Below are 115343 nucleotides of genomic sequence, written 5' to 3' on the forward strand. Positions count from 1 at the left end.
AAGACGATTTTAAGGTCGCGCTAATTAGTAAAATTGGATATCCGGAAGCTGGAAAACTGGCAAATGATAAATTTAAAGGAGAAAAGTTTTCATTTTTAGGAGGAAAATATCAAGTTGAAGTTACATCTGTCGAAATGTACGGTCAAAACGATAAGATGGTTATCAAAGCCGGTTTAAAGGGCGGTGTAAACGGATTTATCTTTTTAAAAGGACGGCCATATTACGATCCGGTGAGTCAGAATTTGATGTTTAAAGATCTTGATTACGATTTAGATACAAAGAATTCATTGATAAAAACCGCAAATTGGCTTTTGCAGGGACAGTTCGGAAAGATGATGCAAAAGAAAATGATATTTCCAATAGGAGATCAAATCAGCGATGCGAAAACAACAATTCAAAGTGTATTAAAAGAATACAAGGTGATGGATGGCGTGTCAATTAAAGGTAATATCAAGGAAATTAGCCCTGACCGAGTGTATTTGACACCTGATCATATTTATTCTGTGGTTTTTGTAGAAGGACATATTAATTTACAGGTGACCGGACTCTCGCGTCTTTGATGGAATATTTATTGAATGGATTCCTTCTTTGGTTACATTTTTTTGTATTTTGTGTGCATGTACGGCAATTCAAAGAAAAGTATTTCTTAGATTTGTGCTCAGGCGAAGGGTTCGGGCCATTCTATCGCCGCGGCTAAAATGCCGGGGAGGAAAGTCCGGACAGCATAGAGTACCGTACTTCCTAACGGGAAGGCAGTAATTTGGCGACGGATTGCTGACAGCAAGTGCAACAGAAAGTATACCGCCTGGCATGTTTTTTATATGACAGGTAAGGGTGAAAAGGTGGAGTAAGAGCCCACCGGCTTCCAGGTAACTGGTAGTGCATTGTAAACCTTACGGGCTGAAAGATCAAATAGGTGTTGTCAGCGGGGTTACTCGCCTCCGTTTCTGAAAAGAGACTGCAACACGGGTAGATCGTTAGAGACCTTGGGCGACTAAGGTCCTGGATAAATGATAGAACTCTTTAAGAAATGAAAGTTTTAGACAGAGAACAGAATCCGGCTTACAGGCTTAACCTTTTGTCTGAATTTTAATCAATACAAGTGAAAATTTGAATCACATAACTGGTGTTTCCCATGAAGAAAAAGAATCTTTACGTTGCTTTAATTTGCTTATCCCTTTCGAGTTTTAAAACGTCGGCACAAAACCGGAGTTATGACGGACCAACCAAAATGAACACCTGGTCCATTACCGGTTATGGAGGGATTACCAAATTCTTCGGTGATATAAAAGAATACGATTTCAAGCTTGGAGAGAATGAGAAGTTGACAGGTGGGTGGGGTATCTCAATTAACAAGCAACTTTCTCCTATTTTTGGTATTCAATTGACTGGTTATAACGGTCAGTTGCAAGGATCCAAACAAAGTCATTACAGTGTGCTTTCGGGAGAGACTTACAAAGTTTCTTTTAATAGTCCATCGTTTGTTCAGGCAACCCTTGATGGGACAGTTAATTTGAACCGATTGTTGTTCGGTTACAACAAGTTAAGAAGATGGAAGTTTGACGCACACGCAGGATTTGGGATTATGTATTTCCATACTGACCTGAAATCTACCAACATTAACCCTCAGAGCCCTGACTTTAATACGCAGTGGCCTTTATCTACTAACACTGAGGGTAGTACAAAAACTGCTGGAAGCTGGGATCGCGATGGTTCAACTTACACAAGGGAATGGGTTGTTCCGACAGGGCTTGCCGTTCACTACGAACTATCTCCCCGATTTGATCTTGGTGTAGACTTTGTTTACAACTTCGTTAATAGTGACAAGCTTGATCTGACAGTTGGAGACAGAACTGACTACAAGTCTCAGGCAAATATTTGGACTTTCGCGAAAAGTGATTCCAAAAATGACGGATGGGGTTTTGTTGGAGTTGCTTTGACTTATAAACTTGGCAAGAACGCTGTAAGAGCGAAAGATGGTAAGTATGATCCGGCAAGCGGACGTTATCACCTGCGTTGGGCTGATCCTAAGCAATTGATTATTGCTCCGTACAATCCTACAATGGACGATGCTGATTCAATCGCTAAAGCGAATATGCCGAAAGCCGTTGACCCAAGACTTTACACTGATACTGACGGTGATGGTGTTGCCGACTTGTTTGACAAAGAACCAAACACTCCAATTGGAAGCGTAGTATCAGGTGGTGGTGTTGCAATGGACTTGGATAAGATCATCAGAGACGCGATCAAAAACAACTTGCCTAAAGACGAATGTGAGGCATTGTTCAGTAACATCGAATTCGATACTGACAAAGCAATTATTCGTGATCCTTCGAAAGAAACTTTGAGCAAAGTGGTTGAGCTATTGAACATGCGTGTTAACTGCCGTATCGTTCTTGTTGGGCACACAGATGCAAGAGCTTCAGACTCATATAACGCAGCTCTTTCTCGTCGTCGTGTTGATTCTGCTAAGAGATTCCTGATCAGAGCCGGTCTTCAAGATCCAAGCCGTATCGTAGTTGAATATTTCGGAGAGTTGAAGCCAATAGCTGACAATACAACTGTTGAAGGTTTACAATCAAACCGTCGTGTTGAAATCAAGATATTGCCTGATAACTCACTTCGTTCGAACTATCCGGCTGGATTCCGTAACTAAACTTCAAACGATTTATAAAAGCGAAGGGCTTGTTTCTATGTGAAACAAGCCCTTCGCTTTTATACTTTAATTAATAACTTCAGACCCAGTTCTTTCGTCTGAAGTATATGATCATCCCGATGGTGATTAATACCATAAATCCGAGGGTATAAAAATATCCGTAGTGCCAGTGGAGTTCGGGCATATTGTCAAAATTCATACCATATACACCCACCACAAACGTCAAAGGCATGAAAATAGCCGAGAAGATGGTCAATGTCTTCATAACTGAGTTCATCCTATTACTGATCGTTGACAAATGGACGTCTGCCAGGCTGGCCATGATTTCACGATAAGAATCTATTGTATCGGTGATTTGCAAAACATGATCATATAAATCCCTGTAATAGGGAACGACCTCACTGCTAATCAACAAATCATCCTGCCGAATTAACTGATTGACCATTTCTCTCAATGGTAACACAAGCCTTCGCATGTGGGTAAACTCTCGCTTCACGGAATATAGGTCGGGTAGTGACAGCTTATTTCGCCCGCTCAGAATGGTATCTTCGATATCATCCATTTGATCCTGCAATTTCTCAAGAACCAAAAAGTAGTTGTCTATAATTGTGTCCATTAATGCAAAAAGCAGGTAGTCGGCGTTGTTTCGACGGGTTTTTCCAACAGTCGTTTGTAGTCGCGTTAATACGGGCAGGAAGATGTCGGTACTTAACTCCTCTTGAAATGAGATAACAAAGTTTTCACCCAAAACGAAGCTTACGTGTTCACTGGTAATGTGCACAGGCATTTCGTCATTGATATGAAGCATTTTCATCGTCAGGAAAATCAGCCCCCTGTCTTCGTAAATATCAAGTTTAGGTTTATGTTCAGTGTTCACCACATCTTCCAGAAGAAGCGAGTGGAGGTTGTAGAGCTTTCCTATCTTTTCGATTAGTCCAGTTTCATGAATGCCATCTACATCGAGCCAGGTAATTTTCCGGTCTCCACCCGTGACAGGAAGGCAGTCCGGTAGCGTCTTAACTGGTTCACTATTAAAATAAGTATCGTTATAACTGATCTTCTGAATTTTGGTATGCAGTTGTATATCAGGGCCGATATAGGTTACAGTACCAGGCGAAGTGAGCAGGTTTTTACGTTGCCCGCTTCGCATTTTTCGAAAAGACTTCGATTCTCCCTTTTTATGATCTGAATGATTACTTTTCAATACGCTACTGTTTAAGATGATACACGAGTAAAGGAACGTGGGTATCTACCACAAGTTTTTTTGTAAGCCCTGGATTGATAAGGTGCTCTTCTAAAAATGACCTTTCTCTTGAAGACACAACCAGCAGATCCGCCTTTACCTCGTCACAATATGCCTCAATTCCATCGATGACATGTAGGGCTTCACGGAAAACAAACGCATCTTCAAGCAAATCGAATTCCTCCTTGAGTTCACTTAAAAATTGATTGTCAGGTTGAATATTGGGTTGGGTCCGACTTTCAACTTTCAAGAATTTAATATTTGAACCAAGGGTGGATCCAAAGGAAATCACCTCACGGAGAATATTGTTTTCCGGATACTCCAATTGAGTAGCATATACAATTTGCGAGAAGGAGGTCGGCAATGCGTTGGGTGGGATAACCAGGACAGGGCATTCGGAATGTAGGGCAATGCCAGTTGCTGTGCTTCCAATGAGTTTGTCCAAGAAGCCACCTTCGCCAGTCCTTCCAATAACAATCAGATCTGGATGAAGCTCTGATACGGCATGATCTACCGAACTTTTTACGCCACCTGGATACCAAAGTGCTCTGGCCCGAATGCCCTCTGCTTCAATATTGGAGACAAGTTGGTCAAGCTGTTGCCTGGCCTCCTTTTCAAGGTCAAGCGTGAGAGACATAAAATCCGGACCTCCGATTCCGGGTAAAATGTTGCCAGTCATTAGATTCGCATCTGCAATATATGGCTGGTATGCATGGAGCACAAATAGCTCACTATCGAACTTTCTAGCCAGAATTTTGGAAGCTTGGATTGCTTTATCAGCATTTTCAGAGAAATCGATCGGGATTAGTATCTTTTTCATGAGTGCACTTGCGTTATTCAAATTTGGATGTGAGAGGCAAATTTTATTCCACACAATATAATTATTAATCGCGCCAAAATATAGGATAATCGTTCTCTTTGGATCAGTTACATATAGTACCCGCAAGTTCTGGCTCTTCGGGAGTATGGACGTTTTTTAGTAATTACAGGATAATCTGTAAATTTCCAATAAACAGTTGATTGTTCTAAGATATTCTCTTATTGTAGTATAAAAATATAATCAATAAGTACATCTCATAAGATTATTTTGACTTTTGATAATTTCCTGTAGTTTTAAGTTGCCGTCTTTAACGGGTTTTTTTATAAGTTTACCGTTACAAATTGTATTTCCCTTACATTCTCATCTATGAAGAGTAAAATTACCATTGTTAATATTGTCCTGGTTACTATAGCCGCAATTGCGACTGTTCTCAATTCCTACGGCGTTATTAGTCTGTCAGAAACTTTATTATTGAGTTTGAGATGGTTGGCGCTAGCTGGGTTGATCTTTTTTGCAGTTCTTAAAAGAAATCTCACCACATCTATTTTGATATCGATGTTGGTTGGCACCGAGATAGGCTATGATTTCCCCCAGATTGGCAAGGAAATACACTTCCTGAGACAGATCTTTCTGCAAATGATCAAGACTGTCATTGCGCCGTTGTTGTTTGCTACTTTGGTGACCGGTATTGCCGGGCATTCAGACCTCAAACAGGTGGGAAGAATGGGTTGGAAGTCGTTGTTGTATTTCGAGGTAGTGACCACTTTTGCACTAATTATCGGATTGATTTTCGCCAATTGGTTTAAGCCTGGCGTCGGTATAATTCCACCTGCGGCATTGAATGCAGTGCTTCCTCAAACTGTCAATCAAACATGGCAGGAAATTATATTACATTCTTTTCCGGAAAATATTGCCAAGTCGATATATCATGGAGAGGTACTTCAGATCGTGGTTTTCAGTGTACTCTTCGGGATTAGTTTGGCACTTTTGCCCGCTGAGAAGAAACAGAAATTTGTGGGTGGGGTAGAGCTTCTGGCGGAGGTGATGTTTAAATTCACGAAGATCATTATGCTTTTCGCACCTATTGGTGTTGGTGCCGCGATCGCGGAAACAGTTGGGCACATGGGTATTGATATTCTGAGAAATCTAGCACTTTTACTCGCGACACTATATTGCGCGCTTATCGTTTTTGTGTTGGTCATTTTCGTACCGATAGCCTTAATCGCACGTATTCCAATTATCAAATTTGCGAAGGCCATTTTTGAGCCGGTATCTATCGCGTTTGCTACTACCAGTTCAGAATCCGCTTTGCCGAAGGCTATGGAGAAGATGGAGAAGTTCGGTGTTCCACGTCAGATAGTTTCGTTTGTGATGCCGACAGGATATAGCTTTAATCTTGATGGTTCAACATTGTATCTGGCACTGGCCACTGTGTTTGTTGCACAGGCGACGGGTACAGAAATGTCCGTCGGTCAGCAGATATCGATGGTGTTTTTATTGATGTTGACCAGTAAGGGAGTTGCCGGAATTCCTAGGGCGACTTTGGTAATATTGCTGGGAGCTATCGCCAATTTTGGTATGCCCGAATGGCCTGTTCTTCTTATTATGGGTATCGACGAACTTATGGATATGGCCCGTACTTCAATTAATGTTACCGGAAACTGTCTGGCAACAGCTGTCGTAGCCCGCTGGGAAGGAGAATTGGACGACGAGAAAATGCAGAATTCTGATTTGGTTACCGCGCATCAGGAACCCGCAGGAGTTTAAATTTGTCATCTCTTCGAAAATCGATTCAAAATTCAACAGCTGCTAAGCGGTGATGTGGTATATCAAAAGAAACTAACGGCTGGCAGCTAAATACTAATAACTCAATATGTTTATTGTTTATGGAATACCAAACTGTGATACAGTGAAGAAGGCACGTACATGGTTGAACGAAAGAGGAGTCGAATATTCTTTTCACAATTATAAAACGGAAGGTGTGTCGCCGGAGAAGGTAAAATCCTGGGTTGAACAGTTGCCTTGGGACAAAGTTGTGAATAAGGCGAGTACAACCTGGAAAGATCTTCCAGATGAAGAAAAGAACAAAGTAACAGACGGAGCAAGTGCAATTCCGTTGGTGGTTGAGAAGAATTCAGTAGTGAAGCGTCCGTTAATTGAAGATGAAAATGGAAAAGTTGTCGCACTGGGATTCAATTCAAAAGCATATGTTGAAATCTTTTCTTAGCGCACTTTGAGTGAATATCGATAACATTCATTTGCTGAATCAAAAAATCCTGACGAGAACCGCCAGGATTTTTTGATTTTCAATTGAATTGATGGAGTGTGTGTAATTGTTAATCTTCGTGTGTATAGTGTGAAAGCAATGTTGATGAAGTGTATGATAAAAGTTAGTGTGTGTAAAGCTTATATATGTTCTTTTTATAGCTTTTAGACAGTGATTTGGTTGGAGGGTCACAATGATTTGAAAAGAAACATAAAGAAGTTTCCTGTTTTTGGTGGTTTGTTGAGCAGTAGCTTCGTTAGAATAAAAACAAACCCTCTGACTACTAAGGTATTAGTAGCGGACAGAGGGTTATTTCCTTGTAGCTTAGAAAAAGTTATTCTTTCAAGCCTTTGATATATGCAATGGTCTGAGGAATTTGTTTCAGATAGGATGGGCTTTCATCTTCAATAAAATAATGCTTTATCCCTGCTTTTTTTGCGGCTTTCAGAACAGCTGCAATATCAATTTGTCCTGTACCCAAGGCAACGTCGTTTGTGGTAGGGGTTCCACCGGAGAGATTTCCCGTTACGCCTTTTTTTAGGTCTTTTAAGTGCATCAGCTTCCAGCGACTGCCATATTTGTTCAGCAATTTGACAGGATCCTGACCAGGAAAAAAAGTCCAGAGCATATCCATTTCGAAAGAGACATATTTCGGATCCGTATTTTTTGCCAGGTAATCGAATAACGTACCGTCTTCGTAAGGTTCAAATTCATAACCATGATTGTGGTAGCATAGGGTGATTCCATTTTCGTGCAGAATTTTTCCTGCTTTGTTAAAATCAGCGGCTGCCTGTTTTGCTGTTTCAAGACTAAAAGCTCCTTTGTGAGGTATCCAGGCTACCATTACATATTTGGCGCCTAGAATTTTTGCATCCTTTATCGTTTGCTCCGGATTGGCCATTAATGCTTCATAGCCCGCTCCAATCGATGGCATCGAAATACCTCTCTTGTCAAGTTGTTTCCGAAGTTCTTCGGTTGTCATGCCCTTGATAGGCCCACCTTCCATTTCCTTGATCCCCAGCGACTGGATTGTGTCAAGAGTCGCTTCAATTCCTTTTGGCCAGCTGCCACGGAATGTATATGCTTGCAGACCAAGCGTATTAGTGTAAATAGCTCCTTTCTGTGCTATTGCTTTTTGCTGAAACGAAAGAAATAGCACCAGGCAAATAAGCTTCAATAGGTTTGTTTTCATATATCTTATGAGTATCCATTAAATCATCTTCAATGAAAGTCTGAAGACTGTTGAAATTACTATTGATCTTATTTTAGTATCCGTCGTCCTTAATCTGCTTTTCGGTGATCTCGCCATATTTTGCCACCGTATCTTTAATTTCAGACGATTTGCCTATCAAAACAAACTGTAGATTGTTTTTAGGGAAATACTCCTCAATAATCCTTTTCGATTCAATCAATGTCATATTGTCAACTTTGCTTTGAAAACTGTTGATAAAATTCTCATCAAAACCATATACAAACATTTCTGAGATGAGTGAGGCCAGACTTCCCGAAGACTCGTAATTAGGGGGGAAGTCACCTTTTACATAAGCTTTGGCTGACGCAAGCGTGGGCTCATCCACACCAGATTTGTGAAGGCTGTCAAGCACCGACACTGCCATATCGATTGCAGGCACGGTAGATGAGTTTTTAGTAAAAGTACTGATCAAAAATGTTCCAGCGTATTTGTAGCGATTGAACTGACTTTGCGCACCATATGTCAGTCCAGAATTCACCCGAAGCGCATCATTCAGCCATGAGGTGAAGCGGCCGCCTAGAATTGTGTTGATGACCAATACCGGTACATAGTCGGGCGAATTGTAATCAATACCTTTTCCACCGATTAGAAAGGTAGTTTCAGTGGCGTCTTCCTTGTTGACGAGGAGTACTCTGCTTTTGTCAAACTCAAGGTTTGGAGCCTGCCGTTTATACATTCTCGCAGTTTTCGTCTTCCAACCGCCAAAAAGCGAGGTTATTTTCTTTTTCATTTCAGGCGTTTTGAAATCGCCTACGACCACAAGGGCGCCTTTCCCGGTTGTATACTGGCTTTCATAATATTCCCGGCAATTGGCACTGCTTATTTTTTCAACCGTGGTTCGCGTTCCGGTACTGGGCGTGGCATAAGGAAATGTATTGAATACAAATGAATTGAAGTAGTTTCCGATTACAGACCGGGGACTTTCTTTTATTTGCGCAAGTTCAAGCAGGGTGCGCTGTTTATGCTTCTCATATTCCAGATTATCAAAGACGGGAAAGATGAGCACTTGTTGAATGATATCCAAAAGTTTGTCCTGATCTTTTACACCAAAGGACGCAAACAGTCCTGCACTTTCTTTTCCTGCATATGTACTGATATTTGCACCCGCAAAATCTGAAATTTCCTCAATCTCACTTTTGGTGTATTTCTTCGTTCCAAACAAAAGCGCATCGGCGGTCATACTGGCCAAACCATATGATTGCCCATCGTAAATACTGCCGGCATCAAATACGGCAGATACGTTTATCAACGGAACTTCGTGTTGCTCCATCAGGTAGATGGTCAGACCGTTGGGCAACTGAAATTTTTCAAATTTTGGAACTTTAAAATTATTCTGAGCAGTTGCCAGGGATGTGACTAGTGTGAACAGGATATATATTACTTTTTTCATTGAAATCGATGTTGTTTTTGGGCGAAAGTTGAGAAGGACAGCTAGTCTTGTTTGTCTGGTAAAAGATACCCTACCGTCCGGTTTCGTTCGGTGAAATTTTTTTTGGCGACACGTTTGATATCATCTGTGGTTACTTTTTCATATAGCGATGGTGCCTCAAACACCTTTTTATAGTCACCAAAGAATACCTCATATGTGCCCAGACTTTCCGCTTTACCATTGATGGTTTCCAGTGAATGATATAATTCCATCAGCTTTTGATTCTTCACTTTTTGGAGTTCCTTGTCCGTAATACCATCTTTAATAATCTTATCAATTTGTTCCAAAATGGCTTTTTCCAAATCAGGTGCGGATATACTGTCGCCTGCGACCGCGTAAATAGTAAACAGATCAGGATCGAATGTATTATCCGTAAATGTATAGACCCTGGATGCAATTGTGCTATCCATCACCAACGATCTGACGAGCCGGGAAGAATTTCCGGAAGTGAGAATACTGCTCAACAGCTCCAGCGCATAATGGTCTTCATGGTTGGTTTGCGGGATATGGTAGGATAGCTGGATATTCGGCGTGGTGATATCCTTATAAGTAGTAACACGCTTTTCGCCGTTTTGGGGAGGCTCAATCGTGCGAATTGTAGGCGGAAGTCCACGGGAAGGAATCGGTGCCATATATTGCTCAGCCAATTTCTTGACCTGATCAAAAGTGATGTCTCCGGTAATCACGACAGTGGCATTGTTGGGAGAATAATAGGTATTAAAATATTTTTCCAAATCCTGTTGGGTCCAGCTTTTAATATCCGATTCAAATCCGATGACGGGGAACATATATGGATGCTCCTTAAAAGCAGCAGATCTCACAAGCTCACCAATACTTTCCTCATTACTATTTTCCAAAGACGTGCTTCTTTCAGACAATACCACCCCTCGTTCACTTTCAACCATTTTCGGATCTATGCTGAGCGCGGCAATCCGGTCTGCCTCCAGTTTGAAGATAGTTTCCAGCGCATCTTTTTGGAACCAGTCGGTGTATACCGTCACATTGGAGGTGGTATAAGCGTTGTTTGAACCGCCGTTGGCTTCCATAACCCGGTCAAACTGTTTGGGACCATAATTTTTGGAGCCATTGAACATCATATGCTCAAAAAAGTGAGAAAGGCCAGTTATACCGTGAACTTCATTTCTGGAACCGACTTTCCAAAAAAGGTACATATTGGCGGTGGGTATCGAGTGATCTTCCAATACCAAAAACTTCATCCCGTTGCCGAGCGTAAATGTTTTGACATCTTCTGGCTTAGTTTGCGCTATACTCGCCCCCGCCGTCAATAAAGCGATGCCTAAAAAGAGTTGCTTAAATTTCATGAAGTACTGATTAAAGAGACTGGTAATGATACTAAAAAGACTAAACTATTTTGGATATTTCATAATCGGGATGTTAAGAAATTACTTCTGTACAGACAGTTTTGGGCGCTTTATACTATTTTTGATGCTTGACTAAACCTAAAACCTGTAACAATGAAAAGAAGTAAAATTCAGTTTTCCATTATTCTGTTTTCAATTTTATTGACCCAAACCGTTTTTTCGGCTGAAATGTTACCGGCTAAAAAACAGACAATCAGGGTAATGACTTATAACCTGCATCATTGTAATCCTCCGTCAGCTGGGGACAAAATTGACGTAAAGGCAATTGCAGATGTAATTATTCGCGAAAAGGCGGATTTGGTGGCTTTGCAAGAAGTGGATGTCAATACAGAAAGATCTGGTAAAGGGAATAACCAAGCAAAAATGTTGGCAGACATGACCGGAATGCATTATTATTTCTCCAAAGCCATCGACCATCAGGGTGGAGATTATGGTGTGGCCGTTTTGTCCAAATATCCGATTGTTGATTCCGTGCGGTATGGCCTGCCGATTCATGCTGATAAGCCGGAGGAGCAACGTACAATTGCAGCGGTTACTATTCAACTGCCGGGTAAGAAAAACATAATATTTGCGAGTACACACCTTGGTTTGAAAGAACCGAACCGATTGCTGCAGTCAGAAAAAATTGTTAAGGAATTTGGGAACACGCAATTTCCAATGATTTTGGGTGGTGATTTCAATGCGGTGCCAGACAGCGAACCGATCAAGTATCTCGACCAATATTTTCAGCGAACTTGTTTAAATGACTGTGGTTGGACGATCCCTGTAGAAAAACCGAATAAGACCATCGACTTTATCATGTTCAAAAAAGGGGACCCCTTTAAAGTGAAATCGACGAGAGTTGTGGAAGAAAAATATGCCTCAGATCATCTACCGGTGATTTCCGAGATTGAAGTGAATTTATAATCTAGTTTCAGATAAGTCAAAAGCTGTCTCCGCAAAATATTAGAAAATGCTGATTTTAAGCGGAAACAGCTTTTGTATTAGATCAATTGCGAACTCAAAGCCCATAAGTCAAACAAAGCCATGAGGTTGAAAAAGTCCGCCCGTTAACCATTAACCGATTATCCGTTAACCCTTTGTCCTTGATCACAAATTTACCTCACCTCCTACTTCCTCCTTTCGTCCATCCTCCCTTTCTTCCCCCCATTTAACCCTCACAATCTTACTCCGAATCCCGATTTGTTCGAAGAAATGCTGCCAATGAAGCTGTTGCGAAGACAGGTGATCCGTTGGCGATTTGATCTCGATAAATGAATACTCATCATCTTTATATATGAACAAATCAGGAAAACCTCGCGTATTCTCGCGCATATTGAAGGATATTTCCTGCATCACCTGGTGGATCTGGTCTGGATCCAGCGATTTGACAAAAGCCTTAACACGATCCAGAGAACCCTCATACCACGAAACCAGAACGTTGGTCATTCCGAATTTGTCGCGATATGTTTTGCTAATCAATTCATCAATAATATCCCTCGAAGTTGCATTTTTAATCCTGTCTGCAAATTGAGGGGCTCTTTTAATATAAAAGTCCGGCAGAAAAAAGTCAGACGGTGCCCGTTGCAACGGATTATGAATGGCCTGGACATTTGTGTCATATATGATATCCCAAAACAACAGTCCGAATAAGCTCCTCCAGGGTTCGTTTTCACTGAAAAAAGCTTCATATCCCTGTTCACGGAAATATTCAATAGCCCCTAACTCAACTCTGTTGCGAAAGGAAACAGGAACTTCTATGGTTTCTGCGGCTTTAAGAGCCTGCGTGGTACGTTTTACGGTCCGTTTTTTCTTATTGAGTATTTTCTCCTTAAAATCGAGGCTGAAGAAACGTTCTTCTGCATTTTTTGGATTTTCGATGATTTCATCGCAAAGCGCGATGGCTTCGTCGGTTTCACCCAAATTTGACAATAATCTCACCCGTCTTTCCCTCGATGGAACTTCGTTGGTCAATTGATATACCCCTAAGGCTTGAGAAAGCATTTTTTTCTTCTCCAGCCAGGCCGCAACTTTCAGCGTAAATCTTTGGAGAGAGGGGAATGCCTTATTTCCTATTTTGCTACCTTCCCCGCTGCGCCAGTTCATAAACCAGTCATATACCTCCTCAGGCGGTAATTCGGATTGATAGACGTAAAAGGCTTCCTTCATCAATGATATTACCAGAGCGTCCTCTATATCCTTCCGGCTTTCGAAGCGGGCCGTCATATCGTCTTCGTTAAATGACTGAAAACGAACGTGGCCAAGATCGCGCACAACGAATTCGGTCATATCTGCATATCGGTTTCCAAAAAACAAAAACTTCATCATCATGACCTCCACTTCGTAACTCACCTTCACGACTGGCTCTTTCTCCAAAAGAACATTTGAAAGCTTTTCGAAATCATACTCAAAAAGGAGCCACCTGACCAGATCAGGCTTTTTGATGCTTTTGGCCGGAAGTATATCGGGTTCAAGACTTCGGGTGATCTGCAAAAGTTCCTCCTTCGTGAACAGGTCGATTACTTCGCTTAGCCTTTCGGTATGATCCGGATTCAGTATTTCAATGAAGCGTTCGGAATCCAGCTCCTGAAGGGCGGCCGGAATGTCTTCAATTTCTTTATATGCGACCGTTTGTGTTCTGAAAAATGACTTCCGCCTGTTACTAAACCGGATGAATAAACATTGTGCATTTTCGGAAAGCCCGGCATATGCATTTAGGAAATTCCGTTCGTTTTCCGTGAGAAGAGGTTCATATCTCTTTCTTACAAAACCCAGAACATCGCCGAAATAGGAGTGATAGTATTTCGGAGGCAGATCCGTAGGGAACTCTGTATTCTGATCAATATTTGCAGCGTCACTTACCATTGGTGAAAGTTATAAAGAAACTCTGATTTTACAGAAAGTGAAAATTGATTGATGAAATATCTATATCGACCCGATGATATTTTGAGTCAGTTCAACACTGCGCAGGATTGAATTTGAAGATTTGTTAAAATGTCAACCATCCATATCGTGATTATTCCGTTGTATAAAATTATATTCGGAGAAAATTGTATTTAACTTAGTGTTATTTCGTGCTTTCCTCGTTTTGGTAGTATCTTACCAAGATTTAAATTACATTTGTTTTCTATGGATAACAACTTTACGAGCCCATGACAACATTAGATTCTTACAATTTTTCCGGAAAAAAAGCACTGGTTCGCGTTGATTTTAACGTGCCTTTGAATGACAAGTTTGAAATTACCGACGACACGAGGATCCGTGCCACAATACCGACAATCAGTAAAATTTTAAGTGATGGAGGATCCGTAATCCTTATGTCACATCTTGGTCGTCCTAAGGATGGTCCAACTGAAAAGTATTCTTTGAAACATCTTGTAAACCCGCTTTCTCTCATATTGGGAAAAACGGTAAAGTTTGCGGACGACTGTATTGGTGCTCAGGCCACAGAATTGGCAGCGGGCTTGCAACCAGGGGAAGTTTTGTTATTGGAAAATCTTCGTTTTTATAAGGAAGAAGAAAAAGGAAATGAAGAGTTCGCTGAGAAATTGGCGAAATTAGGTGATGTATGGGTTATGGATGCTTTCGGAACCGCACACCGCGCGCATGCTTCAACCGCTGTCATCGGGAAGTTCTTCAAAGATAAAGTTTGCGGATATGTGATGCAGGCTGAACTCGACAATGCAGAAAGACTTCTTCAGCATTCTGAACGACCTTTCACGGCAATAATGGGTGGAGCGAAAATCTCTGACAAGATTTTGATTATCGAACGTTTACTGGATACGGTTGATAACCTGATCATTGGTGGCGGCATGTCATATACCTTCTCGAAGGCAACTGGTGGAAAAATCGGTAATTCTTTGTGTGAGGCGGATAAGCAGGAATTAACTCTTGAACTTGTTGCTAAGGCAAAAGAAAAAGGAGTGAACCTTGTATTGCCGGTTGATACTGTTATCGCGGATAAATTTAGCAACGACGCTGCTCGTGAGGTAGTTGCTGCTGGGGAGATTCCTGATGGCTGGGAAGGACTGGATATCGGACCAGAGACCATCAAATTGTTTTCAGATATACTGGCATCTTCCAAGACTATTCTCTGGAATGGTCCGATGGGTGTTTTTGAATTCCCGAATTTTGCTCAGGGAACCAACGCTGTTGCTGAAACTGTAGTGGCTGCTACTGAAAATAACGATGCATTTTCATTGATCGGTGGAGGAGACTCCGCTTCTGCGATCAACAATGCAGGTTATGGCGACAGAGTTAGCTACGTTTCAACAGGTGGTGGTGCTTTGCTTGAATATATGGAAGGTAAGGTGCTGCCGGGCGTTGCAGCTTTGCAGGCATAATTAGAGTTTGATATAGCATTAAATAAGAAACCCATTCCGCAAACGTGGAATGGGTTTTCTGTATAACAAACCTAACTAATTTATTTTCCTTAGTATACCAAAGCAGTTTTAAGCCAGCTATACTTAATTGCCGCCCGCACGTTTTTGCAAATCGTCGGATCCGGTATTTCTTTGACGCGCTCCTTTTACGTTCTGATTACCAAAGTTGTAAGTGAACGTGATGCGAAACTGGCGGCTGGGCCATTGCGCTTTTACACGAAAATCAATGTCTTTATATATCGCCGTTCCATTAAATCGGTTGGTCCAGAAGATGTCGTTCACATTGAAGCGAATGGATCCTTTTTTGTTCCAGATATTCTTTTGCAAACCGGCATTCAGCATGCCCATTGGCTTGGCAGCATATAATCCGTAATATGCCCGGCTATTGTACCAGCCTGAGATTTCGGCAGACCATCCCTTTTTTAATGTAAACTGGCTGTTGGCATACATATTCCAGCTAAATTGACTGATCTTCAACGGTGCGTCCAGGTAAATCGACTGGTAGCGGTTGTATATCCCGCTGAAGTTGGTCTGGATATTCCACCACTTCCGAACCGGAATTGGCATCGAAACAGTCAGGCTGACATTGTCCTGATGATCAAGGTTGTCTGATGTTACATATGTCTTGTTTTCGGATGCAATTTGTCGTGGCAACTCATCTGCGATCATATCCTTCACTCGACTATATGCAAGCGTTGTATTCAACATATTTTTGTATACGTGCACCAGTTGAAACGAGTTGGTATACTGTGGTTTCAGGTTTGGATTCCCTCTCTGAAACGTGTAAGGATCCAGATAATATTCAAATGGGTTGAGTGACTGGTAATTCGGACGATCGATTCTTCGGCTATATGATAAGTTGATTGTATTGTTGGTATCCAGCTGGTTGGACAGGAATATACTTGGAAACAGATTAATGTAATTTCTGTCGCGGATCTGATCCAGTGTTACAGAATTCCCAATCGAATGGGTATGCTCTGCACGCAAACCGGCTTGATACTTGATTTTTTTGCTGATGCTTCCGCTATAATTCAAGTAGGCTGCATTAACGTTTTCGGTATACTTAAACTGATTTGAGCGCGAAGGGTCAATCTGCCAGTCGTCTTCTTTGGTTTCGAACACCATATTGTTGTCAGATTTTACAAAGCTAGTTTTCAAGCCAGTTTCCATTTTTCCTTTCCAGAGCGGTTGTGTATAGTCGGCTTTCGAAACGAAAATGTTGATAGTCGAGGGCATATTGTTACGAATGGACTCGGTGTTGCCTTTCTGCTCGCCGGAAGGATAGTAGTAGTTGGTCGTCAGCGCACTATTGTTTTTGCGGTCATAGGTTACGTAGTCAGCATCAAAAGTCAATTCTTTTCCTTTGTCGTCAAATTGGTGCTTGAGGTTAACATTGGAAGTCAGGTTATACATTTTTCCGCTGTTGTTAATATCTGTTCTGAACCTTTCGGTTACCTTCAGATTCTGATCCATGATATCCGTGTTCGTTTGGCCGAATGGATTTCCCCAACTATTATAGAATCCTGAAACCAATACTCCAATGGTAGTTTTTTCCGTAGCAGAATAATCCAGACCTGTCCGAAAGCTATAGTACTCAGACTTGTTTATGCGATGTGATCTTTGATCAAAAATGGTCACTTTGTCTTCATATGGGATCGTCCGGTATATATTGTTGTCGTTAAACCCTTTGTTCAAGAACACACCAGCCGTAGCGAATGAACTTAGTTTTCCTTCCCTGTGGTTGATCGTCGCTGTGCCGTTTGTACGTCCGAATTTTGCATATGCGGCTCCAAGATTTAGGTTTCCGTTGGTGCCATAATTCTTGTTGCGTTTCATTTTAATATTGATGATCCCTGAGTTTCCTGCTGCGTCGTACTTTGACGAAGGGTTCGTGATCAATTCTATTTTTTCAATGTTATCGCTCGGCGTATTTCTTAGTAGATTAATAACTTCCTGTTGAGATAAATATGTCTGTTTTCCATCGATTTGAACGATTACACCAGCTTTTCCGCGTAATTTCAATTGTTCATTTTGCTGATCAACGGTCACGCCCGGAGCGCGTTCAAGAACTTCAAGAGCTGTGGCTCCCGCCGAAACGATACTGTTTTCAACATTGACGACCGTCCGGTCAATTTCCTGTTCTATGAATGGTTTTTTTGTAACAACCGTAACTTCTCCAAGAGACTGAACGTCAGGTTTTAGGTTGAAAACTGGCAGATTTATCGCGTTACCATCAAGTGTAATTTCGTCACTGAATTGTTTTGCATACCCAATCATTGAGATTTGAATGCGATATTTGCCGTTGGAAATATTATCAATGAGAAATTTTCCGCTTTCGTCGGTAGTGGCACCCTTTACCAGCGATGAATCCTTAGATGCGAGCAGTAGAACGTTAACGAATGGGAATGACTGTTGCTTTTCATCCAAAATGGAGCCGGTGACCCGTCCTTTTGAGGTCTGACCGAACGCAATAGGGCTCGTCAGTAGCAATGCTACAGTCATTATTAGTAAAGATTTCATGGCTAATAGGTAAATTAATTAGATCAGTAATACAGGTTTTCCTTTTTTGGTACAGTGCAAAGTTAAGTACTTTGTTATACCTAGAACCTTAGATTACATAAGTGGTTTGTTTGCTTTATGAATGGATTAAGTGTGCGTTTTATGGAGAACAGATACAAAAAGTGGGGGACACGTTGCATCGAAAACTAAAAAAAGTGTGATTTATCTTTTTGATATGGGATGGAAAACATATTCTTTTTGATCGAAAACTTGCCTGATTTGCTATTTTGACAGATTTGATCACAATTTTTATGTAGTATAACAACTAAAATTTTGCTATCTAGAACTGTCATACTTTATTATATAATTTCAAATGATTCATCAACTATACGACACTTCACTTGGCTTGTTAACGGACCTGTACCAGTTAACAATGGCATATGGATACTGGAAGTCTGGCAAGGCGGAGCAGGAAGCGGTTTTCAATCTGTATTTTAGAAAGCATCCTTTCCATGGCGGATTTACAATTGCCTGCGGGCTAAGCAGCGTAATTGATTATTTGAACGAATACCGTTTTGATGAAAATGATCTTGAGTATATCGGATCGTTAAAAGGACAAGACGGATCACCCCTGTTCGAAACTGAATTTCTGGAATATCTTAAAAAGATTGAGTTCAGGTGCAGTGTTGATGCGGTGCCTGAGGGTACAGCCGTCTTTCCAAATGAACCTTTATTGAGGATTCAAGGGCCTATTTTGCAATGTCAATTGCTGGAGACTCCATTGCTGAATCTGCTCAATTTTCAATCGTTGATTGCTACTAAGGCAGCTCGAATGCGATTAGTGGCCAAGGATGATCAACTTTTGGAATTTGGATTACGAAGAGCGCAAGGGCCGGACGGCGGGATGACCGCAAGCCGAGCGGCTTTTATCGGAGGTTTTGATGCGACTTCTAACGTGCTTGCAGGCAAACTATATGGCATCCCCGTGAAGGGAACCCATGCTCATAGTTGGGTGATGTCTTTTGACTCTGAGCAGGAAGCTTTTGATACGTATGCGCGATATATGCCCAATAACGTCACCCTGCTGGTCGATACCTATGATTCCTTGAAAGGAGTTCATCATGCCATCGAGACCGGCAAAAAGCTGCGCGAGGAAGGACACGACTTATCAGCGATCAGACTGGACTCAGGAGATTTGGCGTACCTAAGTATCGAAGCAAGGAAATTACTGGATCAGGCTGGTTTTCAAAAGACGAGTATAGTGGCCAGCAATGACCTGGACGAGTATATCATGGATAGCTTGAAAATCCAGGGAGCCAAAATCAATATATGGGGAATAGGTACAAAGCTTGTGACAGCCTACGATCAGCCAGCCTTGGGAGGAGTTTTTAAATTGTCAGCGATTCGGGACGAAAAGGGGGAGTGGGATTATAAATTGAAATTGTCAGAGCAGTCTATCAAAGTGTCCACGCCAGGGATTCAACAGGTAAGAAGATTCAAGACCAGGGACGGTTTCATATCAGATATGATCTATAATGTCGAGGACGTCCTGGAAGAAAAAACAACCATGTTCGATCCTTACGACTTTACACGAAACAGGTCTTTTTCAGAATCAGATGAATACGAGGATTTGTTGGTGCCCGTTTTCCTGAAAGGGAAATTGGTACACACCCTGCCGTCTATATATGAAAGCAGAAAGCGTGTTCAGCAACAGCTGGCTATGTTTCACAAGGGCATCAAAAGGTTCGTTAACCCGCACACGTATCCGGTTGGTTTGGAGAAAAAACTATTTGACCTAAAGACCGCATTAATTGTAAAATTAAGAGGAAGTGATTGGGAGGCGGATTGAGACAATGTGTGGATTTCGAAAGAGTGGCGCGTTGAAAGACTTGCGAAGTTTTGAAAACCTGGTATGTCTGAGGGCATGATTTGCCGTTGATTTCCGTCGTCTCAAGTGCACCAAATTCTCTCATAACTAATCCCTAATCCCTAAAATCTAATAGCTAAATGAAAGATATATTAAAGCCCAATCCAGAAATCCTCAAAGAACTGATAGTATACCGGATGCCTTTTGGGAAATATAAAGATTGGTTGATTACTGATTTGCCGGTATCATATCTGGAATGGTTTGTCGCGAAGGGGATGCCAGATGGAAAATTGGGTATGCTACTGACAACCATGTATGAAATCAGGTTGAACGATCTGATGTTTCTGATCGACGCCCTTAAAAAGATATACTGCAAATAAGCAACTCCCCGAACCAACCATCTGCAAGTCCGGGGAGTTGAGCTCTTCTAGATATGAAAAAAAATATCTAATGTAATCAAGTATATTATTGGTAAGGCGATTTTTTCTAACCGCCGACGGCTACTTCTTCTCCGGCATTAAAACCGCCTGAATAAAGTTTTCTTCGTTGAAATATTTATTGGCAGCCGCCTTTGTGCTCTGTACCGTTATGGATTTTAGTAACTCATCTTCTTTGAAAATCTCTTCCAGATCGTCACCTAAAAAAGTGTTGTCGTCCAGATAGTTAACCCAGAAGTCGTTTGTTTTTTCAGCAACGTCGAGCTTACGTTTTGTTTCGGCAACAAACTTTTCGATATCCTTAGGATCAGCTCCGTTTTGTTTGATTTTGGTTATTTCGGATTGAGTACGTTTAATCAATTTGTCAACGTTTTCCGGACCACAGCCAAACCCTATTGAAAAACGGAAATGCCCCGAGGGAAATTTGTCAGTGCTTTCCGAGACCCGAACACCATATACCCCACTTTCTTCTTCACGCAGTGCTTCAATCAGCTTAATTTGTAAAACTTCCTGCAAAGCTTCGATCTGAATATTGTTTTCAGGATTGTAATCGTACTCGCCACTTATAATAAGTGATACCTGGCTTTTCGGTTCCAGGCCCTTGTAGATCGTTTTTGTTATATGTCCTTTAGGTGGGAATATATTCGGATGTTTGTAGGTATCATCACGATCAGTAGAGGGTAATCCACCCAGATATTTTTCCAAAAGCGGTTTTATTTCTTCTATTTTAAATGCACCAACTATGGTAAAAACGAAATCAGAAGCATCAGAAAACCGATCTTTGTAAATATCCACAGCTCTGTCCAGATTGACTTTATCAACGCTTTCAGGAGTAAGCGGTTTCCGCAGCGGGCTATTATTAGTCAGGACTGCATTGAGAGAGTCAGAAAATACCTTTTCCGGCGTCGAGGTTTTCTTTGCATTTTCCAGATAAGATTTTTGATTGCTCAGAATTCCAGCAACAACCTCCTGGTCTTTTCTTGGTTCGGTAAAGTAGGCATAAAGAAGCTGCAAGGTTGTTTCAAGATCCTTTGGATTGGTACTTCCTTCAATTCCTTCTGACAGCTCACCGATATACGGATCTACGCCAACTGTTTTACCAGCCAGATATTTTTGAAGTTGGGTTTGAGTATAAGGCCCCACGCCGCCTGACTGAAGCAAATAGCTGCTGAACATCCCGGTTTCACGTTCATCAGCAAAAAGCGAATAACCTCCCTTTCCTGTTGCTTTGATAAGAATTTCGTCATTTTTAAAGTCCGTTGGTTTCAACATTACCTTAACGCCGTTGGAAAGTGTCAGCTCTGTCATTCCCAGTTTTGGAGACGATTTTTCGCTAACTACCTTTCCGGCTTTGGGTTCAGACTTAAGCAATGGAGTATCCAATACATCATCAACGTAAGCAGTAACACCTTTGCCTGCGTTGGCGAGAAGTGCTTGTACTTCCGGCTCTGTAATCATAGTGTCCTTGCTTTTTTCCGGTCCCATAATCACCACAGCGCGGTTTTTGTCCGTGATATATTTTTTAGGCAAGGCATTTATTTCCTGCAAGGTTACACCGTCAATATTCTTCTTTACAAACTCAAAATACGCCTCAATCCCCATGAAAGGCTGGTCATGAAGAAAATTATTGAGATACTCCTGAACATATGCTACCGATTTGGTTTTGTCACGTTCTTTATACGCTTGTTCTAAGCCATTCAGGAAATCCTTTTTTGCGCGATCTAGCTCTGGCTGCGTGAATCCAAATTTCTCAACCCGGGCATTTTCTGCCAACACAGCTTCGAGTGCGGTTTTTACAGATCCCGGATCTTTCGCTACGGCAAAGGACATATATGCATCAAGATCAGACAGGAAATCACCGTATTGACTTCCGCCGTATAAAAATGGAGGGTTCGCCTTTTGGGTAAGTTCCTGCATTCGCTGACCTATCATTGCATTGAATAATCCCTGCCCAATATTATTGCGAACGTCCAGCAATGTTTTCTCCTTTTTCGCCGGCTGCTTATAGATGAGTTGTATTACATTCTGCGGAAATTCCGGATCGGTCACAATGGCGATACGGGTTGAGCCGTCAAGCGGAATGGTATATTCCGTGCGTTTTTTTGGTTTTACCGGTGCAGGAATAGCACCAAAATTCTTAATGATGGTGGCTTCTACTTCTGCAACGTCGAAGTCACCAACGGCGATTACCGCAGTCAGATCAGGGCGATACCAATCTTTATAAAATGCTTTGAGTACTTCAGGTTTGAAGGATTTCAAGATGCTGTCTTTCCCAATGGGCAGACGCTCCGCATAACGGGAGTTGTTCAATATCATTTTAAAATATTTGTCACGCATCCGCTGCTGGGCGCCACGTCCCATCCGGGATTCTTCCAATACCACACCTCTTTCTTTATCGATTTCTGTGGGATCAAGCAGAGCACCGCTCGCCCAATCTTCCAATACCAAAAGACCTTTTGTAAGTAACCCTGCAGAATCTGTCGGGATTGGAAGTTCATACACTGTTTCGTCAAACCCAGTATGCGCATTTAGGTCAGCACCAAAGCGGACGCCCGTTTTTTGGAGGAAGTTGACAAGTTCATTTTTGGGAAAATGTTTGGTACCGTTGAAGTCCATATGTTCCATAAAATGCGCTAGTCCTTGCTGGGCGTCAGTTTCGAGTACGGATCCAACTTTTAGAGCAAGCCTCAATTCTGCGCGTTTTTTTGGCTCCTCGTTTTTCCTGATATAATATGTAAGTCCGTTTTTAAGTTTTCCGACTTTAACTGAGGGATCCAAAGGGACTTTTTGCGTAGCCAGGTCCTGGGCGTTCAGATGTATGGAAAGTGTGAGGCACAGGCCAACTCCATATAGCGAGAGGATTCTATTTATCATGCTTGTTAGTGAAATGGTTTAATAACGAAAGTTATGGTAATTGTATCCTTTTACAATAATGGAGGTGAAATCTTTAGATATAAGCAGATTGTGGATATTTGATTTTAGCCAACGACGAACAATGATTTTGAGTTGATAATCAAAGACCTATGTTGAATATACCAACTGGCATCTTGCTAAATAACAAAGTGCAGCTTAGGGAACAACAACCTTGTTGCTTTCCAAGCTGCACTTTCAAACTGCGTCAGATATTTTATCCTTAAAAAGGCGATCAACAAAGACCTATTGACAAAACTGACTCAGCGCCGTGGTGGCATCTGAGTATCCAAGTTTTTCGGCTTGTTTAAATGAAGTACATGAAATCTCTTTTTCGCCATTATTCCACTGCGCTAAGCCAAGGCCGTAAAAGGCTTTGCCATTCTTTTTGTCGATTCTAACGGCCTGACTAAAAGCAAGCGTCGCCTTTGCATAATCTTTCGACCTGAAATAGGTATTTCCAAGATTATACCACGCCATCACATTGCCGTTATTAAGCTTGGTTGCCGTTTCGAAGTCACCAATCGCTTTTTCCGGGTCGTCCAGCATAGCATATATCTGCCCACGGTTAAGAAAGATGTCGGCGGTGTCAGGTGCCAGTTTGGAAGCCTGATTGTAATTGTTCAGTGCAGAATCCAGTTTGTTTGCACCGGTGTACAAAAGGCCAAGGTTGAAGTAGGGCCGATAGGAGGAAGGCTCCAGCTTTTTGGCTTGGTTAAAGTCGAGAATCGCGTTCTCGGTTTCTTTTAATTCAAGATAAGCCACGCCACGAAGGTTAAACGCATCGGCACTAGATGTGTTTTTTTCGATAGCCTTATTGATAAATTCAATGGCTTCTTTCGTCTTCCCTTCTTTCATTAAATCTTTTCCTTTTTTGAGAAAAGCATCAGAAGATTGTGAGCAGGAAGCGGCAATAAATAAAATAAATAAAAAAAATATTCGGGGCATATGCATTCATTACTAGTTGGTTTCCGCAAAAGTAAGAGGAAAGATGAAGCAAATGTTTTCTTTTTGTCAATAAAATGTCTTTATCTTTGCATCGGCAAATCGGAACTACCAGCTCCTTCCGAATCCCCCAGGTCCTGACGGAAGCAAGGGTAGGTGGTCGATGCGGTGAGATTCTCGGTTTGCCTTTTTTTATTCCTTCGAAGTTCATTTCGACATTTCATTTCCACCTTTCTTTTTGGTTTTACTCAGGGTTTCCTACATTTGTAGCGTGTACTAAACCATAAAATTTTCCGATGAAATTTTTTATTGATACAGCTAATCTAAAAGAAATACAGGAAGCCCAGTCATTAGGCGTTCTGGATGGTGTAACAACCAACCCTTCGCTAATGGCGAAAGAAGGAATTACGGGAAAGGATAATATCATGCGTCACTACAAGGCGATTTGTGATATCGTGGACGGTGATGTAAGTGCTGAAGTTATTTCTACAGACCTTGCCGGAATGATCAGAGAAGGTGAGGAGTTGGTGGAGATCGATGATAAAATCGTCGTTAAAATTCCAATGATCAAGGACGGCGTGAAAGCCCTGAAGTATTTCTCCGGAAAAGGTATTCGTACAAACTGTACACTGATCTTCTCTGCTGGTCAGGCACTTTTGGCAGCTAAGGCTGGTGCAACTTACGTATCACCTTTCATTGGACGTCTTGACGATATCTCAACAGACGGTATAGGTCTTATCGAGCAAATTTTGACTATCTATAGAAACTATGGTTACGAAACGCAGGTACTTGCTGCATCAGTTCGTCACACGATGCACATTCTTCAGTGTGCTGAGTTGGGCGCCGATGTAATGACAGGTCCTTTGAGCGTTATCGAAGCACTTCTGAAGCATCCTTTAACGGACAGCGGACTTGAGAAATTCCTTGCTGATTACAAAAAGGGAAATTCATAAGGTTTAAGGATTCTTCTGGATTATAATACAGGTTGATCCGGGATATGCTTCCGGATCAATTTTTTAATATCAAGTAACAAACAGCGACTACTTCAAATGACAGAACACGCAGAACCAATTATTAAGCTGGATAGAGCTGATATTTATCAGGGTGAAAGACCGGTGCTTAATGATGTTCATTTTGAAATTAATGAAGGGGAGTTTGTTTTTATGATCGGCCGGACAGGTAGCGGCAAGAGTTCGTTGCTTAAAACCTTATATGCTGATCTTTGGCTTCAAACCGGTTCTGCAAAAGTAGCTGGTTATGAGTTGCATAAGATTAAAAGAGACGATATACCACTGCTGAGAAGGAAGATCGGGATAGTTTTTCAGGATTTCCAGTTGCTTTCAGACAGATCTGTTGAAGATAATTTGTCCTTCGTGTTAAAGGCTACAGGCTGGACAAATCCTTCTAAAATTTCAAAGCGAATCGCGGAGGTATTAATGCAGGTTGGATTGGGTACAGCACAAAAAAGAATGCCGCATCAGCTTTCTGGTGGGGAGCAGCAGCGTATCGTTATTGCCCGCGCAATGCTGAACGAGCCTAAAATTCTGATTGCCGATGAACCAACCGGAAATCTGGATCCTGAAGTTGGGGAGCAGATCATGCAGGTTTTTCAAACCATCAACAACGCAGGAACTGCCATATTAATGGCAACACATAACCATGACTTTCTTAAGAGATTCCCGGCGAGGGTTCTGAAGTGTGAAAATGGGGCAGTTACTGGCTAGGGAATAACTTAGTCAGGGTTTGTCAGGAAGTTGTCAGTTGGTTGTGAAGTTGGTAAGGTTACTTCCTGGGGTTTTAAGAATCAAATTCGTGATATTAGATAAGAAGATATAAAATAGAAGCCCGGCAATCGAAATGGTCGCCGGGCTTCTATTTTATTGTATTTCGATATTATTTTGCCTTCAAATCAATAAATGGAATGATCATTTCCTCAAGCGAAACTCCGCCGTGTTGGAACGTATCCCTGTAAAGATTCACGTATTGATTGAAGTTGTTGGGATATGCGAAGAAATAATCTTCTTTCGTAAACACATATGAAGTGGACACGTGCGGTTTGGGCAGGAAGAATTTCTCAGGTTTGCGACATACCATCAAATGGTTATCATCAAAGCCCAAATTTTTCCCGTGCTTGTAACGCAGATTGGTATTCGTTTCACGATATCCGATAATTTTAACCGGTTTTTGCACCCGGATCATGCCATGGTCAGTTGTTAAAATCAATCTTCCTTTTTTCTCAGCGATCTTCTTGATCAAATCAAGAAGCGGCGAATGCTGGAACCACGATTTGGTCAACGAACGATATGCAGCTTCGTCGGGCGCCAGTTCTTTAATCATCTGAACGTCAGTTCTTGCGTGGGAAAGCATATCCACAAAGTTGTAGACTACGACGTTCAATTGGTTGTTCAACAAATTACTGAAATTATCAATCAAAGATTTTCCCTGATTAGTATTCAAGATCTTATGGTAAGAAAACTTGATATTCAGGTGGTTCATCAACAATTGCTTTTGAAGAAAGTCGGCCTCGTGGTTATTCAAGCCTTCCTCGCCGTCGGGCGTATTCTCATCGCTTACCCACCATTGCGGATGCTTGCGCTCCATCTCACTTGGCATCAGGCCGGAGAATATCGCATTACGTGCATATCCGGTTGTAGTGGGTAAAATCGAATAATATGAAGACTCTTCTTCAATATTAAAGTACTCCTGCAGCACCGGCTGAATCATTTTCCATTGATCGAACCGGAAGTTGTCGATCAGGATGAAGAATAATGGCTCTCCCGAACCCTTTAGATGTGGAAACACCTTTTGTTTCATCAATTGATGCGACAAAATGGGTTTATTCGAACGCGGATCGTTCAACCATTCCTCATATTCTTCTTCGATGAATTTACAGAAATTCGCATTCGCATCGCTTTTTTGCATGCTGAACACCTCTGCCATTCCCTGGTCTTCGGAATGTTCCAATTCCAGCTCCCAGTATATTAGTTTTTTATAAATATCAGCCCATTCTTCATGACCAATCCGGTCTTGATATTGCATGGCCAGATTTCTGAATTCCTGCTGATAAGACAAATTCGTCTTTTCTGTAACCAATCTTTTATTATCCAGAATTTTCTTGACAGATAGAAGTATCTGATTGGGATTCAGTGGTTTAATAAGATAATCATCGATTTTTGAGCCGATGGCGTCCTCCATAATATGCTCCTCTTCACTTTTGGTAATCATTACCACAGGTAAGTTGGGCTGTTGCTGCTTGATCTGGGCTAAGGTCTCGAGGCCGGTCATACCGGGCATCATTTCGTCGAGAAAGACAATATCAAAACGGTCGTTTTCAATACGATCCAATGCATCTGCACCACTATTAACCGGTGTTACTGTGTACCCTTTGTTGGTAAGGAACATAATATGAGGCTTCAAAAGATCAATCTCGTCGTCAGCCCAAAGAATATTGTATTGCATAAGTACTTTCGTTTGTAACAAATTTTTGTTTTGTTATTAACCTAACGCAGTCTTTCTACATCTGGTGTCACAACATACGTTTAAATTAACATTTTTTAAGATATGGACTTGGTATATACGGAATCAAAAAAATCTGTTCCAAACTCACGATTTATGACAAAAACTTTTTCGTTACGCGGTCCAGGTCATCGGGGGTATCCACACCGTGAGAATCATCTGTCGTAATAACTGCACGAATTGAATAGCCGTTTTCCAGCCATCTGAGTTGTTCAAGTGCTTCTGCTTTTTCCAGGGAGGAAACAGGCAATTTTGTTATTTCACCTAACACATCAGTGCGGTATGCGTATATACCAATGTGCTTATAAAAAGGATATGCTCCCAGCCAGTGAGATTCTTCAATATTCCGTAGATATGGAATAGTCTGCCGACTAAAGTACATTACTTCATTTTTCTTGTTTAATACTGCTTTCGGTACATTCACATTAAACAGAATATCCTCTGCATCAATAAGTTTAACCAGCGTGGCCAGCTGGGTTTGCCCATCGAGTACCGAAGCCAGATGGTCAATCGGTTCAGGGCTGATAAACGGTTCGTCGCCTTGGATATTAATGACATAGTCATAGTTGCCACCTGATTTCAACAAAGCTTCCTGACAACGGTCTGTCCCACTCTGATGTTCGGTTGAAGTCATAAGTGCCTCACCTCCAAAGCTGTGGACGTGGTCAAGAATACGTTCGTCGTCCGTTGCAACGATCACTTTACTAATTTTTGAAGTCTGGATAGTTTGTTCATAAACCCGCTGAATCATGCTTTTTCCACCGATATCAACCAGCGCTTTTGCTGGAAACCGGGTTGAAGCATATCGGGCTGGAATTATTCCTAAAATTTGCACTTGATGTTCGTTTGGATGATATTGTTAATAAATTTGAATCAAAATAGAATTAATAAGTTGCAAAAACTCTTTTCGCATCAGTTTCCACAAAATATTTGGCGCATATTACCTCATCCCGATGAGGCAAGAAACGAATGGATACTCGAATTACGCGAAATTTCTGAAAAGAAAGTCTCATTCGCTTTGATCGATCTAAATATACCTGAAGTCAGATGGCTGGTGTCGCCCGAAGATGCTGATTGGTGGACTTCCCTTACCGCTTTCAGAGATGATCATGTACTACTTCATAACTACAGACATCCGGATATACCAGAGCCGACTGATCTGTTTTGCCTTTCGGCCGCTAGTGGAAGTTTTCAGTGGTTTTTACCCAATCATGTAATGGTTTCAGGCCTTTCGAGGAACATAATAAAAGTGGCTTCGCGTCAGGCAGAAACTTTGAAATATTCGACGGTGAATTCCAATACTGGTGAAATTATTCCGTTTTATGGTGTAAACGATGACTTACAGGTTTTGATTTCGTATAAACAACCGGAGCGATATAAAACCAGTAATTCGTTCTTTCAAGACATGGCTGGTTTTATTGATGAGCTAATCGGCTGTGGAAAACCAATCTGTATTGATTACTTCGACCTGAAACCGTATATGGTGTTTTCTTACTATATTTACGATCAGAATCTGGTTGTTCAATATTTGCTTATAGTTTCAAAAAACAAACAAATTTTCCTTCACGAACAGGTGAGCGCGCCCCGTGACGGAGTAGGTCTTTCCACGATGGTATTGAAAAATTCGACGCTGGTATATCTAAAAAATAATAATGAATTTTCGAGTTTAAAGCTTTCATAATTAATGAAGTACGTTGTTTTTCTTGTATTCTTTACAGGATGTTTGTTTCAGGTTGGAGTTGAAAAGGCTAAAGCAAATGGGTCGGTCGTCGTCGACTCTGTCGGATTTGAAAAGGTAGACGGTAAAATCTTTGTTCTTCATAAAGTGAATCAAGGTCAGACCATGTTTGCTGTTGTAAGGCAATATGGCACCACGATTCAGGCTTTACGGGATGCAAATCCGGGAATGCCTGATCAAATAAAGTCTGGCCAGACCATCAGAGTCCCATATATATCCAAGAAGGTGGCAACTCCTGAGCCTAAAAAGCCAGCAACTTCACCGAAGCCTGTTGAAACCAAACCCGAACCAGCTACGACAGCACCAACCGCGACCCCAGGAGTGGCGGTAGCGGCGAATGGTATTCATAAAGTGGAAGCTAGTGAAACGCTTTATCGCGTAGCTGTGAAGTACGGCGTATTAATGGCCGAAATCAGAAAATGGAATAACCTGACAGACGATAATCTTCATGAAGGCCAGCAATTGATCGTCAGTGAAAAGACTGTTGGGAAGATAAATTCAGAACCGGCGACGCACGCTCCTCCAAAAGTAGTGGCTTCGACTGTTGTAAAAGACTCGGTTAAAGCGAAAGCAGTTGTAGCTGAGAAAGTTGCGAAACCGGTTGAAGAAGTAGCTCCGCCCAAAGTTGTGAAAGGAACCAGAAAATCTGAATCGGGTTTAGCTGAAGTTATTGAAACAGACGAGAGCACGAGTAAATTTTTAGGCCTTCACAGAACTGCCCCAGTCGGTTCGCTTGTTGAAGTGTTGAATGAATATAATCAGGAAAAGATCATTGTAAGAATTATTGGTCGCATTCCTGACACCAGCATAAATGATGACATAGTAATCAAACTTTCGTCACGTGCATTTGAAAAAGTATCACCTAACAGTAAGCGGTTCCGGGCAGTTGTAAGCTATCTGGAGTAGATAGGGCAGGATAGGCCAGGGATTAGTTTAGATTCGATAATAAAAAATTAATGAAACACGCACCCGAATTTCGTTCGAAAAGAGAAGAAGAACGCGAGGCTCTTAAAAATACTACCGGATATAAAGTTTGGAGTGTAATGTTTACACTGCTATATCCATTCATCGCCATTTTTACATTTGTGTTTTCCGCGATCGTGATGGTTTTTTCGGGAATATCACGCGTATTGGCCTATATCTTTGCACGAGGACATGCCTGATTCCGGCACGGTTTTACCTTCCGGATATGTGTTTGAATTGCTCGAGGCGAAGGTTGAACAATATAACAAGCCGAATTTTATTCCCAACGACCCTATTTGTATACCCCATCTTTTTTCAAAAAAGGAAGATATAGAAATCATGGGCTTCTGGGCTGCAGTGCTGGCCTGGGGGCAGCGCAAAACTATTATAAATAAGTGTACAGAGCTAGTGAAAATGATGGACGGAGCACCACACGACTTCGTGCTTCATCACACTGAAAATGACTTAAAACCTTTTTTGTCATTCAAACATAGGACCTTCAATTCCACAGATACACTTTATTTTCTGCATTTCTTTCAGGAATTTTATCGAAAGCATTCATCTCTCGAGGAAGCATTTTTGAGTGGAAATTTTTCCCAGGAAACCAATATCGAAAATGGTCTGATCCACTTTCACGATCTTTTTTCAACTTCCGAATTTTTTCCTGCTCGCACTCGTAAACATATCGCAACTCCAGCTAGAAAATCATCTTGCAAACGACTGAATATGTTTTTAAGATGGATGGTCAGAACTGATAATAAAGGAGTTGACTTTGGAATCTGGAACCACATCAGTCCAAGCCAGTTGATATGCCCGTGCGATGTCCACGTCGATCGAGTCGCACGATTATTAGGACTTATAAAAAGACCAGTAACCGATTGGCAGACTGCCGTTGAGTTAACCAATTCGCTTAAATTCATGGATTCAACTGATCCCGTGAAATACGATTTCGCCTTATTTGGCTTAGGGATCGAGGGGTTTGCTAAATGAAAGCGACAGACGAACTCGGCTAGACTGTTTTGGGAGTTGTCAAATGGCGATATTTTGCCTTTTGTTTGCATTTGACTTCGAAAGCTCCTAATTTTTATCAAAATTAGGTCAATGCAATTCTCAACCCTGTTTGCTTTTTTTCTACTTGGTTTTAGTTCGCTGCTTCCCTTTGTAAATCCGGTGGGGACTGCGTTGATTATTAATCCATATTTAAGTAAAAGCTCCTTTGCAGATCGCAAATCATATGCGCTAACGATTGTGTTTTATGCACTGGTTTTAGGCGTGTCGACAATTTTTATAGGGAGTTGGTTTTTCAAAGTGATGGGGATATCCATTCCCGTAATACAAATATCCGGTGGTGTGGTAGTCGCCAGTATGGGCCTTTCTTTGTTAAGCTCAAAGAATAATTCAAACGACGATGCTTTAACGGAAAAGGTAGAAAACTCTCTTTTTTATCCGATTGCCTTCCCTTTTACTTTGGGGCCGGGTACCATATCTGCTTTGATCGCCCTTAGTGCACATTCCCAAGCCAGTAACGTTGCCGATACGTTTTTGAACCATTGTGTTTTAGGAGTTTCCCTTCTGGCAGTTTTGGTGATATCCTACTTTTGTTATGTCTATTCGGATTTTGTTTTCAAAAGGATCGGCGCCACTGGCAGTATCGTAATTAACAGGCTGATGGCTTTCGTGGTTTTCAGTGTAGGCGTTCAGATGTTAGTTACGGGGCTCGGTCACGCGTTCCCGCATTTATTCGCGCAATAAAAGGAGCTTTTTTAACTAAATCCGATGACAATATGGGCAACCTGTACAAAGTAGTTTTTGCAATTCTATTGTTTTTTTCATCTCAAATAACATATGGGCAAAGTCCGCGAATTCTGATAGTAACTGCACACCCAGATGATGAAACGATGTTTCCGGTTACGGTTTTCAAAATAACACATGAGCTGAATGGCTCGGCGGACCTGGCCCTGATTACCGACGCTTCTGGAGGATATAACGGTCTGGTTGCCTCAAGTTATTATGGAATGAATCTGGTGGATTCGGTGGTAGGTCGGAAACATTTGCCCTTGATACGTAAAAAGGAAATACTGGCATCGGGCGAGGTGTTAGGTATTGGCAATTTCTTTTTTCTGGATCAGTTGGATGACTTTTACAGCCGGAATGAAAAGCCATATCTCGAAGGAAAGAACTGGGATATTGATTTTGTTTCCCGACGGCTTGACACGATTTTGGAAAAAGGACAGTATGACTTTGTAATTTGTTTGCTTCCGCACGAAGGACAGCATGCACATCATAAGGCTGCATCGATCAGTGCAATTCGGGCGGTACAGAGGATAAAGAGTGGAAAACGACCGATCGTATTGGGCGGTCAGGCGCAGGACAAGAGTTCCAAATTTTCATTCGCGGGGTTGGAAGGATCTCCGGAAACGAAAGTCGGTTCCCTGCCCATGTTTTTTGATCGCTCGTATAGTTTTGGCGAAGATAAAAAACACAGCTATATGATTGTTGCAGACTGGGTGAAAGCGGCTCACAAATCGCAAAGCGGGGACATGAACCAAGCCATGCATAAAGGAGAACTGGAGGTCTTTTGGTACTTCACGATGAACGGCGAGAACAGGATTTCAGAGGTAAAGGCTTTGTTTGATGCTTTGAAAAAGTCAGGGTTTTCGAAGTCCAAATAATCTTGTTGTGTTGAAGTTGCTATTGGAGGATCTGAAAACTTTAAAATCTGCATATCCGATAGATAATTGAAGTCGGCCACGAATGCTTATTTGGCCTGAAATACGTATTTTCATCAAAACCCTGAGAAATACCAAGATGGCTGAACCCGATAGCTTTTCAGTACAGTCCATATTTTTTAGTCAGATACGGGCGCTTTTGCCCGCCCAGACCAAATTAGTGGACGAGGTCGCTGAGCTGCTTTCCGTGAGCTACGATAGCGCTTACCGAAGAATCAGAGGCGAAACCCCACTAGGTTTTGCTGAACTTGGCAAATTAAGCAGGCATTATAATATTTCCGTTGATTTAAGTAAAGTAGCTTTGGTTTGGGAATGAGTCACATAAGTAATTCCATTTTTCAACAGGGAGCCCGGAAACCTGAGATAGTGCAGGAAAAACTTTTTATTAAGAATTATGAAAAATCTCACTTTAGCCGAAACGGACTTTGCTGGTGCTGACTGGATGATCACCATAGCGCCACTTGCTTATAACTGAATCAATACGCAGTATTCCGCGTCAGAAATGGATTCTAATCTTAGGAGGTATCAAAAAAGCCCGTTCACAAATTGCTAACGGGCTTTTTTGCGTTTCAAAGAACCTACTGAATCTCGGAATTAAACTTTATCCATTCAATCGAAAACAGGATTTTAGATCCGGCATTCGGATTTTGGTAAACGAAAAATACTTTCTGATTGGTATTTGTTGCTGCCTTAATCGGAATATCGAGCGTCTCATTTGTAGTCACTTTTGCTTCCCCGATTTTTGGCCCGGCTGGTGAGCCGGTCCTGATTTCCAAAGTGCCACCTGCGGTCATTTTGTCGTTACTACCCACGGCAACCGAAAGCGACTTGATACCTGTGAGGTCTATATCGTCAAATTCGATAAAGCTTCCGTGTTTCGTGCCTAATACTACTTCCGGGCCAGCTGGAAGTTTGTATTTCATGGTATTAGACGTTTCGTCATATGTATTTGCAAACACCTTTGCAGGTCGCAATGCGATAGTTTTAGAACCCGTAAGAGGCCCAATGCTGGCATTTCCTTTATCGGTATAGCTAGCTGTGAAAATATAAGAACCTTCTTTTGGTTTCGCCGCAGTTACGAATTCGCTTTTCAATGGCTTTTTATCCACCACTTTTTCCTTGGCAAGAGAAAGGATATACTTCACCATTTCTTCCGCCTCCTCAGGTTTGTGCTGCGGGTGAGCTGCCATCGCTTGTTCCCCCCAGTTACCACCGCCACCGCTGATCACTTTTTGGGCTAGCATTTTCACCGAATTACGCTCTTTTTCGTAACGTTTTGCTACTTCGATATATGCCGGTCCGATCGATTTTTTGCTGATCGAATGGCATGCTTTACAATCACTCAGTTCAATAAGACGTTTTCCTGTTTCGAATCCGGTATTCGCTACATGCCCTTGCGCCAACTGAGTTTTGTCAAACCCTTCCAAGTAGTTGATCGTTAGAGTTACCTCATCTTCAGGGATCTTTTTATTAGCAAGGCTTCCGTCTTCTTTGTCGGATACAGTGACCTGATAGTCAACAGGTTTATCGTTCCAGTAGAAAGTTTTGTTGCCTTTTATTGCTACATCCACCACGGGTATCGCGTTTCCAACTTTAATAACTACATCAGCAGTATTCGAATTTCCAGCTGCGTCCGTCACTTTTAGAACTGCGGTATATTCGCCAGGTTTTGTAAAAGTAAAAGTCGGGTTGGCGATGGTACTTTTCGGCAGTCCTTTCCCAAAATTCCACTCATATTTAATCGCATCACCATCATAGTCAACTGTACCTTTTGAAGAAAAATTGACTTTCAAAGGAGCGGCGCCGATGGTTTGGGAAGCCGAAACTACTGCCAACGGAACCCGGTTTCCGGCGTTGAATGTAATATGCGAAAGTCCCGATTCGTCGTTTTGAGCAAACCAGTTTGGTCCATATTCCAATGTATACAGGGATCCGTCTTTTGCGAATTGCATATCGATCGGGTGACTGAAAGTGGCGTTAGGCATGAAACGTTCAATGCTCAGCAAATCGCCCTGCTTGTTCATGGAAACTACATTGATATAATCTCTAATCCAGTCATAGGCAAAAAACTTTCCGTCATAATAATCCGGGAATTTGTCTTTGCTGTTGGCATAATCCTGGAAATAGTAAACCGGGCCGGCCATTGCGTTTCTTCCTCCTTTTCCGACAATCGATCCAAAATCAGGAGAATCTGCATAGGGGTAATATATAAAAGCAGGTTGAGCTGGAGGCAAATTTTGAATACCCGTGTTGTGCGGAGAATCGTTTAGAGGTGCCTTGACATCGAAAGGTTTTCCGGAAGTGCTGTCAGCGAAATTGAAATCAATGTATGGTTTGTTGTCAGCAATAAATAAAGGATAGCCAAAATATCCGGCTTTTCTGGCCTGATTCACTTCATCATAGCCTCTAGGTCCACGTTTCGGGTCATCGTTTGAAGCATCAGGGCCAACTTCTCCCCAATATAAATAGCCAGTGTGTTGATCAACCGCAATACGATATGGGTTACGGGTTCCCATTACATATATTTCAGGGCGCGTTTTTGGCGTTCCGGGAGGGAACAAGTTGCCTTCAGGAATGTCATAAAGGTTGGTGCCACCCGGTGTGTTTGCACGTCGGTCGCCATATCTGGGCTTAATTCTTAAAATTTTTCCTCTGAAAGAATTTGTGTTCGAAGAGGTATGCTGACCATCAAATCCTTCACGTCCTGGTCTTTCGTCGATCGGTCCATATCCATTTGATTGGAAGGGATTTACATCATCTCCTGTCGAGAGGTAAAGGTTGCCCTTACTATCCCAGGCGATTGAACCGCCGGTGTGGCAGCAATCTGTTCTTTTTACAGGAACAGTAAGGAGCACTTCCTCGGTTGACAACAAGAGTGTATCTTTTACATCGTCATATTTGAAACGAGACAAATGCTGGGCTGTATCTGCTTCAGTTGAAGGCGGCGAATAATACAAATACACCAGTTTATTAGTGTTGAAATTAGGGTCTATATTGATACCCATCAAACCATATTCCTGTTTGATATATACCGGAACTTCGGCGACGATCTTTACCTTTTTAGTTTTAGGATCGAATAATTTAACCTTTCCTTTTCGCTCTGTAAATAGCACCCGCTGATCATCTAAAACCACCAATTCAGTCGGTTCGTCCAATTTCGAAACCAATACTTTTTTAGTAAAACGGTTTTCTTCAGGTCTGGTTTTGGAATAATCCAGTTTCGAAGCCATGACATATTGAAGACCACCTGTCAGATGCTTAACATATACCGGATTTTCAAATGTGGCATTTTCGTGTCCAAAATTAGTATAAAATGCTTTACCACCGTCAAATTCATGGTACCATGACATCGGGTGATTGTCGCCCATCTTTCCGTCTTTATATGTCTTCTCATCAATTTTTACAAGGACTTTTACCTGCGGATTGAAGTTTTTGAAATCGTAAAATTCATCCTTAATCTTCCACTTGTCAGGAAAACCTGCCATAGAAGGATGATTTTTATCTACCACATATGCTTCGCCTTCCTGCACATTCGGATTACCCGGATGGCTGGCAAAGTAAGCACCTGCCAATTTGTTATACCAAGGCCAGTCATATTCGGTATCGGTTGCCGCGTGTATACCCAGATACCCACCGCCAGCTTGGATATAGTGTTCAAAAGCGTCCTGCTGTTTATCGTCCAGCACGTTTCCTGTGGTGTTTAAGAAAACAACAGCGCTATATTTTTTAAGATTTTTGTCAGTGAAAACAGCCGAATTTTCTGTGGTGTCCACTGCGAAGTTCATTTCTTTGCCCAGTTTTCTAAGGGCGGCCTGTCCTGCGGGAATGGAAGCGTGACGGAATCCTGCAGTTTTAGAAAACACAAGAATTCGGCGCTCGGGGGTGATGATTTGTGCGTTAACCTGATAAACAAAAAGGAACAAAATGGCGAAAATTGCCTTTTTGATAAACGGGGGTTTGGAAAGAGTCGTTGGCTCCATTAGTGGGAACATATTTGTTAAAATAAGAAAAACCTATCAATCATAAGAACGACAGGTTTTTCTTTTACTTTATTAAAAATCAATTATTTATCAAAGACCAAGTACTTTCCTGTTGAAAGCCTCGTCTGCACCCGTTCCTGCAAAGTCGTCAAACGCTTTCGTAGTCACTTCAATGATATGGCTTTCAATGAATGGAGCACCTTCTGCGGCACCCTGAACTGGCGATTTAATACAGCATTCCCATTCCAAAACTGCCCAACTGTCGTAGTTGTATTGTGATAACTTAGAGAATATTGCTGAGAAGTCAACCTGTCCATCGCCCAGGGAACGGAAACGCCCGGCTCTGTCGGCCCATCCAGCAAAACCGCTATATACACCTTGTTTTCCTGTCGGGTTAAACTCAGCATCTTTTACGTGGAAAGCTTTGATACGATCGTGATATAGATCTATAAATTGCAGGTAGTCAAGTTGTTGCAAGACAAAGTGGCTAGGGTCGTAGTTGATGTTCGCACGGGTATGCCCGCCGAGGTAATCAACGAACATTTCGAAAGTTGAACCGTCGAATAAATCCTCGCCCGGGTGCAATTCGTAGGCTACGTCAACGCCGTTTTCGTCATATACATCCAAAATAGGTTTCCAGCGAGCCGCCAATTCTTTGAAAGCGGTTTCAACCAATCCGGCAGGACGTTGTGGCCAAGGGTAAAGAAACGGCCAGGCCAATGCACCAGAGAAGCTTGCACTTGCTTTCAGACCTAAATTTTTACTTGCAATGGCGGTATATTTAAGCTGTTGTGTAGCCCATTCCGCACGTGCTTTCGGGTTATTACGAACTTCAGGAATTGCAAAACCGTCATACATTTCATCATACACCGGGTGCGATGCAACAAGCTGACCGATAATATGTGAGGCTAATTCGGTTATTTCAAGACCTTTGTCTTTTAGTTTCCCTTTCAATTCATCGCAATATGTCTGCGATTCTGAAGCAAGTTTTATATCAATTACGCGCGGATCCCAAACCGGAAGCTGCAAGCCTTTATAGCCAAGACCGGCCATGTAATCGGCAATAGTGTCTAATGAATTAAACGGTGCCTCATCGCCCAAAAACTGAGCCAAAAATATCCCGGGGCCTTTTATAGTTTTCATGATTTTAGCTTTTAGCAGTCAGCTTTTAGCTTTTAGACTAGTGCAGACTTTGAATTATTTAAAATTAGGTTTAGTGATAATTCAGGCGAAGGGTTTGACTTTCAGTCGCCTGAATTATTTTATATAATTTACACCTCCACCCACGCTTGCTTCTTGTTACTTTCCAGAATTCTTTCGCAAATCAGCAGCTCACGATATCCGTCTGCGAAGGTTGGGAAGGTTGGGTTTTCTGGTTGTTTGCCTTCTGCGATGGCTGCGTACACTTCTTTAAACATTTGTTTTGAAGTATCAGGGAAGCCTTCGTTGTGACCGCCTGGGAATGTAATCAAAGATCTAACATCGGCGTTTACAAGTGATGGATCGCGCATTAGCACCTCATTGCTCTTGTCGCGATTTCCTATCCACATTTCATTTGGAGCTTCTGAACACCAGCTGAAAGTTTTCTTAGATCCTGAGATTTCAAGAGCCATCCGGTTTTTACGACCGGCAGAAACTTGTGAAACAGTGATTACACCTTTGCTTCCGTTATCAAAACGCAACAAAACGTTGGCGTGATCTTCAGTATTGATAGGTACATCAGCATAATCTGATGGCTGCAGCATTTTACCTGAATATGTCTCAACAGGCTTCAATGGCTTTTTGCGCGTCTTGTGAATCGTGTTAAAGTCAGCCAGCACTGCTGTAGTTTTAAGACCAGTGATATACTCGAGAATATCCATCAAGTGAGAACCGATATCTGCGATCGCTCTGGAATCACCAGATTTATCTGGCTCCAGGCGCCAGTTGTAGTCAGTTTCGTAAAACAGCCAGTCTTGTAGATAAGAACCGATGAACGAATAGATGTCACCAAGCTCACCATTCTCACGCATGGATTTCATCTGGCGTGCTAACGGATAGTATCTAAGGTTGAAGTGAACAGCGTTTACCAAACCGGATTTAGCTGCAAGTTCTACCAGTTCCTCAGCTTCTGCCAAATCCTTCGCAAGTGGTTTTTCACAGATAACATGCTTTCCTGCGAGAAGAGCTGCTTTGGATTGCGAGTAGTGCAAAAAGTTTGGAGTACAAATATGTATTACTTCAATATCTTCTTGTTTTAGCAAATCGTCAAAAATATATGATCTTTCAATACCCAAAAGATCAGCTTTTTCACGTGCCAGTTCAGCGGTAACTTCGCAAAGTGCCGCCACTTCAACGTTGGGAAGTCGTCTTAAGGCCTCAATATGAGCTGGCCCGATGAAACCTGTTCCTACAACTCCAACTTTAATCTTTTTCATAAAATAATTTAAATGTTTAAAAGAAAATTAATAAATTGAATTAAACAGAATTACTCTGTCTTCGGATATACTTATAATTTTTTGGGAAAATCAGAAATCAGTCCATTTTTGTTCTGAGACGTTAGACGCCAGAACTGTGTCGATGAACTTCATCCCTCGCAGACCATCTTCTGCCGAAGGGAAATCATAAACCGGATCAGCTTCTTTGCCCTCCCATCTCGCCCGAAGATGGATAGCGAAATTTCTATAAAGATTTGCAAAAGCCTCCAGGTAACCTTCCGGGTGACCAGCGGGAATACGCGTATGAACCTGAGCAGCTTTAGAAAGATTACCTACCCCGGTTCTTATAATACGAGTACCCTGATTTGTTTTGTGAACCAGCGTATTGGGCTCCATCTGCTTCCACTGAAGGCCGCCTGTTTCGCCGTATACACGGATATTGAGGTCGTTTTCTTCTCCGTTCGCAATCTGGCTGTTTTGAAGTATTCCTTTAGCTCCATTATTGAAACGAAGCAATATATTGGCATCGTCGTCCAGCAATCGGCCTTCAACGAATATGGTCAAATCGGCACAAACCTGCGTGATCTTTAGTCCTGTGATATATTCTGCAAGGTTTTCGGCGTGGGTTCCTATATCGCCCAGCCCCCCAGCCGCGCCGGAGCGTGAAGGGTCTGTACGCCAGGCAGCTTGTTTATTACCGGTGGCTTCAACAAGCGTCGCAAGCCAGCCCTGTGGATATTCTACAATGATCTTTCTCAGTTCTCCGATAGCTCCGGAAGCAATCATTTCTTTTGCCTCTTTGACCATTGGGTAACCGGTATAGTTGTGCGTCAGACAGAAAATCAAACCTGTTTTTTTTACCAGTTCAGCTATCTCCTCTGCCTCTTCGGTATTTAATGTGATCGGTTTGTCACAAACAACGTGGAAGCCATTATCCAAAGCCATCTTGGTGGGGCCAAAGTGTACATGATTTGGAGTAACAATGGCCACAAAATCCATTCTTTCGCCTTGTGGTAATTCCTTTTCTTTAAGGATCATCTCCTCATAATTGGCATATACACGGTTTTCCGGCAGATAAAGGGCCTTTCCTGTTTCTTTTGATTTTTCGGGGTTAGAGCTGAATGAGCCACAAACCAGTTCAATTTCGCCATCCATTAATGCAGCACGACGGTGAACTCCTCCAATAAATGCATCCAGAGAGCCCCCAATCATGCCCATTCTTATCTTTCTTGACATTACTTTTGGTTTAGTATTGAGAAAAGATTTTACTTTAATAAAGAGTAGTATATACCTCTCTTACTTCTTACAAAGATAAATTTCTATGTACAAAAACATAGTAAGTATGTTGTGTACAGCAGTAGATTTAATGTTTATTTGTTTTTTTTGTGAAAATATTAAATAAAATCGGGTCAAATTTATCTAACTCATTAATCTAATTAGTAAAACCTTTATCCTATGACTCAATCAGTTAACAGCAACCGGCTATTTTACGGCAGTTGTTTTGCCCTTATTACCACAGCCTTTTCTTTTAGTATAAGAGCGGGCATTTTGGCTCAGTTGGGAACGGAATTTAACCTGACGGCCGAACAACTCGGATTTATTAATTCCATGTGGTTTTTAGGATTTCCTCTTGCAATGATTATTGGGGGGCTTGTTTACCATTCCGTGGGGCCGAAGACTATTATGCAGATTGCTTTTGTTTGTCATACCATCGGTATATTGATGACCATTTATTCTGGTGGTTATACAGGCCTATTGATCTCAACTTTCTTTATCGGTATTGGTAACGGGTGTACAGAAGCAGCTTGTAACCCGATGATTGCGGATAGCTACTCCGGTCCTTCAATGAATAAAATGTTGAGCCGTTTTCACATGTGGTTCCCTGGCGGTATCGTAGTTGGAAGTCTTATCTCTGACTTTATGACCAAAGCCTCTATGCCATGGCAAGCGCAAATATGGGTAATTATGGTGCCGACAATTATCTATGCAGTACTTTTTTGGGGTCAGTTATTTCCGAAACCTAAAGTTGAGGGTGTTGTGTCGATTGGTGAAAATCTGAAAGCGATGGCGACTCCATTGTTTATATTTATTTTCCTTTGCATGTTCCTTACTGCTATATCTGAATTCGGTCCGCAACAATGGACAGGGTTGATCATGAGCAAAAGTGGTGCAGAGCCTATGTTGATCCTGGCTTTGGTAACTGGATTGATGGCCGTAATCAGATTCTTTGCGGGTAATATCGTCAATGTATTGGGACAAACAGGCGTATTGTGGTTGTCTGCAGTTCTTGCTGCGATTGGTATCTATATGTTCAGCACTGTAACAGGGCCAACAGCGTATGTTGCAGCTGCAATTTTTGCAATGGGGGTAGGGATGTTCTGGCCAACCATGATTGGTTTTGTAGCTCAAAATATACCACTAAGCGGTGCCCTGGGTATGTCGGTTGTTGGTGGTGCGGGGATGTTCTCTTCTGCAATTTTTCAACCATTTATCGGAGGCTGGCTTGACAGTGCAAAGGCAGAATTGACTTCGGCAGGCCTCACAGGCGATGCAATGGAATTAGCTGCTGGTCAAGCTACTTTGCAGACCATGGTAATATTTCCGGCTATTCTTATTATTGCTTTTGGAATTCTATTTTTCTGGATGAAAGGTAAGAAGCCACTGGCTGTTGCAGCTCATTAATTATCATATACTAAAATACCAAAAAGCCCCTTTCGATGTGATTGGGGCTTTTTTGGTATCTACTTTTTTTGCTAGATTCTGTCTGCGTCACTGGCTGACAGTCTGGATAATAAAGTTGTGATTCGTATAAATACAAAGGTCAGCCGCAACGGTCAGACCCTCTCTCACCATTTCTTCCGAAGTTAAATTCGTGGCATGTCGTTTCAAAGCTACTGCTGCTGATTGTGCGAAATTTCCGCCCGAGCCGATTGCTGCTATTCCGTTTTCTGGTTCAAGTACGTCACCTGTTCCTGAAATCACCAATATCTCTTCGGCATTTGCAGTGATCATCATAGCTTCAAGTTTACGCAAATAACGATCTGTGCGCCAGTCCTTGGCCAGCTCAATCGCCGCGCGTTTCATGTTACCGCCATATGCGTTTAGTTTTTCTTCGAAACGTTCCAATAGTGTGAAAGCGTCGGCAGTAGAGCCGGCAAACCCAACCAATATTTTGCCACCCATCAAAGGACGAATTTTTCTTACGTTGCTTTTGGCGATCGTTGCACCCATTGTCGCCTGCCCATCAGCCCCGAGTGATACTGTGCCGTTGTGAATGATACCAAGGACGGTGGTTGCGTGTATTTTTTCCATATTAATTTCTTTGATTCAAATTTTACTTAAATGCACTCTGTTTTTAACCAAATATTGCTGACCAGTCATCGTCGAAGTTCTGTTCCGGGTTTGAAACCATACTGCTGAAGGTCGAAGTCACTGCGATAATATACATTTGAAAAAACGGTTGTCCACACTCATGATAGGGAAATCAGCTGGCAATTCCATTTTGTCCACCAACTGAAATCCGTTCCTCTCGTAGAATCTTATTGCCGCATGCAACCGATCGATCGTACCTAAATAAAGGGAGTGTATACCAACGCTTGATGCATATTCAGTTAAGCGATCATACAGACTTTGGGCGATGCCAAACTCTTTTCCGCGCTTGTCTTTATGTACAAACATTTTACGGACTACACCATTTCCGTTGCCGATACGGATCACTGCAATACTTCCCACCACACGGGCATCATCTTCCAAAGCTATCCAGAATTCACCACCGTTTTCGCGGTAGAAGGAATCGACGGTAAATAGGTCTGGCTGGTCTGCCACAGTAAGCGGGACGCTGAACTCTTTTTGCTGTATATCTAAAACCAAACTTGCAACTTGATCTTCAAATTGGGTCTGGTGGGGTATTATCTTAATCATATTTTTAATTTACAGACCAACTTATAAAAGAAAAGTGCCAGGCTAAAAAACCTGACACTTTGTATGTTTAACTTATGACCATTAATAAGGCTATCAATTCATATTCTTTAAAATAGACAAAATTGCCGCATGATTGGCGTCTAATTTGTCAACAATCGCTTCCTGATTTGCCTCAAGTTTGTCAAATCTTTCATCCATTTTGTCAAATCTTGCATCCATTTTGTCTAATCTTTCATCCATTTTGTCTAATCGAACTTCGATTTTATCCAACCTGAGTTCGATGTTATCTAAACGGAGTTCGATTTTATCTAAACGGACTTCGATTTTATCAACCCTTGCTGTTAAGTTGTCAACTTTACTGGCTAATTGGCGCTGACCTTCAATCAAAAAAGATATATTGTCACTTTGCTCGATTACAATTTCAATTGTTCTTGCACTTGCGAGCTTCAGCAGTGAAATTTCTTTCGTCGCTTCATCTACTTTGGCAGCCGTAGAATCCAGTTTGATCAGCATTTCTGCGACCAAAGGTTCGATTTGGTTTAGACGTTCTCCTGATCTCATAGTGTGTTGATGAAAAAATTATTGCTTAAACCAGCATCGACATTGGCTCTTCCAACAGTTTTTTAACCGTAAGAAGGAATTGAGCCGCAAGGGCTCCATCCACTACTCTGTGGTCTGCTGAAAGCGTAACTTTCATGATGTTGGTTGGATATACGGTTCCGTCTTCTTTGAAAGCTGCAACTTTTTTGATTGCACCGATCGCAAGAATACATGAATCTGGCGGGTTGATAATGGCAGTGAATTCATCCACACCGAACATACCCAGGTTTGAAATAGAGAAAGTATTTCCTTCCCAATCTTTTGGCTGAAGTTTTTTATCTTTTGCTTTTCCGGCGAGATCTTTTACTTCAGCAGAGATTACAGAAAGCGTCTTTTTGTCTGCATCTCTTATTACCGGCACCAAAAGTCCGTCTTCAACAGCGACAGCAACACCGATATTCACATAGTCGTACTTACGGATTTTGTCTCCCAGCCATGCTGAGTTAACCGCAGGATGTTGTTTCAATGCAACTCCACAAGCTTTGATGACCATGTCGTTGAATGAAATTTTGGCAGTACTTACCTCATTCAGCTGCGGGCGAAGTGACATTGCCTTGTCCATTACGATTTCCATTGTTACGTAGAAATGCGGTGCAGTGAACAAACTATCGCTCAAACGACGCGCAATAGTTTTACGCATCTGAGATATTGGCAGGTCAGTATAATTACCAGCGGCAACTGGTTCAGCAGCTTTTGGAGCCTCTGTTGCAGTTTTAGGTGCGGGAGCAGCTTCAGCAGGTTTAGCAGCGGGTTTGAATTCGTCCACATCGCGTTTAACGATACGCCCATTATCTCCGCTTCCTTCCACTTTCGATAAGTCGATTCCTTTTTCATCTGCCAAGCGTTTTGCAAGGGGCGAGGCTTTAATTCTATCTCCTGAATCCGCAATTGAAACAGTTTTTTCGGTCGCAGCTGGCACAGGAGCAGATTCGGCCGCCGGAGCTTCTTCGGCTGGTGCTTCTCCGTTTTCCCGAGCAAGCAAAGCTTCTACGTTTGATCCTTCTTCACCAATAACAGCGATTATACCATCAACCGGAACAGCTTCTCCTTCTTTAATACCAACATAAAGTAGCGTACCATCTTCATAAGCTTCCAATTCCATTGTTGCTTTGTCGGTTTCCACTTCGGCCAGCATATCGCCTGACTTCACTTTATCACCAACCTTTTTAAGCCATGAAACCAGCGTACCTTCTTCCATGGTATCGCTCATTTTTGGCATGCGCACAACCGCCGCGTTTATTTTTTCTGTTGACTTGGCCGGAGCTGGAGCAGCTTTCGGTGCTGGTGCCGTTTCGGCAGGAGCCTCTGCTTTTACTTCTTCCTTTGGAGCTGCACCATTGGTACTTCCTCCATCCAACAAAACTTTATAATCTTCACCCTCATTTCCTACCACAGCCATAATACCATTGATCGGCACGGCATCTCCTTTTTTTACACCAATATAAAGTAGGGTTCCATCATAGTAAGATTCCAGGTCCATTGTCGCCTTGTCTGTTTCGACTTCCGCAATGATATCACCTGAACTGATTTTGTCACCTACTTTTTTGTGCCATTCCGCGATAACACCTTCTTCCATGGTGTCGCTCATCTTGGGCATACGGATTACTTCTGCCATATCGCTATTAAAGGTATTTTAGTTTCTTTATTCTCGATTATTATCAAAGTCAAAATTACGATAAAAGGTGAATAGGTAAGGAGTTTAGTTCCTAAAAATTGACCTCGTTCGAATGTTTTATTGATTTTGCCTGACTCTCTAAAACTGGTCTATATTGATTATCAGTCTGATATGAATTTTAAATGCTTGCAGATCTGAGGCTTGACGAGCCAAATTCTAAAGAAAACATTCGGTTAGTTAGGTACATCCGGGGCTTCTAGCCAAAGATTCTTTCTTTAGACCTTCTTCAAAATCAATTTAAATGTCGGATATCTGGTATTGACAGTGCTCCGAAACTAAAATACCAAAGCTTTAAATAAATATAGCTTTGGTATTTTGATCTTATCTTGGCAGCGTCCTAATTTATTTTCAAAACCGCCATAAATGCTTCCTGTGGAATTTCTACGTTTCCAACCTGACGCATCCTTTTCTTACCTTTTTTCTGTTTCTCGAGCAATTTACGTTTACGGGAAATATCGCCACCATAACATTTTGCCAAAACGTCCTTACGCATCGCTTTCACGGTTTCACGGGCAATGATTTTCTGCCCGATAGCTGCTTGAATGGCAATTTCAAACATTTGTCGTGGGATTAATTCTCTCAGTTTTTCGCAAAGTTTTTTACCCCACTCATATGCTTTGGTACGGTGTACAATGGCTGACAAGGCATCCACCCGTTCGCCATTTAGCATCACATCCAGTTTCACCATTTCCGACTCCTGATATCCTGCCAACTCATAATCCAGAGAAGCATATCCCCTCGAAATCGTTTTCAGTTTATCGAAAAAGTCAAAAACAACTTCCGCCAGTGGAAGTGAAAATTGAAGTTCGACACGTTCCGCAGTCAGATAAACCTGGTTTTTCAGGATTCCACGCTTGTCCATACATAGGTTCAATATTGCACCTATATATTCAGATTTAGTAATAATCTGTGCGTTGATAAACGGCTCTTCAATCCAATTGATATGATTTGGCTCCGGCATTTCTGACGGTGCACTTACTTTTAACTCTTCATCTCTCGTATTGACCACGCGGAACTGAACAGATGGTACCGTCGTAATAACGGTCATATCAAATTCCCTTTCGAGACGCTCCTGAACGATTTCCATATGCAGCATACCAAGGAAGCCGCAACGGAATCCGAATCCCAGTGCCGCCGAAGTTTCGGGTTCCCAAACCAACGCCGCATCGTTCAACTGCAATTTTTCCAATGCTTCACGAAGTTCCTCAAATTCACTGGTATCAACAGGATATAATCCCGCAAACACCATCGGCTTTACCTCCGAAAATCCTTGAATGGCTTCGGCTGCTGGCCTGGCGGTATGTGTGAACGTATCTCCAACCTTCACTTCCTTCGCCACTTTAATGCCAGAGATCAGATAACCTACATCACCACATTCCACCACGTCTTTTGGGATTTGGTTTAAACCCAGTGTTCCAATTTCATCGGCAAAATATTCTTTACCGGTTGCCATAAACTTGACGCGGTCGCCTTTACGAACACGTCCGTTTTTAACACGGAATATAACTTCAATACCACGGTATGAGTTGAAAGTGGAATCAAAAATAAGCCCTTGCAATGGGGCTTCCGGATCACCTACAGGTGGAGGAATTCTTTCAACGATTGCATTCAGAATTTCTTCAATACCAATTCCTTCTTTACCGCTGGCAGGAATGATGTTTTCACGATCACAACCCAAGAGGTCAACCATCTCATCCTTGATTTCTTCAGGCATTGCTCCAGGCAGATCGACTTTATTCAACACCGGGATGATTACCAAATCATGGTTAATTGCCAGGTATAAATTTGAAATTGTCTGAGCCTCAGTTCCTTGTGAAGCGTCTACTAAAAGTAACGCACCCTCGCAGGCTGCAATAGACCGCGAAACTTCATATGAAAAGTCAACGTGACCGGGGGTGTCTATCAGGTTCAGGATATACTCTTCTCCTTTATAGATATAGTTCATTTGAATGGCGTGGCTCTTGATAGTGATTCCACGCTCCCTCTCCAAATCCATGTTGTCAAGTAGCTGAGCCTGCATTTCTCTGTTGGATACCGTCTTGGTAAATTCCAAAAGTCTGTCGGCCAGCGTACTTTTCCCATGATCAATATGGGCGATAATACAAAAATTACGTATTTGTTTCATTGATATGTTAGCAATTAGCTTTTCGCTACGAGCTGTTGTCTTTTATTGATTCAGATATATTGGGAGCGGCAATGCTATGTCGTTCGTCACAAATTCCATTCTCCTGGTGAATTCTGATTTTAGATTAAACCAAAATTTCTGCAAACATACGGGTTTACGACCTAACTTACATATACATCGGCCATTGACCGCAAAATAGTATTGATTAATAGAAGGTGGGGGTGTCGGTTGGGGCCGCGTGTTCTCTGCTTAGATTGGGTATTTCGATGTAAAGAGTCAAGTTTTGTCAGGGTTTTTCACGAGGTAGGCAGGAGATTGTCATACAGGCACCTCGTATGTTGGACGAAGTTATTTTTGCCTGACAAATTTTGGAATAGAATATTATTATATCAGTACTCTGAAAAAGCAAAAGCTCCGCCGTTTAAGACGAAGCCTTGCCAATAGTTTTTATCAAGAATATCAGAATATAAATTTGGTACTCAGGAAATTAGACTCGTCTTCTTTTACGATATCATTAATCAGCTCTTTGTTAGCATCCGTCATTTTGAAAGCAACGAGCGAACGAATCGAGAAGGAGCGCAAAGCATCCGGAACAGAGAGAGTTCCTTCTGCGCTATCTTTCCTCCCTGTGAAAGGAAAAACGTCCGGCCCGCGTTGACATTGACAGTTGATATTCACGCGACTTACCTGATTGACCAGCGGGTCAATTAAAGTGGATACTTCTTCTGCATCTTCGCTGAATATACTAACTTGCTGTCCATGAGCTGATTCTATCAGGAATGAAATAGGCTCTTCGATATCATCAAATGGAACGACAGGAACAATAGGTCCAAACTGCTCCTCAAAATACAGCTTCATTTTGTCGTTGACAGGATAAACAACCGCCGGGTAAAAGAATGACGCAACCGAAGTGCCGCCGTTCTCATTTACAATATTAGCGCCGTGACTGATCGCATCCTCGATACATTCGTTGAGATATTCAATTTTATTTGTTTCGGGCAGAGGAGTCAAGGAAACGCCTTTCTCCCAGGGCATACCAAATTTTAGTTTTTTGACTGCCTCGTTAAACTGTGCCAGAAACTCATCCACTTTGCTCCGGTGCACCCAAACGATTTTCAGAGCGGTACAACGCTGACCATTGAATGACAACGATCCGGTAATCGTTTCCTGAACAGACAGGGCGATATCCGCATTAGCAGTTACAATGGCCGCATTTTTAGCATCGAGGCCCAAGACTGCTCTTAAACGATTGACCTTGGGATGTGATTTTTTAAGTTGATTCGCGACCTTGCTGGAGCCGATGAGCGTTAAAACGTTAATCTTCCCGGATTCCATCAATCCCGGTACAATGGCGTTTCCACGTCCATATATAACATTTACCACACCTTTTGGAAAGCAGTCCCGGAAAGCTTCCTGTAAAGGATAATGAAGTAAGGTTCCAAATTTCGGAGGTTTGAAAAGAATAGTATTGCCCATAATGAGAGCGGGAATCAAGGTTGTAAAAGTCTCATTTAGTGGATAATTAAATGGACCCATGCAGAGTACAACACCCAATGGAGACCTCCTTACCTGAGCTCCGATGCCATCGACGATTTCAAAACGGGATGAGTCACGGTCCAAATTTTTAAGAGCGTCGATAGTGGAATATATATACTCCACCGTCCTGTCAAATTCTTTGGTAGAATCGGCAAAAGACTTGCCAATTTCCCACATGATCAATTTTACAATGATATCTTTTTTCTGCAGCATTTTGCCGGTGAACTGCTCCACGCGGTGAATCCGTTGCTCTACGCTCATCGTCGGCCATTCCCCGCGACCATTATTATATGCCGATACGGCGGCCTCCAACGATTCCGAAGCCTCAGCTTCTGTACATATCGGATAGCTCCCGATTAGCTTCCGTTTCAATCCGGCTTCAGTTTGCACACAAATAGGGGATAGCACCTCATGTACAGTGCCATTCCATTGTTTCATTTCGCCGTCACTCAGGTATTCCCGCTGATGGACAAGGTCTGGAAGACAAAATTCTGCCGGGATATCTTTTTCTTCATAAAAGATCCCGGTTAAGGTAGATTCGAAGCTCATCAAAAATTAGTTATGATTGGAAATTATCTTTAATTGTAAAATTGACAATTATTTTTTATTTTAAATCCGTTTTTCTGATTTTTATGTAACTGGATATAGGGAAAGAGGGTATTTGGGACGCAAGAATAAGTTATCATCTCTTGTCGTGATTACAGACTAATGAAAAACTTTTCTTGTAAGACTAAAAAAGCCGGGCGACACCCGGCTCTCAAAATAGATTATTTTTTCTCTTCGACTGGCTCAGTCTGTATTTGATTATGTCGTCGACTCATTTTGGAAAAACGACTGATCAGGAATATGGAGGCGAAAGTAAGACCGATAATGAGTCCGAGCCACATGCCGGGTGCTCCCATATCAAAATGGAAAGCCAGCGTATAGCCGATTGGAATACCTAAAATCCAGTAAGCCACCCCTATAAAAAATGTGGGTGCTTTTACATCTTTTATGCCTCTTAAAAGTCCGGCACTGATGGCCTGAGTGCTATCTGAGATTTGAAATACCGCCGCAAAGATCAGAAGCAAAGAGGCGAGTTCAAGTACCTGTGCATTGTCGTTAAATGCCTTTGGCAACACGTTTCGGAAAACGCCGAAAACGATCGCACACACAATACCATATATTAGAGCAGTATATATGGTACTTTTCCCGATAATATGGATTTTCGGCCAGTTGGACCTGCCAAATGCATTGCTAACCCTTATTGAGCCGGCCTGTGCCAGACCCATCGATACCATAAAGGTGAATGACGCACAACTTAAAGCGATTTGGTGTGCAGCCTGAGCGACGGCTCCGAGTGTACCGATGATGATACCTGAAACCGCAAATGCGCCAGCTTCCATACCAATCTGAAGACTGCTGGGAACACCTATATAAAGTAATTCACGCAACGTTTTGACATTAAGTTTCCATTGGTTTGTACTTACAGCAATATACCGGCTGAAAGTTTTGTGACGAAGCACCACTGCCGCCAGCGCAACAAAAATCACCGTTCGGGTGATCAACGTCGCCCATCCAGCGCCTAGTAGCTCCATCCTAGGAAAACCAAGGTTTCCGTAAATCAGTAGCCAGTTAAGAAAAATGTTAAGCGGCATGCCTGAAATGGAGAGTATCATGGCGGTTTTGGTATATTCAAGTCCGTCGGCAAACTGCTTCAATGTCATGAATAACAACATCGGTACAATAGAAATACCCATCAGCCGCATAAAGGGGATAGCCAGTTCAACCACTTCAGGATCTTGCCCCATATGGTGAAGAATGTCCAGCCCGAATACGAGCACCAACGATATGAAAATGGCAGTGAACGCACAGAGACAAAAGCCGTTGAAAAGGTAGTGGGAAACCAATTTGCTGTCGTGCCGGCCATGGGCCATCGAAACCATTTGTGAAACTGAAATGGTCATTCCAATTCCCACAACGAATGGGATATTCATGGTATTCAATACGAGGGCTGCGGCTGCAAGTTGTTTGTAACTAATTGCACCTACCATCGCTGAATCGATCAGGTGAAGGGCCATTTGAGCCAATTCTCCGATGATGATGGGCAGGGCAAGCCTGATGGTTTTTGATGCTTCTTCTTTCATGGCTGAGGTGTTCATTATCAATCTTTTCAGATAAAGTCTCGAAAGTTCTGGCTGGTATTCCAAGCCAAAATGCTCTGATCCAATTGTTTACTTAAACTATTCTGATGGGTTCGATAAAATTAAAATGGGTGCAAAGATAGCGATCTTCACTTGGTAGCGTGTGAAGAGGAAGAAAAGTTTTAGGAATCGGTGGTAATCTGCTGATCTTTTTAGGCTCAGTTTCGGTCAATTTTAAATTCTATGGAGTAAAATAACTTCGCATACGAGCTTTATATATTCAGTTTTGTATTCCCATATATTAATGATGTGGAACAAACAGGCATATCCTAAACTCACCTTGCAGTCGTAGTGAAAATTTTATCGAAATTAACAGTTGAAAAGGTTTACGTCCTTTTCATTCTTACATGTGTTCTGACAACGGGCCTGAAGGCTCAAAATTCCTCTAAAACAAAGGTATCCGGAGAAATTGTTGACGCGCAAAATAATGCAGTGCTGCCATATGCCAGTTTCAGGCTATTCAAATCGGCGGATAGCGCATTTGCTGACGGGGCAATTACTGATGAGAAAGGTGTTTTCCAGGTGGATGTTCCCGCCGGTCAATATTATGCTCTATATGAATTCATTGGTTACAAAACCTTGACGACTTCTAATATCGTCGTTCAAAAAGGTACTCCGTTAAAACTTGGAAAAATCAAATTGGCAACTTCTGCACAGTCGCTGGAGGAAGTGACGATTCAAGGCGAGAAAAGTACTATGGAGCTTTCTCTGGATAAAAAGATATTTAACGTTGGGAAAGATTTGGCTAATGCCGGCGGTACCGCAGTGGATATTCTGACAAACGTGCCTTCGGTGGCCGTGGACGTGGAAGGAAATGTAAGTCTGCGGGGAAGTGGAAATGTTCGTATTCTGATCGACGGTAAGCCTTCCGGTTTGGTGAGTATCAAAGGTGGGGCAGGTTTGCAGCAACTTCAGGGCAGCGCGATCGAAAGGGTTGAAATTATAACAAATCCGTCGGCGAGATATGAGGCGGAAGGGATGGGAGGAATCATCAATATTGTTTTGAAAAAGGAGAGAAAACAGGGTTTCAATGGTTCATTTGATATAATAACCGGTCAACCTGTAAATTACGGCGCTGCGGCAAATGTGAATTATCGTCGCAAGAATCTCAATTTTTTTATCAATTATACTGTGTCTTTCCGGAATACGCCGGGTCGCAACTCCTTATACCAGGAGTTGTACCGTAACGACAGCACGTTCATTACGCAACGTGATATGACCAGTAAGTTGAAGGGGATGAACAACAGTGCCCGTGGCGGACTCGATTATTATTTCAATGATAAAAATGTACTGACAGCCGCATATACCCACCGTATAAGTAAAGGAAAGCGGTTTTCGACCCTCAATTATTATGACTATATCGGTTCTTTAAGTAATCCGACAAGCCATACCTACCGGACTCAGGACGAAACAGAAACCGAACCGAATTCGGAATATGCATTAACCTACAAAAAAACATTCGACAGAAAAGGAAGAGAATTTACCGCTGATGTCAGATATCTGGACAACTGGGAGGATTCGGATCAGTTCTACAACCAGGATGTTTATAAGCCAGATGGCAGTCCGTCGGGCATTCCTCATTTGTTACAGCGGTCGTTGAACTACGAAACCGAAAAGCAGCTGCTGTTTCAGGCAGACTATATTCACCCTTTTGCAAAGGAAGGAAAATTAGAAGCCGGAGTCAGGAGCAGTACAAGGGATATGACAAATAAATATTCCACAACCGAGCAGGGTGAGGATGGCATGTGGTTGCCCGTTCCGGGGCTCACGAACGATTTTTTATACGAGGAAAATATTAATGCGGCATATGGCATTATAGGTAACAAGACAGGGAAACTTTCATATCAGGCTGGGTTGCGCGCGGAATGGACCGGAGTGACTACAACTTTGCGCCAGACAAATGAAGTGAACGAACGGAGTTATGCGAATCTCTTTCCGAGTGTGCACGTCACTTATGACCTGCCCAAGCAGAACGCAATTCAACTAAGTTTTAGCCGTCGGGTACGTCGTCCACAATACAATGACCTAAGCCCGTTTATGACCTATAGCGATAACCGCAACTATTGGAGTGGCAACCCTGACTTGAACCCCGAGTTTACTAACGCCTTCGAAGTAGGGCATATCAAATATTTGGGAAAAGGATCAATCACATCTTCTGTTTACTATCGGCATACCAACGGTAAAATTATCAGTATCAAAAGGGTAGAGGGAGATGGAACCTCTTATACGAGACCAGAAAACCTTGGAACTGAAGATGCATATGGGGCAGAATTTACAAGCTCGTTTACTTTGTACAACTGGTGGAAACTGGATGGAAGTTTTAACTTTTTCAGGTCGCAGATCGACGGCACGAATGTGGATGAAAGTTATAAGAGCGATACATATAGCTGGTTTGTCAGGGCAATGTCAAGATTTACCTTGTGGAAATCCACGGATGTTCAGTTCCGCGGTAATTATGAAGCTCCTCAAAAAACCCCTCAGGGAAGCCGAAAGGCATTGGCTACACTTGATATTGCTGCCAGTCGGGATATATTAAAAGGTAACGGAACGTTAACTTTCAGTATTATCGACGTGTTCAATTCCCGTCGTTACCGGTCGATCACCACTGGCGATAATTTTTATACATATGGCAATTCGCAAGGCAGATTGCGTCAGGTCAATCTTACATTAAATTATCGTCTCCACCAGGCAAAGAAGAAACCGAAAGAGGGAATGGAAGGAGAATATTGAACTGAAATTCTACCGTTACGTATAGTATTAATTTTACTTTTCTGTTTTAATATTTTTTGGTAATGTCATAATTTATTTGATAAATGACTATATTGTAGCAAGTTTGATTATCAACGATATTGAGTGCCCCACTCTGTATGCTTAAGCGGTCGTCAGTCTTTCAGTGAGAGTCAAGGGTTAACCTAATGCGTAGTTATGACAAACAAAAAATCGATATTCCTGGCTGATGACGATGCAGACGATTGTATGCTTTTCGAAGACGCACTTCGTGAGGTGTGTGAAACTACCGAACTTACGACTGCAAGTGATGGAGTAGAGCTCATTAAGTTGATGGAAGATACTGTTTTAACAAAACCGGATGTCATATTCCTCGATTTGAATATGCCACGCAAAAATGGCATGGAGTGTCTTCAGTATATTAAAAGTCATGTTGCATGGAAAGATATTCCGGTTGTCATATTTTCTACAAACGGCCAGGAAGAAACGTTACGAAAAACATTTGCCACCGGCGCAAATTTCTTCATTACAAAACCGGGATCCTTTGCCAAACTTAAACAGGCGATCCGTTATATTCTGGAGAAGGACTGGTCCAAACATTGCATCTCTCCAACTTTTGAAAATTTCCAATATCATTTCTGATTTCGAATAAATCTTGCCCTGATAAAACTTTTGCTTCGAAGTTTTCAAACAATCTTATTGTGGGTACACTTTTTGATGGTGGCGTTTTACGCTAACTTGGGACCTAATATAACCGCTTCCTATTTTTCATGAATTTTATTGATCTGGATTTTGAACGAGCGCGGCTAAGCCATTTGCTTTTCAAAACTAAGTTGAGATCCATATTATTTGGCGCAGAAAACGCCAGCGATTTGATCCTTTCGCCGCAAGATTCGTCTTTCGGCAGGTGGCTGTATGAACATGCCGTAATTGTCTATTCAGGCCAAACCGAGATTCAAGAGATAAAACGTCTGCACCTTGAAATAAATAGACTGGCTGCTGATATAATTACCCTGCATAAAGACGGTCAAATCCGTGAGGTAAGAGAATTGCTTGCCACGGTTGAGAGCCTATCCGCAAATTTGCTATTGACTCTGGATAAGCTGGAAAAAGAGGTTTTGCCACAAAATCTTAATATGAACGAGAACGGAAAACCCGACAACCGGGAAGAAATTCTTGAACTGAATCGGGTATTGTACGATCTGGATGCACGCGTTGGAAGGCAGACCGAAATATCCTTGTTGTCAAGAAAGCAAACGGAGGCTGCCGAAGCACGATTCAGAAATGTGATGATGCAGGCTCCAGTTGGGATAGCCATTTTAAGGGGTGAGGAAATGATGGTGGAGATGGTCAATCAGGTATATCTTGAAGTTGTTGACCGCACCGAAGATCAGATGGTGGGTTATTCTTTATATGATTCTCTTCCAGAAGTTAGGGAGACAGTTGGGCCTATTTTGACTAATGTTCTGAAGACTGGGGAGGTATACCATGGAAATGAATTTGAAGTACCCATCGTCCGTTCCGGGATGAAGGAGCAAGGCTACTTTAACTTTGTTTACCAACCTCTCTATGAAAATGATAAAGATATCACGGGAATTGTTGTCGTAGTTACCGAGGTTACAGCACAGGTTCGTTCGAGAATTGCGTTACAAAATAGTGAACTACAATTTAGAAATATGGTGACGCAGTCCCAGTTTTCTAAGGCGATTTTTAAAGGGGATGATCTGACGATTAGTATTGCCAACGAGGCTTTACTGAAAATATGGAGGCGAAGTCTGGAAGAAGTCCAGGGCAAAAAATTGCTGGATGTATTTCCAGAATTGGTTGACCAGAAGTTCCCGGAAATTCTGCGACAGGTATATCGAACAGGGGAAACTTACCGTGAAAATGAGGCGGTTGCCTATGTGGATGGGCCCGGCGGTCGAAAACGCCACTACCTTGATCTACAATATGCGCCGATGTATGAGCTGGATGGCAAAGTCTCAGGAATATTGGTGTCTGTTAACGACGTGACAGAAAAAGTTGATGCCCGCCAGGAAATAAGCGATGTAGTTGAAAGACTTTCGCTTGCAACCGAGGGTACCCGTCTCGCGACCTGGGATCTGGATTTGGTGACCAGGCAGATTATACATTCGGCACGCCTTGCGCAGATTTTTGGATATCGAGATACTGACGCGTTAGGCCATTCCGAACTTCGTGACCATGTTCACCCTTTTGACCGTGAACATATTGTTGAAGTGGCGTTCAACAAGGCACTAGCGACTGGAATCTATTTCTATGAAGCAAGAATTATTCAAAAATCGGGCGTTTTACGCTGGGTCCGCACACAGGGTAAGGTGTTTTATAATGAGGAAGAACAACCTGTCCGGATGTTGGGAACGATGATGGATATTACCGAGCAAAAGGAGGCAGAGTTGGCATTGAGAACTAGTGAGGACAAGTTCAGAACCCTGGCCGATTCTATGCCCCAGTTTGTCTGGACTGGCGATGAGCAGGGTAATCTCAACTATTTTAGTGCTTCCGTATATAGTTACAGTGGTTTAACATCAGAAGACCTTTTGAACGGAGGGTGGCTGAATATCGTCCATCCCGAAGACCGCCACGAAAACATGGTTCGTTGGACACAAGCCATAAAGCATGGCGATGACTTCATGTTCGAGCACAGGTTCAGGCGAAGTGATGGCGAGTATCGTTGGCAAATGAGCCGGGCAATTCCGCAACGCGACGATAGTGGTCAGATTCGGATGTGGGTAGGAACTAGTACGGACATTCACGACAGCAAACTTTTCATTGATGCGCTCGAATTGAAGGTGGCTCAGCGAACCAGACAATTGACGGTGTCCAACGACGAGTTGATTAGGACTAATATGGAATTGGCCCAATTTGCATATGTGGCCAGTCATGATTTACAGGAACCGCTTCGCAAAATTCAGACATTTGCCAGCCGGATCGAAGAAACGGAGGCCCAGAACCTGTCTCCGCGAGGAAAGGAATATTTTCAAAGAATGCAGGCTTCTTCCACCAGAATGCAACAGCTGATCACCGATTTACTAGCATTTTCAAGAGCCAATTCGGTGGAAAAGCATTATGAACGTGCTGATTTAAATGTCATTTTCAGCAGTGTAAAAGAGCAGCTCAACGACGTTATTGCACAAAAAGGAGCAATGATTCATTGTGAAGAATTACCGGTTTTAAATGTCATCGTATATCAGTTCGAACAGTTATTCAGCAATCTCATTGCCAACGCTTTAAAATTTACGAAACCCGGTGTCAGTCCGGTAATCACTGTTACGAGTGGTGACATTTCGGGAGCGAGTAAAGCTCAGCTCGATCCTGATAAAAAATATTGTTATATATCAATCGCGGACAACGGTATCGGCTTTGAGAGCGAATATTCAGAGCGTATTTTTCAGGTTTTCCAAAGGCTGCACAACCGATCGGAGTATGAAGGCACTGGAATAGGTCTGGCGATTTGTAAAAAGATTGTTGAAAACCATCATGGGGTGATAGAGGCAGTTGGCGTACTCGGAACAGGGTCCGTGTTCACGGTTTACCTTCCAATGAATTAGCGCCTGATTTTTTTCGTGTTCCAACAAATGTAAAGGCAATACCAAAAAGGATGATAACGCCGCCAATCAGCGTTTGAAGTTCTATCTTCTCTCCAATGAAAAGCCATGCTATCAAACCCGTAACAACTGACTGAAGCAGCAGAAAAAGCGAAACCGAACCGGCATCCATTTTTTTGATCGCGAAACTTAGCGAAAACCAGCCAAGAAGTTGGCAGATAATTCCCTGCACAACAAAAACAATCCATATATCAGGGCTGAAATTCCATAACTGCTGGTCGCTGAAATAGCAAATAAACCAGAGGTAAACTGAGGAGACAGCCATCGAATAAAACATGAAAGGAACTACTTTCAATTGTGATAGAACCTTCTGACTCACAAGCATATATGAGGCATAGAGTAATCCCGAAATAATGGCATAATAGAATCCTTTGTTAAATTTCATTTCGGAAATCGTATCCAATCCGATCAAGATCAATAGCCCGGAAAGCGCAATGATCGTGCCTATCCAAAAACGGGAGCCCGGTCTTTTTATATTCAGAAAATGGCTCGCAATTCCCACCCACACCGGGGAAAGATTTGTGAGCAAAGTAGCTTGTGTGGCGTTAGAATACTGAATCGAAAGATTCCATATGGCGATATCGCTGGCGAAGATTAAACCACAAAGCATGATTGGGAGCCATAGTCGTACCGGGGGGATCACGAGTTCTTTTTGAAACAACATATATGGTGCCAGCAGCAGCACCGCAATAGCCATTCTGTAGAATGCCGAGGTAAGCCCCGAAACCGGAGCCCATTTGACCAAAACAGGATATATACTGATACTTAACAGGCCAACGACCAGTGCGACTCGTGCTTCACGCATGATATGAATTTTCCCATAAAGCTAAGGGATTCTGTTTTTTAAAATCCCTTAGCTTGAAGATAGAAATTGAATTGCATTCATTGACTGTATATCTGGCTCTCAATCAGGGGAGTAACAATCTCGATCAAGGCTTGGCGCGTTCATATTGAACCGGCCAGGCTATTTGAGATTCCAATTCCGGCGCAGCTTCTAATGGGAAATAAGGGTTTCTCAAAAGCTCACGAGCCATGAAAATCAGGTCGGCTTCACCGCTTTCAAGAATTTTTTCAGACTGAGGAGCAGATGTAATTAATCCAACGGTTCCTGTTGGGATTCCTGCTTCCTTTCTGATTTGCGCGGCAAATGGAACCTGGTATCCCGGTCCGATCTGGATTTTTTGATGGGACGCCAAACCTCCACTCGAAACGTCAATCAGGTCTACTCCCGCATTTTTTAATATGGCTGATAATTTTACTGATTGCTCGATATCCCAACCATCCTGTGCCCAGTCGGTAGCCGACAAGCGCACGAACAGAGGAGTGGAGGCTGGTGTTTTTGTCTGTACTTCGGCAACTATTTCTAAGAGCAAACGAATACGGTTTTCGAAAGCTCCACCATATTCATCCGTACGTTTATTGGACAGGGGAGATAGAAATTGATGAATCAGGTACCCATGCGCCCCATGAATTTCGATAACCTGAAACCCGGCAGAAACAGCGCGTTCAGCGGCGGCTCCAAAATCGGAAATAACTTTTTGTATACCAACGATATCCAGTGCCTCAGGTGCGTCCTCATTCGCATGAAACGGAATTTCAGATGCGCTCAGAGTTTTCCAGCCACCCTGATCCAATGGAACTTGGCCTCTGCCTTTCCACGCCGGAAATGTACTGGCTTTTCTGCCTGCGTGCGCAAGTTGGATCCCTGAAACGGCTCCCTGGGCGTGCAGAAATGCATTGATCTGGCTCAATTTTTCGATATGCTCATCTTTCCATATACCTAAATCCTGCGGTGATATCCGGGCTTCAGGTGAAACAGCAGCAGCTTCGGTGATGATTAATCCTGCGCCACCAACCGCGCGACTACCCAAATGAACAAGATGCCAGTCATTTGCAAATCCATCCACGGATGAATATTGGCACATGGGAGAAACGACGATGCGATTTTTTAATTCGAGGTCTTTAAGTTTATACGGAGAAAATAGAAGTGACATGTGTTTGACTTGGTTTTGAAAAGTACTGATCAGGTAACAAATCTTGCAAACGAATTAATTCCTCAATGTGTGTTGCCACGAGGCCTCAAAGTTCACGAAGAGCCGGCGGGAGGTGATATTCTTATCTTAATGAAGTGTATTGTCGCGGCGAAATTACAAGCAGAACTGCTAATCATGAATTTCAGCCACACGCCCAACTTGTCCGTCTTCAAGCCTTACCTTAATTCCTCGCGTATGCGTTGGCGATGATGTGAGAATGTCTTTCACTATCCCTTCTGTCAGTTTTCCGCTTCGCTGGTCTTTTTTCAAGATAATGGAGACTGATATACCTGCACGAATATTCTTTCTTTCTGTTCCTGACAACACTTTTTTAATTTTAATAAGTTATTTTAATTGATTCAACGATTTAAGCTGCCATCTGCTCTTTTTCAATTTTATGCAAAATTTTGATTTCGTCAATCGTAATCGTGCTGATTAACTCAAAAAGGCCGTTGATGGTCTTTAGGTCAGACAACATTTTGCGTGCAGGCGACTGGGCTGATTTTTCCACGCCAATTTCTTTAATCTCTTTTTTACGGGTTGCAAGAAGTTCCAGCAGCTTTGTGTTTTGTGGAAGTGCTTCTCTTACGATAGATAAGTTTTCAGTAATTTTTCCATCCTGAACCGCAAGCGCACTTTGAAACTGGCGATCTATTTGTCTGATCATCAACTGAAATTCCACTGAAAACTCCTGATAATTTAACGTCTGCGCATAGGTCGACAAAGAAGCGATATAGGAAGTTAGCATATGACTGGTCGCTACAAACTGGTGGTATTCAGTCATATTGGGTTGCTGGCTTTTTGGCTCAGATAGCATTTTTTGAAAGTTATCGGAAAGATTAGCCAACGCAATGAACGCATTTTTCCGGTAAAATTTGATCTGGTTCAAGTCGAGCTGGTTTCCCGCAAAACGCGACGCTACATAGTCAAAGTAAGCTTTGTTGGCTTCAAGCGCTGTGTGGATATATTGTTTAATCTGAGTGTGTTCCCAAACAGGAAGCACATAGGAGGATATTAAGTAAGCAATCGCAGATCCAATCATTGTGTCTATCGCCCGATCTTGTAATACGTTCGTAATCTGATGCGGCGATAGAAAATGGATCGAAAGAATCACATAAAGAGTGATGCTCGTTGAAGCGACAAAATAATTTTGTTTCAAAAAAGTGTATGCCGATATCATGGCAATCATCATGATTACGAAAAGTATAGATCCGTCTTTGATGAGATACAAAACGATAAATCCTGCTACAACGCCCACCATGGTGCCGCCGATCCGGTATATATTTCTTTGCTTGGTGATGCTGAAGGCTGGTTTCATGATCGTCACGATCGTTAGCAAAATCCAGTAGCCGCGCCCAACGTCCAAAAACATGGAAGTCAGATATCCCAAGAGTAAAGCAATCGTCAAACGCACCGCATGGCGAAAATGGCTGGATTTAAAAGAAAGGTTATCAACAAACAGACGAGGATTGAAATCCTGTTTTGGAATAAAGCTCTCCACCTGAATATCGAGATTTTGATTGGCACTTAACGCAGCGTCATAGGTAGTGGCCCGATGCAGCTTTTTAATCCGTTCGGTCATATCCTGCATCCCGTTCAAAATCTGGCGCAACATCATGAAATCCTCGATATTTTCATGTGTCATTTTGTCGGCTCTTAGTCTTTCGAAAGCATTCTGGCATTTGCTATATGCCAGGTCAAGGTCGTGTCGTGGACGCGAAACCGTTCCAATCTGCACTGCGATTCCGATTTGCTGGATATCTTCAGCAAGCCAGGCGATATAGGTTCCGAAAAGTCTCAATATCTGCGAGTTGCCAAAAGCTCGGTGAAGGTTTTCGTAATTGTGTTGGGAGTTGATAATACGCTCAAAGAGATCGATACTGTCCAGAAACATGAGCATCAAAGTCCTGCTAGTGTTCGTGGATTCAGTAACGAATTCCCGTGTTTTGAACAATATCTCACGCAAGCTTTCATGATTTTCTCTCAAGCTCACCTGTTCATGAATACTTTGGCTAAAAAGCGCATCATAGTCCGGATTTGCAAAGTAATATCTGGAACGGATGGCGAGCATCTTGCCTAACTCAATAAAATTTTCTCCTAACAATTGCTGAATGAGCTTATAAGGACGCAGTTTTTGCAGAATTGAAAAAAGTACAAAATACCATATACCGCCCAGCGCAAAAATGGACGCGGTTCGTATGACCATCTCGCCGCTCAAATGATCGTCGATATTGAAAACAAATACTAACAACGCGATGAGCCCAATGCTGGTCACACGGTTTCCATAAACTCCAATAAGAGAGAAAAACATGCCGAAAACGACGATTTCCAGGAAAACCATGAAATGAATATGACGTAGCAGTCCGGTGATGCAAGCCACTACAAAACAAGTTACGATAGTTACCAGGAGGGCATTTCTTCTTCTATTATATGGGCCGGGGCTGTCAGTACTGCCGATTAGTAATGTTCCAAGCGGAAAAGCAATGAGGTCGCTGAGCAAACCATAATGTTGGAAAATGAGACTGGGCAGAACCGCGCCCAAGCTTAATCGTACACCGGTACTGAGATGTTGACCGGAAATGAATTTTTTAAAGTCGTCGAGGTAATTCATACTTAGGCTATGCGTGTACCTATTACAATAGTACAAATATTATAACGATCAACAGCAAAAGGTATGATAAAAGTGCAATTTTTTATTCCCCGACCATTTTAAGGCACTTTCTCGTTTTTCCTTGCGTTGACTTTAGTATCGATGCAAATCTTCCAATAATAATGGATATTTTTCGGGTTACCTTTAAGGAGGCACAATAAAAAATTAGAAAAGAAACCGCCGGACGGAAACTAAGCGATCGGCATGAATTTCCCTTACAGAATGAATGATTGATATGAAGGACGGAAAAGGAGTGAAACGTAAAAGTAAAAGAGGTTATTTTTATAAAAGAGCGCAGCGTGTTGGATCGCTTGTAGGAGCGGCGATAGTCATCGGAGCTTTATCGGCATTTATCGCAGATAGTCTGAAAGTGATTACGGAACATTATGAGCATATTTTGTTTAAAAAGACGGAGCAATTCCAATACTTGATCTTCCTCTTTCCAGTCATTGGCTTAACCATCATACATCTTTTAAAGACTTATATTTTCAGAAACAAGCCAAATAAGGGTATCCGCGAAGTGATGGATGCTGTTGATAAAGAGCATACTTTACCAGCATATAAGATTCCATCTCACTATTTCAATGGTTTTTTAACAGTCATTTTCGGTGGTTCGACTGGCGTGGAGGTCTCGACGGTCGTAGCCACAGCGGCTCTGGGGGCGATTCCCGGGAGAAAAATGTCCTATCTAAGGAAGCATAAATCTGATTTGATTTGCGCAGGACTGGCTGCCGGTGTGACTGCGCTATTCAATGCGCCATTGGCCGGGCTGTGCTTTGCATTGGAGGTATTTTTAAAGAAAAGGAGCAAGCTATATCTCACGCTGCTCATGGCGGCTGTGATCACTTCATATGCCATAACGAGATATTTCTTTTACAAACCTGCCTTCCATTTTAGCATATTATCGTGGCAGTATAAGGCCATTCCTTATTTTGCTGTTACTGCGGTTTTGGCTGGCGTCGTTGCCGTTTATTTGTCTAAAAGCGTATTGTGGTTCAAAAGCACGATGGGGAAGCTACCCAGTCCGATGATTAAAATCGGCGTTGGCGCCACCGTAATTTCGGTTTTATTGTTTTTCTGCCCGTTTTTGTACGGGGAAGGATATGACGGAATTAACCATATCGCTTCCATGAAAAACATCAGCGGACTGGCACCACTTTTACCGCTACTGATCGCACTGGTATTGAAACCTTTGGCAACATCGGCTACTTTGGGTGCTGGCGGGGATGGAGGTGTTTTTGCTCCGAGTTTATTCGCTGGCGGATTTTTAGGACTAATGGTGGCGCTTATACTCAACTTTTATTTCAAGCTGGGGCTGGTGCCTGTCAATTTTATTCTCATCGGTATGGCTGCTGTTTTGAGTGGATGCATTCATGCCCCATTCACTGCTATCTTTCTGGTGTGCGCAATTGCCGGAAATTATGTGTTAATAGTACCTCTGTTTCTGGTTACTTTCATTGCTCGGGAAATTGCTCGTTTTCTACTGCCATATAATGTATATACTTACGGAAGAGAGGTCCAGTCAGAATAATATATTAATAACCATAGAACAAAAAAGCGGCCATGCAAATTTGCATAGCCGCTTCCTATTTGTATGTCTGAAGTCAGACTATTCGTCTGAACCGATTTTTGCAATTGCTTTGTCTATATGATAAAGACCTGTTCCTGCTTCGCCGATTACGTCAAACAATTCCAATGCGCGACGAGCGTTGTCTTCTTCTTCAATTTGCTCATTAACAAACCATTGTAGCATGTTTTCAGTAGCGTAGTCCTCTTCCCTTCTGCTGGCACTAACCAAGCGGCTGATAGATTGAGTTACCGCTATCTCACTTGCCAAAGCTGCTTCGAAGACGCCTCTGAACGAAGCAAATTCCTGTTTTACAGCCGGAACTTCGGGAGAAACTGCAGTGCCACCAACTGTCATGATATAGTTGAAAATTTTCAACATGTGCGTTCTTTCTTCGTTGGATTGTTTCATGAAATAGCCAGCGCTATTTTTGAAACCATTGCGGTCGCACCATGAAGCCATCGCCAGATATTTTGAAGAAGCTTCTGCTTCCATTTTAACCTGGTTGTTCAATAATATTTCTATTTCCTCTTTTAGGGAAGTCCGTTGTCTAAGTAGATCTTTCATGTTCGTATCTATTTGCTATGTATTTATAAGTGCAAATATTACATGAAAGTTCATGAAAGCAAGGGTGAAATGTGAATTTAAAACTAGTCTAATATAAAGACAATGAGTAATTTAGACTGGTTCTGAGGATAATTTAGACTAGTTCTGATTCAGTATATAAAATCTTGTGAAGTAGCGAGTTTAATTCAATCGCGAAGTGCGTACCGTTGATTAGTTCTCTTAGCTGAATGACCTCACAGAGTGTGAGATGCGAAGCAAAATTTACGCGGGGAGCCTCAATGAATTCAAAGTCCGACTCATCAGAAAGGTCAAAAATTTTGCTGCAGATATCAATGTTATTGATCAGCCGGCGAAAGTTCAGAAAATCCTGAATCCTGAAGTGAGCTTCCATTTCACCGAACTTAACCACTATCTTGGAAGTAATATCACACTGAAAACTAATGCCTTTTGAAGTACTGAACAACTCACTCATTGAATTCACTGCACCCGGAATTTTAAATGTGGACTTTTTTAACGGTGCAAAGATACACCGTCGTTTTATTCTTGTCAAGTTTATTTAAAAACATTCTAATTATATTTAAAAAAAAGATAACCAATGAAATGGCTTCCACTGGTTGTCTTTTTATGTTTTCAAAACTGTATTTACTTAGCCGCCGTTTTTGCCCAGTTGTCACGGAGCGTCACTGTGCGGTTAAAAACAAGTTTTTCAGGTGTACTTTCCCTATCTTTTACGAAATATCCTTTTCTCAAAAACTGAAACGCGTCCTGCTCGGTCGCTTCATTCAGAGCCGGTTCCGCATATGCTGTTATTACTTCCAAAGAAGCAGAATTCAAATATTCTTTGAAATCTCCTTCCTGACTTGAAGTATCTTCCACGGAAAACAGACGATCATATAATCTGATTTCGACCGGGAGGGCTTGCGTAGCCGATACCCAATGCAATGTTCCTTTCACGTTAATACCCGTCGTATCCTGCCCGCTTTTACTGTTTTCGATCAGGCTGCATCTTACTTCCGTAATTTCGCCAGCTTCGTCTTTTACGAAATCGTCACACTGAATGATATATGCACCTTTTAGTCGCACCATTTTACCCGGAGCCAACCGGAAGTATTTCTTGGAAGGAACTTCCATAAAGTCCTCCTTCTCAATGTATATCTCTTTCGTCAATGGTATTTCTCTCACGCCCAAAGCCATATCTTCAGGATTGTTCTCGCTGTGGCAAATCTCTACCAGTTCGTCCGGGAAATTCGTGATAACCACTTTCAGCGGATCTAAAACGACCATCCTTCTGAGAGATTTCTTATTCAGATCTTCCCGCACACAAAATTCAAGCAAACCTACATCGATCAGGTTTTCCCGTTTTGCCACACCGATTCGGTCACAAAAATCGCGAATACTTGCGGCGGTGTATCCTCGCCTTCGCAAACCGCTTATGGTCGGCATCCGCGGGTCGTCCCAACCTGTAACATGCCCTTCCTGTACTAACTGAAGCAATTTTCTCTTGCTCGTTACGGTATAGTTGAGGTTACGGCGGGCGAATTCATATTGATGCGACGGATATATTTCAAGCTTTTCTATCAGCCAGTTGTATAACTCACGGTGAGGTACAAATTCCAACGTACAGATCGAATGCGTAACATGTTCAATCGAATCACTTTGTCCGTGTGCAAAATCGTACATCGGATATATACACCATTTGTCGCCTGTACGGTGATGGTGCGCATGCTTGATACGATATAAGATCGGGTCACGCATCAACATATTGAGATGCGCCATATCAATCTTCGCTCTCAAAGTCTTGTTCCCGTCCGGAAATTCACCAAGCTTCATTTTTTCAAATAACTCCAGGTTTTCTTCCACCGAGCGACTTCTGTATGGGCTATCTTTTCCAGGTTCGGTAGGAGTTCCTTTTAAAGTAGCTATTTCCTCGGAAGTCAGATCGTCCACATATGCCAGCTCCTTTTTGATGAGTGTAACAGCATACTGGTAAAGCGTATCGAAATAGTCAGAAGCATACAGTTCATTTTCCCACGAGAACCCCAGCCAGCGGATATCGTCTTTAATACTTTCTACGTACTCGGTATCCTCTGTAACCGGATTCGTATCGTCGAAACGCAGGTTAGTATAACCCGGGTACTTTTCAGTCAGTCCAAAATTGAGGCAGATGCTGGAAGCATGACCAATATGAAGATATCCATTCGGTTCCGGAGGAAATCTGGTCACAATACTGGCATACTTACCCGAATTCAAATCTGTTTCAACGATCTCTTCAATAAAATTCAGGCTCTTTTCTTCTTTTTTCTCGTCCGTAAGCATACTTAACCTCAAATATATTTAAACCTCAAAGTTAAGCTTCTTCGCAGAAATTTTTGCTATATGCTTTCGGGCGAAATCGAAATTCAGGTTTGATTCTGCTAATTTTGCGCCATGCGATATTTTATTGAGCTCAGTTATCTGGGAACTGCCTACAATGGCTGGCAAAAACAAAACAATTCATTGGGGGTTCAGGAACTGCTTGAAAATGCCCTGAGTAAGGTTTTGAGGCAGGAGATAGAAATTACGGGAAGCAGCCGAACAGATACCGGTGTTCATGCCGAACAACAATTTGCACACTTTGATATTGAGCCGCCGATTGACAATTGCGATATGATTGTGTATAAACTCAATGGAATGTTGCCTCGCGATATTGCAGTCCAGCGCATTATACCGGTTGCAGATGATCTTAATTCAAGGTTTGTGGCCACGCACCGCCGCTACGAATACCGGATTATATTGAAAAAGAATCCTTTCCTGACTGGAAGAGCCTGTCTTCTGAAGTCAGAATTGGATGTTGAGCATATGAATGAAGCTGCTAAACTGATACTCGGGCTTCATGATTTTGAAAGTTTCAGTAAACTTCATACCAATGTCAATAATTTCAGATGCACGGTTAGCCGGGCCGAATGGAAGCATGACGGTGATATGTTGATTTTTACTATTCAAGCCAATCGGTTTTTAAGAGGTATGGTTCGGGCCATTGTAGGAACGATGCTCGAAATAGGGCGGGGCAGGAGGAGTGTTGCCTCTTTTCAGGAAGTTCTGGACGCTCGAGATCGGAAAGCGGCTGGTCCCCAGGCACCTGCCGAGGGGCTTTTTCTGGTGGAAGTCGGATATGATCCTGGTATTTTTGAGTTTTGATTTCCTGGTTAAACGCGGAGTTTGGGGAGGAGTACGCTGTGTTCGCAGATTTTCTTGGCTACGAAACACAGCATTATTCCGAATTTAGGAATTTACCGCTTCTCTACTATACTCATTATTGACCAATCTCATAATATTGAGCGGATTTTGGTTTTGTAGCTCTTTTGGCAAAAGTGAATCATCCCAGTCCTGATATGCTTGCGGCCTTACAAAACGTAATATACTGTGACGGCCAACAGATGTGAATTTGGAGTCGCTGGCCGCTGGGAATGGGCCTCCATGATGCATCGATGGACAAACTTCAACACCAGTCGGAACGCCTCTGACGATAATCCGCCCCGAAAGCTGACTTAATTTTTGTAGCAATTCAGGATACCTTCCAATCTCCGATGCCTCACCCATTAGGGAAGAAGTAAGTTGGCCAGACAGATGGGAAACTGCATTTTGTAATTCAATCATATCTTCACAAACAACGAGAAGCGAATAGGGGCCAAACACTTCTTCATGCAACTTTGGATTTTCCATAAAAGCTTTGCCGGAAACTGTCGCAATAAAAGCATTTGATTGATTTTCGTCATCTGACTTTTTTCCGGAAGAAGCCAAAATAGCAACTCCGTTTTGGCTTGTCATTTCTTCACGAAGCTTGTAAAAGTTGTTACATATACCCGCAGTCAACATTGTCGCGGGAGCAGTGTTTTTTACTTCGTCAGCATATGTCTTTGTAAACTCTTCGGATCCGTCAGAGTTAGTGGTAAACACTAGTCCTGGATTCGTACAAAACTGCCCCGCTCCCAATGTTACTGATCCTGCGATCGTTTTTCCTAATTTCTCCGCATTCGCTTTCAGGTATTCCGGCAGGACTATGATGGGGTTGACACTGCCCATTTCTGCATATACTGGTATAGGTTCCGGTCTTTCCTGGGCAAGTTTATACAAAGCCATCCCGCCTTTAACGGAGCCAGTGAAGCCCACAGCTTTGGTATATGGATGTTTTACCAAAGCTGTGCCGACTTCAAACCCGTCGTCATATAGCATTGAAAAAACACCGTCAGGCATATTGGTTCGTTTGGCAGCCCTTACGATAGCACTTGCCGTCAGGTCGCTCACGCCCGGGTGAGCTGCGTGCGCTTTTACTATCACGGGGTTGCCTGCAGCCAGTGCGGGGCCAGTATCAACTCCCGCCACTGAATATGCAAAAGGAAAATTGCTTGATCCAAATACAACTACCGGTCCTATTGGGATATGCATTTTACGCAGGTCAGGCTTTGGTGCTGGAGCACGGTCAGGATCAGCAGTGTCGATGCTTGCTTCCACCCACGAACCTTCTTTTAACAGATCAGCAAATTGCAAAATTTGAGTCACAGTTCGCCCACGCTCATTTCGAAGACGCGCCAAAGGCAATCCGGTTTCCAGATTTGCCCGATCCAAAAGTTCATCGCCCAAGGCCAATATCTCTTCGGTAATAGCAATCAGAAAATCTGCCCGTTCAGGAGCAGAGATCTTGCTGTAGACAGCAAACGCCTTTTGCGCCAACTCCATCGTCTGGTTCACTTCGTCAGAGGTTGCGACATGAAATGGTTCCTGCAAATATTCGTCGCGAACGGGAATGTAAGATTGAAAAGTATGCGCGTTCTTCGCGGATAAGCTATATCCAATGAAGTTTTTGCCTTCGATTATAGACATATGGGATTTCTTTTTGTAACAAACGGAGTTAGGGGAGTAGAACGCGGAGTTACGCAGTATAAGCCGTGGGGCGCGCAAACAATCCTGAAACTCGATGTTTAGATTCTCGGGCAAATTGTTTTATCCCGTCAGTATAAATTTTTGCTGTGTTAAACGCGTTCAGCATTGTAGCATAGTAAAACTAAGCGCAAATCTGCGATAAGCTCCCCCAAACTATGCGTTTAAACACTAGAGAAGCTTCTGAATTATCTGATCTACTGAAATTCCTTCTGCCTCCGCTTTAAAGTTCCGGATGATACGGTGGCGCAAAACGGCAAGAGATACCGCCTGAACGTCTTCAATATCGGGGGAATACTTCCCTGAGAGAAGTGCGTTGCATTTGGCTGCTAATATGAGGGCCTGAGAAGCTCTTGGTCCAGCTCCCCATTCCAGATACTCGCTGGTATCTTTTATAGCCAGCTCCGACGAAGGGCGGGTCTTATGAACTAATTTGACCGCATACTCGATCACATGATCCGTGACAGGTACGCGTCTTACCAAGTGCTGAAAGGCGGTTATTTCGCTGGCAGTGATTACCTCTTTTACCGAATACTTGTTGTCGCTCGTCGTGTTTCTGACAATGCTCACTTCTTCGGAATATGAAGGATAATCAAGCTGAATCATAAACATAAAACGATCCAACTGCGCCTCTGGTAAGGGATAAGTTCCTTCCTGTTCAATTGGGTTTTGCGTAGCAAGCACGAAAAACGGGCGGTCGAGCGTATGCTTCGCCCCGGCGATAGTCACCGAATATTCCTGCATAGCTTCCAGGAGTGCAGACTGCGTTTTCGGCGGCGTCCGGTTGATCTCATCGGCCAAAATGATATTGGCAAAAATCGGCCCTTTAATAAATTTGAAATTCCGGTTCTGATCCAATGTTTCCGATCCTAAAATATCAGAAGGCATCAAATCGGGAGTGAACTGAATTCTGTTGAATTTAAGATCCAGCGATGAAGCGATCGTCTGGATCAATAATGTTTTCGCCAAGCCCGGAACCCCCACCAACAAACAATGTCCCTGACAGAAAATTGCAGTGAGCAGCTTTTTTACCACTTCATCCTGCCCGATAATCACTTGTCCTATTTCACTGCGGATTTTATCATAAGCCACTTTCATGGCCTCTGCTGCTTCAACGTCCGATGAGTAATTCACAATATGGTATGGTTATCGTTTAAGGGTGCCTGCTGTCTAGTTATTCAGGAAAGCTATAATAAGGATAAAAAGTCATACATCAAACGTGGTATAGCCAAACATTATTGAGCAGGCCACGTCACATTTGCCCTTCGTGGACGAGTCCGAGCACTTTACAATCCTTGAATTCAGGTTCGATACTAATAAATACATCGCCCTGTGCCTTCTTGAACCACTCCTCAAGCGCGCTGTTGCGTTTGTTGCTCAATACGATTTGAGCCATTTTTTCATAGTCATCTTTCAAGTTGGCTGTATGCGGCTCGGATTTACTCTTATACCAAAGGATCCTCATACCACTTCTTCCGTCTTCTGTACGATAAGATATTGGCTTGCTGATATCCCCCACTTTCATGGTATCGATAGCAAAATACAAAGCGGGGTCCATAGACGCATCAAGTGTCAATTTCGCTAGGCCCGTATTACGGTCCTGAATTAGGCCGCCTGTTTCAGCAGTTTCTTTATCTTCCGAGTTATCGAGCGCAGCTTTCGCAAATTTCAGACTGTCGGTCTTGATCTCTGTACGCAGGCTATCCAATATCCGGATTGCCGAAGTCATATCGGTTCCTTTGTTATAATCAGGACGTAATAATATGTGACGTGCATGGTATTCAGCACCTCTGGTTTCCACCATTTTGATCAAGTGAAATCCGTATTGGGATTCTATGATATCGGATACTTCGCCTGGTTTAAGCGCCAAAGCGGCACCTTCAAATTCAGGTACCATCGCACCACGTTTAGCAAAACCTAAGTCCCCACCATTTTTAGCAGAACCCAAGTCTTCCGAATATATCTGAGCTAACAAAGAGAAATCTTCTCCCTTTTCAGCACGAGCTCTCAATTCATAAAGCTGCTGCTTTAATTTATCCTTTTGCTCTTTGGTTACGGTTCCAACTCTTACGATATGGCCAATCTCAACTTCGGAAGGGATATATGGTAAACTGTCTTTGGGGATGCTGTTGAAGAATTTTCTTACTTCACTTGGCGTGATTTTTACATTGCCTGATATGGTACTCTGCATTTTCATCACAATCTTCTGCTCACGAACCTGCTGACGAAGTTCTGCTTTCAAGGCATCAACACTTTTTCCGTAAGCTTCCACGATGTTTTTTTCGGAGCCAAAGCGTTGAATCATAAAACTCATTTTGGAATCGAGTTCATTGTCAACGTCTTTATCTTCAACTGTTACGGAGTCAATTTCGGCTTTTGCTAAAAGCAACTTGTTGATAATCAGAGATTCCAGGAGCTGGCATTTTTCAGGAGCGCGCTGACCCTGCGTAGCGTAAGACTGATACATTTCTTCCAGCTCAGAGCTGAGAATATAATGGTTGTCGACCCTGGCGATAATCTTGTCCAGACTCACTCCCTGCTGTCCCTGGCTATAGCTGACAAAACTGAAACCTAGCATGAGGGCAACTAGCCAGTTGGAAAGAATTGCTTTATTTATTTTCATTTTTTTTGATTGTTCCACGGTATTTATTCTTACTCCATATTCCAGCCGGATGTTGCAAGAATAGAATTCTGTGCGCTAAATTACGCTTATGGCTTTATTTTTTCTAATTCTGCAGGACTCACTTTTATAGGAAATTTGGTTTTGAGCGAGTTTGTCCACTCTTTTTCCAATTCTTTTTGATAATCATTGATCACGCTGCCTCGTGCTTCGTTGAATTTCTTGCCGCGGGGAGGTTCAATTCTCTGGATATTAACCTGCCGGCTTGTGCCGTTTTCTCCACTCAAAACCGATGTTCCAACTTGCCATTTTGCACCTTTTAGTGCAGCAGCATCCTGAGCAAAATAGCCTTCCAGAATAGTAACGGATCCTGGTTTGAATTCATTGTAAACCTTTTCAACATCCTTTTTCGACTGACTTAAATACTGGAAGCTCGCTCTTCGGTTTCTCTCCGTTTCTGCACTCGGTCTGAACGAACCATAGTCCTTTTCGATAATACGCGTTAGCGGTATATTTTTGGAAATCAGGAATTTTACGACGCTTCTGATACGGGCTGAAGAAGTATTCGGTGTTTCGCCATTAGCCTGGTATCCGGCAACTTCCACGAGGTAATCCGGATTTTTGGTCAGAATGATAAAGAGGTCTGTGAGCTGTTTTTCATATGCATTCGTGATCTCCGCCTTATTCTCATCGAATAAAATTTCCTCAGATTTCCTGGCCAGCAGATAAGGATTTACCGAGAGTGCACGGTTGATGCTGTTTATGGTCTGTGTATCCGGGGCGGTGATAACAGTGGCAAAAGCGCGTTCCGGAAATTTATAGCGATCCATATGTTGCTGATATAGTGCGAGTTGACCCGCAGAATCGATTAGCGAGCGCTCCCAAACATTCCGTTCCATTTCCTGAGAAATCAAGACCCCTTCTTTAATGTCGTTCATCACGTCCTTAAAAGCCGGGTTGCTTTCTTCCAGGTGATCGACTTCATATGCATACAAACTTTGATCTAGATAATCAGTATAATATTTTCTGAAGATGACAGCGGGTGAAGATCCTTTCGGATATGTTTGCTGGTTAGCTTTCGCGTAGTTCAAAAACGACAGCGCGTTATATGGGTGACTTTCGATGGAGAATAAATTAACTTCAGCCCAATTATCGCCCACTGGTTTCATATAATCCCATTTACCTCCTACCAGCGAGGTGTCCACCAATGGTTGTAATTTTGCCCATGCTTCGGGATACTCCACTGGTTTGAGCTTTTCCCTGAGCTGTTTGGCATGAAGCTGCTCAATGACCTTACCCCTTGAATCGGTAACCACCCTTTGACGTAATGACGGAGCCAAATTATCGTAACTCTCAATCGGTTTCTTTTCAATGAGCCTCACAATATGCCACCCATATATGGTCTTAACTGGTTTGGAATATGCACCGGGTGTGTTTAGGGCAAAAGACGCGTCCTCAATTTCGGTGACCATTTGGCCAATTCCAAAAACAGGTAGTTTACCGCCATTCCGCTTCGACTGCTGATCATCCGAATATTCCGATACCACGCTCTCCCAGATCTCTCCGTTTTGCAACTGCTCATAAGCGTTCGTGATACGATTTTTAGCAGCATCTTTCTGAGCCTGCGTAGAATTCGTATCGGCCTTGATCATGATATGTGCAATTTGAACTGTACCTCTATTTGTCCGCTTGTCGGTCACTTTAATGATATGGTAACCACTTTTAGTTCTGACAGGTTGCGATACTTTGCCGACAGGTGTAGTATATGCAGCTTTCTCAAACGGGTATAACGTCTGGAAGGCGGTGAAGTATCCCAAATTTCCTTTGTTATTTTTGGCAGAAGGATCTTTGGAAAAACGAGTCGCCAGATCTCCGAAGTCAGAGCCTTCTTCTATTCTTCCCCTCATCGCAATCGCCGCCCTGTATGCTTCCAACGTGTCAGCGGGTGATGCATATTCAGCAACAGGAATCAGAATATGGGAAGCTTTCACTTCTTGTTTCATCCGGTCATATGCCTCGCGCGACATCTTTTCGATCAAATCCTTATCCTTCACAAAGTCCTTCGCGAGCTGTTCGCGATACGAAGCAATCTCTTCTTTGTAATCAGTAGTGGTATCTTTTCCGAGTGCCTTTGCACTCAAAACCTTGAGCTTGGCGTCGGTGAATAGTGGCAAATATTCCTCAGGTGTGAGGGCCTTGCTGGAATCAGTAACATATTTGTTCTTATCGTAGTACGCTTTGAATTCGGCAGGCGAATATTTTTGTCCGCCTATCTCCACAATGTTTGCTGTTTCAACCGCAACTGGCTGTGTAGTAACCGGTTTTTTACAAGAAGAGAAAATCAGTATGAGGGAGAAAAAAAAGTAATGACGGTATTTATGCATAATTAAAATAAAAAAATCACTCGGCTTTTGTACAAGTGAAAGTCGCATCAAAGTTAGGGTCTTTCACATAAGTTAAAAAAATATAACGTGAAAGTGGTGCCATTTTATTCACTATGGGTGAAAAAGGTTTTTGCTACACATTGATGACGAGGATATTACAAATATTATCACTCACTGTGATTTCGAAATTATATCTATAATATAAGTAGATTTTGTTTTTTTATAAAGAATTAAAGATGTAGTAATAGTTTACACTTTCAATGATGTTGGGCACAATATTTATATTTAATTTTAAATGATCTCAACACAAAAAAGGAAAGCTATGGAAGACGAGGAAGGACGATATGTGATTTCCAGGATTAGCCAAATATGGAGACAGCAACGGGGTAGAGAGCTTATCTATCTGGTAGCATTGCGAAAAGATGGTATGGGATCATTGAGAAAAGTCTTATCTCAAGCTCATTTCAGTGCCATATTGTTTCAAAAAGAAATCCATGCGATATACGATTACTTCAAATGCTTTTTGACTGACAACGAGTTATCTTCAAATACGCCAGAAACTGATAACAATCAGGATCTCGCAGATCTGGAACGGTTGGTTGACCAACAGCAAATTGTAAAATTCCTGAAAAGAAAGGAAGAAGCGATTATCACCAATTATAAGGCTCTCTACAACTTTATTGATCGCGACTACGAAAGCAAACGCATGGTTAAAGAACATCTTGATCGCCTAAACGAGTTTTATGAAGTTCTTTCGAAACAAGAGAAATCGGTCGCTAACGGGGGCAAGCAGTTGATATATAGTTAAATATCTCTGTGGTCTCACCGTGGCATACCAACTATATTACTGCTCGTAGAACTCAATCGGCAAATCATCAGGATCTGAGAAGAAAGTGAAACGCTTTCCAGTGAATTCGTCAATTCTGATGGGTTCTGTAACAATTTGATTTTTAGCTAATTCGGCGATTGCTTCCTCAATATTTTCAACTTCAAAAGCTAGGTGGCGAAGTCCGCAAGCCTCAGGACGGGAAACCCGAGCCGGTGGATTTGGAAATGAGAACAGCTCAATACAATAATGGCCATTTAACGATAGATCTAATTTGTAGGACTGTCGTTCTTCCCGCAACACTTCCCTGTCGATAGTGAAGCCCAGAATGTCTGAATAGAAAGCCTTAGATTTTTCGTAATCTGAACAAATTATGGCAATATGGTGGACAGCTTTTAAAAAACTCATTGAAAAAATATTATTGGTAAGAATGCAAATGTACATTCATATTCCATTTACAACTATTTGAAGAATGGCGCAATACATAATTCCATTTCAACAGTAGATTCTTTTAGCCGAAAGGTTCACCCTAACAGCTAACTAAATCCTTATAAACAGCTTCTTCTTATACATCCACTGCAGGATCAGCCATTCGAAAAGCAATATCGCCGTGCCGCTGACAATAGTTTGGTATGCAGGGCCAAGAATCAGATCATATCCCTGGCTGATATGAATCCGGATGGATTGATCGATAAAACTGTCGATCGTATGCGCGAAGATATAGGCAGCAATTGAATTCGATCCAATGACAATTAACGGATAGAATAGCTTTTGCAAATTTCTGACATCGGCCAGGTAGTAAAAAAGTGCCAACAGGAAAAAGCACCAGCCACCGCTGAATAAAGTCCACGCCGGCGTCCAGATTCGTTTAACGATTGGATTAATACCTGTCCAGGCCAGGATCAGGGCGATCACAAAAAGAGAGACAGAAGTGATCAGGCAGGTCGTGATAAACGTACCGGATTTCGTCGATGATTTTAACCATTGTCCCGCAAAAAGACCCAATATCATCGTGCCAAGTGTCGGGATAAAGCTAAGGGTACTGTACCCGCCCCCATTAAAACGGAAGGTACTTTCCCGAGGAAACAGGTTCATGAACCATCTATCGAATGCCCAGGCAGCATTCGTGTTTTTATTCCAGTGAGCAGCAAAACCTGTCAAGTTATCTGGCAAATCGGGCGTAACGCCGGTTTCGGTCCAGTCAAAGTAACGACCGGGAAGTGGATATGTCGCGAAAAATATCCAGTATCCCACAAGTATCACAACCAGTCCAGTCCATTGAACATTTTTCTTGCTCAATCCCAACGCAAAAAGAAACGGATATCCAAGTCCGATCTGGGTCAATGTATCTTCAAATGTGAAGTTGGTTTGGTCTGCATGCATCGATCTCAGAAAAATGCCAAGCAAAATCAGAATCAGTGATCTCCGGATCGTATGAAACCACATCGTTTTTGTATCCTGCAATTTATGCGCGCGGCTGGCGATAGAATAGGGCAGTGCGACACCAACCAAAAATGAAAATGAAGGCTGAATAAGATCGTGCAGAGAGCATCCTACCCACGAAACGTGACTTTGGTGCCAATCCATGAAAGCCCAAAACGAACTGTCAGGAATAGCTTCCGCCACTTTACCGTAGCGTAATACTTCGGCCATCATCAAAAACATAACAAAGCCTCGGTAGGCGTCGATCGACGCAACACGTTTCGGAGGGGTGGTAAAATCTTTCAAGCGTACAGAATTGAGTCTATGAACAATGGGTTATGATCTAATACTTCGTAATCGTTAAAAAATACTATTTGCTGGAAAAGTAAAAACCCCGACGGATATACCGTCAGGGCTTTAATTGTTGCACTAATATTTTACGAAAATCAAAGATTCATCTTTTTCAACTCTTTCACCGCGTGGTCCGCAGCCCGAGCTGTAAAGGCCATATAAGTCAACGATGGGTTAACGCAAGAGGCGGAGGTCATAAATGCGCCATCCGTCATATATACGTTTGGTGCACCCCAGACCTGATTGTTTTTATTCAAAACGGACGTTTTAGGATCATTGCCCATACGCGCAGTCCCCATCTCGTGAATACCAATTCCCGGGTGTTTTGTCTCGTCGTTATATGGTGTAACGTTTTTCAGACCCGCAGCTTCCAGCATTTCCGCTGCGTCGTTCATCATATCCTTACGCATTTTTCTCTCGTTCTCACCATATGCCGCGTCGAACACAACTAGAGGCAATCCCCACTTGTCTTTCTTGGTTGGGTGAAGCGTAAAGCGGTTTTTCTCATCAGCGATCATCTCACCAAATCCACCCAGGTTCATTGACCAACCACCCGGTTCAGAAAGTTTGTCTTTGAAATCTGCTCCAAAACCATCCATTCCTACGCCGCGGCCCCATGAATCGCGACTTGCGCCACCCTGATATCCGAAACCACGGATATAGTCTCTTTTATCTGTACCCCAGTTACGGTAACGAGGAACATAAACTCCGTTAGCACGACGTCCGAAGTAATATTTGTCTTCATATCCTGGCATCTCACCTCTCGCTCCAACTGCCAAATGGTGATCCATAATGTTACGTCCCAGCTGATCGCTGTCATTACCTAGGCCGTTCGGAAAACGTTTTGATTTCGAGTTCATCATAATGGACGCAGAAGCAATCGCCGAAGCATTCATGAATATGACCTTCGCGTAATACTCTTTTGTTTCAAGTGTATTCTGATTGATCGTTCTTACGCCCGTTACTTTACCTAATTTGTCGTCGTAAATGACCTCAGAAACGATAGTATCCGGAATTAAAGTAAGATTTCCTGTTTTTTGAGCAGCAGGAAGCGTCGCAGCTTGAGTGCTGAAATAACCACCATATGGGCAGCCTCTCATACACATGTTTCTGAATTGACATGCTGCACGTCCCAATTCGGTTTGCTGTGCTGTTGGCTGAGTAAGGTGCGCTGCCCGTCCCATTATAACGTGACGGCCGGCAAATTTCTTCTCAATTTCACTTTTAACCTGTTTTTCAACACAGTTCATTTGCATCGGCGGCAAAAAATGACCGTCTGGAAGAACGTCTAAACCGTCACGAGCTCCACTGATACCTGCAAATTTTTCAACGTAGTCATACCACGGCGCAATGTCGTTATATCTTACCGGCCAATCGACCGCAATACCATCTTCGGCATTAGCCTCAAAATCTCTTGGGTTTAAACGATAGCTCTGGCGTCCCCACAACAACGAACGACCACCCACGTGATATGCACGAATCCAGTCGAATTTCCGGGTTTCGTCATATGGATTTTCGCTGTCATTTTCAAAAAGGTAGCGGTACTCTTCGTTAGGAGTATATCCTGTCCGCATCCCCGCCCAGTACTCTTCCTTCGCAACAGTAGTCACACGGCCACGGTGCTCGAATTCCCACGGAGCCAGCGTTGCGGTTTTGTAGTCAACTATATGCTTGATATCGCGACCACGTTCCAGCATCGCTACCTTAAGGCCTTTTTCAGTGAGTTCTTTGGCAGCCCAGCCTCCGCTTATTCCTGATCCTACCACGATCGCATCGTAAGTAGCTTGTTTTGTTGCTTTTAAATTCAGGTTCATTGTGAATAATTTTCAGTGTCTTGATAAATAGAAATACCAATGAGAAACCAAGCCGGGGCATGATTCGTCGGGATTACATCGCCCAGGCCTTCTGTCCTGGTTTCAGGTCGATACATCCATCGTATCTTCCCGGAACGGCTACATAATCAAGTGCTTGTGTAGCACCTGCCTCAGACGTAAAGTATCCCAACAGGGTAAGTTCTTTCATCAGTCGGAAGAATGGCACACCTGCGTCGGTATATTCTTTTCCAGCTTCCGTGTATTTCTTTTTCTCTGCTCCAGCCTTTTCCATTTCTGCTTTGGCGGAGGCTTCCAATTCTTTCAAAATTTTAGTTTGCTCCTCAGGTTTTGCTTTTAAGAAATCCTTCTTCTCTAGCTCAACCAAGCCTGCATTAAAACTCTCTTGATCCTTAGCTGCATAACAGTCTTTCAGCATCAATTCGACAAAGTCCCCAACCTTGGCATCTTTTGCGCCCGGTGTGGTAGTTTTAGGAATAATTATTTCTGCTACTTCTGAAACTAAACTCTTTCTTTCCGGCGTGAACGGGAAAGTCATTGTTGATGATGATTCACTTGCAGATTTACATCCTTCCAAAAAAGCTATCATTGTCGGTGCGGAAAGTGCCCCTCCCATGATTAGCGCCACCCGGCCCAGTGCATCGCGTCTTTTCATTGTATATTATTAAAACAGTTTAACAATCAATAATGTAATAATTAATGTGATAAGTGCAATTTTTGATTAATCAGGCTAATTTAAAAAATAATCCGTTTGGTGAATTCTTAGAATGATTCTATATAAGTTTTTCGGTAGTAACTATCTTGATTATCAGTGAGGTATATTAATTAAAATCACATTAATGTTTGATAAGAATACCAGAGGTTACTTACAATTTTTTCAGATGACCATTAGATTGCACCCGCGTATATCGGAATTATCAAAGCGCCCCATTACCGAAAACGTATTTTCTTCTTCCCCAAACCGGCCCAAATCCTGGGTTTCGATAAAAGAACAGGTGTCGAGATTGGCAAGGTCAATCACATTAATCCCGCCGGTTTTCTTTTGATAAATACTTTGCTCTGAGACAGCAAAGGGATCGTAGATATCCCGAAGCAATATGCGCATGGTAAATCCCGGAGAGAATATTCCGTCACCAGATGAATATCCCTGGGAGAGGAGCTCGGTCATGCCATATTCTGAATGGATTTTGGAAACGAAAAAGCTCTTGGTAAGTACATCATGAACTTCTTCTCGGAGCATTTCCCGTCTTCGTCCTTTCATTCCTCCTGTATCCATAACCGTCAATTGCGGCATATCTTTGAACAGATTCAAGTCCTGATCCTCGGCCAGGTCCAGCAATGCGAAAGTTACCCCGAGAAGTAAAATTTGCTTTCCATCCGGGTTTTTCTTGAGGTAAGATAGTCTTTGCAGTAGATCAGAAACATTGTGGAGGTAGAAGCCGGAATATTCGGAGTCACTCAACTGAATAAAATGTTTCATCATATATACGAGCGAGGAGTTATTTCGTTCAAGATACGAAGGTAGCAGCGCCAGCACATGGAAGTTTTTGAGAGGCCCATAGTGCTCCTCAAAAATTCGTTTAGATACAGCTTCGTAGAGGAGATGATCATGCAGCAAATGACGACTTGTATTGACTCCGGTGGTGCCGCTACTTTCAAATACAGCCGTTGGCTCCGGTGGTTGCCCGGTAGTGATGCGTTGACTTTTAAAAAATTGAATTGGAAGAAACGGTATATCTTTCAATTCGTTAACCTTGCTGGTGTCAATCCTGAGGTTGGATATATATTCTTTATAAACAGGATTTTCCGCAGCCTGAAACCTGAAAATGTCCAGCGCAAGGGTATTGAAGTTCTGCGGTTGAAGATCAAGTATCCGCTGTTTGAGCGCAAGTCTTGTTTTAGAAGTGTTTTTGTTGCTAGATTGTTCCAATACCGTTACTTTCGTATGACTTTGGCAAAGGTATGTCGGGTTGGTGAAAAATGCGAGACAATCGCTAATATGAAAGAAGGATTAGTAAATGCGGCAAGTCGATTCCAAAAATTAAATACAGGAAACTAGTCAGGAAAAATAACTACATAAATTTTATGTTTAAAAAATTAAATATCGCTTTGTTTCTATTGAGCGCAGTTGCGTTGACCAACTGTGTAGACATTCCGGATTACAGTGATACACCTGAAATTGATTATAACGGAATTGATCAAAATACCGAAGTTGATGAAACAACTGGTAAGAAGATCCGTGAAAATGTGATCATTACAGTCAATTTCAGGGACGGGGATGGGGATTTGGGAGAGGAAATTGATCAGAGAGATACGCTGAAATATGGAGAGTGGGGGAGTTACGAACTAACGACGGCCAGAAAGAATAAAGATGGGAGTTGGTCTGAATCAATTTTGGCAGAGGATAAATACAAGTGGATACCTGTTCTCAAGCCAGATGGAAATCCGGGGCCGATCAATGGAAAACTTGATTTAAACACGAGCTTTTTATATGGTAATTCTTCCGTGCCTGTCACTGTGAAATTCAAGGTGCGTATCAGAGACCGTGCGTTAAGAGTTAGCAATATGATCGAAACGGATACGATATCGGTTCCAAGTTATCAATAGTTAATATTGATGGTGAAAAGGCCTTGTCTAACTGTTTGGTGCAGTTTGGACAAGGCCTTTTTTTGATATACGCTGATTAGGCAGATCGTTCAGATTTCTCAACTTCTACTTCCACCGAAACCCTCCGGTTTGCCTTTTTCTTTGTGCTCACATCATATAAGTCCGTGCGACGGTCTTTCATGACTTGAACCGAACCGTGTTCGTGCAATTCTTTTAGTTGAAACAAATCGACATCAACTATGAGCAGCATTTCCGTATTTGGCGTTGCTTCTGACTTTACTGTATTCGTCGGAAACTGAAAATCAGACGGCGTAAAAACTGCTGATTGGGCGTAGTGTATATCCATGTTTTCAACACGAGGCAGATTGCCAACACATCCGGATATGGCAACATAACACTCATTTTCAATGGCACGGGCCATTGCGCAGTTTCTTACGCGCATGTATCCGTTCTGAGTATCTGTAAGGAACGGCACAAAAAGGATATCCATGCCTTGTTTGCCTAATATCCGGCTTAATTCAGGAAATTCGACATCGTAACATATCACCAAACCTATTTTACCACAATCGGTGTCAAACACACGGATTTCATCTCCGCCTACCATCCCGTAATGGCGCACCTCATTTGGTGTAATGTGTATTTTCCGATATTCTTCACTTGATCCATCTCGGCGATATAGATAGGCGGCGTTGTAAAGCCTTTCGTCTTCCACTAACGGCATACTTCCACCGATAATATTTACATTGTAAGAGATAGCGAATTCCTGCAATTTCTGTCTTACCTGATCGGTATATGCAGCCAGCTCACGAATGGCCTGAGGCTCTGGCAAATGGTTGAATTCCGCCAATAACGGCATATTGAAGAATTCGGGGAAAAGGATGAAGTCCGATTTGTATGAGCTCACCGAGTCTACAAAGAATTCTACCTGATCAAAAAAGTCCTGCAGGTCGGTAAACAGCCTCATTTGCCATTGCACCACGCCGATCCGAATAATGGAATCGGAAGGATTAGTGCGCTTTTTCCCCGACTGAAAATAAATATTATTCCACTCCAGAAGCGTTGCGTAATCTTTGGATTCTGTATCTCCGGGAAGATAATTCTTTAAGACCTTTCTAACGTGAAAATCATTGGCGAGTTGGAAGGAGAGTGTCGGGTCAAACAGCTCCCTTTTTCTGACTTTTTCAATATACTGTTTTGGTGAAAGCTCGTTGGCATGCAGGTTATAATTCGGAATTCGGCCGCCTGCGACGATACTCCTTAGATTGAGTCGTTCACAAAGTTCTTTTCTGGCATCATAAAGCCGTCTTCCCAACCGCATATCTCTGAACGCCGGATCGACAAAAACTTCAATCCCATAAAGTACGTCGCCTTTTGGGTTATGTGTTTTAAAGGAATATTGTCCAGTTACTTCGGCATATGTATGCTCATCACCAAATTTCTCATATAAAATGATAATGGACAAAGCAACCGCGGCCACTTTACCGTCTATTTCTACGCAAAGCTGTCCTTCTGGAAAGATATTAAGTAGTGTATCAATTTTATTTTTTCTCCAATATTCCCCGCCGATTCCCTGATAGGCTTCAATCATGGCTGCTTTCAGATCCGGATAATCGTCTTCGTGAAGTTCTCTAGTTATTATTTTCATTTTTGTTAGCTGTCAGCTTTTAGCTTTTAGTGTTTAAAGTTGGGTGAAAAAGGTGAATCTGCTTAAGGGTGTCATGGCTGATATCAACGCTTTCACGCTTAGCCCTTCGCTAAATCGACCTCCTGCTCTGTGGCATTCAATATGATACGGAAGGTGGTTCCTTTGCCTACTTCTGAGCTTTTGACAAATAGTTTTCCGGCGTGGTAAGTGTCGATAATTCTTTTAGCCAGTGTCAGACCCAGCCCCCAGCCTCGTTTTTTGGTACTATATCCAGGATTAAATATTTTGCTAGACGTGGCTTTCGTCATCCCTTTGCCATTATCGCTGATATCGATTCGGATTTCTTTTGAAAAAGGTGGTGATTGCAATATAACATTGATCTCACCTACACCTGCCATCGCATCGACAGCGTTTTTGCAGATGTTTTCGATCACCCATTCAAACAGGTTTTTGTTCAGTTTTACGGTTTGCCCTTCTTTTAACTCATTGTAAACGTGGAATTTAACTTTTGAAGATACTCGTTTCTCGAGATAGGATATGAAGTTAGTAACGATATCGGCCAGCACTTCCTCTTTCATACTCGGAACAGATCCGATGTTGGAAAAACGGGTTGTAATCATCTCCAGCCGTATCACATCCTTTTCAATTTCGACTGCTATGGATGGATCAATAGAAGGTTCTGTTCTGAAATATTCCACCCAGGCCATCAGAGATGACAATGGTGTTCCCAATTGGTGCGCAGTTTCTTTGGCTAAACCTACCCAAACCCGGTTTTGCTCTGCTTTTCTGGCTGAACTGAACGCCAGATAAGCGAGATATCCAATAAAGAGCATAACCACCAGTGATATAAAAGGGTACAGACGTAGCTGCGTAAGCAGAAATGAATTGCTATAATAAATGTATCCTGTACCAAGTCCTGCAATTTCAACCGGTATACCCTTATGTTCCTCCTTCATTTCTGCGAGGTAGCGATTTACAATATCTTCCTGTTCTTTTCGCGAGACGTTTTTTTCAAATGGGATATTACGTATCACCTGAGGAAATCCATTTTGATTAACATATATCGCAGGAATCTGGACAGCATCCTGAATTACCTCCATTACTACATTAAAGTTTTCGTCAGTAGGGCTGTTAATTGCATATCTGAGCCCCTCCGCAAAAAGTTTAACTTCCCGTACCTCTCTCTCTTCCAGTCTGTCGACCAGATAGTTAGTGTAAAAAAGTGATCCAATACTTAAAACCAGCAAGATGACGGCGATGAAATACTTAAACAGATTTTTTTGTTCATAGGTATCCATAAAGGATCGCCTTAACTTCTGGCTGTTCAGGATTGCCGTTGGATGCAGGCGAAAGTTGGGTTTCTTTTTTTGTGTTTCGTTAAACATCCGGGTGAGTGCTCTCGTTATTTGGTTCTACTATACAAATAACGCAAATTATTTAGGGTTAGTGGACTCGGCGTTTATAAGGCGATTTATTTTCATGAGCCTTAAGCTGAAAAAAGGACCTTTTCATATTCCCTTCCCATGAAATTACTATGAATAAAATGGGTTAAAAGTATGAATATTGTCATGTTTTGAAATGACCTAATACAAAACCTGGAGCATTTTATTTATATGGCTTCTAAATAAGCAGGAACCACTTAAATGGCATTCTTTATCTGAATATTGTGCCGTATTTTTGTCCATCGAATAGAAAATAGTGATGTATAATCATTTTAAATCAATAAGTTTATCGCACAAGAAAGCCCCTTTGTATGTGAGGGAGCAGTTGGCATTGAGTGAGGGTGGTGCGAAGAACCTGATGCTCAAATTAAAGGACTTTTTCGAGATCACGGATGTTCTCGCTGTCTCTACGTGCAACAGAACAGAGATTTACTATTCTGCGAGTGAGGATCTTAACGAGGAAATACTAAAACTTTTACTGGTCGAAAAAGGCATATCTGATATCAAAGGTTTCAAAGAATATTTTGAAATGTTTGATACAGGGAATGAAGCTGTGAAGCACCTTTTTGAAGTGGCTACCGGGCTGCACTCGCAAGTTGTGGGTGATATGCAGATTCCAAATCAGATCAAACATGCCTACCAATGGTCGGCGGACTTGAATATGGCTGGTCCGTTTCTCCACAGATTGCTCCATACAATTTTCTTCGCCAATAAAAGAGTAGCTCAGGAGACGTTCTTCAGAGACGGTGCAGCGTCAGTTTCTTATGCCGCAGTAGAGTTATTGGAAAGCTTGATGCCGAATCCCAAAATTTTGGTGGTTGGCTTAGGCGAGATCGGAACAGATGTGTGCCGGAATCTTTCCGAAAGGGAAAATGCAGATGTAACACTTATCAACAGGACCAGAAGTCGCTCGGAAAAACTTTCTGACGAACTTGGGTTCAGAGTGGCAGATATTGAGAGTTTGGAAGAAGAAATTTCAAAGGCAGATATCATCATATCCTCCGTTGCTAGGGAGATCCCATTTTTTACAAAAGAAATGATGGTTCGTCTTCGTGGCATGTCCTTCAAATATTTTATTGATTTATCAGTTCCTCGCAGCGTTTCTCCCGAAGTGGAAGAAATTCCGGGTGTAATGCTATATACCATCGACTCAATTCGTTCCCGAGCAGATGAAGCACTGAATAAGAGAATGGATTCCATCCCTCATGTGAAGGAGATCATCGAGGAGTCGGTCAATGAGTTTAACGATTGGTCTAAGGAAATGATCGTTTCGCCAACCATTCAGAAATTGAAAGGGGCTTTGGAGCAAATCCGTAGGGAAGAGCTGGGGAGATTTACTAAAAGTCTTTCAGAAACAGAATTGGAGAAGGTTGACCGTATTACGGCCAGCATGATGCAAAAAATACTTAAACTCCCGGTACTGCAGCTTAAAGCCGCTTGTAAACGAGGAGAGGCAGAGACTTTGATCGACGTATTAAACGACCTTTTTAATCTGGAGAAACAGCCGGAAAATCATTAATATTTACTATGGCGTATATGGCCCGGCAGGATTGAATTTCTACCGGGCTTCTTTATGGAATAATACGACGAAAAGAGCGACAAGATCCATTCTCGTCGCTCTATGAATTACCTTACCCTCCACAAATTCTTATATAACTTCATGGCATTTTGCTCAGGATTCGATTCCCGGATTTCAAAAAGCCAAATTTTTCTTAGTTCTTATCCCCACCATATTGCTAATAGTCTATAAAGCTTTTTGGATCTTCACTATACCTGTAGTAACTACAATACTACATTAAATATTTTCATGGTCAATTTTATTCGACTCTGGAATTATTCATTCTCGACATATATACGTTGAATATAATTTTTTAGATTACACAAAGTCATATTTTTTTTATTTTTTTTCGTGAAATTGTGAAAATATATGCTGAGTCAAATCTAACTCGTTATCATTCAGTGAGTTAAAATTCAAATTTTTTTCGAAATATTTTGAGAGTATTTCGAAATACTTTAAGTTATCTACAAAGTAGCTTTGAGTTACACCTTAAACTTATTGGAGAAAGGGAAGTGTTTGACTAATCTACCCCTCCCAATAACCAATCATTTTATCAAGGTTTAGGCTGCGTGCGGATGCATTGAAAATCTCATAATAAACCCCTTGTTTTTGGTAAAGCTGCATATGGGTACCGTGCTCTGCTACCATTCCTTTTGTCAGAACATATATTTCATCCGAATCCAATATCTGAGATAGGCTGTGGGATATGATCACAACCGTGCGATTCTCTTTAATGGCGTCCAGGCTGTTTTTGATTTGTTCAGTAGCAATTGCATCAAGACTGGCGGTCGGTTCGTCCAGAAAAATAATGGGCGGATTTTTCAGGAATAAACGGGCAATCGCAATGCGTTGCTGTTGCCCTCCGGAAAGTAGTTGAGCGTCTGCATCATATCCCTGTGGCATCTCCATGATCTGGTCGTGGAGATATGCCTTTCTAGCGGCTTCAATAATCTGCGAATCGTCTGCGTCCATTTGACCATATCTGATATTTTCAGAAATAGATCCCTTGAAAATGTGATTTTTTTGAAGTACCATCCCGATTTGAGCGCGCAGAGCATGCAAATCATATTCTGATACCGGCCGGCCATCCAAAAGAAGCTCACCGGATCCGGGCGGATATAGTCCTACCAGGATATTGATCAATGTACTTTTTCCGGCTCCCGACAATCCGACCAGCGCAGTGGTAGTGCCTGCCTTGATATCCATATTGATATGCTGAAGAGCCTTTGTGCCGTTAGGATATGTAAATGAAACATTGGTCAGCCGGAAGTTTCCGCGAATAGCAACGGGGGCATATGTACCACCTTTTTCAACTGCATCGTCCGCATCCAGGATATCGAAAAAACCTTCCGAATAGGTTAGCGCATCATTCATTTCGTCATATATCCGATGTAATTGCCGGATAGGAGCAGAAACGTTATTGAAAAGAAGGATGTGAAACATAATCGCACCAATTGACATTTGCTTATCCAAAACCAGATATGCAGTCAGGATTATAATGAAAACGACACCAATCTGTTCAATAAAACTCTTGATACCGTCATATCTGAAATTGGTTCGTCGCGTGGTGAGCTGCGATTCCATCAGTTCCATCTGGAGTTGATATTGTTTCCGGCCTTCGAATTTTTCCCTGACAAAGGATTTGATAACAATGATCGACTCGATGAGGTTGATCAGGCCATTACTTTTGTTTTCACGTTGCCTTTTCAGCATTCTTCTTACACCCTGCAACTTGCCTGCCTGACGAAAGCTCACCCAGAAATAGATTGGAAGGATTGCCAGCGCTATCGAACCCACATACACATTCGCCGAAAACATAATGGCAAGCGCGAATATGGCGTTAGCAAAAAGCGGAAGGATATCAATAAAAAAGTTCTGGATCAGTTTGGTCAAACTTTCTACCCCTCGGTCAATTCGGGATTGAAGTTTTCCTTTTTGATTTTCATTGTCGTTGAAAAACGTCAGATTATATGAAAGAATAAGGCTAATGGCTTCCTGAGCGAGATCACTGGAAACTTTGATTCGTATTTTTTCGCCGAAATAACGTTGACCAAAAACGATAAATGAGTTGACAATTTCTTTTGCAAAAAGGATGAGGGAAATGCGAAGCAGTAATTTCTCTCCCTGAACAATATCCCACTTTTTGTCCAGCATTTCCTGAACAGTATCAACCGTATAACGAAGTACCCACGGATTAACCTGCGCCGTTACGGCTCCAAGGAGTGTAAGTAAAAGAGCAAAAAGGATCTGTTTGTAATATGGCCTCACGTAAGGAAGCAAACGCTGAAATATTTCCCATATGCTCATAATTGACTCACTTTCAATATGGTGTATGCTTTCAATGTAAGGCCAATGCCCAGAATATCTCAAAGAAACAAAGTTTAGGTGCTGGTTTTCTTTCGCCGTTAACCTTTAGCCCTTCATCCCTTTCCTCTCTTTTTCCTTTTATTTCTTCCCCGACCGCTTAATCGGTCTGCCATACTTATGCATTTTCTCTTCGGTGTAATTTCTCCGGACATTAACCTTCTGATTTTTAGCCTTCTTTTCATGAAACGCAGGACCGACGTCTTCCGGTTTAGGTCGCTTTGGCTCAATAACTTTCATGAAAATCTTAGGCTCTTCATCAGGGGTCAGGATTTCAGATATCTTGAGGTTTTCAGGGAGATCGAAGATCGGGATTTGATATTGCATCAACTCTTCGATGCTGTCCTGAAATTCTTTTTCCTTTTCCGTAATAAACGAAATAGCAATCCCTTTTTGATCTGCCCGACCAGTACGACCAATACGGTGGATATAGTTTTCAGGCGTTTCCGGTATATCAAAATTGATCACGTGAGATACGCCAGCAATATCCAGTCCACGGGCAATAATATCCGTCGCGATCAATAGTTTGAAAGTGCCATCCTGAAACTGGCGTACGGCTGCGAAACGATTGTTTTGTTCTTTATTGGAGTGGATTATGCCAATCTGATTCAGATATCCCAGTTCAAGTTGATCGTATAATTGATCGGCCATTTTTTTGGTAGACACAAAGACCAATACCTTGGTCATATCCGGATTCTCATCAAATAGCAGATCGAGCAAATTGATCTTTGTATAGAAATTTGGGACATTGTATCCACGTTGCTCAATATTATCGAGCGGAGTTCCCACAGGAGCCGCTTCTACCCTTACCGGATCGTTGAAGTAGTTTTTCATCAGGTTTTCAACGTCCTGCGTAATAGTGGCGGAAAAAAGCAAATTCTGCCGTCTTTGAGGAATGAGATCGAGGATATTAGTAAGCTGGGCACGAAAACCTAGATTTAGCATTTCGTCGACTTCATCAATGATCAGTTTTTTCACGGCCTTCACTTTCAAAGAGCCGTTCATGATCAGATCGACCAACCGACCAGGCGTGGCGACGATGATATCTGCACCGCCTTTAAGCTCCGCCATTTGTACTTTAATATTACCTCCGCCGTAAACTCCAACAACCTGTAACGTCATGTAGGTCGTCAGTTTTTTAACTTCCTCCATGATCTGCACCACCAATTCCCTTGTTGGCAAAACGATGAGCATTTGTGGCAACCGATCTTTTGAAAATTGCATTTGACGCAATGACGGCAGTAAATAGGCAAAAGTTTTTCCTGTTCCCGTTTGCGCAATACCACATACATCCTTCCCCGACATGACCAGAGAAAATACTCGTTCCTGAATGGTTGTAGGTACTGAAAGGCCAAGATCTTCAAGCGCATTGAGTAGCGGCCGGGAGAGGTTTAAATCTTCAAAAGTCATTATATTCATATTAAGCTGACCGCAAAGGTACGCTTTTAGAAAATAACATTCATTTTCACGTCGTCATGCCAGTGTTTAAACTATTCGGAAGTTAAGAAAAGCTGGGACTTAACTAGTCTATATTACTTGATGGCTTAAAAAATATGCTTAAAATCCAAGCTCCTGATAAGAAATAAGTATCACAGCTACAATCGCCAAGAATAGCCCGAAGCGGTTGATGGTACTAATTTTTTCGTTAAAAATCAGATATGCGGCAAGTGAGGAGGCCAGCATCGTCAGTATATTGAAAATCGGAAAGACATAGGCTGCGCTGTTTCCAAAGGATGCCAAGGCCTTGAGTAAAAAATAAAGAGATAGGAAATTTGGTACTCCAAGTATGAGTCCCCCGATGACGCTTCTCATTTCCACCTTTTCATTTTTAGTTATCCTGCGGAAAATCAGAATTGTGGTACCGCTCAGAATCGCTCCGATACAGGCCACAATCATGAAGACCGTACTTTGATCCGGAGTGTAATACTTGGATGTAAGGTAGTTGATCAGGGTGTTATTTGAACCGCTGGCCAGGAATGTCAAAACTGGAAAAATCCACAAAGCACCAGATATCTTGCCCACTCCGGCTTCGATTTTTTTGTCTTTTTTCTGAATGGAACCCAAAGCCAGGGCTGCCAGCGCGAGGAAAAGCCCCAGGTAATTAAGAACTGTAAAATCTTTATTGTTATTCTGAAAAATGAAAAGCCCAAAAACGACCGGGATGACAAGCGACATATTTGCGGCGAGCGAGGACGCCGAAACACTTACTTTTTGAGCCGTCAAGCCGATCAGCAGGAAGGCGACAACGAATATTATTCCTAACGACAGCGTGAGAATGGATCCGGAGGATGTCCAATCTAATTTTATAAATGGTTGTAAATCAGGATATAAAGCCACACCTGTGGCGACGCATGCATAATAATTAAATACAATGCCGTGAAAAGAGTTGACGCCGTATTTCGGAAAAGAGGGTATGATGAGATATAACGCGACAGTAAACAATACAGCCAGCAGGAAGTAGATCATCGTTGCGCGATTGGAAGTTCGGATACAACTTTGTCAATAACTTCGGGATAGTGCTGATGTTCAAGAATTTGCACTTTATGGGCGATGTCTTCCGGCGTGTCGCTGACTTCTATGTCACAAGTAGCCTGGAATATCACGTTTCCCTCGTCATAATGTTCATTCACAAAATGGATAGTGATACCGGATTTAGAATCGCCATCAGAAAAAACCGCCTCATGGACAAAATGCCCATACATGCCTTTCCCTCCGTGTTTCGGAAGAAGGGCAGGGTGGATATTTACCATTCGGTTATTGAAATCAGTGACCAAAAATTCAGGAATTAGCATCATGAAACCGGCAAGAACGATAAAATCAATGTGCTGATTTTGAAGTAATTCTGCTATTTTTTTGGTTTCGTAAAAGCTCTTCCTATCAAAGACTACGACCGGAATTGCAAATTTTCTGGCACGCCTAATTACGCCCGCTTCCGGATTATTGGTCAGAATCAAAGAAATTTCGATATCCTTTCTGTCTTTGAAATATTCACAAATCTTTTCTGCGTTGGACCCCGATCCTGAGGCGAAAATGGCAATACGTTTCATGTAAAATTAATGAGTGACTTAGCGAATGATAGATTGGTGAATATTGCCTATGCTATTTCTTGAATTCGCTTATTCAGTTTTTGATTTTCTACTTTTAATCATTCAATAGGCATCGCAAAAATATACAAAGAAATCGTCATTCGATGGGAGGGGGGCTGTGAGCTATTAGCTATTAGCTTTTAGATGTTAGCTATTAGCTCTTAGTCGTTAGTTACTGGCTCTGAATATCAGTACGTTACCCCGATGTTGAGTTTTTGAGCGATAAATGCAAATCTCTTAGAATATTTTGGTTAGTTGGGTGGTGCCCATGAGTTTGCCTTTGCGGTAGGTTTCGGTTTTGATATCCCAGATCACGCCCGGGGCGCGATAGGATACGCTTTGCATTTCCATTTTCATTCCAAAACCCATCTTGGTCTCCATATTGATGTCCGAATTGATTTTGAAGGCATCAAATGTTCCGGCTGGAACTGTAATGTTTTCCTTCTTTTCCACTTTTCGATTTACAATATTCATCGTGAAAGTAATCGTCATCGGTCCGGAAACTCCTACGCCCTCCAATGCAGCGTCTTTTAATTGCTCACCTACAGTCATATTGTTCGGTAGCTCAATATCCTTCGACGTGAATTTCATCTGGGAATCCTTGAACGACTTCAGTTGTTCCTCGCTGATCAGTGAACGGGCGTCCATGATGAGGGTATTGCCGGTACACTTCATGGCATATGAATTTTTGGCCTCAGATTTACCTTTGGTATTGAACATCTCAAACGCAATGGTGAAAACAGTACTTTCGGATTCTGACTTAACATCAGTTATTTTGTATGTCATAGAACCGGTTAACTTCCCTTTCCCGTCGAAACTGTTCATTTCAAATCCGCTTCCGGCCTTAAGCGTCAGGCCGGCGCAATCCTGCCCAAATGATATGGCGGCAGCAAAAAGAACAATGATAAATGTGCTTAGTAAATTCTTTAACATAGTCGTGAGCTATTAAAGTGAATGGAAAGTTTAAATATAATTCTTTACGGGTGGGAATAAGCGAATCTGCTAGTCAACTTAGTAAATGGTTTGCAGGCTTACGTCGGTCGGCTATCAAACCAAATACTAGTCGGGTAGCTGCCTATTGCTGATACCCGACCGCCGACAGCAAAATTTATATCAGGCAGCGAGCATAGTAAGGAGCCCTAGCAGCATGATGATTTTACTGATACTGCTGACATTCTTGAATTCCCTTTTGGTGTCTGCAAGTGATAATCTGTAACTAAGCCAAAGGATTGGAATGAGCAGAAGCACAAAAAGAATCAGCAACAGGCGGTTGTCCAACGCACTTGCAAGGATAAACAATACTGCGATAAACGTGCAAATGACGAAATAAAGAAAGTTTTTGGTGCGTCGAACTCCCCAGATAATAGGCAGGGTGCGGCAGCCATGGGCTTCGTCGCCGCGGATGTCTTCCATATCTTTCACAATTTCGCGTATTAGCGAAATAAAGAATGAGAAGATGGCATATATAATTACCAAATGCCGATTGGCAGGGTAATGTACCGAGAGAATAAACAGCGATAACGCGGTCAGAACCGACACAATGAAATTGCCAATAAATGGTAGTCTTTTAAATCGTTCGGAATAAAACCATAGCAGCGTAATCGAAAAAACATTAATAAGGAATATATAGGGGCTGATCAATAAACCCAGCAATGCTCCAACCACATTAAAAACCTGATGCGCACCCATTGCCCACCGGCGTTTCAGATATCGGCCAACCACCACCTTCTCCGGCTTGTTGACAATATCGATTTTAATATCAAAATAGTCGTTAATGATATACCCTGCGGCGGCAATAAAGACGGTGGAAAGTGAAAGAAAAAACATATCCGGATCGGCAATGATCTTCTTCCACTCGTGGCGTGGGCCAATCAGTAAAATTCGCGTAAGATATTGAGTGATCGCCACAATAACGAGGTTCGTTATCCGTACGAGGCGTACGCTTCCGGCTACAAAATCCCATATAGTTAATTTTGATCGCGCAGACACATTCATTCAGGTTGTGGGGCTAATAGTCTCAGGTTTGAACATTAAAGTTATTTAACTTTCACTTATAAATCGAATTTTGTTAAGTTTCTCTCGCTTTTGGGATTTAAAAACACGGATTTGTGTTATCCTTCGACAGCGTTTGGCCATGAGCCAAAACCCTAATTAAATATCAGTCAACCACAACTTAGTTTATGAAAATAGGAATTGTATGCTATCCAACCTTCGGAGGAAGCGGCGTGGTAGCTACCGAACTTGGTAAGGCGTTGGCAATGGCCGGTCACCAGGTTCATTTTATTACTTATTCTCAACCTCAACGGCTTGATTTTTTTAACGAAAACCTATACTACCACGAAGTAAATATTCCGGTATATCCGCTCTTTCAACATCCGCCATATGAGTCCGCGCTATCCAGCGAAATGGTTCATGTAGTAAGCAATGCCGGTCTTGATTTGTTGCATGTGCATTATGCAATTCCTCATGCTTCGTCGGCATATTTGGCGAAACAAATTCTCGCCGCGAACGGAATCCATATCCCGGTTATTACCACGCTTCACGGGACCGACATTACATTGGTTGGAAAAGACTCTTCATATGAGCCTGTTGTAACATTCAGTATCAATCAGTCAGATGGCGTCACGACCGTTTCTGAATCTTTGAAAAAAGATACATATGAGCACTTCAAGGTTACTAAGGATATCGAAGTGATCCCCAATTTTATCGACCTGAGCAGATTCAATCGTCAGAAAAAGGACCACTTCAAGTTGGCTATTTGTCCGAACGATGAGAAACTGATTGTTCATACTTCCAATTTCAGGAAGGTGAAAAGGATTGATGATGTCATCATGATTTTTGAAAAGCTCCGTAAGCTGTTACCTAGTAAATTGCTGCTGGTAGGCGATGGCCCGGAACGTGCAAGAATCGAAAGACTATGCCGCGATCTTGATCTGAACGCAGATGTGCGCTTCCTGGGGAAACTGGATGCGATTGAAGAGGTATTGTCAGTGGCAGATTTGTTCCTGATGCCTTCTGAATCAGAAAGTTTTGGACTGGCAGCTTTGGAAGCCCTGGCATGCGAAGTGCCAATTATTACCACCAACGTAGGCGGTCTCCCCGAATTAAATGTTCACGGATATTGCGGTTTTATGAGCAACGTTGGTGATGTGGATGATATGGTTAAGAACGCAGCTATATTGCTGGATGATAATAATTTACCTCAATTCAAAATCAATGCATTGGCCCGTGCCAAGGAGTTTGACGTGGTGAAAATATTGCCAATGTATGAAGCTTTCTACGAAAAAGTTCTGGAAAACTCCAAGGCACTGGTTTAGTCAGGAAGCCGTTAGTTGAGTGGGTCAGGTATTGTCAGGGAAAGGTCATGTTGTTGTTCCTTGTCAAATCAGAAAACGTGGAGAATGCCTTTTGTCATTGATTGAAGCCGTTTCAAAGGATTATCATTCGTCCTTAAGGTTTTGTTTCGGTAATTATGCTAGAAGTACTAAATTTACGTTATTGATAACGATAATAAACTCGTGAAACATGAAGCTTGTATTTAATATTCTTCTCATATTTTTCCTACTCATTACCTTTGTTCCCGTTTTCAGACGTTTTGTTTTCCACTTGCTAGTGGGTCGTCAGTTGGTAAAAGAGCAAAAAAGACAATATAGAGCAGCGGAAAGCAAATCGCGATCTGAAGGAGTAAAAGTAGACGTCGTTCCGCCCGATGTAAATCAATCACGTTTCAGAGGTGGCGAATATGTAGATTATGAAGAGGTGAAATAATTAACCTCAGGATTGATAAAATAGAAAGGCCCGGATATGTCCGGGCTTTTCTATTTACTGGCAGTCCGTCCAAACATGGGGAAAAACCAATTGAAGGTTGTCGAAATCTTTATGACTGAACCTTCGATTTGACGAAAGTTGCCGTAAAAGTACTTCCCGCCCCCAGTTCGCTTTGGAGTGTTAACGTTCCGCCCTGTGCTTCTATGAATTCCTTACTGATGGCAAGACCCAAACCCGTTCCTTCACGGGAAGTGCCCGGGATTCGGAAATACCGGTCAAATACTTTTTGCTGATATTCCGGTGAAATCCCGGAACCAGTATCTTTAATTGATACTTTCACAACATCAGTATCTTCTTGCACGTGAACATATATATGCGAGTGGTCATAAGAATACCGGATCGCGTTGGATATCAGATTGGTAATTGCCCATGTACTTTTGTCAGGATCGGCCATCACTCGCAGGGTATCCGGAAGTGTGTCCAGTTTAAAGGTTATTTTCTTTGCTTCGGCAGCGATCTCGTTTGCTTTTACAGCATAGGAAATAATTTCTGATAAAGGGGAATTGTCGATATTTAATTGGATATGACCGCTTTCAACCTGGGTAATATTCAAAAGGGCGCCAGTAATTTTCAGAATCCGGTTTGCATCATCCTTTATACTTTCCAGCAATCCGGACTGATCGCTGTTGAGGCTGCCTATCTTGTCATTTTTCAATAAATCCAAACTCATTTTGATGGAAGCTACGGGTGTCTTCAGCTCATGGGATACGGATGCAATGAAATTGGTTTTGGCAAAATCCAGTTCTTTATATGGCGTGATATTGCGTAAAACAATAACATCTCCAATGGATCTGCTTGTCGTTTCTCCCGGCGGGACGATTGAAATGTTTAGATTGTTTTTCTCGAAGTAACTTTCTTTCCCGTCCGAATATATCTGAATGGGTGTTTTGTCGGCCGCCTTTTCATCCAAAACATTTTCCATAAATAGCAACCGCAACAAGTCGCTTCGCAAAGCCACTTCATATGCATTTTTGCCAATAAGTTGATTGGGAGAGAGCGCTGTTATTTTCAGGAATTGCTCATTTGCGAAAATGACTTTTTTATGTTCGTCCAGCCCGATAACCGGATCCTGCATATTGTTAATAAGGGTATCAATACGCTTCTTTTCGGTCATCAATTTGGAAAGACTACTGCTGTTGTATTCCTGCAGTTTTTCGGCCATGGTATTAAAAGAGGTGGCGAGCTGCCCGAATTCGTCTTTTCTGTCCAAATGAAGTCGTTCCGTATAGTTGCCGGATGCGATTTCTTGGATACTTTCGGTCAATCTGGAAATGGGATTTGCAATATGACCGGGCAGATTGACGAACAATGTAAACGCGATCAAAAAGCATATCGTACCTGTCAGCACAATCCATTTTACGGTACTTTCTGCTGTCGCCTCAGCTTTCAATCCCTTGGCGCGAATCGCGCTCATATTCAGGTTCTCCAGGTCGTACAATCTGTTTCTGATATTCTGAATCGTTTCGGGACGTCGGTCTCCCTTCTGAAAACGGATAAAAGTGTCACGGAGTTGGTACGTTAGCTGCTTTTCCCCGAACTCGGTCATATTGTTTAGCTGGTGTTTGAGGTTCACCAAAAAGTCTTTGGCTGCCGAAGAATCAGCAGGCATACGGTCCAGATCTTCCAGCATGGCCTGCGTAAATTCAACGGAATTATAGTTGTTGATCAGGACGTTTCGGGAGTCTGCCGCCAATATATTGACTTGCCTCGCAGCGATCACTGCGAGCGTGGTGACGATGGCGAAGAGCAACCCGGTTCCGAGCCTGAGTTTATGTTTAATCTGCATAGTTAAGACAGGATGACCAGGTCGATATCAGATGATGATAATTTTTTTAAAAGATCGTTAAAAACATTAGTTGCCAAAATTATCTCAAAAAGATTAAGATGCGGTTTTCCAACACAAATGGTTGTGATTTTATGCTGTTCAGCTACTTCGATGATGGCCTTTGCTACGCTACTGCTTTCTACTTTAATAACATTTCCGCCAAGTTCGGTGGCCAGTTTGAAATTGTTAATCAGATGCCGCTGGTTTGCAAGTCCGATTCTGTCACCCGATTCTTTTGGGGTTTGAACATAAAGCAAGAACCACACGCTGTGATAGTAATTGGCTAGCCGGGCTACTTTCCTGATCACCGTTTTGGCCGTTTTTTCATTGCTGCTGATACATGCCAGAAACCGTTCGTGCTTCAACGACAAAGTACCCTGAACTTCGTTGATTACCTTTCGCTCGACCTGTGAAGCTACTTCTTTTAAAGCTAACTCCCTCAATTGAAGTATATTATCTGCTTTGAAAAAATTTTGAAGCGCTGTATCAATTTTGTCTGCCTTATATATCTTACCCTCTTTCAATCGGGTAATGAGCTCGTCGGCGGTCAGGTCGATATTGACCACTTCGTCGGCGAGGCTCAGTACTTTGTCCGGAATTCTTTCTGCTACTTCAATTCCCGTTATCTCCCGGATATCCTTATTCATACTCTCGATATGCTGAATATTAACAGCCGAAATGACGTTGATCCCAGCCTCCAGCACATCCATCACATCCTGCCAGCGTTTATTGTTTTTGCTGCCTTCTATATTGGTGTGAGCAAGCTCGTCAATAATTACAACCTCCGGGCGCAGGTTTATGATGGCCTGAATATCAAGCTCTTCCACATGTTTTCCTTTGTAAAATACCACCTTGCGGGGGATGATGGGGAGTCCTTCCAGCAGCTCGTGTGTTTCCTCCCGATGGTGAGTTTCTATAAAACCAATTTTCACGTCAATTCCATTTCTGATCAGCGTATGTGCTTCCTGGAGCATCCGGTAAGTTTTGCCTACACCGGCACTCATGCCTATGTAAATTTTAAACTTGCCTTTCCGCGATTTCCGGATCAGGTTCAGAAAGTGTTTTGGGCTTTGGTCATCCATGGAAGTTCTGGTTGGGGCTGACTGAATATATTGGGAGTGAGTGAATTAGAACGAAGCTGAAAGGGAGGTGGTGAGCGCAGTATTAATCTTTTTGGGGTTTTCCGATTGACTGAATATCGCGTCCTTGCTTTGCAGATTACGGAATTCGGTTCGCCATAATATTGCGTTCGTTATTTTGTAATCAACATTCGCCGACCAGCCAAAACACTGAAATCCGTTCGCAGAATTGGCTTTGACGATCACCTGGTTTTTATCGCTATAATACTCGATGCGACCGGTTGCACTCCATCGTTCCGTGAGCCTGGTTTTGACAATCACAACCGGACTGTACCACGTGTTATAGTTCGATGAGCCTTTCGATTTTTGCTCATTACCGATATCAAATCCTGCGGTGATGCCCAATTTGTCGGTAACATCGTAAATGGCATAGAAGTTATGGAAAAAACGCCATTGTCGAAGGCTATCTGGTCTGTCACTTCCGATGAAATTGCTATAATTCAGAGTTAAACGGCTGGTAGGTTTGAACGTAGTCTGGATTCCAAAAGCAGGGGTCGTGTTGCCATCCAGCCGTTGAATTCGCTGCCAACCATTTAAATACATACCGGCGAGGTACCACTTTTCATTTTTCGTAGTATAACTCATCCGAACACCAGCCTCGAAGTACGGAGAGTTTTCGGCCAAAATGCTGCGGGTTAACGTCCAGTTGTCTTTTCCAATGGCACTCTCAAAACCGATATGGCTTGGCAAAATCCCGGCATCAATCCACAGATTTTGGCGTGATGACAATCTGAATCCGATATTCGCTTCATATATATTTTTCAAAACCCCAGGTTCAGAAGAATAGTTGGCGTTCATATAGGTTCCCGTTGCTAGGGCGATGTTTGCCCTCATTTTTTCAGTATTATAAGCAGCTTTCAGAAAGCCAAGATTGACATTGACTTCTTTGTTTCGATTATAGTTGTATATAAAATCCGGGCGGATATTGCTTGCAGGTTTTGAGAAATCATTTGTAAAGTAGGTTTCAATATATCCAGTCAGTTTTAGTGGGCTGGACTTAGCGGAGTCTTCCTGTGCAAATGATACGCCAGACAAAAGCGTCAGTGCGATTAATGGGTAATTTTTCATTTTATTTAAAGATATACGGCTCTTTTACAAGTAGTTATTGGAATATTAGTTCGTCTATTCTGCGGCAACGGAGGAACCGGATAGTTGATCAAGTGCAATATTGAGCTTTAAGACATTGACAGATTCAGGTCCGAATATTCCAAAAAGGGGCGACTTTGTATGGCTTTCAACCAGCTTAAGAAGTACTTCAGGCTTCAATCCCCTTTTGCTTGCGATCCGGTCGATTTGCACCAGCGCACCCTTTGGCGAGATATCAGGATCCAATCCGCTGCCACTTGCTGTGACTAATTCAACAGGTATATCCGATGTTTTGACTGTTGGGTTTTTGGCCCTGAAATCACCGATCCGGTCTTGAACGACTTTTAGATATTCCTCATTGGAAGGCCCTTTGTTGCTTCCGCCACTTCCACCGGCATTGTAGTTGACGGCAGATGGTCGTGAGTTGAAATAGGCATCGCTGGTGAAACTCTGCCCAACATTTGCATAATATTTTGAAGCGTTTTTAGCTTTTGCCTGAATCAAATCGCCTTTTCCGCCTCCCGGAACAAGCTGCGCAATAACCCATATGGTAATTGTATAAAGTCCTGAAAAGCCAATGACGAGAACGAGCGTCAGTTTGATGGCCTTGGTGATATGCTCTTTCATTTTTTATTTAATTTGAAATTGGGGTAATTGTCTGGTCACTAGAGCACAAAGGCTTGAAAAGAAGGTTTGATATAGATTCTTTGTCGCTTGATGTCTTCGTGGCAAAACATATTTGAGTTATAGTACTTAAAATTTAAAACCATATGCTGACCAGCATATCAATACCTTTGATACCGATAAATGGTACGACAATGCCTCCCAGTCCATATATGAACAGGTTTCTGCGAAGCAACGCACTCGCTCCGATTGGTTTGTAAGCCACTCCTTTCAGCGCCAATGGGATCAATATCAAAATGATAAATGCGTTGAATATCACAGCTGATAGAATTGCACTTTCCGGTGAATGGAGATTCATGATATTGAGTGCTTTCAGTGCTGGCAATGAGGATATGAAAAGAGCTGGAACAATCGCGAAATATTTGGCCACGTCGTTGGCGATACTGAAAGTGGTGAGCGTTCCTCTGGTCATCAGTAATTGTTTCCCGATTTCGACGATTTCGATAAGTTTGGTCGGGTCGTTATCCAGGTCGACCATATTTCCGGCTTCTTTGGCAGCCTGAGTTCCACTATTCATAGCCACGCCCACATCGGCCTGAGCGAGGGCTGGCGCGTCGTTGGTACCATCACCCATCATTGCTACAAGTTTCCCGCTTTGTTGCTCGGCTTTGATATAATTCATCTTGTCTTCCGGACGTGCTTCGGCAATGAAATCGTCTACACCTGCTTTTTCTGCTATAAACTTGGCAGTCAATGGATTATCACCAGTTACCATCACTGTTTTAACACCCATCTTTCTCAGTCTTTCAAAACGTTCATGAATTCCCGGTTTGATAATATCCTGTAACTCAATCACCCCGATCACTTTCTCGTTTTCGGACACCACGAGTGGAGTACCACCATTACCAGAGATTTCTTTCACTTTTTGATCAATATCCAGTGGAAAAGGATTTCCTGCTTTGATCACCAGACTTTTGATCGAATCCGTTGCGCCTTTACGGATCCGCGTTTTTTCGAAGTCAATTCCGGATGATCGCGTTTCGGCGGTAAACTGAATAAAAGTTGGGTTGAAAACGTGAAGGTCATCTGGCTGAAGTGAGGCCAGTTCCAATATCGATTTTCCTTCCGGCGTTTCGTCGGCCAGTGAACTTAAAGCCGCAGCTTTCTTAAACTCATATCCGCTGATGCCGCCTGTTGGCCAGAAGTGCGTTGCTTTTCTGTTCCCAATAGTAATTGTACCCGTTTTGTCCAGTAAAAGCACGTCAATGTCTCCAGCCGTCTCGACTGCTTTTCCACTTTTCGTGATCACATTTGCACGAAGCGCGCGATCCATACCGGCGATACCGATTGCCGAAAGCAGGCCGCCGATGGTAGTCGGGATCAGACAAACAAACAGTGAAATCAGAGCGGATATAGTCAGCGTGGTATTCGCAAAATCAGCGAAGGGTTTTAGTGTAACACAGACAATGATAAAAACCAGCGTGAAACCAGCAAGAAGAATCGTCAAAGCTATTTCGTTGGGTGTTTTTTGTCTGCTTGCACCTTCTACGAGTGCTATCATTTTGTCCAGAAAGCTCTCGCCAGGTTCGGTCGTTACCTTTACTTTGATCTTGTCGGATAATACTTTCGTACCACCCGTGACACTACTTTTATCGCCTCCCGCTTCCCGGATGACGGGAGCGGATTCACCCGTAATTGCGCTTTCGTCGATTGTGGCTAGCCCTTCTATGATCTCTCCATCGGTGGGTATGATATCCCCGGCTTCACAAAGGAACATATTGCCTTTCCGCAACACGGAAGAAGGGACAATCTCAATTTCATTGACATATAGATCGCCCATCACCTTGATCATCTTGGCTGGCGTTTCTCCACGTGTTTTACGAAGACTGTTTGCCTGCGCCTTTCCACGTGCTTCCGCGATTGCTTCTGCGAAGTTTGCAAACAATAACGTAAGCAAAAGAATGACAAAAATGATGACGTTGTAAACCAGACTACCCTGCGATCTTTCTCCGGCGATGATCCAGATATTAACGATCAACATCACGACAGTACCTATCCAAACGGTAAACATCACAGGATTGCGAAAGGCAAGAGTTGGATTGAGTTTGACAAAGGATTGAACGAGGGCCTCCCGTATCAAGTCGCTTTGTATTAAAGAGTTATTTTGAGTTTTCATTGTTTTGTATCAAGTAAAATGAAGTAACCACGAAGACGCAAAGGGCACGAAGTGGGTTGTTCAATATTTTATTCTAAGTTTCTGAGTGACTTTGTGGCTTAAAAAATGCAGTTAATGACCGGTCGTGATATTCAGATTGAAATACTCTGCGATAGGGCCAAGCGCGAGCGCCGGAAAAAATGAAAGCGCAGTGATGATGATAATGACCGCAAAAACCATGATCCCGAAAGTCCCAGAATCGGTGGCAAGTGTGCCTGCACTTGCCGGAACCTGTTTTTTGGAAGCCAGTATGCCAGCAATAGCCACAGGGCCAATGATTGGTAAAAACCTCGAAAGGAGCAGTACAAAACCACAGCTGATATTCCACCAGGGCGTATTGTCCGCGAGCCCTTCAAACCCGCTTCCGTTGTTGGCAGATGAAGAAGTGTATTCATAAAGCATCTCGCTGAATCCATGAAAACCCGGATTATTGAGGCTGTTGGCCGTGTATTCGGGAAGCATTATGCCGAGCGCAGTCGATGCAAGAATTAAGAACGGATGAAGAAGGGCAACGATCATTGCGATTTTCATTTCCCGGGCCTCGATTTTTTTGCCCAGAAATTCGGGGGTTCTTCCCACCATCAATCCACTGATAAAAACGGCAAGAATGATATAAATATAAAAGTTTAATATCCCCGCGCCGACACCTCCGTAAAAGGCGTTGACCATCATCGACAACATTTGTGTCAAACCCGAAAGCGGCATGAAACTGTCATGCATCGAATTGACAGAGCCTGTCGAAATCACGGTGGTAGCGATACTCCAGAAAGCAGACGAAGTGGCACCAAACCGAACTTCCTTGCCTTCCATCGCTCCCGAAGCCATATCGATACCCAATTTGGCAAGGGCGGGATTCCCTTTTGTTTCCTCGATAACTGTCGGAATAACAAGTAGCAGAAACCCGACTGTCATGACGCCGAAAATCATCCCCGCCAGTTTTTTTCTGTTTAAATAATAACCCAGCGCCAACACCATCGCAAAAGATATGATCAGTTGCGCCATTAGTTCAATGAGATTGGTTAAGTAGTTTGGATTTTCAAGTGGGTGCGCAGAGTTTGTTCCGTAGAAGCCCCCACCATTGGTGCCGACATGTTTGATGGCCACAAACGCAGCCACTGGTCCGGTGGAGACCTGGACCGTGTCGCCTTGCATACTAATCATTAGCTGTTTTCCTTCGAAGGTCATTGGAGTTCCATTGAATAGCAGGAACACTGCAACGGCAATCGAGATCGGCAACAATATCCTCGTGCAGGATTTCAGAAAGTATTCGTAAAAGTTTCCAAGTTCCTGATGCGTTCCCTCTTTCATCGCCCGAAGGATTACTGCCGCAGCAGCCATACCTGTACCAGCACTCACAAATTGCAGAAACATCAGGAACAATTGTCCTAGGTAACTCAATCCCGTTTCGCCGGAATAGTGCTGCAAATTACAGTTCACGACAAACGATATGGCAGTGTTAAAGGCCAGATCGGGAGTCATATTAGGGTTGCCGTCCGGGTTTAGTGGTAGCCAGTTTTGGTTCATCAGGACCACCATCGCGAGCAAAAACCATACAAAATTGATGGTAACGAGTGCAGCCATATGCTGCTTCCAGTTCATCCCTGTTTTGTATTTGATACCACATATTTTGTAGATCAGATTTTCGATATGCGACATGAATGGGTCCAGTATGGTTTTTTCACCCTGGTAGACTTTCGCAATATATTTGGCGAGGGGGATAGACAACGCGATGGTTGCCAGAAAGACGAAGATTATACCTAATAATTCAGTATTCATAACAAGTGAGATTTAAAACTTTTCCGGCTTCAGAAGGACGTAGACGGTATAAAAAAAGACAAAAACGGAAACGAGGAATAGAGCTAACATGGCGGTCAGATTTTTTCGAAGTATGGAATCGATTTAAAAAAGAGAAGAAAACAGAGGGCTCCGGAGAGTACCAATATGATCGTTGTCATTGTTTGATGGTGTTTTTGATGGTTAATGGAACTAACCAAAGTAAAGCCCGTGCCATGAATGGAGGGTATATGTTATATGTTAGATAATCAGATAGTTAGATGTATTTATAAGGCGGCTGGAAACCAAAAAGCCTATCATAATGATAGGCTCCTTATCGTTTTGATAATAATTGAAATTGGGCTGAGCTCCCAGGCTAAGGATTGATCTTGTATTCGTCCAGTTTGCGGTAAAGTGTTGCAATACCAATTTCTAAAAGCCGGGCGGCTTCGGCTTTGTTTCCTGAGGTGTAATTTAGTACTTTTTGAATATGCAATTTTTCAATACTGTTAAGCGCAAACGCCGAAACTGTTGTGGGCTTATGGTCAGCTGAATGGGCTATTTCATAAGGTAATGTATCAATGTTGAGACTATCGCCATCTGCTAAAATGATACTTCTTTCGAGCACGTTTTTGAGTTCACGGATATTCCCTGACCAATCGTATTTTTCCAGAATATCGAGATACGCCTTCGAAGCTGTTTTTACTTTTTTACCAATCTTAAGAGCAAGTCTTGGAATGAAGTCGTTGATTAGCAATGGTATATCTTCCCTTCTTTCGCGCAATGGCGGAAGGTGAATGGTAAAAGTTGAAAGTCTGTAAAACAAATCGCTTCGGAAAGCCCCGGCGCGAATCTCGTCTTCCAGACTGCGGTTGGTGGCGGCTATGATTCGAACGCTCACTTTGGTAATCTTGCTTTCGCCAATTTTGATGAATTCGCCGGATTCCAGCACACGCAGCAATTTTGCCTGTAAATCAAAAGCCATTTCCCCAATTTCATCTAGAAATAAAGTCCCGTTATGAGCCTCTTCGAACAAACCTTTTTTGTCTTTGATTGCGCCTGTGAAAGCGCCGCTCTTATGTCCAAAGAGCTCGCTTTCAAGCAATTCTTTTGAGAAGGCTGAGCAATTAATGGCTAGAAAAGACTTTTTACTTCGCTTGCTGGCCAAGTGAATGGCCTGAGCAAAAACCTCTTTCCCTGTTCCGGTTTCGCCTAAAAGTAGCACGTTAGTGTCCGTTGGAGCCACTTTTTCCGCGAGCGTCAGCGTTTCACGAAATATTGTCGACTTTCCGATAATATTCTCAAAGGCAAACTTATTTTCCAGCTGATTTTCGAGAAGGGAAACTCTCTGGTTGAGATCTACTTTTTCTATTGCCTTATAAATGAGTGGGATAATTTTATTATTATCATCACCCTTTGTGATATAGTCGAAAGCTCCGTTTTTGATCGCCTGCACCCCGTCGGATATATTGCCGAATGCCGTAAAAAGTATTATTTCCGATTTAGGAGATTTCTTTTTTAAAACTTCAATCGTATCAACTCCGTTTCCGTCAGGAAGTTTGACATCGCATATCACTACGTCAATATTGCGTAGCTCCAGCATTTCGAGACCGGCTTTGATACTCCCTGCCTCACAAACCTCAAACCCTTCCAGATGAATAATTCTGGCCAGCAGTTTTCTCAGTTTTTCTTCATCATCAATGACTAGTATTTTTCGCTGCATGGCTTGGATATTCAACTATTTGCTTGGCAAAAGTATACAGGTTTTCCTCACATTTTGCCAAATAAAAATGGATAGGTTAAATCAGATCCCTCAGGCGCTTCCCCGTCTGTCTTATCTTTCCGGGTAATTTGGCCTGGCCTATAACCTGAGATTGATATATCCCCCGATGTCCGGAAACGAGATAGGATACGACGCACGCAACTGCCACAAAAACCCCGCATTCTGCGCCGAAAAGCTCTACCGCCATAACAGTACAAGCCAAAGGCGTATTGGCGGCGCCGGCAAATACTGCCACAAAGCCCATACCGGCCAGCAGCGACACGGGAAAAGGAATGAAGACCGATAAAGCATTCCCCAAAGTGGCTCCAATGAAAAACAAAGGTGTAACTTCTCCGCCTTTGAACGAAGCCCCCAAAGTGATAGCTGTGAGCATAATTTTTATGGCAAAGTCGTACGGTGGGAGTTGCGTAGAGAAGGACTCGACAATGACTGGTATGCCCAATCCGATATATTTCGTCGTTCCTAAAAGCCACACACAAATTGCTACCACTACACCACCCAAAAGAGGCCGAAGAGGAGGGTAGCTGATCTTACTTTTGAAGAATGTACCAATTTTGTGGGTGGATTCGCTGAAAACGAGTGCGCATATTCCAAACACGATTCCAGCCAAAACCGACCAAAGAATGGTGCCGCCCGAATAATCAGGTATAGAGGTAATATGATAATGTGTATGGCCGACGTTCCATGCGCGTGTTGTGATATCGGCAAATATGGACGAAGCAAACGCCGGGAAAAGTGAGTTGTAACTCATTCGGCCGATCAAAAATACTTCGAGGCCAAAAACCGCACCGGCCAGTGGCGTACCAAAAACAGACCCAAACCCAGCTGCAATTCCTGAAATCAATATTAATTGCCGGTCGCGGGGGTGTAGTTTTAATATTCTGGTCAGCTGATCTGATATGGACCCGCCCATTTGCAGGGCTGTTCCTTCACGCCCAGCTGATCCACCAAAAAAATGAGTAGCTATGGTACCAATTAATACCAAAGGGGCCATTTTCAACGGAATAATCCCGCCCGGTTTATGTATATTCTCGAGAAGGAGGTTATTTCCGGCTTCGACTTCTTTTCCCCAATAATGATACAGTAAGCCCACTGCAAATCCTCCGACCGGAAGAAGTGCGATAATCCATTTATGATTTTCCCGCCAATTAGTTACCCAGTCCAAGGAGACCAGAAAGAATGCGGATGCGGAACCAACGAGTACACCAATAACTGCCGAGAGAGCCAGCCATTTCATGAGATATCCGGCAATTGGGAGTTTGCGAAACACTTGGTTTGATTTTGGGACGAACATAAAACACCTATTTAAGGCAACAAAAATATGAACCTAAATAGGCGCCATCATCCCCGGGGGGCGGTTTCAGAAGGAAGACACCATTTCCTTTTATGTGCCAAATGTAAGAAATTTTAAAATAAAGATTCCTGAGTTGCTTAGCCTTTTACCACCTTCTCCAGAATAGATACACAAATTTCTAATTCCTCAGGTGTGCTGGATGCGAAACCTAATCTCGTTCCACCGCGCATATGTTCTGGCATATTTAAAATCGCTCCGTCCGAAAAGTATAGATCGTTTTGAAGGGCTTTTTCCGAAATTGAAGCCAGGTTAATTCCTTTTTCAAAATTTGCCCAAACTGCCATGCCACCTTCGGGTATATTAAACGAAACGTAATTGCTGAGTTTGTCTTTTAGTAATGAACAGAAGGCATCCCGGCGCTCCCGGTATATGCGCAGCGATTTTCGCAAATGCCTTTGAATGAGTCCTTCTTCGAGCATATCCGCCATCGCGCCTTCCAAAACCACGTCTCCCTGCCTGTCCACAAATCGTCGAAGTTTGGAGAGATATGCAATCACATCCACCGGCCCGATCAAGTAGCCGACTCGGAATGCCGGAGATATCGTTTTGGTAAAAGAACCACAATACAACACCATGCCCGTCGGGTCTTCACTTGCTAATGGCATCAAAGGTCTGCTTTGGTAATGGAAATCATAGTCATAATCATCCTCAAAAATGATAAAGCCATATCTTTCTGAAAGTTGAAGGAGTTTAAGTCTGCGGTCAGCGCGGAGTGTTACCGTAGTCGGGTAATGATGATGAGGAGTTATATACAGCATTTTGACAGGCTGCTTTGCACATATTCCCTCCAGATAATCAACATCAATTCCATGCGCATCAACCGGAATTCTGATCGATTTGACTTCTGCCTTGTCAAAATTCCGGATCGCCCCACTCCAGGTCGATTCGCCAATGGCGACTATATCACCTTTTTCAAGCAGACCTTGACAAGAAAGGTAAAAACCCATCATTGTTCCGCGCGTGATCAGGATATTGTCGGCACTGATGCCGAGGCCGCGTGAGGTATTGAGATATTTGGATAGTTGTTCACGAAGTTTCAACAGTCCTGCCGGATCGCCATATCCCAATTGGCTATATGGATTTCGGATCAATATCTGGCTGCGAATTGCCCGCGTCAGTTCTTGTAATGGTGCAATTCCGGGGTCGGGGAAACCGTCGTCAAGATGATACCTGGCATTATTTTTTAAAAACGGGAGGTCTACTGACGGGTTATTATTGAATTTGTAACCAGCCCTCGCTGCTATTTTCGTGTTCGGGAGCGCATCTTTTGTCAACTTTTGAGGTTGAATATCAGGCAGATTTTGAGCGATAAAAGTGCCATGGCCAACATTGCTTTCCACAAGCCCCTGGGCCAATAGTTCATCGTACGCCACGACGATCGTTTGCCGATTCAATTTCAGAAAAGTCGCCAAAACACGGCTGCTTGGTAGTTTCTCTCCCGGTTTTAACCTGCCGGCTTTGATCATGTGTCCCAGTTGATCTGCAATCTGGACATATACCGAAGTTTTTGATGTTTTGTCAACCCCTAGTTGTTTATACCAAACTGACGATTCCATTGGACTATTAAAACTTATGATATTGGACTATTTAACTATTCCAATTTAGGTGAAATTTTGTTAAAAAAATAGTACTTCTTATGACAAAATCTCATCTCCTTCCAAGCCGCTCGGCAAAAAAAGCAACTTTGGATCCATCTGTTATTTATTCTATTCTGGATGAAGCTTTATTTTGTACCATCAGCTATTCTATTGATAATATGCCCTTTTCAATTCCTACGGCCTTCGTAAGGGAAGGAAATCAAATAATAATCCACGGTTCGGTGGGCAGCCATTTTTTGCGGGGAATTGAAAGCGGTATACCTGTATGTATATCAGTAACTTTGGTTGATGATCTGGTGGTTGCCAAATCTGCATTTTCGCACTCTGTTAACTACCGCTCAGTCATAATTTTTTCGAATGCGGTGAAGATTGAAAGCATGGAGGAGAAGTCGGAGAATTTCCAGAAGCTGACAGAAAAGATAGTACCTGGCAGTTGGGAATACCTTCGTCCGATGACACAAAGCGAAGTGAAGAAAACAATGGCGTTGACATTTTGTATTGACGAAGCTTCGGCGAAAATAAGAACCGGTATGCCCATGGATGAGCCTGAAGATCTGAACCTCCCTATATGGTCCGGATTGATACCGATCGCACCTAAAAGGGGCGTCCCGATTGCTGATAATACAAGTCGGGATATCCCGTTGCCGCCGCATCTTTCGGGCCTAGGCAATGAACGGAAGTAATCTGTTTTCATCCGGTGGTTAAGTGAAAACAGTCACTGTCCTTGTTACTAACTTTTCAAACCCCTATTTTTAATGATATAAGGAGGGAGACCAGGGCGCTGCTCAGTCTCCTGGTAAATCATTCACAAATTCAATCATTAAAATATGGAGTACAGACAATTGGGAGGCTCAGGGCTTCGGGTTCCTGTTTTAAGTTTCGGTACGGGTACTTTTGGAGGGACAGGTGATTTCTTCAAAACATGGGGAAATACGCAGGTTGATGAAGCGACAAGATTAGTAAATCTGTGTCTCGATGCAGGTCTTAACTTATTTGATACTGCCAATGTATATTCCCTGGGGCTGAGTGAAGAGATACTGGGAAAGGCTATCACGGGTTTGAGAGATAAAGTTCTGTTGTCGTCCAAAGCAACTTTTAAAATGGGAACAGGCCCCAATGACTTTGGTTCTTCCCGTTACCATATCATTAAAGAATGTGAAGCTAGTTTGAAACGGTTAAATACCGACTATATTGACATTTACCATATGCACGGTTTTGATGGCATTACGCCAGTGGAGGAAACATTGAGTGCCTTAAATGATTTGGTTCAAAGTGGGAAGATCAGATATATAGCATGTTCCAATTTTTCGGGATGGCATTTGATGAAATCGCTGTCCGTTTCTGAACGGTATGGCTGGTCGAAATACATAGCACATCAGGCGCATTATTCGCTTTTAAGTCGGGAATTTGAATGGGAATTAATGCCCTTGGCTTTAGATCAGAATGTTGGTACGATTGTGTGGAGCCCGCTGTCGGCGGGACGGCTTGGGGGTAAATACCGGAGAGAGAATCCTGCCCCTCAGAATAGCCGTGTGGCACAGGGAGGGGGCGAGGGGCCTGAAACGCCTCCTGAAACTTTTTATAAAATAATAGATACCCTCGACGCGATTGCGCTTGAAACGGAAAAGAGTGTGGCACAAATAGCCTTAAACTGGGTTCTACAAAGGCCAAGCGTTGCGAATGTTGTCATCGGAGCTCGTAATGAGGAACAGCTGAAAGAGAACCTGGGAGCGGTAGGATGGAGTCTTTCTGTCGATCAAATTAAGCGTTTGGATATTGTAACTGAGAAAGAGCCTACATATCCGTACTGGCATCAAATGAAGAATAAAGACTTGAATCCTACACCTCATTTTTATAAGTAGTTTTCTATAGAAATATTTCTAAAGAAGGAAAGAATCGCCGATATAGCGATTCTTTTTTTATAGGATAATACTAAGAGTAAAGTAGTATTAACAAAGATAAAATAATTTGATTAAGCGTCATATGCATATATTTTGGCTGGTTTCGGTGCTTCATTATTTTTGAATTTTATATTCTTCGAAAGAAATAATGTAGAAATAATTTGCAAAATAGGCTTTTGTTTTTGAGATTAGTACTGTTGTTGACTTGACAACTATCAGGGAGTCGGAGTATAAAGACGATATATTAAGATAATATTTCAAGAATAAGTAGTTTTTTATTACGAATTAGATCCTCACTCTTCACATAATTAAGACAATTGAGTTCTGAAAAACTTTAACGGTCAATTTTGACCGGCTGGTCGTCCTATGCTTATATGTAGTTAAAATTACATATGATATAGAATTATAGCTCTTATTTAATAAAATAAGTTCTATAGTTGTTTTGGCGAAAAATCAAAAGCAGTATCAGTTTTTAATTAAATTAACATGTGATGAAACGAAATTTACTTTCTGCCACGAAGGCCTTGATATCTGGCCTTGCCTTAGTTATTGCCTTGTTTACGAGCGTTTCTAACGGCGTTTATGCTCAGACATATGCAACTGGCGCCTCTCCGAGGAGTGGTGCAACAAATTGCGCACTGGGTTGTTTAGATACCGGAGTTTCATCTCCTGAGAATGCTGCCACAAGTGATAACACTACCAAGGCCACTATGTTTTCGGAAAAGGCTATTTTAGGCGCATCCGGTGGTTCTGCTTTTCTAACGTTGAGATTCCCAGCGAATGTAGATGCCCAGAAGACGGTATACGTTAAGATAGACGCGCCGGTCGTAACTGGCTTGGTGACAGGCGTGTTAGGTATTGTCGGGCTCGCAGGGACGAATATTACAGCCACTCTGCGGGAAGGCGCGAGTACATCAACCGACGGCACTTCTATTGCTGCAACAACAAGGGTTGTGACAGACGCTACCGGTACCAATTACTTTCTGGCTATCTCCCCAGGAGCCGCTAATACTACCCAATTTAACGCCGTAAGGCTACTAGTCGAATCCCCGAATCTGGATCTTGCATCCAGTATTACAATGAATGTTTATAATGCGTTTTATTATCCGGACGGCGGAGATGGCGACTGCGGATTGCCACAATATATATCCTTAGGGGAAGGCAGCGGGCTCACTGTTGAAGTGATAACAAGTCCATTCGTTAATCCGGACGGTGCAATTGACGGCAATCTGGCAACGACAGCACAGATTGGAGCAGGATTGGTCAACGTGGGTGCCTTTTCTGAATTGTCTCAAACCATTTTTTTTAAGAACGAGCAATCTGCTTCTAATCAGGTAGTTATATATTTCTCTACAGGTGCAGCAATAGCGGACGTTAGTTTATTGGGAGGCTTGAGTGTCCAGGCATTCGATGGGGAGGCGCCGATTGCAACTGCCAGTCCATTCTCCTCACTACTTAATTTGACCTTATTAGGCTATCCTTCGGGTTTGCCGGCCAACACGGTAGTTCCGGTCTACTTGACCCCTTCGGCAGCTTTCGACAGGGTGAAAATAACATTGAGCAATACGGTAGATCTCACTGTTTTGGGGGGAGGTATATATATAAGGGATGTTGCAGCAGTTCCGCCTAAACCCACCCTTACCTCTAAACTCGTTTATCAGTTTGCAGGAGCAACACCTTCTGTGAGTGCAACCAGTACCGGAAACTCTGTAGTTTGGAGAGGACCGTTACCAGCCGTTACTGATCTCGCGGCAGCATCGGCGAGTCCGGCTGCCTTCCCAACGACAGTGTCATCCAATGGAGAGTTTGTGGCTGTTGCGTATATGCCAGGGTGTACCGTCTTTGGTTCTGACAGCACAAAATTGCGGGTGGTTGTACTGGCGGATGCTTCGACAACAATTCCATTTGGCGTTAACGGCACTGCTATTGCCGCAGGAGGATCTATCAAAGCATCCAGTTCAGGGCACACGTTCAACTATACATCTACTGGGCTTCCTACTGGCTTAGCACTTGATCCTGCAACAGGGGCAATCACCGGAACACCTACCCAAACAGGCAGTTTTACTGTGACCGTTAGTATCTTTGAAGGTGCCGTGAATACCGGATTAACTTTGACGAAAACAGTTACGGTTTATGATGAAATGGTATTTACAGGAGGCCCGTTCGATCCAGTTAATGTGAACAGCGCAAGTTACTCGCAAGATATCTCGATAGCCGTAACACTGCCGGCTTCCGGAGGGAAAGGTCCTGGCTTCTATGTATATAGTCTTACACCAACCATGCCTTCCGGCCGCCTTTCGGCGATAATGGCGGTTCCTACAGGGCTTAATTTATCAACTGCCGGGGTCATTTCCGGGGATCCTGGCGGAGTAGCGGTTGGGGATTACACTTTCCCTATATATGTGAGTGACGGCGTACAGGAAATTTCCAGTGATTTCACCATAAGCTTCATTGACGAACCGCTGCCGGTAACACTTTCAGAATTCAAGGCCCAAAAAGAAAGGATGAGTACAGTGCTAACCTGGGCAACTACTGAAGAGGTCAATTTCGAAAAGTTTGAAATTCAGCATAGTGACGAAGGTAAGAATTGGATAGCTCTTGGTGAAAAACTGGCATTACAATTTGGCGAAAGTAGCCGCTCTTATTCGTTTGTCGATATGAAACCGTCGAGGGGTTCCAACTTCTATCGTCTTAAAATGATTGATTTGGACGGATCGTTTGCATATAGTAAGAAGGTATCCCTGGACTTCGGGGCTTTGGAGAAAACGTTTGCGTATCCAAATCCACTTGGGAAGACTCAAAATCTTGAAATAAATAATGGAGATTACCTGGGTATTTCCAATATTCAGGTTATTGATCTTGCTGGCAGGAAAGTTATCGAATCCCGAAATATATCAGCTGCGTTAACTTCGGCGAAGTTACTAGACCCTGGTCTTTATGTAATTCGGATGGAGAGAACGGATGGAGAAGTTAGCGTTCAGCGCCTCATTAAAAACTAAATATTAGTACACTATTCACACAAAAGAGGGTGTCCTTGACAGGGGCACCCTCTAATAACTTAACAACTGTGGAGGATGAGTGGTTTACCAATCACTCTTGACCATCACAAATGCGCTGCCGTCTTTGATTTCAATAATCCGGTCGATAAACTCATCTACTGGAGTATTTTTCTTAATAACAGCATTCACCTTGGCCAGATTAACTTGGTCGGACCCGTAGGAATCAGCGCTCTCCACAAGGATAACGATGGCCATTTCTGCCGGGTAACGACTGCGCAGGTAATTGATCAATGCATTTTCGTCCGCGCCGAGGAATGATTTGTCAACAATCATCATGTCGAAGACTTTATCATAGGCATGCTCAATCAGGCTTTCGACGGATTGATAGATATAGGCGTCAACTATATCTGACTTTCTGATAAGTAATTGTTGAAGGGATTCGGCGAATAGAACATGTTTGTCCAGTATAGCAACTTTCATATGAGGAGGGGGATTGATGTTTCATAACGTTAATGCCAATGGTGCCTGAACACCATTGCTTTTGAAATTTGTTTACTCTTGACCGGGTACTGAAATTCAAAAGTGGGGATGCTTTCCAACCATGATTCAGTTTGCCAACGGCCGACTTTTTAGTTATTGTACTTGCTATTTCTATGGGGACAAATCAAATTGTTTAAGAAATAAGATTCAAATATTTGGGGTGAATGCGAGGGGTAAGACATCGTTGATTTTCAAACTTGAAATTCCAGCCTAATTGGCTCTTTTTTACGTTAAATTAATATACGTAATTATAGTAAGTTTAGCTTTAAGCTATTGAATATCAATACATTAAGCTTAATTGTACTTTTGAAGCTTCACGCTTTCGTAACTACTTGTGATTAAGATGGATACATTGGATACGTGTTCAACAGGCTTGATTGTTAATTTAAGTTTTTTTCTGAAATGTGGCGAACCGTTTAAAATCTGGGGTAAAGAAATTTTTTTCAACAAATGGATTGTGTAGTATAAGGGCCGCCGCGTGTAGATAAAGGCTTAAGATGTTTGATAGGAACCACATCTTTGTGGTATTGACGTGTAGTTGAAAATTTGATTAAGGAATATTTGGTTAAATTTGAATTGAGAGTCCTTTAATGTTTTAAATTTACAAGCTCATTAATTAGTCAAAATATTCTCAACGTTTTTAATAAAATGCCTCGAAAAAAAAGTAAAGTAAAAAAGGTACTCATTAATGCCCTTAAATGGTTTAGTGCGATTGCTCCGATTGTCATCTTTATATATATATTGTATTACTATGGTCAACTGGACTTTCTGAAAGAAAAAAATGAAAAACAGATCAAAACTATTGTGCTCGCTGAAGAAGCAGGACGTTTGGGAGGGAAGGGTGTGAAACCAGAGGTTTTGAAACAGATCAGTTTGGTCAACAATGAATGGCATACCGTAGGAGGGTTGGCAATCCATAATATTACCATCGAAAACAAAAGTAATGAAGCTTTAAGTGGTGTCGAGCTGGAATTCAAGTATCTGTCAGACACTCAGGCAGTGCT

The 115343-nt window shown here is 42.5% G+C and carries 88 protein-coding genes, 1 other RNA gene and 1 riboswitch (2 of these 90 running past the window's edge); of the genes, 34 read left to right on the plus strand and 55 right to left on the minus strand.

Annotated features, from left to right (window positions below):
- The 3 genes from AC1XUD_RS00445 to AC1XUD_RS00455 all read left to right on the plus strand — a co-directional run.
- Positions 1-560, plus strand: partial view of a DUF4403 family protein gene (locus tag AC1XUD_RS00445; RefSeq protein ID WP_483358961.1) — the 3' portion only. The gene continues 754 nt to the left of window position 1, outside the view; the window shows 560 of its 1314 coding nt (coding positions 755-1314); its start codon lies off the left edge, out of view; the stop codon is at positions 558-560.
- Between the two features lie 107 nt (positions 561-667).
- Positions 668-1081: RNase P RNA component class A (gene rnpB / locus AC1XUD_RS00450), an RNA gene on the plus strand.
- Between the two features lie 54 nt (positions 1082-1135).
- Entirely contained in the window at positions 1136-2656 is a 1521-nt protein-coding gene (locus tag AC1XUD_RS00455; RefSeq protein ID WP_483358962.1) for an OmpA family protein, read from the plus strand.
- Positions 2657-2735: 79 nt separating this feature from the next.
- Here AC1XUD_RS00455 and corA read toward each other — a convergent pair whose 3' ends face one another.
- Together corA and AC1XUD_RS00465 are read right to left on the minus strand one after the other, a co-directional pair.
- Positions 2736-3860 carry a magnesium/cobalt transporter CorA gene (gene corA / locus AC1XUD_RS00460; protein WP_483358963.1) on the minus strand — a complete coding sequence of 375 codons (1125 nt, stop codon included), beginning with the start codon at positions 3858-3860 and terminating at the stop codon, positions 2736-2738.
- A gap of 4 nt (positions 3861-3864) precedes the next feature.
- Complete coding sequence (locus AC1XUD_RS00465) at positions 3865-4719, minus strand: universal stress protein (protein ID WP_483358964.1); 855 nt, start codon at positions 4717-4719, stop codon at positions 3865-3867.
- A 366-nt stretch (positions 4720-5085) separates the two neighbouring features.
- Here AC1XUD_RS00465 and AC1XUD_RS00470 point away from each other — a divergent pair, with 366 nt between their 5' ends.
- Positions 5086-6486 carry a dicarboxylate/amino acid:cation symporter gene (locus AC1XUD_RS00470; protein ID WP_483358965.1) on the plus strand — a complete coding sequence of 467 codons (1401 nt, stop codon included), beginning with the start codon at positions 5086-5088 and terminating at the stop codon, positions 6484-6486.
- A gap of 106 nt (positions 6487-6592) precedes the next feature.
- On the plus strand, positions 6593-6946 hold the full coding sequence (locus AC1XUD_RS00475) for an ArsC family reductase (RefSeq protein WP_483358966.1): 354 nt from the start codon (positions 6593-6595) through the stop codon (positions 6944-6946).
- Between the two features lie 373 nt (positions 6947-7319).
- Here the strand turns inward: AC1XUD_RS00475 and AC1XUD_RS00480 are convergent, their stop codons facing one another.
- The 3 genes from AC1XUD_RS00480 to AC1XUD_RS00490 all read right to left on the minus strand — a co-directional run bounded on the left by AC1XUD_RS00480 (position 7320) and on the right by AC1XUD_RS00490 (position 10988).
- On the minus strand, positions 7320-8177 hold the full coding sequence (locus tag AC1XUD_RS00480; RefSeq protein WP_483358967.1) for a sugar phosphate isomerase/epimerase family protein: 858 nt from the start codon (positions 8175-8177) through the stop codon (positions 7320-7322).
- Positions 8178-8250: 73 nt separating this feature from the next.
- On the minus strand, positions 8251-9627 hold the full coding sequence (locus AC1XUD_RS00485) for a M16 family metallopeptidase (RefSeq protein ID WP_483358968.1): 1377 nt from the start codon (positions 9625-9627) through the stop codon (positions 8251-8253).
- A gap of 41 nt (positions 9628-9668) precedes the next feature.
- The gene (locus tag AC1XUD_RS00490; RefSeq protein ID WP_483358969.1) at positions 9669-10988 is read right to left on the minus strand and encodes a M16 family metallopeptidase; all 1320 of its coding nucleotides are present in this window, start codon (positions 10986-10988) and stop codon (positions 9669-9671) included.
- Between the two features lie 153 nt (positions 10989-11141).
- Between AC1XUD_RS00490 and AC1XUD_RS00495 the strand changes: the two genes are divergently transcribed.
- A complete protein-coding gene (locus tag AC1XUD_RS00495) occupies positions 11142-11954 on the plus strand; it encodes an endonuclease/exonuclease/phosphatase family protein (RefSeq protein ID WP_483358970.1) in 813 nt (270 codons plus the stop codon).
- Between the two features lie 183 nt (positions 11955-12137).
- Here the strand turns inward: AC1XUD_RS00495 and AC1XUD_RS00500 are convergent, their stop codons facing one another.
- Positions 12138-13892, minus strand: coding sequence for a VRR-NUC domain-containing protein (locus tag AC1XUD_RS00500; protein ID WP_483358971.1), 1755 nt, complete (start codon positions 13890-13892; stop codon positions 12138-12140).
- A 287-nt stretch (positions 13893-14179) separates the two neighbouring features.
- On the opposite strand from AC1XUD_RS00500, the gene AC1XUD_RS00505 reads away from it, so the two are divergent.
- Complete coding sequence (locus tag AC1XUD_RS00505; protein WP_483358972.1) at positions 14180-15370, plus strand: phosphoglycerate kinase; 1191 nt, start codon at positions 14180-14182, stop codon at positions 15368-15370.
- A gap of 123 nt (positions 15371-15493) precedes the next feature.
- On the opposite strand, the gene AC1XUD_RS00510 is transcribed toward AC1XUD_RS00505, so the two are convergent.
- Entirely contained in the window at positions 15494-17929 is a 2436-nt protein-coding gene (locus AC1XUD_RS00510; RefSeq protein WP_483358973.1) for a TonB-dependent receptor, read from the minus strand.
- 352 nt (positions 17930-18281) lie between these two features.
- Here AC1XUD_RS00510 and AC1XUD_RS00515 point away from each other — a divergent pair, with 352 nt between their 5' ends.
- Positions 18282-19757 carry a nicotinate phosphoribosyltransferase gene (locus AC1XUD_RS00515; protein ID WP_483358974.1) on the plus strand — a complete coding sequence of 492 codons (1476 nt, stop codon included), beginning with the start codon at positions 18282-18284 and terminating at the stop codon, positions 19755-19757.
- A gap of 158 nt (positions 19758-19915) precedes the next feature.
- Entirely contained in the window at positions 19916-20155 is a 240-nt protein-coding gene (locus tag AC1XUD_RS00520) for a DUF3820 family protein (RefSeq protein ID WP_483358975.1), read from the plus strand.
- A gap of 120 nt (positions 20156-20275) precedes the next feature.
- Here AC1XUD_RS00520 and AC1XUD_RS00525 read toward each other — a convergent pair whose 3' ends face one another.
- A complete protein-coding gene (locus AC1XUD_RS00525; protein WP_483358976.1) occupies positions 20276-23086 on the minus strand; it encodes a M16 family metallopeptidase in 2811 nt (936 codons plus the stop codon).
- 282 nt (positions 23087-23368) lie between these two features.
- Positions 23369-24076 (minus strand): tetratricopeptide repeat protein, encoded by a 708-nt coding sequence (locus AC1XUD_RS00530; RefSeq protein ID WP_483358977.1) that lies wholly within the window; start codon positions 24074-24076, stop codon positions 23369-23371.
- Between the two features lie 287 nt (positions 24077-24363).
- Here AC1XUD_RS00530 and fsa point away from each other — a divergent pair, with 287 nt between their 5' ends.
- A complete protein-coding gene (gene fsa, locus AC1XUD_RS00535; protein WP_483358978.1) occupies positions 24364-25020 on the plus strand; it encodes a fructose-6-phosphate aldolase in 657 nt (218 codons plus the stop codon).
- A gap of 96 nt (positions 25021-25116) precedes the next feature.
- Entirely contained in the window at positions 25117-25791 is a 675-nt protein-coding gene (locus AC1XUD_RS00540; RefSeq protein WP_483358979.1) for a cell division ATP-binding protein FtsE, read from the plus strand.
- Between the two features lie 169 nt (positions 25792-25960).
- On the opposite strand, the gene porX is transcribed toward AC1XUD_RS00540, so the two are convergent.
- Positions 25961-27526: a T9SS response regulator signal transducer PorX gene (gene porX, locus AC1XUD_RS00545; RefSeq protein ID WP_483358980.1), complete on the minus strand. Its 1566-nt coding sequence runs from the start codon at positions 27524-27526 to the stop codon at positions 25961-25963.
- Positions 27527-27677: 151 nt separating this feature from the next.
- The gene (gene kdsB, locus AC1XUD_RS00550) at positions 27678-28418 is read right to left on the minus strand and encodes a 3-deoxy-manno-octulosonate cytidylyltransferase (RefSeq protein ID WP_483358981.1); all 741 of its coding nucleotides are present in this window, start codon (positions 28416-28418) and stop codon (positions 27678-27680) included.
- Between the two features lie 57 nt (positions 28419-28475).
- Between kdsB and AC1XUD_RS00555 the strand changes: the two genes are divergently transcribed.
- The 7 genes from AC1XUD_RS00555 (at position 28476) to AC1XUD_RS00585 (ending at position 33329) form a co-directional block, all read left to right on the plus strand.
- Positions 28476-29264, plus strand: coding sequence for a DUF4905 domain-containing protein (locus AC1XUD_RS00555; RefSeq protein ID WP_483358982.1), 789 nt, complete (start codon positions 28476-28478; stop codon positions 29262-29264).
- 3 nt (positions 29265-29267) lie between these two features.
- A complete protein-coding gene (locus AC1XUD_RS00560; protein WP_483358983.1) occupies positions 29268-30227 on the plus strand; it encodes a LysM peptidoglycan-binding domain-containing protein in 960 nt (319 codons plus the stop codon).
- Positions 30228-30277: 50 nt separating this feature from the next.
- Positions 30278-30484, plus strand: coding sequence for a hypothetical protein (locus AC1XUD_RS00565; protein WP_483358984.1), 207 nt, complete (start codon positions 30278-30280; stop codon positions 30482-30484).
- Entirely contained in the window at positions 30477-31274 is a 798-nt protein-coding gene (locus AC1XUD_RS00570) for a TIGR02757 family protein (RefSeq protein ID WP_483358985.1), read from the plus strand. Before AC1XUD_RS00565 ends, AC1XUD_RS00570 begins: the two co-directional genes overlap by 8 nt.
- A 111-nt stretch (positions 31275-31385) precedes the next feature.
- The gene (locus AC1XUD_RS00575) at positions 31386-32036 is read left to right on the plus strand and encodes a MarC family protein (RefSeq protein WP_483358986.1); all 651 of its coding nucleotides are present in this window, start codon (positions 31386-31388) and stop codon (positions 32034-32036) included.
- A 32-nt stretch (positions 32037-32068) separates the two neighbouring features.
- Positions 32069-32956 (plus strand): PIG-L family deacetylase, encoded by an 888-nt coding sequence (locus AC1XUD_RS00580; protein WP_483358987.1) that lies wholly within the window; start codon positions 32069-32071, stop codon positions 32954-32956.
- Between the two features lie 82 nt (positions 32957-33038).
- On the plus strand, positions 33039-33329 hold the full coding sequence (locus AC1XUD_RS00585; protein ID WP_483358988.1) for a hypothetical protein: 291 nt from the start codon (positions 33039-33041) through the stop codon (positions 33327-33329).
- A 262-nt stretch (positions 33330-33591) separates the two neighbouring features.
- Here AC1XUD_RS00585 and AC1XUD_RS00590 read toward each other — a convergent pair whose 3' ends face one another.
- From AC1XUD_RS00590 to AC1XUD_RS00605, 4 genes are all read right to left on the minus strand, one after another.
- Positions 33592-36993: a ThuA domain-containing protein gene (locus tag AC1XUD_RS00590; protein ID WP_483358989.1), complete on the minus strand. Its 3402-nt coding sequence runs from the start codon at positions 36991-36993 to the stop codon at positions 33592-33594.
- Between the two features lie 90 nt (positions 36994-37083).
- Positions 37084-38136, minus strand: a complete 1053-nt coding sequence (locus AC1XUD_RS00595) for a sugar phosphate isomerase/epimerase family protein (RefSeq protein WP_483358990.1) — start codon at positions 38134-38136, stop codon at positions 37084-37086.
- A gap of 128 nt (positions 38137-38264) precedes the next feature.
- On the minus strand, positions 38265-39410 hold the full coding sequence (locus AC1XUD_RS00600) for a Gfo/Idh/MocA family protein (protein ID WP_483358991.1): 1146 nt from the start codon (positions 39408-39410) through the stop codon (positions 38265-38267).
- Positions 39411-39500: 90 nt separating this feature from the next.
- The gene (locus AC1XUD_RS00605) at positions 39501-40628 is read right to left on the minus strand and encodes a Gfo/Idh/MocA family protein (protein ID WP_483359466.1); all 1128 of its coding nucleotides are present in this window, start codon (positions 40626-40628) and stop codon (positions 39501-39503) included.
- 237 nt (positions 40629-40865) lie between these two features.
- On the opposite strand from AC1XUD_RS00605, the gene AC1XUD_RS00610 reads away from it, so the two are divergent.
- Complete coding sequence (locus AC1XUD_RS00610; protein WP_483358992.1) at positions 40866-42092, plus strand: MFS transporter; 1227 nt, start codon at positions 40866-40868, stop codon at positions 42090-42092.
- A gap of 87 nt (positions 42093-42179) precedes the next feature.
- Here the strand turns inward: AC1XUD_RS00610 and hslV are convergent, their stop codons facing one another.
- The 7 genes from hslV to AC1XUD_RS00645 all read right to left on the minus strand — a co-directional run bounded on the left by hslV (position 42180) and on the right by AC1XUD_RS00645 (position 51393).
- On the minus strand, positions 42180-42722 hold the full coding sequence (gene hslV / locus AC1XUD_RS00615) for an ATP-dependent protease subunit HslV (RefSeq protein ID WP_483358993.1): 543 nt from the start codon (positions 42720-42722) through the stop codon (positions 42180-42182).
- Positions 42723-42839: 117 nt separating this feature from the next.
- Positions 42840-43331: a GNAT family N-acetyltransferase gene (locus tag AC1XUD_RS00620; protein ID WP_483358994.1), complete on the minus strand. Its 492-nt coding sequence runs from the start codon at positions 43329-43331 to the stop codon at positions 42840-42842.
- Positions 43332-43424: 93 nt separating this feature from the next.
- Positions 43425-43892 carry a hypothetical protein gene (locus AC1XUD_RS00625; protein ID WP_483358995.1) on the minus strand — a complete coding sequence of 156 codons (468 nt, stop codon included), beginning with the start codon at positions 43890-43892 and terminating at the stop codon, positions 43425-43427.
- A gap of 25 nt (positions 43893-43917) precedes the next feature.
- Positions 43918-45546, minus strand: a complete 1629-nt coding sequence (locus AC1XUD_RS00630; protein ID WP_483358996.1) for a pyruvate dehydrogenase complex dihydrolipoamide acetyltransferase — start codon at positions 45544-45546, stop codon at positions 43918-43920.
- Between the two features lie 397 nt (positions 45547-45943).
- Complete coding sequence (gene lepA, locus AC1XUD_RS00635; RefSeq protein WP_483358997.1) at positions 45944-47731, minus strand: translation elongation factor 4; 1788 nt, start codon at positions 47729-47731, stop codon at positions 45944-45946.
- Positions 47732-48190: 459 nt separating this feature from the next.
- The gene (locus AC1XUD_RS00640; protein ID WP_483358998.1) at positions 48191-49816 is read right to left on the minus strand and encodes an NADP-dependent glyceraldehyde-3-phosphate dehydrogenase; all 1626 of its coding nucleotides are present in this window, start codon (positions 49814-49816) and stop codon (positions 48191-48193) included.
- A 218-nt stretch (positions 49817-50034) separates the two neighbouring features.
- Positions 50035-51393 carry an MATE family efflux transporter gene (locus AC1XUD_RS00645; RefSeq protein ID WP_483358999.1) on the minus strand — a complete coding sequence of 453 codons (1359 nt, stop codon included), beginning with the start codon at positions 51391-51393 and terminating at the stop codon, positions 50035-50037.
- Positions 51394-51741: 348 nt separating this feature from the next.
- Here AC1XUD_RS00645 and AC1XUD_RS00650 point away from each other — a divergent pair, with 348 nt between their 5' ends.
- The 3 genes from AC1XUD_RS00650 (at position 51742) to AC1XUD_RS00660 (ending at position 57746) form a co-directional block, all read left to right on the plus strand.
- Complete coding sequence (locus AC1XUD_RS00650) at positions 51742-54180, plus strand: TonB-dependent receptor (RefSeq protein WP_483359000.1); 2439 nt, start codon at positions 51742-51744, stop codon at positions 54178-54180.
- Between the two features lie 195 nt (positions 54181-54375).
- Entirely contained in the window at positions 54376-54819 is a 444-nt protein-coding gene (locus AC1XUD_RS00655) for a response regulator (protein ID WP_483359001.1), read from the plus strand.
- Positions 54820-54947: 128 nt separating this feature from the next.
- Positions 54948-57746: a PAS domain S-box protein gene (locus AC1XUD_RS00660; protein WP_483359002.1), complete on the plus strand. Its 2799-nt coding sequence runs from the start codon at positions 54948-54950 to the stop codon at positions 57744-57746.
- On the opposite strand, the gene AC1XUD_RS00665 is transcribed toward AC1XUD_RS00660, so the two are convergent.
- The 4 genes from AC1XUD_RS00665 to AC1XUD_RS00680 all read right to left on the minus strand — a co-directional run bounded on the left by AC1XUD_RS00665 (position 57721) and on the right by AC1XUD_RS00680 (position 62447).
- The gene (locus tag AC1XUD_RS00665; protein ID WP_483359003.1) at positions 57721-58608 is read right to left on the minus strand and encodes a DMT family transporter; all 888 of its coding nucleotides are present in this window, start codon (positions 58606-58608) and stop codon (positions 57721-57723) included. The genes AC1XUD_RS00660 and AC1XUD_RS00665 overlap by 26 nt on opposite strands.
- Before the next feature lie 124 nt (positions 58609-58732).
- Positions 58733-59797: an NADH:flavin oxidoreductase/NADH oxidase gene (locus tag AC1XUD_RS00670; protein ID WP_483359004.1), complete on the minus strand. Its 1065-nt coding sequence runs from the start codon at positions 59795-59797 to the stop codon at positions 58733-58735.
- 168 nt (positions 59798-59965) lie between these two features.
- Positions 59966-60160 (minus strand): YwbE family protein, encoded by a 195-nt coding sequence (locus AC1XUD_RS00675; protein ID WP_483359005.1) that lies wholly within the window; start codon positions 60158-60160, stop codon positions 59966-59968.
- A 43-nt stretch (positions 60161-60203) separates the two neighbouring features.
- Positions 60204-62447: an FUSC family protein gene (locus AC1XUD_RS00680; RefSeq protein WP_483359006.1), complete on the minus strand. Its 2244-nt coding sequence runs from the start codon at positions 62445-62447 to the stop codon at positions 60204-60206.
- A gap of 274 nt (positions 62448-62721) precedes the next feature.
- On the opposite strand from AC1XUD_RS00680, the gene AC1XUD_RS00685 reads away from it, so the two are divergent.
- On the plus strand, positions 62722-64017 hold the full coding sequence (locus AC1XUD_RS00685; RefSeq protein WP_483359007.1) for a chloride channel protein: 1296 nt from the start codon (positions 62722-62724) through the stop codon (positions 64015-64017).
- A 78-nt stretch (positions 64018-64095) separates the two neighbouring features.
- Here AC1XUD_RS00685 and AC1XUD_RS00690 read toward each other — a convergent pair whose 3' ends face one another.
- Positions 64096-64620: a ferritin gene (locus AC1XUD_RS00690; protein WP_483359008.1), complete on the minus strand. Its 525-nt coding sequence runs from the start codon at positions 64618-64620 to the stop codon at positions 64096-64098.
- A 247-nt stretch (positions 64621-64867) separates the two neighbouring features.
- On the opposite strand from AC1XUD_RS00690, the gene AC1XUD_RS00695 reads away from it, so the two are divergent.
- Positions 64868-65071 (plus strand): hypothetical protein, encoded by a 204-nt coding sequence (locus tag AC1XUD_RS00695; RefSeq protein ID WP_483359009.1) that lies wholly within the window; start codon positions 64868-64870, stop codon positions 65069-65071.
- Positions 65072-65262: 191 nt separating this feature from the next.
- On the opposite strand, the gene AC1XUD_RS00700 is transcribed toward AC1XUD_RS00695, so the two are convergent.
- Complete coding sequence (locus AC1XUD_RS00700; RefSeq protein WP_483359010.1) at positions 65263-66936, minus strand: glutamine--tRNA ligase/YqeY domain fusion protein; 1674 nt, start codon at positions 66934-66936, stop codon at positions 65263-65265.
- A 111-nt stretch (positions 66937-67047) separates the two neighbouring features.
- Here AC1XUD_RS00700 and truA point away from each other — a divergent pair, with 111 nt between their 5' ends.
- Entirely contained in the window at positions 67048-67797 is a 750-nt protein-coding gene (truA, locus tag AC1XUD_RS00705) for a tRNA pseudouridine(38-40) synthase TruA (protein ID WP_483359011.1), read from the plus strand.
- Between the two features lie 84 nt (positions 67798-67881).
- Here the strand turns inward: truA and AC1XUD_RS00710 are convergent, their stop codons facing one another.
- The 4 genes from AC1XUD_RS00710 to AC1XUD_RS00725 all read right to left on the minus strand — a co-directional run bounded on the left by AC1XUD_RS00710 (position 67882) and on the right by AC1XUD_RS00725 (position 74541).
- On the minus strand, positions 67882-69480 hold the full coding sequence (locus AC1XUD_RS00710; protein WP_483359012.1) for an aldehyde dehydrogenase (NADP(+)): 1599 nt from the start codon (positions 69478-69480) through the stop codon (positions 67882-67884).
- Positions 69481-69708: 228 nt separating this feature from the next.
- On the minus strand, positions 69709-70671 hold the full coding sequence (locus AC1XUD_RS00715) for an AAA family ATPase (protein WP_483359013.1): 963 nt from the start codon (positions 70669-70671) through the stop codon (positions 69709-69711).
- Between the two features lie 118 nt (positions 70672-70789).
- The gene (locus tag AC1XUD_RS00720; protein WP_483359014.1) at positions 70790-72160 is read right to left on the minus strand and encodes a peptidylprolyl isomerase; all 1371 of its coding nucleotides are present in this window, start codon (positions 72158-72160) and stop codon (positions 70790-70792) included.
- Positions 72161-72246: 86 nt separating this feature from the next.
- The gene (locus AC1XUD_RS00725; protein ID WP_483359015.1) at positions 72247-74541 is read right to left on the minus strand and encodes a peptidylprolyl isomerase; all 2295 of its coding nucleotides are present in this window, start codon (positions 74539-74541) and stop codon (positions 72247-72249) included.
- Between the two features lie 322 nt (positions 74542-74863).
- On the opposite strand from AC1XUD_RS00725, the gene AC1XUD_RS00730 reads away from it, so the two are divergent.
- Positions 74864-75349 carry a hypothetical protein gene (locus AC1XUD_RS00730; RefSeq protein ID WP_483359016.1) on the plus strand — a complete coding sequence of 162 codons (486 nt, stop codon included), beginning with the start codon at positions 74864-74866 and terminating at the stop codon, positions 75347-75349.
- A gap of 36 nt (positions 75350-75385) precedes the next feature.
- Here AC1XUD_RS00730 and gloA2 read toward each other — a convergent pair whose 3' ends face one another.
- The 5 genes from gloA2 to AC1XUD_RS00755 all read right to left on the minus strand — a co-directional run bounded on the left by gloA2 (position 75386) and on the right by AC1XUD_RS00755 (position 80902).
- Complete coding sequence (gene gloA2 / locus AC1XUD_RS00735; protein ID WP_483359017.1) at positions 75386-75775, minus strand: SMU1112c/YaeR family gloxylase I-like metalloprotein; 390 nt, start codon at positions 75773-75775, stop codon at positions 75386-75388.
- Between the two features lie 132 nt (positions 75776-75907).
- Positions 75908-77095, minus strand: a complete 1188-nt coding sequence (locus AC1XUD_RS00740) for an acyltransferase family protein (protein ID WP_483359018.1) — start codon at positions 77093-77095, stop codon at positions 75908-75910.
- A 140-nt stretch (positions 77096-77235) separates the two neighbouring features.
- Positions 77236-78954 (minus strand): GMC oxidoreductase, encoded by a 1719-nt coding sequence (locus AC1XUD_RS00745; protein WP_483359019.1) that lies wholly within the window; start codon positions 78952-78954, stop codon positions 77236-77238.
- A gap of 73 nt (positions 78955-79027) precedes the next feature.
- Complete coding sequence (locus tag AC1XUD_RS00750; protein WP_483359020.1) at positions 79028-79627, minus strand: gluconate 2-dehydrogenase subunit 3 family protein; 600 nt, start codon at positions 79625-79627, stop codon at positions 79028-79030.
- Between the two features lie 222 nt (positions 79628-79849).
- Entirely contained in the window at positions 79850-80902 is a 1053-nt protein-coding gene (locus AC1XUD_RS00755) for a LuxE/PaaK family acyltransferase (protein ID WP_483359021.1), read from the minus strand.
- Between the two features lie 155 nt (positions 80903-81057).
- On the opposite strand from AC1XUD_RS00755, the gene AC1XUD_RS00760 reads away from it, so the two are divergent.
- A complete protein-coding gene (locus AC1XUD_RS00760; protein WP_483359022.1) occupies positions 81058-81579 on the plus strand; it encodes a hypothetical protein in 522 nt (173 codons plus the stop codon).
- Positions 81580-81655: 76 nt separating this feature from the next.
- Here AC1XUD_RS00760 and AC1XUD_RS00765 read toward each other — a convergent pair whose 3' ends face one another.
- Together AC1XUD_RS00765 and AC1XUD_RS00770 are read right to left on the minus strand one after the other, a co-directional pair.
- Positions 81656-83224, minus strand: coding sequence for a GNAT family N-acetyltransferase (locus AC1XUD_RS00765; protein ID WP_483359023.1), 1569 nt, complete (start codon positions 83222-83224; stop codon positions 81656-81658).
- A gap of 98 nt (positions 83225-83322) precedes the next feature.
- Positions 83323-84609, minus strand: a complete 1287-nt coding sequence (locus tag AC1XUD_RS00770; protein WP_483359024.1) for an ATP-binding protein — start codon at positions 84607-84609, stop codon at positions 83323-83325.
- Between the two features lie 316 nt (positions 84610-84925).
- Here AC1XUD_RS00770 and hemA point away from each other — a divergent pair, with 316 nt between their 5' ends.
- Positions 84926-86185, plus strand: coding sequence for a glutamyl-tRNA reductase (hemA, locus tag AC1XUD_RS00775; RefSeq protein ID WP_483359025.1), 1260 nt, complete (start codon positions 84926-84928; stop codon positions 86183-86185).
- A 564-nt stretch (positions 86186-86749) separates the two neighbouring features.
- On the opposite strand, the gene AC1XUD_RS00780 is transcribed toward hemA, so the two are convergent.
- The 6 genes from AC1XUD_RS00780 to AC1XUD_RS00805 all read right to left on the minus strand — a co-directional run bounded on the left by AC1XUD_RS00780 (position 86750) and on the right by AC1XUD_RS00805 (position 93669).
- Positions 86750-88531, minus strand: coding sequence for an ABC transporter ATP-binding protein (locus AC1XUD_RS00780; protein ID WP_483359026.1), 1782 nt, complete (start codon positions 88529-88531; stop codon positions 86750-86752).
- 138 nt (positions 88532-88669) lie between these two features.
- A complete protein-coding gene (locus tag AC1XUD_RS00785) occupies positions 88670-89998 on the minus strand; it encodes a DEAD/DEAH box helicase (RefSeq protein WP_483359027.1) in 1329 nt (442 codons plus the stop codon).
- Between the two features lie 147 nt (positions 89999-90145).
- Entirely contained in the window at positions 90146-91054 is a 909-nt protein-coding gene (locus AC1XUD_RS00790; RefSeq protein WP_483359028.1) for a hypothetical protein, read from the minus strand.
- Positions 91051-91635 (minus strand): phosphoribosylglycinamide formyltransferase, encoded by a 585-nt coding sequence (gene purN, locus AC1XUD_RS00795; RefSeq protein WP_483359029.1) that lies wholly within the window; start codon positions 91633-91635, stop codon positions 91051-91053. The genes AC1XUD_RS00790 and purN overlap by 4 nt, the downstream gene beginning before the upstream one ends.
- A gap of 276 nt (positions 91636-91911) precedes the next feature.
- Positions 91912-92607, minus strand: coding sequence for a TapB family protein (locus tag AC1XUD_RS00800; RefSeq protein ID WP_483359030.1), 696 nt, complete (start codon positions 92605-92607; stop codon positions 91912-91914).
- Between the two features lie 180 nt (positions 92608-92787).
- Positions 92788-93669: a geranylgeranylglycerol-phosphate geranylgeranyltransferase gene (locus tag AC1XUD_RS00805; RefSeq protein WP_483359031.1), complete on the minus strand. Its 882-nt coding sequence runs from the start codon at positions 93667-93669 to the stop codon at positions 92788-92790.
- A 185-nt stretch (positions 93670-93854) separates the two neighbouring features.
- On the opposite strand from AC1XUD_RS00805, the gene bshA reads away from it, so the two are divergent.
- Together bshA and AC1XUD_RS00815 are read left to right on the plus strand one after the other, a co-directional pair.
- Positions 93855-94991 (plus strand): N-acetyl-alpha-D-glucosaminyl L-malate synthase BshA, encoded by a 1137-nt coding sequence (bshA, locus tag AC1XUD_RS00810; protein ID WP_483359032.1) that lies wholly within the window; start codon positions 93855-93857, stop codon positions 94989-94991.
- A 208-nt stretch (positions 94992-95199) separates the two neighbouring features.
- The gene (locus tag AC1XUD_RS00815) at positions 95200-95442 is read left to right on the plus strand and encodes a DUF4834 domain-containing protein (RefSeq protein WP_483359033.1); all 243 of its coding nucleotides are present in this window, start codon (positions 95200-95202) and stop codon (positions 95440-95442) included.
- A 109-nt stretch (positions 95443-95551) separates the two neighbouring features.
- On the opposite strand, the gene AC1XUD_RS00820 is transcribed toward AC1XUD_RS00815, so the two are convergent.
- From AC1XUD_RS00820 to pdxR, 9 genes are all read right to left on the minus strand, one after another.
- The gene (locus tag AC1XUD_RS00820) at positions 95552-97288 is read right to left on the minus strand and encodes an ATP-binding protein (protein ID WP_483359034.1); all 1737 of its coding nucleotides are present in this window, start codon (positions 97286-97288) and stop codon (positions 95552-95554) included.
- Positions 97289-97290: 2 nt separating this feature from the next.
- Positions 97291-98409, minus strand: coding sequence for a sensor protein KdpD (locus tag AC1XUD_RS00825; RefSeq protein ID WP_483359035.1), 1119 nt, complete (start codon positions 98407-98409; stop codon positions 97291-97293).
- A 45-nt stretch (positions 98410-98454) separates the two neighbouring features.
- Positions 98455-99534 (minus strand): porin, encoded by a 1080-nt coding sequence (locus AC1XUD_RS00830; protein ID WP_483359036.1) that lies wholly within the window; start codon positions 99532-99534, stop codon positions 98455-98457.
- 54 nt (positions 99535-99588) lie between these two features.
- Positions 99589-100179 carry a K(+)-transporting ATPase subunit C gene (gene kdpC / locus AC1XUD_RS00835; protein ID WP_483359037.1) on the minus strand — a complete coding sequence of 197 codons (591 nt, stop codon included), beginning with the start codon at positions 100177-100179 and terminating at the stop codon, positions 99589-99591.
- Between the two features lie 133 nt (positions 100180-100312).
- The gene (kdpB, locus tag AC1XUD_RS00840) at positions 100313-102352 is read right to left on the minus strand and encodes a potassium-transporting ATPase subunit KdpB (RefSeq protein WP_483359038.1); all 2040 of its coding nucleotides are present in this window, start codon (positions 102350-102352) and stop codon (positions 100313-100315) included.
- 111 nt (positions 102353-102463) lie between these two features.
- Entirely contained in the window at positions 102464-104167 is a 1704-nt protein-coding gene (gene kdpA, locus AC1XUD_RS00845) for a potassium-transporting ATPase subunit KdpA (protein WP_483359039.1), read from the minus strand.
- A 373-nt stretch (positions 104168-104540) separates the two neighbouring features.
- Positions 104541-105887: a sigma-54-dependent transcriptional regulator gene (locus AC1XUD_RS00850; protein ID WP_483359040.1), complete on the minus strand. Its 1347-nt coding sequence runs from the start codon at positions 105885-105887 to the stop codon at positions 104541-104543.
- 76 nt (positions 105888-105963) lie between these two features.
- Positions 105964-107217, minus strand: a complete 1254-nt coding sequence (locus tag AC1XUD_RS00855) for a voltage-gated chloride channel family protein (RefSeq protein ID WP_483359041.1) — start codon at positions 107215-107217, stop codon at positions 105964-105966.
- A gap of 55 nt (positions 107218-107272) precedes the next feature.
- A riboswitch (Fluoride riboswitch) is annotated at positions 107273-107338 on the minus strand.
- A 40-nt stretch (positions 107339-107378) separates the two neighbouring features.
- The gene (gene pdxR / locus AC1XUD_RS00860) at positions 107379-108857 is read right to left on the minus strand and encodes a MocR-like pyridoxine biosynthesis transcription factor PdxR (RefSeq protein ID WP_483359042.1); all 1479 of its coding nucleotides are present in this window, start codon (positions 108855-108857) and stop codon (positions 107379-107381) included.
- An 80-nt stretch (positions 108858-108937) separates the two neighbouring features.
- Here pdxR and AC1XUD_RS00865 point away from each other — a divergent pair, with 80 nt between their 5' ends.
- The 3 genes from AC1XUD_RS00865 to AC1XUD_RS00875 all read left to right on the plus strand — a co-directional run bounded on the left by AC1XUD_RS00865 (position 108938) and on the right by AC1XUD_RS00875 (position 113799).
- Complete coding sequence (locus AC1XUD_RS00865) at positions 108938-109582, plus strand: pyridoxamine 5'-phosphate oxidase family protein (protein ID WP_483359043.1); 645 nt, start codon at positions 108938-108940, stop codon at positions 109580-109582.
- A 144-nt stretch (positions 109583-109726) separates the two neighbouring features.
- Positions 109727-110761, plus strand: a complete 1035-nt coding sequence (locus AC1XUD_RS00870) for an aldo/keto reductase (RefSeq protein WP_483359044.1) — start codon at positions 109727-109729, stop codon at positions 110759-110761.
- Positions 110762-111291: 530 nt separating this feature from the next.
- Positions 111292-113799, plus strand: a complete 2508-nt coding sequence (locus AC1XUD_RS00875; protein WP_483359045.1) for a putative Ig domain-containing protein — start codon at positions 111292-111294, stop codon at positions 113797-113799.
- 84 nt (positions 113800-113883) lie between these two features.
- On the opposite strand, the gene AC1XUD_RS00880 is transcribed toward AC1XUD_RS00875, so the two are convergent.
- The gene (locus tag AC1XUD_RS00880; protein ID WP_483359046.1) at positions 113884-114279 is read right to left on the minus strand and encodes a response regulator; all 396 of its coding nucleotides are present in this window, start codon (positions 114277-114279) and stop codon (positions 113884-113886) included.
- Between the two features lie 708 nt (positions 114280-114987).
- Between AC1XUD_RS00880 and AC1XUD_RS00885 the strand changes: the two genes are divergently transcribed.
- A protein-coding gene (locus AC1XUD_RS00885; protein WP_483359047.1) for a hypothetical protein crosses the window boundary here: on the plus strand, positions 114988-115343 show its 5' portion. 133 nt of this gene lie beyond the right edge of the window; the window shows 356 of its 489 coding nt (coding positions 1-356); it begins with the start codon at positions 114988-114990; the stop codon falls past the right edge of the window.

The sequence above is a fragment of the Dyadobacter sp. HNCC25DJ184 genome, from assembly GCF_056895215.1.

What these genes read in the sequence shown, in the direction of transcription:
- hslV (WP_483358993.1), bottom strand. Translation starts at nt 42,722, where the DNA reads ATGGAAAAAATACACGCAACCACCGTCCTTGGTATCATTCACAACGGC.
- AC1XUD_RS00560 (WP_483358983.1), top strand. Translation starts at nt 29,268, where the DNA reads ATGAAGTACGTTGTTTTTCTTGTATTCTTTACAGGATGTTTGTTTCAG.
- AC1XUD_RS00820 (WP_483359034.1), bottom strand. Translation starts at nt 97,288, where the DNA reads ATGCAGATTAAACATAAACTCAGGCTCGGAACCGGGTTGCTCTTCGCC.
- lepA (WP_483358997.1), bottom strand. Translation starts at nt 47,731, where the DNA reads ATGAAACAAATACGTAATTTTTGTATTATCGCCCATATTGATCATGGG.
- AC1XUD_RS00600 (WP_483358991.1), bottom strand. Translation starts at nt 39,410, where the DNA reads ATGAAAAAGATTAAAGTTGGAGTTGTAGGAACAGGTTTCATCGGGCCA.
- AC1XUD_RS00760 (WP_483359022.1), top strand. Translation starts at nt 81,058, where the DNA reads ATGTTTAAAAAATTAAATATCGCTTTGTTTCTATTGAGCGCAGTTGCG.
- AC1XUD_RS00470 (WP_483358965.1), top strand. Translation starts at nt 5,086, where the DNA reads ATGAAGAGTAAAATTACCATTGTTAATATTGTCCTGGTTACTATAGCC.
- AC1XUD_RS00790 (WP_483359028.1), bottom strand. Translation starts at nt 91,054, where the DNA reads ATGATCTACTTCCTGCTGGCTGTATTGTTTACTGTCGCGTTATATCTC.
- AC1XUD_RS00510 (WP_483358973.1), bottom strand. Translation starts at nt 17,929, where the DNA reads ATGAAATCTTTACTAATAATGACTGTAGCATTGCTACTGACGAGCCCT.
- AC1XUD_RS00710 (WP_483359012.1), bottom strand. Translation starts at nt 69,480, where the DNA reads ATGTCTATAATCGAAGGCAAAAACTTCATTGGATATAGCTTATCCGCG.
- AC1XUD_RS00670 (WP_483359004.1), bottom strand. Translation starts at nt 59,797, where the DNA reads ATGTCACTTCTATTTTCTCCGTATAAACTTAAAGACCTCGAATTAAAA.
- AC1XUD_RS00465 (WP_483358964.1), bottom strand. Translation starts at nt 4,719, where the DNA reads ATGAAAAAGATACTAATCCCGATCGATTTCTCTGAAAATGCTGATAAA.
- truA (WP_483359011.1), top strand. Translation starts at nt 67,048, where the DNA reads ATGCGATATTTTATTGAGCTCAGTTATCTGGGAACTGCCTACAATGGC.
- AC1XUD_RS00565 (WP_483358984.1), top strand. Translation starts at nt 30,278, where the DNA reads ATGAAACACGCACCCGAATTTCGTTCGAAAAGAGAAGAAGAACGCGAG.
- kdpC (WP_483359037.1), bottom strand. Translation starts at nt 100,179, where the DNA reads ATGAAAGAGCATATCACCAAGGCCATCAAACTGACGCTCGTTCTCGTC.
- AC1XUD_RS00830 (WP_483359036.1), bottom strand. Translation starts at nt 99,534, where the DNA reads ATGAAAAATTACCCATTAATCGCACTGACGCTTTTGTCTGGCGTATCA.
- AC1XUD_RS00455 (WP_483358962.1), top strand. Translation starts at nt 1,136, where the DNA reads ATGAAGAAAAAGAATCTTTACGTTGCTTTAATTTGCTTATCCCTTTCG.
- AC1XUD_RS00865 (WP_483359043.1), top strand. Translation starts at nt 108,938, where the DNA reads ATGACAAAATCTCATCTCCTTCCAAGCCGCTCGGCAAAAAAAGCAACT.
- AC1XUD_RS00660 (WP_483359002.1), top strand. Translation starts at nt 54,948, where the DNA reads ATGAATTTTATTGATCTGGATTTTGAACGAGCGCGGCTAAGCCATTTG.
- kdpA (WP_483359039.1), bottom strand. Translation starts at nt 104,167, where the DNA reads ATGAATACTGAATTATTAGGTATAATCTTCGTCTTTCTGGCAACCATC.
- AC1XUD_RS00655 (WP_483359001.1), top strand. Translation starts at nt 54,376, where the DNA reads ATGACAAACAAAAAATCGATATTCCTGGCTGATGACGATGCAGACGAT.
- AC1XUD_RS00665 (WP_483359003.1), bottom strand. Translation starts at nt 58,608, where the DNA reads ATGCGTGAAGCACGAGTCGCACTGGTCGTTGGCCTGTTAAGTATCAGT.
- AC1XUD_RS00645 (WP_483358999.1), bottom strand. Translation starts at nt 51,393, where the DNA reads ATGAAAGAAGAAGCATCAAAAACCATCAGGCTTGCCCTGCCCATCATC.
- AC1XUD_RS00500 (WP_483358971.1), bottom strand. Translation starts at nt 13,892, where the DNA reads ATGGTAAGTGACGCTGCAAATATTGATCAGAATACAGAGTTCCCTACG.
- AC1XUD_RS00570 (WP_483358985.1), top strand. Translation starts at nt 30,477, where the DNA reads ATGCCTGATTCCGGCACGGTTTTACCTTCCGGATATGTGTTTGAATTG.
- AC1XUD_RS00610 (WP_483358992.1), top strand. Translation starts at nt 40,866, where the DNA reads ATGACTCAATCAGTTAACAGCAACCGGCTATTTTACGGCAGTTGTTTT.
- fsa (WP_483358978.1), top strand. Translation starts at nt 24,364, where the DNA reads ATGAAATTTTTTATTGATACAGCTAATCTAAAAGAAATACAGGAAGCC.
- AC1XUD_RS00640 (WP_483358998.1), bottom strand. Translation starts at nt 49,816, where the DNA reads ATGAGCTTCGAATCTACCTTAACCGGGATCTTTTATGAAGAAAAAGAT.
- AC1XUD_RS00480 (WP_483358967.1), bottom strand. Translation starts at nt 8,177, where the DNA reads ATGAAAACAAACCTATTGAAGCTTATTTGCCTGGTGCTATTTCTTTCG.
- AC1XUD_RS00875 (WP_483359045.1), top strand. Translation starts at nt 111,292, where the DNA reads ATGAAACGAAATTTACTTTCTGCCACGAAGGCCTTGATATCTGGCCTT.
- porX (WP_483358980.1), bottom strand. Translation starts at nt 27,526, where the DNA reads ATGCAATACAATATTCTTTGGGCTGACGACGAGATTGATCTTTTGAAG.
- AC1XUD_RS00540 (WP_483358979.1), top strand. Translation starts at nt 25,117, where the DNA reads ATGACAGAACACGCAGAACCAATTATTAAGCTGGATAGAGCTGATATT.
- AC1XUD_RS00525 (WP_483358976.1), bottom strand. Translation starts at nt 23,086, where the DNA reads ATGATAAATAGAATCCTCTCGCTATATGGAGTTGGCCTGTGCCTCACA.
- AC1XUD_RS00800 (WP_483359030.1), bottom strand. Translation starts at nt 92,607, where the DNA reads ATGTTAAAGAATTTACTAAGCACATTTATCATTGTTCTTTTTGCTGCC.
- AC1XUD_RS00490 (WP_483358969.1), bottom strand. Translation starts at nt 10,988, where the DNA reads ATGAAATTTAAGCAACTCTTTTTAGGCATCGCTTTATTGACGGCGGGG.
- AC1XUD_RS00485 (WP_483358968.1), bottom strand. Translation starts at nt 9,627, where the DNA reads ATGAAAAAAGTAATATATATCCTGTTCACACTAGTCACATCCCTGGCA.
- AC1XUD_RS00605 (WP_483359466.1), bottom strand. Translation starts at nt 40,628, where the DNA reads ATGGGCATGATTGGGGGCTCTCTGGATGCATTTATTGGAGGAGTTCAC.
- AC1XUD_RS00825 (WP_483359035.1), bottom strand. Translation starts at nt 98,409, where the DNA reads ATGGATGACCAAAGCCCAAAACACTTTCTGAACCTGATCCGGAAATCG.
- AC1XUD_RS00520 (WP_483358975.1), top strand. Translation starts at nt 19,916, where the DNA reads ATGAAAGATATATTAAAGCCCAATCCAGAAATCCTCAAAGAACTGATA.
- AC1XUD_RS00585 (WP_483358988.1), top strand. Translation starts at nt 33,039, where the DNA reads ATGCTTATTTGGCCTGAAATACGTATTTTCATCAAAACCCTGAGAAAT.
- pdxR (WP_483359042.1), bottom strand. Translation starts at nt 108,857, where the DNA reads ATGGAATCGTCAGTTTGGTATAAACAACTAGGGGTTGACAAAACATCA.
- kdpB (WP_483359038.1), bottom strand. Translation starts at nt 102,352, where the DNA reads ATGAAAACTCAAAATAACTCTTTAATACAAAGCGACTTGATACGGGAG.
- AC1XUD_RS00680 (WP_483359006.1), bottom strand. Translation starts at nt 62,447, where the DNA reads ATGAATTACCTCGACGACTTTAAAAAATTCATTTCCGGTCAACATCTC.
- AC1XUD_RS00785 (WP_483359027.1), bottom strand. Translation starts at nt 89,998, where the DNA reads ATGACTTTTGAAGATTTAAACCTCTCCCGGCCGCTACTCAATGCGCTT.
- AC1XUD_RS00590 (WP_483358989.1), bottom strand. Translation starts at nt 36,993, where the DNA reads ATGGAGCCAACGACTCTTTCCAAACCCCCGTTTATCAAAAAGGCAATT.
- gloA2 (WP_483359017.1), bottom strand. Translation starts at nt 75,775, where the DNA reads ATGAGTTTTTTAAAAGCTGTCCACCATATTGCCATAATTTGTTCAGAT.
- AC1XUD_RS00870 (WP_483359044.1), top strand. Translation starts at nt 109,727, where the DNA reads ATGGAGTACAGACAATTGGGAGGCTCAGGGCTTCGGGTTCCTGTTTTA.
- hemA (WP_483359025.1), top strand. Translation starts at nt 84,926, where the DNA reads ATGTATAATCATTTTAAATCAATAAGTTTATCGCACAAGAAAGCCCCT.
- AC1XUD_RS00475 (WP_483358966.1), top strand. Translation starts at nt 6,593, where the DNA reads ATGTTTATTGTTTATGGAATACCAAACTGTGATACAGTGAAGAAGGCA.
- AC1XUD_RS00815 (WP_483359033.1), top strand. Translation starts at nt 95,200, where the DNA reads ATGAAGCTTGTATTTAATATTCTTCTCATATTTTTCCTACTCATTACC.
- purN (WP_483359029.1), bottom strand. Translation starts at nt 91,635, where the DNA reads ATGAAACGTATTGCCATTTTCGCCTCAGGATCGGGGTCCAACGCAGAA.
- AC1XUD_RS00805 (WP_483359031.1), bottom strand. Translation starts at nt 93,669, where the DNA reads ATGAATGTGTCTGCGCGATCAAAATTAACTATATGGGATTTTGTAGCC.
- AC1XUD_RS00700 (WP_483359010.1), bottom strand. Translation starts at nt 66,936, where the DNA reads ATGCTTACGGACGAGAAAAAAGAAGAAAAGAGCCTGAATTTTATTGAA.
- AC1XUD_RS00515 (WP_483358974.1), top strand. Translation starts at nt 18,282, where the DNA reads ATGATTCATCAACTATACGACACTTCACTTGGCTTGTTAACGGACCTG.
- AC1XUD_RS00580 (WP_483358987.1), top strand. Translation starts at nt 32,069, where the DNA reads ATGGGCAACCTGTACAAAGTAGTTTTTGCAATTCTATTGTTTTTTTCA.
- AC1XUD_RS00695 (WP_483359009.1), top strand. Translation starts at nt 64,868, where the DNA reads ATGCGAAGCAAAATTTACGCGGGGAGCCTCAATGAATTCAAAGTCCGA.
- AC1XUD_RS00530 (WP_483358977.1), bottom strand. Translation starts at nt 24,076, where the DNA reads ATGCATATGCCCCGAATATTTTTTTTATTTATTTTATTTATTGCCGCT.
- AC1XUD_RS00575 (WP_483358986.1), top strand. Translation starts at nt 31,386, where the DNA reads ATGCAATTCTCAACCCTGTTTGCTTTTTTTCTACTTGGTTTTAGTTCG.
- AC1XUD_RS00880 (WP_483359046.1), bottom strand. Translation starts at nt 114,279, where the DNA reads ATGAAAGTTGCTATACTGGACAAACATGTTCTATTCGCCGAATCCCTT.
- AC1XUD_RS00765 (WP_483359023.1), bottom strand. Translation starts at nt 83,224, where the DNA reads ATGAAAATAATAACTAGAGAACTTCACGAAGACGATTATCCGGATCTG.
- AC1XUD_RS00495 (WP_483358970.1), top strand. Translation starts at nt 11,142, where the DNA reads ATGAAAAGAAGTAAAATTCAGTTTTCCATTATTCTGTTTTCAATTTTA.
- AC1XUD_RS00505 (WP_483358972.1), top strand. Translation starts at nt 14,180, where the DNA reads ATGACAACATTAGATTCTTACAATTTTTCCGGAAAAAAAGCACTGGTT.
- AC1XUD_RS00690 (WP_483359008.1), bottom strand. Translation starts at nt 64,620, where the DNA reads ATGAAAGATCTACTTAGACAACGGACTTCCCTAAAAGAGGAAATAGAA.
- AC1XUD_RS00720 (WP_483359014.1), bottom strand. Translation starts at nt 72,160, where the DNA reads ATGAAAATAAATAAAGCAATTCTTTCCAACTGGCTAGTTGCCCTCATG.
- AC1XUD_RS00770 (WP_483359024.1), bottom strand. Translation starts at nt 84,609, where the DNA reads ATGTTTAACGAAACACAAAAAAAGAAACCCAACTTTCGCCTGCATCCA.
- bshA (WP_483359032.1), top strand. Translation starts at nt 93,855, where the DNA reads ATGAAAATAGGAATTGTATGCTATCCAACCTTCGGAGGAAGCGGCGTG.
- AC1XUD_RS00630 (WP_483358996.1), bottom strand. Translation starts at nt 45,546, where the DNA reads ATGGCAGAAGTAATCCGTATGCCCAAGATGAGCGACACCATGGAAGAA.
- AC1XUD_RS00595 (WP_483358990.1), bottom strand. Translation starts at nt 38,136, where the DNA reads ATGAAAACTATAAAAGGCCCCGGGATATTTTTGGCTCAGTTTTTGGGC.
- AC1XUD_RS00780 (WP_483359026.1), bottom strand. Translation starts at nt 88,531, where the DNA reads ATGAGCATATGGGAAATATTTCAGCGTTTGCTTCCTTACGTGAGGCCA.
- AC1XUD_RS00750 (WP_483359020.1), bottom strand. Translation starts at nt 79,627, where the DNA reads ATGAAAAGACGCGATGCACTGGGCCGGGTGGCGCTAATCATGGGAGGG.
- AC1XUD_RS00850 (WP_483359040.1), bottom strand. Translation starts at nt 105,887, where the DNA reads ATGCAGCGAAAAATACTAGTCATTGATGATGAAGAAAAACTGAGAAAA.
- AC1XUD_RS00625 (WP_483358995.1), bottom strand. Translation starts at nt 43,892, where the DNA reads ATGAGATCAGGAGAACGTCTAAACCAAATCGAACCTTTGGTCGCAGAA.
- AC1XUD_RS00725 (WP_483359015.1), bottom strand. Translation starts at nt 74,541, where the DNA reads ATGCATAAATACCGTCATTACTTTTTTTTCTCCCTCATACTGATTTTC.
- AC1XUD_RS00620 (WP_483358994.1), bottom strand. Translation starts at nt 43,331, where the DNA reads ATGATTAAGATAATACCCCACCAGACCCAATTTGAAGATCAAGTTGCA.
- AC1XUD_RS00745 (WP_483359019.1), bottom strand. Translation starts at nt 78,954, where the DNA reads ATGAACCTGAATTTAAAAGCAACAAAACAAGCTACTTACGATGCGATC.
- AC1XUD_RS00730 (WP_483359016.1), top strand. Translation starts at nt 74,864, where the DNA reads ATGGAAGACGAGGAAGGACGATATGTGATTTCCAGGATTAGCCAAATA.
- AC1XUD_RS00685 (WP_483359007.1), top strand. Translation starts at nt 62,722, where the DNA reads ATGAAGGACGGAAAAGGAGTGAAACGTAAAAGTAAAAGAGGTTATTTT.